A 115,084-nucleotide genomic window follows, 5' to 3' on the forward strand; every position below is an offset into this window, starting at 1 on the left:
ACGACGTTGATAGGTTGGGTGTGTAAGCGCTGTGAGGCGTTGAGCTAACCAATACTAATTGCCCGTGAGGCTTGACCATATAACACCCAAGCAATTTGACTACTCGAGAGAGCATCAGATTGCGGTGTGTGAAGACGCAATGAACCGAAAGTTCGCGATGCTCACAAGACACCTGTATCACATACCCGATTTGCTGAAGCGAGGCCAGCCGGTCACGAGTCAGTACCCGAATTTCTTGACGACCATAGAGCGTTGGAACCACCTGATCCCATCCCGAACTCAGAAGTGAAACGATGCATCGCCGATGGTAGTGTGGGGTTTCCCCATGTGAGAGTAGGTCATCGTCAAGATTAAATTCCGAAACCCCAATTGCGAAAGCAGTTGGGGTTTTGTTTTGCCCGCAGGAAAGTGCTTTTTGAGCAGAAAAACTCACGGCGTACAGCAGCGGCCCCGGCAGGGCCGCTTGAAAAGATAAGTCCCGCGGCTCACTCGAAGTCCGCCGACATCAGCTCGTTGACCCGTGATACCAAGGTTTCCACCGCAAATGGCTTGGTCAATACCTGCATGTCCGGGCCGAGCTGGCCTGCGCCAATCACCGCGTTTTCTGCGTAGCCGGTGATGAACAAGGTCTTCAGGTTCGGTCTGATTTCCCGGCCAGCTTCGGCCATTTGCCGTCCATTCATGCCGCCTGGCAAGCCGACATCCGTGACGAGCAAGTCGATAGGCGCAGGGGAGCGCAGCATTTTCAACCCGGCCATGCTGTCCGCCGCCTCCAGAACCGTGTAACCCTGTTCGCTGAGTACTTCGGTTAGCAGCATTCGCACCGTCGGTTCGTCGTCGACAATCAAAATCGTCTCGCCGGCCTTCGGACTGTGCGCGAGCGTCATGTCCCGATCATCAGGGTTCTGCACCGCTTTGATGTCATGGCGCGGTAGGTAAATGCACATGGTAGTGCCCAGGCCAACCTGCGAATGCACGCGCACCTGACCGCCAGATTGTTGGGCGAACCCATAGATCATCGAAAGCCCCAACCCCGTGCCCTGGCCCAATGGCTTGGTAGTGAAAAACGGATCGAACGCTTTGGCGATGATTTCTTCGGTCATTCCGGTGCCGGTATCAGTCACGCACAGGCACAGGTATTCGCCTTCGGGGATGTCCAATGCGCGTGCCGGGTCGCGGGCAATGGTGCGATTGGAGGTCTCGATGGAAATGCGGCCGCCATCAGGCATGGCGTCGCGCGAGTTGATGCACAGATTTAGCAACGCGTTTTCCAACTGGCTGGCATCCACCAGCGCCGGCCACAGATCGGGCGCGCCCATCGTTTCAACGCGGATGCTCGGGCCGACGGTGCGCTGAATCAGTTCGATCATGCCGATCATCAGGCTGTTGACGTCGGTCGGCCGGGGATCGAGGGTCTGGCGTCTGGAGAAGGCGAGCAGGCGGTGGGTCAGCGACGCCGCGCGCTTGGCTGCGCCTTGTGCGGTCTCACGATACTTGTCGACGTCATTCAAACGGCCTTGGGCGATGCGTTTACCCATCAGTTCCAGAGCGCCGGAGATGCCTGCCAGCAGATTGTTGAAGTCATGCGCCAGTCCCCCTGTCAGTTGTCCGACAGCTTCCATTTTCTGCGACTGCCGCAGTTTTTCTTCGGCTTGCATCAGCTCGGCGGTGCGCGCTGATACCCGTTGTTCGAGGGTGTCGTTCAGCGCACGTAGTGCGGCGATGGCACGGTCTCGCTCGGCTTCGACATTACGTCGCTCCTCAACGTCGATCAGCACGCCCGGAAAGCGCAGCGGGGTGCCATCGCCGGCACACTCGACCCGTCCGTTCGCCTCGATCCACTGATAAGTCCCGTCAGCACGGCGCACGCGATATTGGTGAGAGTAGGCGCCGCCGCGGGCGATGGCTTCGCTGATCGCAGTGGCCAGTCCCTGCGCATCGTCGGGATGCACGGTGCTCACTATCTGCTCCAGGCTCAACCCCTCACGACCCAGCGTCGGATCAAGATCAAACACCCGGGCAAAGGCCTCGTCCACGCTGAACCGGTTGGTTGCCAAGTCCCAATGCCAAGTCCCGATGATCGCGCCGGCGGCGAGGGCCAGTTGCACGCGCTCAACGTTTTCCCGGGCCAGTGCTTCGCTGATACGCAGGCGCTCCTGCGCAGCTCGCCGCTCCGTGACGTCGCTGAAGAAGATCGCGATCTGCCGGTCTGCGGGGGCTCCGACACGTACCGCGCGCACGTCGAACCAACGCTCGAAGGTATTGGCATAGCTCTCGAAATTCGCCGGTTCTCCGGTCTTGGCCACATGTCCGTAGGTCTCGAACCAGAAGCTTTCCAGGTTCGGCGCAAACTCGGTGACCCACTTGCCACGCAGATTGACGCCGCACTGGCGTTCGAACGCCGGGTTGGCCTCGACGAAGTAATAGTCGACCGGCCGGTCGGCGGCGTCGAATTTGACTTTGACGATGGCGAACGCTGCTTCAATGGTTTCCAGAATCGTGCTGAACCGCTCCTCGCTGCGGCGCAGGGCAGTCTCTGCGCTGCGCGAGCGGGTCAGGTCGAGCATGGCGCCGATCATGCGTTCGGCCCGGCCTTCGGCGTTGCGGATCAGGTGTCCGCGATCGAGCACTTCGGCGAAAGTGCCGTCCTCACAACGGAAGCGATATTCCGCACTCCAGGTTTCTCCCGGGCCGTCGATGGTCGTCTTGATTGAAACCCGAACCCGCTCACGATCCTGCGGGTGGATCTGGGCCAGGCGCCAGTCACCGCTGCTGCTCAGGCAGCTCGGCGGGAAACCGTAAGCCTGCTGCAACGCCTCGTTCCAGATGATCTGGTTGTTCTGCAAATCCCAATCCCAAACGGCATCGCGCGTCGCTTTGACGGCCAGGCGATAGCGTTCCTGCGTCTCGGCCATCGCCCGCCCGGCCAAGTGTTCCTGGGTACGGTCGCGCAGGATTTTCACAAAGCCCAGCGGGTGCTGATCGTCCGCGTACAGCGGCATCAGCTCGCCCGAAGCCCAGAATAACTGGCCGTCCTTGCGCACATGCCAGCGCTCGTCCGAGGCGCGTCCCTCGAGCAGGGCGCGTTGCATTTCCTGTTCGACGCGGCCGGCCGCGCGATCGGCCGGAGTGAAAAATACCGCCGCATTCTGTCCGCATATTTCGTCGGCGGTCCAGCCTATGACAGCGGTCGCTCCCGAGTTCCACTCGGTGATCGTGCCCTGCGGATCGGTGACGATCATCGCAAAGTCGATCGCGCATTCGAAAATAGCCCGTTGACGCGCCTCGCTGCTGGCGAGCGCCGCACGGCTGGCAGCCAGTTGCGCGGCGATGCCGGGTTCGGCGCCGGTGTCGGGCGAGCAGATCGCACCACCCTCGAGCGCCAGGCGCAGACGGTGAACCTCCGCTTCAAGCTGCTCGCGGGAAAGATGTTTGAGGATTTCCACCACTCATGCCTTATTGATTATTGTGGCTCGGGTTTTATTCAATATACGTGCAAGCGGCGCTCGTGATGTGTTCATCAACAGGTGCCATGGACGCTCCATTGACCGGGCGCGTGATGATTAAGTTGCATCCTCGGCGTGCGATGCCCGTGCACGCCTTTCAAGTCGCGGCGACAGGCGCACTGCGGCGCTCGGCCATGGTTTCCGGCACCGCCAGCAACAGCAACACAAATGCGCCGGCGGCAATCAGCGCCAGGGTCAGAAACGCCGCGTTGTAACCGGCCTCCTGCAGCACGATCCCCGCCACGCTGCTGCTCAATGCCGCGCCCAGGCCGAACACCGTCGAGAGGGCGCCGAGGCTGATGTTGAAGTGTCCGGTGCCCAGGGTCAGGTCTTTGACCACCACTGGGAACAGTGCGCCGAAGATCCCTGCACCGACGCCGTCGAGCATCTGCACCGCGACCAGCCAGTAAGGGTCGGCGGACAAGGTATAGAGCACGCCGCGCAATGGCAGGATCAGGAAGCCTGCGAGCAGCAATGGCTTGCGTCCCCACACATCGGCCTTGGCCCCGACCAGCAAGGCGACCGGCACCATCACCAGTTGCGCGGCGACGATACAGGCCGAGGTCAGTGGCGTGGCCATCTGCAGATTGACCTGCGCCAGTTTCTGGCTGACCAGCGGCAGCATCGCCGCGTTGGCCAAGTGGAAGAGGGCGCAACAGATGGCGAACATCAGCAGCGCTTTGTTGGTCAGCAGCACCGCCAATCCCGAAGGTGCCTTGGCGTGTGTGGTATCGCTCGGGTCCAGGCCCCGGGCCAGATCATGGTTGATCGCGTTGGCATCGACGAAGCTCACGGCGATCACACTGCACAGCGCCATGACCGCCATCAGGTAGAACACCGCCACCGGCCCGAAGAGGTAGGCGAACCCACCGGCCAGCAACGCCGCGCAGGCGTTGCCGGCATGGTTGAAGGTTTCGTTGCGCCCGGTACGCCGGGTGAAGGCTCGCGGGCCGGTGATGCCCAGGGTGATCGCCGAAATGGCCGGGGCGAACACCGATGCCGCGGCGGCGCTCAGGGCTTGGGTGATCGCCACCAGGCTGAAGGAGGTGACGAAGGGCAACACCACGCAACTGCCGGTCACCAACAACGCGGCAATTGCGATCACCGCCCGTTTGCTGCGGGTGTTATCGACGAGCGCGCCGGCGGGTGTCTGAGTGACGAGGGCGGCGATACCGGCGAGGGTCATCACCAGGCCGATGCTGGCCGGCTCCCAGTGGTGCACCGCCAACAGGTAAATCGCCAGATACGGGCCGAGCCCGTCGCGTACGTCGGCGAGGAAGAAATTGAGGCTGTCCAGCGACAGATTGTTACGACGATCGGAGTGAGTGATCACGCTGGCACCTGCAGTCATCGAGGTGGCGCGACATGCCTTAACCTCCGCTAAATCCAGTGACTGGTTGCCTGCTCTATAAGTTTCACGCGGGGCGCAGGCGGTCGCTCAATCCGTTTTGAGCGACCGCGCTGCCGACGATCAGTCGATACGCGGATGCTGTTGCGCCAGTTCTTTACGCTTGGCTTCGAGCTCGGCGATTTCGGCGTCGATGTCCTCGATTTTCTGCTCAATATGGTCGTGGTGTTCCTTGAGCAGTTCCTTGGCTTCTTCAAGGTCCGACGCTGCCGGTGCGGCGCCGCGCAGTGGCTTGTTGGCGGTTTCCTTCATGGTCACGCCAGTGATCAGGCCGACCACCGCAATCACCATCAAGTAGTAGGCCGGCATGTACAGATTGTTGGTGCTTTCCACCAGCCAGGCCACGGCGGTCGGCGTCAGGCCGGCGATCAGCACCGAGACGTTGAACGCGGCGGCCAGTGCGCTGTAGCGAATGTGCGTGGGGAACATCGCCGGCAGGGTCGACGCCATGACGCCGATGAAGAAGTTCAGCAATACCGCAAGGATCAGCAGGCCAGAGAAGATCAGGCCGATCTTGCCGCTGTTGATCAGCATGAACGCCGGAATCGCCAGCAGGAACAGGCCGATACTGCCGACCACAATGAACGGCTTGCGGCCGATTTTATCGCTGATAAAACCAATCGCCGGCTGCACGAACAGCATGCCGACCATGATCGCGATGATGATCAGCACGCCACGGTTTTCGCTGTAGTGCAGGTTGTGCGACAGGTAGCTCGGCATGTAGGTCAGCAGCATGTAGTAGGTGACGTTGGTCACCGCGACCACGCCGATGCAGGTCATCAGGCTGCGCCAGTGCTTGGTCGCGACTTCCTTGAACGAGACTTTCGGGCCACCGGCCAGACCTTCGCGATCACCTTCTTCAAGCTTCTCGACATGCTGCTGAAACGCCGGCGTCTCTTCCAGCGCATGCCGCAGATAGAGGCCGATCATGCCCAGCGGCAGCGCGAGGAAGAACGGCAGGCGCCAGCCCCATTCGAGGAATTTCTCCTCGCCGATGATCGTCGAAATCAGCACCACCACCCCGGCACCGAGGACGAAACCGGCAATCGAGCCGAAGTCCAGCCAACTGCCGAGGAAGCCGCGCTTGCGGTCGGGGGCGTATTCGGCGACGAAGATCGAGGCGCCGGTGTACTCACCGCCGACCGAGAAACCCTGAGCCATCTTCGCCAGCAACAACAGGATCGGCGCCCAGATGCCGATCGACTCATAGGACGGAATCAGGCCAATGGCGAAAGTGCTCAGCGACATGATCACGATGGTCGCGGCGAGGACTTTCTGCCGCCCGTACTTGTCGCCCAGCGCACCGAAGAACAGCCCGCCCAACGGACGAATCAGGAACGGCACCGAGAAGGTCGCCAGGGCGGCAATCATCTGCACGCCAGGATCGGCACCGGGAAAGAAGATCTTGCCCAGTGCATAGGCGACGAAGCCGTACACCCCGAAGTCGAACCATTCCATGGCGTTGCCCAGTGCGGCGGCGGTGATCGCCTTGCGCATCTTGGCGTCGTCGACAATCGTGATGTCTTTCAATCCGATGGGATTGACCTTGTTTTTCCTTGATTTCATGCGGGTCACTCATAGCTGAACGGATTCGATGCCATTGTTTTGCTGGCATGGCTTCTTTGCGTCAGATACAAGAAGACACGAAAAAATTCACTGCTCAGGGCATTTTTGTCGTCCGTACCCGCTAAGACGCAGCAGAGCCCACCCAGCGGCGATTACGCAAAAGCACAAGACGTCAGGCTGAAAACCCGGATAATAGCCGCCAATTCGTTTCTGCTCTCTGGTAAACCCGCATGGAAATCAAGGTCAACTTTCTCGACAACCTTCGACTTGAAGCCAAGTTCGACGACTTCACGGTGATCGCCGATCAGCCTATTCGCTACAAGGGCGATGGCTCGGCACCGGGGCCGTTCGACTACTTCCTGGCGTCGTCGGCCTTGTGCGCGGCTTACTTCGTCAAGCTGTACTGCGCAACCCGCAACATCCCGACCGACAATATTCGTCTGTCGCAGAACAACATCGTCGACCCGGAAAACCGCTACAACCAGATCTTCAAGATCCAGGTCGAATTGCCGGCAGACATTTCCGAGAAGGATCGTCTGGGCATCCTGCGTTCGATTGATCGCTGCACGGTGAAGAAGGTTGTTCAGACCGGCCCCGAGTTCGTGATCGAAGAAGTCGAAAACCTCGACGCCGATGCGCAAGCGCTGCTGATGCCACACTCGACCTCTGAAGCGGGCACGTACATTGCCGGTAAGGATCTGCCGCTGGAGCAGACCATCGCCAACATGTCGGGGATTCTTGCCGATCTGGGCATGAAGATCGAAATCGCCTCGTGGCGCAATATCGTGCCCAATGTCTGGTCGCTGCACATCCGCGACGCGCACTCGCCGATGTGTTTCACCAACGGCAAGGGCGCGACCAAAGAGGGTGCGCTGGCCTCGGCACTGGGCGAGTTCATCGAGCGCCTGAACTGCAACTTCTTCTATAACGACCAGTTCTGGGGCGAGGACATTGCCACCGCCGAGTTCGTGCATTACCCGAACGAGCGCTGGTTCAAACCGGGTCCGAAGGACGAGCTGCCGACAGAGATTCTCGACCAATACTGCCTCGACATTTACAACCGCGACGGCGAGCTCAAGGGCTCGCACCTGTACGACACCAACTCCGGCAACACCCAGCGCGGCATCTGCTCGCTGCCGTTCGTGCGCCAGTCGGATCGCAAGGTGGTCTACTTTCCGTCGAACCTGATCGAAAACCTGTTCCTGAGCAACGGCATGAGCGCCGGCAACACCCTGGCCGAAGCGCAGGTGCAGTGCCTGTCGGAAATCTTCGAGCGCGCGGTGAAACGCGAAATCCTCGAAGGCGAGATGGCCTTGCCCGACGTGCCGCAGGAAGTGCTGGAGAAGTACCCGAGCATTCTTGCCGGGATCAAAGGGCTGGAAGAGCAGGGCTTCCCGGTGCTGGTCAAGGACGCGTCGCTGGGCGGTGAATTCCCGGTGATGTGCGTGACCCTGATGAACCCGCGTACCGGTGGCGTGTTCGCCTCGTTCGGCGCGCACCCGAGTCTGGAAGTAGCGCTGGAGCGTAGCCTGACCGAACTGCTGCAAGGCCGCAGTTTCGAAGGCTTGAACGACTTGCCGCAACCGACGTTCTCCGGCCAGGCAGTGACCGAACCGAACAACTTCGTCGAACACTTCATCGACTCCAGCGGTGTGGTGTCGTGGCGCTTCTTCAGTGCCAAGTCTGACTTTGAGTTCGTCGAGTGGGACTTCTCGGGTCAGGGCGAAAACTCCAACGCCGAAGAAGCCGCGACCCTGTTCGGCATCCTCGAAGACATGGGCAAAGAAGCCTACATGGCGGTCTACGACGACCTCGGCGCGAATGCCTGCCGGATCCTGGTGCCGGACTACTCGGAAATCTACCCGGTGGACGACCTGATCTGGGACAACACCAACAAGGCCCTGCAATTCCGTGCCGACATCCTCAACCTGCACAGCTTGAGCAAAGTCGGTCTGCGCAACCTGGCCCAAGGTCTGGAAAGCAGCGAGCTGGATGATTACACCGACATCACCACGCTGATCGGCATTGAGTTCGACGACAACACGCCGTGGGGCAAGTTGACCATTCTGGAACTGCGCCTGCTGATCTACCTCGCCCTGCAGAAATTCGAGCAGGCCAAGGATCTGGTCGAAGCCTTCCTGCAGTACAACGACAACACCGTCGAGCGCGGCTTGTTCTATCAGGCGGTGAACGTGTGCCTGGAAATGGAGCTGGACGAAGACCTGGAACTGGCCGATTACGAAGCCAACTTCCGTCGCATGTTCGGCGACGAGCGCATGGACGCGGCGATTGGTTCGGTCAACGGTAGCGTGCGTTTCTACGGTCTGACACCGACCAGCATGAAACTCGAAGGGCTGGATCGTCATCTGCGTCTGATCGACAGCTACAAAAAGCTGCACGCGGCACGCGCCAATGCGGCGGGTTTGAATCGCTGATAACAGACGGTCACTTTTACTGAGTAAACCTGTAGTGAGGGGATTCATCCCCGATGGCGCGCGAAGCGAGCCCGGCCTCTTCAACCAATAAAGAGGCGGCCTGCTACGCAGCCCATCGGGGATAAATCCCCTCACCACGGGTGAGTGTTCTGGGGACATGGAGATACAAGGATGGAAGAGAAAGTCGTGAAGTCGAAGCTGGTCAACTTTCTGGTGGCTGACGTCGAGGTGGATTACGAAGGTGTCGGCGATTTTTACGATGTTGCCGGCAGCGGTAACGTCGGCGCATTGGCCGGCGTGCTTGAGGGGTTCAAAGAGGTTTACGGCGGACTCTGGGTCGGCGGCAAAATGACCCTGACCAATACCGCTGTGTACCTGAATGCCAACGCCATGAACCGCATGGTTCAGGACGGCGCACTGGACATCAGAGTGCCGCTGGGGATGATCCGCAAGGTCAGCCTCGAAGGCGGCTTCATCACCAAAATCGTCTGCCTGGACACCGATGCCGGGAGCATTTTGTTCCGCTGCTACGGTGCGAAGGACGTCGTCGCGCTGATCGAGAAAATGATCCAGCCGCGGGTTTCGACGGCAGTACTCAAGCGCGGTGCCTGATTCGATCGTCAGGCCGATCGCTAATCTCACCTGCAGCGAAAAACCTGTGCGAGCCCGCCGCTAATGCTGAGTCCACTGCACAACCCCATGTGGGAGCGAGCCTGCTCGCGAAGAGGGCGTGTCAGTCGCTATCGCCTTGGCTGACAGATCGCATTCGCGAGCAGGCTCGCTCCCACGTTGGATCTCTGGCAGCCGCCAATCCTGAATCTACCCAATAACCCTGTAGGAGCTGGCTTGCCAGCGATGGGGCCGTGTCAGCCAACATCATTATCGGCGCGCTCAGCGTTTGCACTGCGCCTGCACAACCTGGCAGGTGTTCGGCGTACCTCCGGAGCGGCTCGCATAACGCATGCAGTTATTCAGCGATTTCTTGCGCGCCATGCTCAAGGTATCGCCCCAGGCTAAACCGCCTTCGCCGGAAGTGGGCACGGCTTTGGCGTAGCAGTTCGAGCCGTTGGTGGCGTAGCGCTTGCTTGAACATCCCGCGGTCAGCGCCAGGGTGGTGGCGAGCAGGGTGAGCAGCAGCCATGAGGTGCATCGGCGTACGTTTGTTGCAGTCATCACGGTTCCCCGCTGGGTCAGGCGCATTGATTGCCTGTCTGTCAGGCGTTGGGCATTATCCAGCAATCGACATAAGGAAGCGTCCCCAATGCGTACACCCACACTACACCTGATGTGCGGCAAGATCGCCTCGGGCAAATCGACACTGGCCCAATCGCTGGCCGAGCAGCACGGCGCGCTTGTGCTCAGTGAAGATCAGTGGCTGTCGCGGCTGTATCCGGAGCAGATCAAATCCGTGGCGGATTACGTGCGATGTGCGCGGCAGATTCGCGGGGTGCTGGGGCCGTTGGTGATCGATCTGCTGGCGGCCGGGGTGAGTGTGGTGCTGGATTTTCCGGCCAATACCGTGGCGGATCGGCAGTGGCTGCGAGGGCTGGCGGATAGCGCGCGAGTGCGGCACTGCCTGCATTACCTGGAAGTGGATGACGCCACCTGCCGTGCTCGGCTGCATGCGCGCAATACCCTGGCGGAGCACGAGTTTGCCGCTTCGGATGCAGAGTTTGATTTGATCACGCGTTACTTTCAGGTGCCGGAGGTGAGCGAGGGGCTGGAGATCGTCATGCACCGCAATCGCCAGCAGGGCTAGCTGTGATCTCTCAGTAGGAGCTGCCGCAGGCTGCGATCTTTTGATCTGCAAAAGGCAAAAGATCGCAGCCTGCGGCAGCTCCTACAGGAGTTTTTGTTAACCCACAGACCAAAAACGCAGCCCACGGCCCAATCGCGCAGGCATTTACGAGCGCAGTCGTTCTGTCATATTCGCTATCAGTTGATTGCAGATAGTAGCCAGCCCAACGCTAATTCCAATGAGGCTGCACTGTGTTCCAACGTCTTGTGTGTTCGCTGTCCGTTCTGAGCCTGTCCATCGCCGCTGCCCACGCTGCCGAGTCCGTCGCGCTCGATACGCCGCGGCTGAAAAGCATCGACAATTTCCGTGATGTCGCCGGCCTCACCACTGCGTATTCCACGGCCCACGACGGCACCATGCGTGGCGGCGTGTTTTACCGCTCCAACGCGATCACACCGTCGGCAGCGGATCTGGCGACCCTCAACAGCCTGGGCATCAAAGCCGTCTACGACCTGCGCACGCCGAGCGAAATCGCTGGCACCCCGGACACAATGCTGACCGGCGTGACCTACCAGAACATCGACATCATCGGCAGCACCACCTCGGGCGCGAACATCACCACCGTGTCGTTCAAAAGCGCCGCCGACGCCATCGCCATGATGGAACAGACCAACCGCGCCTTCGTCAGCGACGCGGGGATGCGCGGTCAGTTCGGCAAACTGTTCAACGAACTGGCCAGCACCGATGGCGCGCAACTGTTCCACTGCACCGCCGGCAAGGACCGCACTGGCTGGACCGCCGCCGTGTTGCAGAGCATCGCCGGGGTCGATAACGCGACCATCATGGCCAACTACCTCGCGACCAACGACTACACCGCCGCCCGCGTCGCCGCGACCCTCAAAGCACTGCCACCGAGCATGGCTTCGGTCTACGCGCCGTTGCTCGGGGTGCAGGCCAGCTACCTGCAGGCCGGTCTCGATGAAGTCACCGCCGAGTACGGCAGCATGGACAACTACCTCAAACAAGGCCTCGGCCTGTCGCAGGAAACCATCTACGTCCTGCGCGGCAAACTGGTCGAGTACAACAGCCTGCCGGGTCAGGCCGGGCTGATCGGCAACGCCGCTGCCGGTGCCGAGTTGTTGCGGCAATTGCAGAACACCAACCTGTCCGGCACCTACAGCGCCTACAACTACTACCTGCAATCGGCGATCGACGCCGGCACCCTCGGCGGTGTTGAATCCCAAGTCGGCGGTCAGGTTCACGCTGACGCCGCCAGCTACCTGCTGCGGCAGAACGCGCTGATCGAACAAGCCGCCGCACCCTACGCCAGCGGCACCGACCTGAAAGTCGGCCAATACCGTTTGTGGATCACCGCGCTCGCCGGTTACCTCGGCACCGACGGCTCGTCCCACGCCGAGAGCAGCAACGAACACAGCCAGGGCCTGATGGTCGGCCTCACCCAGCGCTTCTCCGAACAACTCAGCGCACGCGGCGGTTTCGGCTACAGCAAAGGCACCGTCGGCGGCGCGGGCGGCGAGGCCGATACCGACTTCACCTTCTTCAACCTCGGTGCGCGCTACGGCCTCACCAGCCTGGAGCGCGGCCTGTTCGTCGACGCCAACGCCAGCGCCGGCTACGTTGATTACGACAGCAAACGCGAACTCGGCGGCGGCCTCGGCACGGCCAAGGGCGACACCCATGGCAACCTCACCGGCGCGACGCTGGCGCTGGGTTACCGTGCACCGGTCGGCGGCATGATCCTCGAACCCAGCCTCGGCTTCAGAGTCAGCCACCTCGACCTGAAGGGTTTTAAAGAGAAGGGCAGCGAACTGTCCCTCGACGTCGACGACAACACCGCCACCCGCCGCAGCGCCGTCGCCAACCTCAACGTCGCTTTCGCCCCGGTGGCGATGGGTGCGTGGCAGCTGGTGCCAGGTGTGCAAGTCGGCTACGAACGCACGCTGGGCAACAACGACGTCAACACCGAGAGCCACCTGCTGGGCCTCGACATCGAACAACGCGCCGCCTTCGACAACCGCGACCAGTTCAGCGGCGGCGTCAACCTGATGGCCAGCCTCGGCGCCGTCAGTGTCGGCGCAGAAGTCGGTGCCAGCGGCGGCGGTGACAGCCACGGTTTCAGCGGCAGCCTGAAGGCCAGTTACGCGTTCTAAAGAAGGGACAGCACTCAGGTCAAGGATGACCCCAAAACTGAAGGACGCTCCCAAACCTGTGGCGAGGGAGCTTGCTCCCGCTGGGCCGCGAAGCGGCCCCAAAAACTAGCCTGGTCAAACACACCCAACCAGCTCACCAACCTGACCATTCAGTTGCACAATCCCTCCACAACGCTCCCCAACAAACCGCAAAAACTCCTCGGCAGACATCGGCTTGGCAAACAACCAACCCTGCCCGAAATCCACCCCACGACTGCGCAAATAATCCAGCTGCGCTTCCGTCTCAATCCCTTCAGCCACCACCTTCAAACGCAAACTCTTGGCCATGTCGATGATATGCGCGGTCACCGAACTCGCCCCCGGATCGCGTCCGATAGTGTCGACAAACGACTTGTCGATCTTCAGCACATCCAGCGGCAGCTGCTGCAAATGCTGCAGGCTGGAAAACCCGGTGCCGAAATCATCGATGGCTGCCAGATGCCCCGACTCCCGCGCCTGATTCATCGTCTGCCGCGCTGATTCGATCTGCACAAAACCGCGCTCGGTGGCCTCCAGCCAGATCTGGCTCGGCCACACATCAGCCTTGTTCATGGCGGACTTCAGCCGTGGCAGAAAACGCCCGCTGCTGACATCCGCCGCCGCCAGATTGATCGCCACATGCAGGCTGCGTTCTTTCACCAGCAGCGGCCCGAGATCCTGCATGACGTGGTCGATCACCTGATCGGTGATCGGCAGAATCAGCCCACTCTGCTCAGCCAGCGGAATGAACAGATCGGGCCGCACCAGACTGCCATCCGGATGCCACCAGCGCACCAAGGCTTCAGCGCCCACACAGGCGCCATCGCTCAAATCAATGATCGGCTGATAGTGCACGATGAACTCACGATTACGCACCGCCAGTTCCAGCTCGGCCAGTGGCGACACACGCTTGCGTGTACGCCGCACAATCACCAGCGCAAGCATCCCGGCAATCAACCCGCCGATCGGCAGCAACAGCATCTCCCGGCGCACCAGACCCAGCAGCAACTCGTGGCGCGACACCGCCGCAATCGCCACCCAGTCACCGCTGTGCACCAGCGTATACAAATAACCGTCCTCCAGCGCCGAAGCGGGGCCCAGGTGCACGCGACTCATGAAACGCTCCGCCCCTGGCCGCGACACGCCCACCAGATGCCCGGCAGCGGTGCCGACCATCAAGTGCACATCGTCCTCAACCAGCACCTGCAAAAACTGCTCGGGGTCGACCAGCACATTGAACGCCGCATACTGCAGCGCCATCATCGGCTTGGCCGGCACAATCCGCGCCTGCACCCCGAGCGACACGCGCACCCCGTCAGCGGTGACAAAATCTTCCTTCCACGGCGTTACCCGATGGCCCACCGGCCCCCAAGAGCCACAGGCATAAACCTCTTCCTCGACGTAGCCGATCGACTTCACCGCAAACGTGTTGATCGTCAGCAGACGCATCTCGTCGATGCTCTCCGGCGTACACGGCGCAAGGCTCGACGCGGCGACGCTCTTCAGCACCCCGGCGGCTTCATGGAAGGTATTGTTGGCGCGGCTGGAGGCCACGGACGCCAGCGATTCGAGACGTTGCTGCGCCGCTGCCAGGTTCAACACCCAGGCGACGTAACCCATCAAAAGTACTGGAAGCAAGACACACGGAAGGCCCAGGAGAATGCTCCCCCAGACAATGCGTTTTTTGTTCATTTGACGCCACCTTGGCCCAAGGCCCGTGACGTGCGGCTGCACGGCTGTTTAATCAGCGACTACAGATTAGCGCTGACGCCATCGGCCGATCTTGCCGCAGATCAATACTCCTGCCGCCAACGCCTGTCAGCGTCGCGGGCGCGCGCCCGAGCGCAAATCCGCCGGACTGACCCCGTACGCCTGCTGAAAATACTGACAAAACCGCCCGACATTACTGAAGCCAAAGCGCAACGCCACCTCCGTCACCGACGCCGAATGCCCCTGACCCAGCGCCTCGAAAGCGCGCTCCAATCGCACCTGCCGCTGATACGCCACAATCGACATCCCGACAAACCGCCGAAACCCATCCTGCAATGCGCGCTGACTGACATTGCTCAACCGCGCCAACTCAACCCCACTCACCAGTTGCTCCGGATGCGCCCGAATAAACTCCACCGCCAACTTCACATGCCGCGGCGCCACCCTCGGCGCCGACTGGCGCAACGCCTCGGTAAAATTGTGCGGCCACGCCTCCAGCACCGCATCAATCAACATCTCGCGCAACCGCGACGGCATCAGCGTGCCGCTGTTGAGCAACAAATCAAACTCCGTCCCCGTCGCCAGATCAATCAACGCCTTGATCCCCTGAAACGCCGCCGAGTGCAGATCCACCACCGGCTCAAACACAATCTTCTGCACAATCGGCCGCCCCAACAACGCCGCCAACCGCTCAGTCAGCTGCCCACGACTCACCGAAATGCCGTGCTGCGCGTGATTGTCGAGAAACCGCATCGAGCGGATATCCGCCTTATCAATCGCCAACCCCACCTGCGCCACGCCGACGGACTCGGTGCGGTGGTTGAACACAATCTTGCCGGCCGTGGGAATCACGAACGTGATCTCATCCTGCGGGTCGGGGAAGGTGACAGTGAAATCGCCGTGGTAATGCATGCGCCGGAAACTGACGCCGTCGTGTCTGCCGTAGACGCCGCCGATGATGATGTTCGAAGGGAGCGGCGGGGTGTCGGCGTAGCGATTGCCGAAGAGCCGGGAGAAGAGGGCACCGAAGTCATCGGAGTGGAGGTTTTCGGAGCGGAGGATGATTTTTTGGTGGGGGTTTGGGGACACCTTGGGGGGCACCTTGGGTTGGGGGCTCTTGGATAAGGGAGGCGGAGGGATGTTAGCAGTTTGGGGGTGACAGATTTGTGACCGAAAATGAGTCACTGGAAATAGGTACGCTTTCGGCCAAAAACAGCCTTTCAGCCAAGTTTTGATCGGACTCAATTCCGCGGCTTTGAAAGTCATGCGTCGTAGCAGCAGTGGTTTCCCACCGAACGGGATACAGGGCTTGATCAGATTCTGTCAGCTATTGTTGCTCGCAAATCTGTCCGTTTGATCGACACTCTTGTCAATTGCCCACTCGAGAATCCCGTCTATAGTCAATGCTGCATTTCGCACAGGTAGAAAGGTCAAGTCGATGTCAGCAGTCTTCTACGCTCGTAATGTTCCTGCGCCACCCTACGCGTTTCATGTTATGGCCAAGCCCAGCGGGGCTGATTGCAATCTGGATTGCGATTATTGCTTCTATCTCGAAAAGGCCGCGCTGTATCGTGACGAGCGTCGTCACCGAATGAATCTGGATGTGCTGGAAAGTTACGTCGCAAACTACATCGCTTCGCACACCGACCAGACCGAAGTAGCGTTCACTTGGCAGGGCGGCGAGCCAACACTGATGGGGTTGGAGTTCTACCAGCATGCGATAAGAATGCAGGCGGTTCATGGCGCTGGCCGCAAGATCACCAACAGCTTCCAGACCAATGGGTTATTGATCGACGACAAGTGGAGTCAATTTTTAGCCGAGCATGATTTTTTGGTGGGCTTGTCACTAGATGGTCCGGCCGATATTCACGATGAGTACCGTGTCACCTCCAGCGGTCATGCAAGCCATGCCTTGGTCCTGCGTGCCCTTGAGTCGCTGAAAAAATACAAGGTTCGTTTCAACATCCTCGCATGCGTCAACCGACGCAGCTCCCAGGATCCCCTCAGGGTGTACGAGTTCTTCCGTCAGCTCGGCGTCGAGTACATCCAGTTCATCCCCATCGTCGAAAGGCTTCCCGACGTGGCGGATGCCGCCATGGGTTTCACCTTGCACGGTCCGGACAGTGATCTGGTTTTGAGTGCTTCTCACAAGGCCGAACCAAATCTGACCTCCTGGTCTGTTGGCTCGGAAGACTACGGCACGTTTCTCAACGCGATCTTCGATGTCTGGATCAAGCGTGATGTGGGCCGGATTTACGTCATGAATTTCGAGTGGGCGCTTGCGAACTACATGGGCGAGCCCGGTGCGGCCTGTCACCACCAGCCCACCTGTGGCCGGGCGGTGGTCGTCGAGCATAACGGCGACGTTTTTTCCTGTGATCACTACGTGTATCCGAAATTCCGCTTGGGCAATCTCACCCAGCAGTCCCTGTCCACTTTGCTGCAATCCCCGGAGCAACAGAAGTTCGGCCAGGACAAGCTGACCTCACTCCCCAAGCAGTGCCAGCAGTGCAACATGCTGAAAGGGTGTTGGGGCGGCTGCCCAAAACATCGTTTCATCGAAACAGATGAAGGCGAACCAGGGCTCAACTATTTGTGTAAAGGCTACTACCAATTCTTTGCCCATACAGCGCCTTATCTGCGAGCCATGTCCGGATTGATTGCTCAAGGCCGTTCACCCAGCGAGATCGTGGGTGCCACGTTGATGATTACCAGGCTTGGCTGAGTTTTATCAGCTGATTGCCTGAGACTTTTGAATGCAAAGGGAGTTGATGCATGTCCAAACCGAGTAAACCGTCATTCATGCTGGCCACCGCGTTACTTGGCAGTGTCGGCTCGCTGACCGCCCAAGCCGCCCCCGCAACAGCGGGCGCCAGCCTGCCGCTGCCGACAGCACCGTTCGGTGGTACCGTCGGTGAAACCTACAAAACGTCCAAGTCCGACTTTCCGCAACCTGTGACCCCGCCCAAGGATGCACCGAATGTTTTGGTCATCCTGATCGACGATCTCGGGTTCGCCGGTACTTCGGCTTACGGCGGCCTGACGCCAACGCCCAACTTTGATCGACTGGCCGAGCAAGGCGTGCGTTACAACGAGATGCACAACACCGCGTTGTGCTCACCGACTCGCGCCGCGTTATTGTCTGGGCGCAATCATCATCAGGTCGGGATGGGCGGCATCACTGAAGGCGCAACGGGGTTCCCGGGCTACAACAGCGTCTGGGAGGACAACAACGCCGCCATCGGTCAGGTGCTCAAAGATCACGGCTATACCACCGCTGCATTCGGCAAATGGCATGACACGCCGGACTGGGAGACCAGCTCGGCCGGGCCTTTCGATCGCTGGCCAACGGGCAAGGGCTTTGGCTATTTCTATGGTTTTCAGGGGGGTGAGACCAGTCAGTTCTACCCTCAGCTTTTTGAAAATACCGTGCCGGTAGAACCGTCAAAAACTCCGGAACAGGGCTACAGCTTTAACGAAGACCTGGCCGATCACGCGATCAACTGGCTGCGCGAGCAACAATCGGTAGCCCCCAAAAAACCTTGGTTCGTCTACTACGCTCCCGGTGCCATGCATGCGCCGCATCAAGTTCCTGCGTCCTACATAGAACCGTTCAAAGGCAAGTTCGACATGGGCTGGGACAGCTATCGCGAGATGGTGTTTGCCCAACAGAAAAAACTGGGGATTGTCCCTGCTTCAGCCAAGCTCACCCCGCGCCCCGCAGAACTGCCGGCCTGGGACACGCTATCCGACGATCAAAAGCGCTTGTACAGTCGGCAGATGGAAGTCTTCGCCGGTTTTCTGACTCAGACTGATGAGCAAGTAGGGCGAGTACTGGATGCCGTGGCTAAAAGCCCGAATGCCGATAACACTCTGGTCATGCTGGCACTGGGTGACAACGGTGCCTCTGCCGAAGGCGGATTGAATGGCACGGTCAACAACATGGCCACGCAAAACGGTATCCCGGACAACGTGCCGAACATGCTGAAAGTCATCGACGAAATCGGCAGCCCCAAACATGAGAATCACTTCTCAGTGGGCTGGGCATGGGCTGTTGATACGCCGTTTCAGTGGACAAAGCAGGTGGCGAGTCACTTCGGCGGCACGCGCAGCGGTTTCACCGTCAGTTGGCCTGCCCGTATCAAGGCGCACGGCGAGGTGCGTGACCAGTGGCATCACATGATTGATGTGGCGCCGACCATCTACGAGGCGGCCGGCATCAAAATGCCGGAGACCGTCAACGGGCAGAAACAGGTTCCGCTGGCGGGTGTCAGCATGCTCTACAGCTTCAACGATGCCAATGCGTCGACCCGGCACACCACCCAATATTTCGAAATCATGGGCAATCGCGCGATCTACCATGACGGCTGGGTAGCGGCCGCCCGCCACGGTTTGCCGTGGGAATTGCTGGGGCGCAAGGGTGACTTCGAGAACGACAAGTGGGAGCTTTACGATTTGAGCAAGGACTTCAGTCAGGCGGATGACCTGGCGGCGAAGAATCCGGCCAAACTCAAACAGCTTCAGGCGTTGTTCGAATCCGAGGCCAGGAAGTACAACGTACTGCCGCTGGACGACCGTTTTGTAGAGCGTGGGAACGTTCCCGACCGTCCAAGCCTTTCTCGCGGGCGTGATCAGTTCACGTTCTATCCTGGCACTGTGCGTGTGCCGGAAGGGACAGCGCCGAACGTCAAGGCTCGCTCTCACACGGTGACAGCTGTATTTGAAGTCGACGCGAAAACCGAGGGCGTCATCGTCGCCCAAGGGGGCAGCGCGGGATACACGCTGTTCGTCAAGGACGGTTACCTGGTGTACGAGAACAACTTCTTTGGCAAGGAACGCGATCAGATCAAATCCCCGGAAAAACTGCCTGCCGGTAAGGTGGTCGCCGAATTCCAGTACACGCATGAAGACAAGACCTTTGGCGGTGGCGGTACTGGTGTGCTGCTGATCAATGGCAAGGAGGTCGGACGGGCCCATTTTGCCCACGTGCCGCCGATCCGCTACAGCGCAACCGAGACCTTCGACATTGGTCGCGATACTGGCGAAGCAGTCTCCAACGATTACGAGGGGCCGTTCCCGTTTACCGGCACTCTCGAAAAAGTGGACATCAACATCCAGCCACAGCAGTTAAGTGCAGAGGCTCAAGAAAAAACTAAAAAGCTGGAACGTGACGCAGCCATCGCTACGCAATAAGGAGCAGCTATACCGGAGCCTGAGTCAGGCTTCGGTTTGTTCCGTTATTTCTAAATGCGGATGGCAGTTTCTGGCCGAAAGCAGTCGATTCTCGCGTTTCGGTTTCTGGCAGATCCCTCCTTGGGCGCTCACCATAGAGCGCCAAGGAGAGAGCGTTCGTTATGCCATCGGCACAACATTATCCAACGCCTGATTCACCGCCAATTCCCCCAGCATCACCACCTGCGCAATGCCCAGCAGCGTCTTGCGAATCGGCCCCTCAACCAGCGCCGCGACATCCCCCAACATCACCGTCGCCGAACCCAGTGATTCACTGGCGTTCGCCAATAATTCCTCGGTGGCAATTTTGGGGTTGGCGAGGAACATGGCGTTGGGTGTGTAGGGCGTGGCCATGATTTGGCTGGCGGGGTTCAGGTAGTGGTCGAGGGCGCGTTCGGCGGCTTCGCTGAGTTTTCGGGAATCGGGGGATTCGTAGGGGGAGACCGTTTCGGTTTCGGGTGGGTTTGGTGTGACCTTGAACATAGTGACGCTCCATATGTGGCTAAGGGAACCATCACATTCGCTACCAAACGAGGGTGGTGGCCATTACGAAGGTTGGTAGACCGGCACACATGGAAAAACCGGCGCGCTCGAAAGCGCCCTGCGCATGGCCACCATAAAACACAGGCGCCAGAAAGCATCTGCGTAAGGTGACGTTTTGCGCCATGTGTAAAACCGGGCTACCAAACCCGATCGCTGCTTTTCAGCGACCGACCCACGATAGAACCCGCACCCTGGGCGCACAAGCCGGCGGATTCTGGCGTAGTCGTAGGCAATGGCGCAAGGCGTTGTAGCCTTGGGGACGTAACACCGGGTGTCATATAAACAACTCTGTTTAAACGCGTCATCGCGCGCCATTGGTAGGGTCGCCCTCGGCCAGCATGTGTTTCATGTATTCGCGTTCTGGCGCGCCGGGCAGGACGCCGGTGGTGATAGCTTCGAGCACGGTGATGTGTTGTTCGTTGAAGACGCTGACTTCGGCTGTTGCGTGGCCTCGCTCGTCGATGCTGGTGATGAGCCAGTGGCAGGTGATGGTTTCGCCGGGATAGACGGGGCGCTTGAACTGGAGGTTCATGCCGGTGGCGAGCCAGCCGATCTGGCCGCCGATTTCGGTCATCAGGCTGGCCGTGAGCAGGCCGTGGGTGATCGGCGCTTTGAATGCTCGCAGTTGCGCATAGTGCGCGTCGCAGTGGACGGGGTTGTAGTCGCGGGACAGTTGCGCGAAGTGATGGACGTCGTCGGGTGTGAAACGGCGGACGACGTTGAAGCGGTCGCCCACCTTGAGGCCTTCGGCGGCGCGTTGTCTCGGGGTTTGCATGGGGGCCTCCTGCTGCTGGCGGTTGGTTAAAAGGTGTGTTCGGGGCCGGGGAAGGTGCCGGCCTGTACGTCGTCGGCGAAGTCTCTGGCCGCCGTTTGCAGGACGCTGCGCAGGTCGGCGTACTGTTTGACGAAGCGCGGCAGACGTCCCTGGCGCAGGCCGGCCATGTCTTGCCAGACCAGCACTTGCGCGTCGCACTGATTGCCGGCGCCGATGCCCACAGTGGGGATCGCCACCGCTTGAGTGATCGCTGCGCCAACGTCGCCGGGCACCATTTCGATCAGCAGGGCGAACGCGCCGGCGGCTTCCAGCGCTTTGGCGCTGTCGATCAGGCGCTGCCCGTCTTCGCCCCGACCTTGTACACGATAGCCGCCCAATTGATGTTCCATCTGCGGGGTGAAACCGATGTGGGCCATGACCGGGATGCCCGAGACGCTGAGCTTGGCGATGTGTGGCAGCAATTCGACACCGCCCTCGATCTTCACCGCATGGGCGCCAGCCTCCTTCATGAAACGCACGGCGGTTTGCAGGCATTGTTCGGGTGAAACCTGGTACGAGCCGAAGGGCAGGTCGGCGATGACCAAGGCCCGCCGGGTTGATCGGGTGACGGCGCGCACCAGCGGGAGCAGTTCGTCGACGGTCACGGCCAAGGTCGAGTCGTTGCCAAACACGTTGTTGGACGCTGAGTCGCCGACCAGCAGGACGGGAATGCCGGCGTCCTCGAAAATTACTGCGCTGTACATGTCGTACGCGGTCAGCATCGCCCATTTGCGCCCTTCGACTTTCATCTGTTTGAGCTGCGGGATGCGCAGGCGTGTTGCCGGCTTGGTTAGGGCAGTGGTGTCGTAGGGTGAGGTGTGTTCGGTCATTGGCAGATCTCGTCAGGAGGAAGAATCAGGCGTGCAGCTGTTCGATCAGCAGCCCCAGCGCAATCGCAATCATGATCAGCCCTGAAACTCGACTGACCCTGCGTGCCGCTGCAGGCCGGGCGCGCAGTACCACCTGTGAGCCAAACCCGACCAGCAGATAGATCACCGCGCAACTGGCGGTATGCACCAGGCCGAGCGCGACCATTTGCAGCGGCACGGGCCACGGCGCGCCGGCGTCGGTGAATTGCGGCAACAGGGCGAGAAACAGCAAGAACACTTTCGGGTTGAGCCCGCTCACGCAAAGACCCTTCAAGGCCCAGCGCGCCCATGAGTCGCTGGTCTGGCTCGCTGCGGCGTGCGGAGTGGAAGGGCGGGCGAACAGATTGGCGCCCAGCCACAGCAGGTAACCGGCGCCGGCTACGGTCAGTGCTGTCAGGGCCAGCGGATGTCCGGCGATCAGCGTGCCTACCCCGGCCGCCACAATCAGCGTCGCGAGTAAGTGCCCGGACAGCAGACCGCCCACGGCGGGGAGTACGACGCGGTGCTTCAAGCCTGCGGAAATCGCGTAGGCCCAGTCGGCGCCGGGGGTGATCACAAACAGAATCGATACCGCCCAGAAAGCGGCGAATACGCTGAAGGTCATGGCGTCACCCATGGCCGTTGACGTGGCGTTGCTTTGCTCATGTTGGTTTTCCATCAATCAAGTGCCGCGCCGGTTGCAGCGGTGCGGCAGTTTTTGGTTGAGGGAGAATAAGCAAACTCGGCTAGAATATTTTTCCAAAGATGGTCGTCATGGCGCATCAGATTAGAAGGTTTTATTGCGTGGACAGAACTGATCGGAAGATTCTTGCTGAGCTGCAAAAGGATGGTCGGCTGTCGGTCACCGAATTGGCCGATCGCGTGGGCCTGAGCCTTTCACCCTGCCACCGCCGCGTGCGGGCGCTGGAAGAGTCCGGGGTGCTGCTCGGCTACCGGGCAAAACTCGACCCCGCCGCGCTGGGCCTGAACTTTTCCGCGATGGTCTTCGCCACGTTGCGCGAAGGCGACCGGCAAGCGGTGGAGGCGTTCGAGGCGGCGCTGGTGGAGATTCCGCAGGTGGTGGATGCGCAACGGTTGTTCGGCGAACCGGATTATTTGCTGCACGTCATCGCTCAGGATTTGCCAGCGTTTCAGCGCCTGTATGACGAGTGCCTTTCGACTTTGCCGAATGTGCAGCGGCTGACCTCGACGCTGGTGATGAAGCGCGTGGTGCAGGATCGACCGTTGCCGTTGTAAACAGAGTGATACGATCGGGGCGTGCCTCCCACGCCACAGAGCAGAATCGTCCACCATGAAACCCAGTTTCGAAAAAATCCCCACCGAAGCCACTGCCTCCTGGACGCTGCTGAACCGGCGCCTGCCAGGGGCAATTCCGTTTGAGTGGCACCACCACCCCGAGTACGAACTGACGCTGACCTTGAACAGTCGTGGCCATCGCTATATCGGCAATGACGTCGCGGCTTACGATGACGGCGATCTGATTCTGGTTGGGCCGAATGTGCCGCATAGCTGGTCGTCGGCGGAGCGGGTCGACGCCGGGCAACCGCATGTGGCGTTGGTGATCTGGTTTTCGGCGGCGTGGGCGGAGTCGCTGGTGACGTTGTTTCCGGAGATGGGGTCGCTGCGGCAATTGCTTGTGGCGGCGCGGCAGGCATTGAGTTTCAGTGCGGCGGCGTCGCGGGAGATTCGGCCGCTGATTGAGGCGATGGTCGAGCAGGAGCTGCCCGAGCGTTTGATCGCGCTGCTGACCGTGTTGAGCAAACTGACACGGGACGTTGATGCCAGGCAAATCCTGTCGGCGCCGGACTCTCAGATTGGCAGTCAGATCGTTGAGGATCCCCGTATACATCGGGTTCTGGATTACGTGCATGGACACTACGCCGAAGCCATCAGCATTCCGGCGTTGGCTGAGATGGCGTGCGTCAGCGTGTCGGCGTTTCATCGAATGTTCCGTCGGCATACGCGCTGCACGGCGCTGGACTACATCGTACGGCTAAGAGTCGGACATGCCTGTGCGCTGTTGATGCAGGGACATTCGACGGTTTCGCTGATTGCCGAGGCAGTGGGATATTCGTCGCTGGCGCTGTTCAATCGGCAGTTCAAGGCGTTGAAGGGGCTGACGCCTTCGGAGTTTCGTCGTCAGCACGGTCATCACTTTCAGTAAGCAGCGCGCCGCTACAACGCCACAATCGTATTACTCGACGCGGCAATTCAGGCTGCCGCCGACACCATCGGAAGTGGTCCCATACCTGCACCAACAACAAGGTCTGCAGGTCCCCCGATGAGCAAATATCAAGCATTCGAGAGCGCAACGCTTCCGGAGAGTTACCGCGACAGTATCGTCAAAATGAAACGCACCTTGCGCGCGCAGATTGGCGATGTGCAGGGGCTGTTCGCCGAGGTCAGTGAGTTTATTGCCGGCGAGATTGCGTCAGTCAAAGCCCAGGAGGCGCAGACCGGGTCGGGCTGGCCGGTGCTGGAGTTCGCTGATATCGCCGCTGGCACAGTGACTGCCGAGCAGTTGGCTTTGATCAAGCGTCGCGGTAGCGTGGTGATCCGCAATCACTTCCCCCGCGAGCAGGTGCTGCAGTGGGACCAGGGCTTGCTGGATTACCTCGACAGGAACCGGTTCGATGCGGTTTACCGTGGGCCGGTCGACCAGTTTTTTGGCAACCTGGAGGCTTCGCGGCCGGAGATTTTTCCGATCTATTGGTCGGCGGCGCAAATGCAGTTGCGTCAGCATGAGCGGATGGGCACGGCGCAGGCGTTTCTCAATCGGTTGTGGAAGACTCATTCGCACGGTAAGGACTGGTTCAATCCGGACATCAACGCGCTGTATCCGGATCGGGTACGTCGGCGTCCGCCGGGCACTCACTCGAAAGGCCTTGGCCCGCACACCGATTCCGGGGCGCTGGAACGCTGGCTGCATCCCGCGTATCTGAAGGTCTTCGACAAAATCTACAGCAACGACTTCGCGGCCTACGACCCGTGGGATGCGGCGTTTCGTACCGAGGTGGATGAATACGCCTACAAGGACACGGTGAAGTGTTCGGCGTTTCGCACGTTTCAGGGCTGGACTGCGCTGTCGGACATGCAGGCCGATCAAGGCGTGCTGCACACCCTGCCGATCCCCAAGGCGATGGCGTACCTGCTGCTGCGGCCGCTGCTCGATGACGTGCCCGAAGACGAGTTGTGTGGGGTGGCGCCGGGCAAGGTGCTGCCGGTATCGCGGCAATGGCATCCGCTGCTGATCGAGGGGCTAAGTCCGATTCCGGATGTGCAGGCCGGCGATTCGGTGTGGTGGCATTGCGATGTGATCCATAGCGTCGCGCCGGTGCAGAACCAGCAGGGCTGGGGCAACGTGATGTACGTGCCGGCGGCGCCGATGTGTGCGAAGAATCTGCGCTATGCGCGGGATGTGTTCAGGGCGTTTGCGCAGGGTGCTTCGCCGGATGATTTTCCGCGGGAGGATTATGAGCGGGCGTGGGTGGAGCGTTTTGCTGTGGAGAGTCTGAACCCGTTGGGGCGTGCGGGGCTTGGGCTGGAGTAGGTATTTGTAAATTGCGGCCGATTCGCGGCCCCTCCGGACGGTGCGATGTTTCGTTAAAACTTTCGCCATGGGTGTTGTGTTGTCTGATCGCTGGCGGTGGTCTCGGGTAGTTTGTTGGCTGAGCTGGCGCCTTCGCGAGCAAGCCCGCTCCCACAATGGTCTTGCGGTGTTCGCGAATGTGGTGGCGGGCACAAAACCTGTGGGAGCGAGCCTGCTCGCGAATCGGATATCCACGGTACTCAAGTCTATTCATTACCCTTTTGGACACAGTGTTTGTCCAGCCGACCGATTTTTGCCGTGCGCTTGAACCCCTAACATCGTCTCCACTCCGTGAACAAACACGGTTCCCCACGAGACGGTGAACATCATGAAACTTGCAAAAATCGCTCTTCTTCTGGTCCTTGGCGGTATTGGCGCGCAAGCCTTTGCGGCGGATGAAACCGCACAAGTCGAGGCGTACAACTCCGCCAGCCAACTCGACATCGCACACGTGGTGTCGATCTCCGACGCGGCTAATCAGTGCGGCGCGGTGCCGGTGCAGATGACTTATGACGACTCAACCGGCGCGCAACACGTCGTGCAATACCAAGTGATGGGCAGCGGTTGCTCTAACGGTTAATGGTCGATGCCGGCGCTGGAGGGTCGACACTCCAGGTCTGCGGCACTAAGCATCAGCGAGTTGCTTGGCCCCAGCCATGTCTTCATCGGATGCCAGCAGTTGCGGGATGGCATTTTTCAGGAACTCCACCCAGGTCTTGATTTTGGCGTCGACGAATTTGCGCGAAGGGTAGATCGCGAACAGGTTGTATTCCTCCAAGCGGTACTGCGGCAGTACCCGCACCAGTGTGCCTCCGACCAATCCTTCGACGGCTGATGCCAGCGGCTGAATGCCGATGCCCATGCCATTTCTGATCGCCGTGGCCATGCCGTCGGCGGTGTTGATGTGGAACGGCGAGTCGGGGATATTCTGGGTTTCCATGCCTTGTGGCCCTTCGAACACCCAGTTTTCTGCGGGCATCACCGTGTTGACGATGCGCAGGCAGTCGTGCGCGGCGAGGTCGGCGGGTGTGGCGGGGTGGCCGCGTTTGGCCAGGTACGACGGCGAGGCGCAAAGGATGCTGTAAGTGGTGCCCAGGCGTTGCGCGACGAAGCCGGAATCGGGCAGGTCGCGGGCTAGCACGATGGACATGTCGTAGCTTTCTTCCAGCAGGTCGGGCAGGCGATTGCTCAGGGTCAGGTCGAACATCACCGTGGGGTGAATCTCGCGGTAGCGGGCGATCGCATTGATCACGTAGTGGTTGCCGATGGCGGCCATGGCGTGGATCTTCAGGCGCCCGACCGGCAAGGTCTGGGCGGTGCCGGCTTCTTCGTCGGCCTCGCGCAGGTCATCGAGAATTTTCTCGGCGCGCTGCAAATAACGTACACCGGCCTCGGTCAGGGCGAGGCGGCGGGTGGTGCGGTTGATCAAGCGTGTGTGCAGCCGGGTTTCGAGGCTGGAGACGGCTTTGGAGACGTTGGTCGTGGTGGTGTCGAGCACGTCGGCCGCAGCGGTGAAGCTGCCGCTCTGGGCCACGGCGACGAAGCAGCGCAGGGTCTGAATGACGTCCATCGTTGTGGTTGGCTCTGTGGCTGGGATGGCCATTCTAGGGTTTGCCGTGGGGGGTGTTGCAAATGTTTGCGAATGAGGGGCGGGTGCATGGTGGGTGAAGGGCTTGGAGACATTCTGGCGCCGGGGCTTTCGGTGGTGTTTTGCGGGATCAATCCGGGGCTGCTCGCGGCGGCGCAGGGGCATCATTTTGCCGGGCGCGGTAATCGTTTCTGGCGCACCTTGCATCAGGCCGGTTTCATCCCGCATGAAGTGCGAGCGGAGGACGATCGAAGCCTCCTGCAATTTGGCTGTGGCTTGACGGCGGTGGTCGAGCGGCCGACGGCGCGGGCGGATCAGTTGGCTGCGCAGGAGTTTGCCGCAGCGGCCTTGGGCTTTGAACAGAAGATCAGCCGCCATGCGCCGCGCTTTGTGGCGTTTCTTGGCAAGGCTGCGTATGCCGCGTTGTCGGGGCAGCAAGTCGTGGCGTGGGGGCGGCAGGCGAAGATCTTTGGTGGCGCGCACGTGTGGGTGTTGCCCAATCCCAGTGGACGCAATCGGGCGTTCTCCCTTGAGCAACTGGTCGCGGCATATCAGGAATTGCATGAGGCATTGATCGCGAGCGGGTAAATCATGCGTCCAGCGTTTTTCGGTTGGCCAGCTACGATTGATGCAGTCAAATCGCCGAGGAGGACGCCCGCCATGAAGCCCGAAAACCCAAGCACCGACACCTCGGCGCTGATCGACGCAAAAATCGCTGAGTTGGCCGATTGGCGCGGCGTCATCCTCGGCGAGATTCGCAAGGTCATGCACCAGGCCGATCCCGAGGTGGTGGAGGAGTGGAAGTGGCGCGGTGTTCCGGTGTGGTCCCGCGGCGGCATCATTTGCACTGGGGTGACCTACAAGACTGCGGTGAAGATGACCTTCGCCAAAGGCGCGGCGCTGGCCGATCCGGCGCGGTTGTTCAATGCCAGCCTGGAGGGCAACACCCGGCGTGCGATTGATTTTCACGAGGGTGACAAGGTCGATGAGCAGGCCTTGAAAGCGCTGATTCGCGCGGCGATCAAGCTGAATTTGTCCAAGTGAATCGTGCCTTTTGCCCCGGCTCAGAAATAACTGGCTGTTTTAAAACAAATTTTTTTGCACTCGGGGCTTCCCAGATCAAAAAAAGGTTGGTAAATTGCGGCCCATTCTCGCAGAGCTTGTTACAGAGCTTGAGATACAGGGGCGTCGCCAAGCGGTAAGGCAGCAGGTTTTGATCCTGCCATGCGTTGGTTCGAATCCAGCCGCCCCTGCCATATTCAGAAAAAACGCCAGTCCGAAAGGGCTGGCGTTTTTTTATGCGCGCGTTTTGTGGTTGGGGCTGACAGTTGCCTGAGCCGCAGCGGGGGACTGATGTAAACTGCCCGTGCAAAAGTCCCGGCGAGTTGCTGGCCGGCGACCCTCAATCTCTCCAGACAAGAGACTTTCATGGCTAATCAAGACCTCAGCTTCACCCCTGATCCGGATGCGGATTCGATTTCCTCCGACGTAGTCGGTTTCAACGGCATTCTGGTTTCGACCCAGATCCCGACCCGCGCCGACGGCAGCCTGGAGCTGGGCGACATCACCCTGCAAAGCGAATGCACCCTGCAGGCGCTGAGAGTGGCGCTGGAGCGGGCGGGCAGTTCGATGGATCGGGTCATGCACCTGACCATCTACCTCACCGACATGGCTGACCGTGCGGCATTCAACGAAGTCTACAAGCGCTTCTTCGCCAAGCCATGGCCGGTGCGCGCGGCGGTGGGCGTGGCGTCGCTGGCGGTGGAAGGCATGCGCGTGGAAGTCACCGCAATGGCCGCCAAGGCCTGACCGCCCCCTGTAGGAGTGAGCCTGCTCGCGATAGCGGTAAATCAGCCACCATCAAACTTGACTGTGCCACCATCATCGCGAGCAGGCTCACTCCTACAGGAGACTCTCGTGTCGGATTGGAGCGAGGTCATCTGCCACTTGGCAGCACAGGCGTGCCGCCCGGGCGTTTCGCGGCTACAATGCGCGCCTTAACCGTGACAGCCTGACTAAAAAAACTATGTCCTTGCCCAAGCATCATCTGGAACTGCTCAGCCCCGCCCGTGACGTGGCGATTGCCCGCGAGGCGATTCTGCACGGCGCCGACGCCGTGTACATCGGTGGCCCGAGCTTCGGCGCGCGCCATAACGCCTGCAACGAGGTGAGCGAAATCGCCGAACTGGTGGAATTTGCCCGCCGTTATCACGCGCGCATTTTCACCACCATCAACACCATCCTGCACGATAACGAGCTGGAGCCGGCGCGCAAGCTGATCCACCAGTTGTACGACGCCGGTGTCGACGCGCTGATCGTCCAGGACCTGGGCGTGATGGAACTGGACATCCCGCCGATCGAGCTGCATGCCAGTACCCAGACCGACATCCGCACGCTGGAGCGGGCGAAGTTCCTCGATCAGGCCGGTTTCTCGCAGCTGGTGCTGGCACGCGAGCTGAACCTGAAAGAAATCCGCGCCATCGCCGATGAAACCGATGCCGCCATCGAATTCTTCATCCACGGCGCGCTGTGCGTGGCGTTCTCCGGGCAGTGCAACATTTCCCACGCGCAGACCGGGCGCAGCGCCAACCGTGGCGACTGCTCCCAGGCCTGCCGTTTGCCGTACACCCTGAAAGACGAAAAGGGTGGGGTGATCGCCTACGAAAAACACCTGCTGTCGATGAAGGACAACAACCAGAGCGCCAACATCCGCGCGCTGGTCGAAGCCGGTGTGCGTTCGTTCAAGATCGAAGGTCGCTACAAGGACATGGGCTATGTGAAGAACATCACCGCCTATTACCGCCAGCGCCTCGACGACGTGCTCGAAGACCGTCCGGATCTGGCCCGTGCTTCCAGCGGCCGCACCGCGCACTTCTTCCTGCCGGACCCGGAAAAGACCTTCCACCGTGGCAGCACCGACTACTTCGTCACCGATCGCAAGATCGACATCGGCGCGTTCGACTCGCCGACCTTCACCGGTCTGCCAGTGGGCACCGTCGAGAAAGTCGGCAAGCGTGACATGCAGGTGGTGACTCAGGAGCCGCTGTCCAACGGCGATGGCCTCAACGTGCTGGTCAAGCGTGAAGTCGTGGGTTTCCGCGCCAACATCGCCGAGCCGAAAGGCGAGTTCGAAGAAGACGGCGAGAAGCGCTATCGCTATCGCGTCGAGCCCAACGAAATGCCCGAAGGCCTGTACAAGCTGCGGCCGAACCATCCGCTGAACCGCAACCTCGACCACAACTGGCAACAGGCGCTGCAAAAGACCTCTGCAGAGCGTCGTATCGCATTGAGCTGGGTTGCTCGCCTGCGCGAAGAACAGCTGGAAGTGACTGCGACCAGTGAAGAGGGGATCAGCGCCAGTGTGACCCTGAACGGTCCGTTCGGTGTCGCCAACAAGCCGGAACAGGCAATGGAGCAATTGCAGGATTTGCTCGGCCAGCTCGGTACCACCCAGTACCACGCCACCGACATCAAGCTCGATGCGCCGCAGGCGTTCTTCATTCCGAACTCGCAGCTCAAGGCCCTGCGCCGCGAAGTGATCGAAGTGCTGACCGACGCCCGTGTCGCGGCGCATCCGCGTGGCAGCCGCAAGGCCGAAACCACGCCGCCGCCGGTGTACCCGGAATCGCACCTGTCGTTCCTGGCCAACGTCTACAACCAGAAGGCCCGCGACTTCTATCACCGCCACGGCGTGAAGCTGATCGATGCGGCCTACGAGGCGCACGAAGAGGCCGGTGAAGTGCCGGTGATGATCACCAAGCACTGCCTGCGTTTCTCGTTCAACCTGTGCCCGAAACAGGCCAAAGGCGTGACCGGCGTGCGCACCAAGGTCGCGCCGATGCAGCTGATTCACGGCGACGAAGTGCTGACCCTGAAGTTCGACTGCAAGCCGTGCGAGATGCACATCATCGGCAAGATGAAAGGCCACATCCTCAACATGCCGCAACCGGGCAGCGTGGTCGGCCATATCAGCCCGGAAGACCTGCTGAAAACCATCCCGCGCGCGCCACACTGAGTGACGGGCGGGCGTGGCGCTACGGTGTCACGCCTGCTCGGGCTCTCGCTCCGCCAGCTCCTCAAGCAAGTCGGCTGACGGCACAAAGAACAGACCCCCGGTGACTGCGGTGCTGAAGTCGAGCAAACGGTCGTAGTTGCCGACGGGGTTGCCGACAAACATGTTCTCCAGCATCTGCTCGATCGGTTCCGGCGAACGCGCGTAACCGATGAAATAGGTGCCGAACTCGCCAGCCCCCGGGCGGCCGAACGGCATGTTGTCGCGCAGGATCTTCTGCTCCTGGCCGTCCTTGGTGATGGTGGTCAGGGCGCTGTGGGAATTGCTTGGCTTCACCTCTTCACCGAGTTCGATGTCGGCCAGCTTAGTGCGGCCGATCACCTTCTCCTGAGCCTCGACGCTCAACGCATTCCACGCGTCCATCTTGTGCAGGTACTTCTGCACCAGCACATAACTGCCGGATTCGAACGCCGGGTCTTCGTTGCCGATCAGGGTGAAGTGGTCTGCCTTGCGGCCCACCGGGTTCTCGGTGCCATCGACGAAACCGATGATGCTGCGCATGTCGAAGTAGCGGAAACCCTGGACCTCATCCACCACGGTGATCGCGCCATTGAGAGCGCTGCATAGCTGGGTCGCCAGTTCGAAACACAGGTCCATCTGATCGGCGCGGATGTGCAGCAGGATGTCGCCCGGGGTCGCCACCGCACGGCGGCCCTCGACGCCGAATTCGCGGAACGGATGCAGCGAGGCCGGGCGCGGGCTGCCGAACAGCGCGTCCCAGGCGTTGGCGCTGAAACCGCAGACACACGACAGATTGCCGTCGGGCACCCGTTTGCCGACTGAGCGGGTGAGGGCGGCGATGTCGCCGCACCAGCCGCGCACCTGGCTGGCGGCGTCACTCCCGGGCAGCAGCGTGGCGACGATGAAAATCGCGCTGCGGGTGATCGGGTTGCAGATCGCTTGCGGCTCGGGAGTATCCATTGATGAAGTCATAGTCGGTTCCATATGCGCGGGGCCAAGGTCGGCGCTCAGTATGAAACCAAAAACATTTCATCGGTATCTCAGAAGCGACCCAGTCGATAGGCATCCAGCGCCGGCAAGCCGGAGTTCGCTGAGGGTGATACCAGATGCGCGACCATCTCCGCCGTCACCGCCGCTTGAGTCAGCCCCAGATGCTGATGACCGAACGCCAGTAGCACCTTGCCGTCGCCGACCTTGTCGATGATCGGCAGCGAGTCCGGCAGCGACGGGCGAAAGCCCATCCACGGCGTCGCGTCTTCAGCGTTCAAATCATGGCGGAACAAACCCTTGCTCAAACGGTGTAACTGCCAGGCGCGTTCCATAAACGGCGGGCGCTCCAGACCGGCGAACTCTACGGTGCCGGCCAGGCGCAGGCCGCCGGTCATCGGCGTCATGATGAACTTGCGCTCCAGCGAGGTGACCGCGAACGGCAGGCGCTCGTGTTCGTGGGGCAGCATCAGGTGATAGCCGCGCTCGGTGTCCAGCGGCACGCGTTTACCGGTCAGTGCGGCGGTGAGTTTCGCTGAGTGCGCGCCGCAGGCAATCAGCACCTGTCGCGTGGTAAAACGGCCCTGATCGGTGCGCAGCGACACGCCATGCTCCTGCAATTGCCCGCCCTGAACCTCCTGCTGGAGGAACTGCACGCCGGCTGTTTTCGCCGCGCTCACCAGTTCGCACACCACCTGATACGGGTCGAGAAAGTGCCCGGTGCGCGGGTAGAACAATCCGCCTTGAATCTGTTCGCTGAGCTGCGGCGCGGTGTCCCGCACTGCACTGGCTGACCAGAAATCCACCGGCACCTGTTGCTGACGCATGCGCGCCTGCAAGGCATTGATGACTGGCCGCGACTCGGCGCGCTCGAACACCAGCAGCGAGCCGTCCTCCTTGAGCAGGTCGGGGCGGGCGATGCTGCGCAGCAGGCGTTTCCAGGCATCGAGGCTGCTTTCATTGAGCGCGCGCAGGCCGGCCACGGTGCGCTGAAACGGCGCCGGGCGCAGGTTCAACAGCAATCGGCTGAACCACGGCACGGCGCGCGGCATGTATTTCCAGTCCAGGCGCAGCGGCCCCATCGGGTCCATCAGCATCGCTGGCAGACGCTTGAGGATCGACGCGTCGGCAATCGGAAACACCTGCTCGGTGGCCAGATGCCCGGCGTTGCCGAACGAGGCGCCATGACCGGGCGGTTGCTTGTCGATGACCACCACCCGTTGACCCTGACGCGCCAGTTGCAGGGCACAGGCGACACCGATGATGCCGGCGCCGATTACCGCGATATCGGCGTTGTCCGCTGTGAGGTTGTTGGGCATGTTCAGGCTTCCCTCTGGCCGTCGAGCAAGCGCCGCAAGTGCAGTGGATTCGCCTGTTGCAGCGGCTGCGGCAACAGGCTGTCGGGGAAGTCCTGATAACACACCGGACGCAGGAAGCGCAGGATCGCCGCCGTGCCGACCGAGGTGCTGCGCGAGTCCGACGTGGCCGGGAACGGCCCGCCATGCACCATCGCATCACACACCTCGACCCCGGTCGGCCAGCCGTTGACCAGCAGGCGTCCGGCCTTGCGTTCCAGTGTCGGTAACAAGGCTCGGGCGCGATCCAGATCGGCGTCATCCAGGTGCAGGGTGGCGGTCAGTTGACCTTCGAGGTGTTCGCAGACCAGACGGATTTCATCATCGTTGGTGCACTGTACGATCAGTGATGCGGCACCAAAGATTTCACCTTGCAGGCATGCGTCGGCGAGGAAGTACTGCGCCTGGGTCACGAACAATTGCGCCTGACACTGGTTCGGGCCTTCAGCCGCTAAACCGATGGCCACGCGTTGCGCTTGCGGATGTTCGGCCAGCGCGCCGACGCCAGTTTCATAGGCGCAGAAGATTCCCGGCGTGAGCATGGTCTGCGCCGGGGTGCGCTGGATCCCTTCGGCGGCAGTGGCAATGAAACCGTCCAGCGTCGGCCCTTGGCGGGCGATGACCAGCCCGGGGTTGGTGCAGAACTGCCCGGCGCCCTGAGTCAGCGAGGCGACAAAACCCTGCGCCAACGCCTCACCGCGTGCGGCAAGCGCTGCCGGAAACAACAACACCGGATTGATAGAACTCATTTCCGCATACACCGGAATCGGCTCGGGCCGCGCTTGCGCCGCTCGGCTCAGGGCGAGGCCGCCACTGCGCGATCCGGTGAAGCCCACCGCCTTGATGCGCGGATCGCTGACCAGGGTGATGCCCACCTCATTGCCCGAACCGAACAGCAGCGAGAACACACCCTCGGGCAATCCACACGTTTTTACTGCGCGAGTCAGCGCCTGGCCCACCAGTTCGCTAGTGCCGGGATGCGCGCTGTGCGCCTTGACGATCACCGGGCAACCGGCGGCCAGCGCCGAAGCGGTGTCACCACCGGCCACTGAGAACGCCAGTGGAAAGTTGCTGGCGCCAAACACGGCCACCGGTCCCAGCGCAATCTGCCGCTGGCGCAGGTCCGCACGCGCAGCGGGTTGGCGCTCGGGCTGAGCGTGGTCGACGCGCACATCCAGCCATTCGCCGGCCCGCACGTTGCGGGCAAAGGTGCGCAATTGCCCGCAGGTGCGTCCGCGTTCGCCTTGAATGCGGGTGCGTGGCAAACCGGTTTCGGCCACGGCACGGTCAAGCAATACATCGCCAAGGGCTTCGATCTCATTGGCGATGGTTTCGAGAAATTCGGCGCGAGCGCTCAGGGACGTCTCGCGATAACGATCAAACGCTTGCCACGCCAGTGTGCAGGCCTGTTCGACATGCTCGCTGCTGCCCCCGGCATAGGCCGGTTGCAGTACCGCGTCAGTGGCGGGATTGATCGCATGGATCGCTCCACGGCTGCCGGCAATGGCTTGGCCGCCGATCAACATGTGGCCTGTCAGAGTCATGGCGCTTCCTTGATAAAAGAGGTGAAGCCCCGGCATCACACCGGGGCAGGGACGGTGGTCAGGCGAGGTTCTGTTCGGCGGACCAGTTTTTGTACCACTGGCGGAACAGCGCGTACTGGGTCTCGGCGTAACGCCGCTGGGCATCGCTCAAGGCATCGGTTTCGTTGAAGTGCAGGGCGTATTCGCGGTCGCCGTTGAGCACCATCAGGTGCTTGTAATACAGCACCAGATCGCAGCCTTCGTCGAACGACGACAGCACCGCCAACGCCGCTTCCAGTTCGCGCGCCAGACGTCGGGCCTTGGCATCGCCCTTGGCCGCTTGCTTGCTCAGCGCCACCAGTTGCAGCACTTCGCGCGGCAGGGCGTTGCCGATGCCGGTGATCGCGCCGGTGGCGTTGCAGTTGACGAAACCGTGCACCACTTGCGTATCGACGCCGACCATCAGGGTCACTGCATCGTCCTGCGAGGTGATGTTCTCGGCGGCGTAGCGCAAGTCGGCGCCACCGCCGAACTCCTTGAAGCCGATCAGGTTCGGGTGTTCGCGGCGCAGTTCGAAGAACAGCTCGGCACGGGTGGCGAAGCCGTAGTAAGGGCTGTTGTAGATCACCGCCGGCAGGTTCGGCGCGGCGTTGAGGATCGCGGCGAAGTGGGCTTTTTGTGCGGTGGCCGAGGCGCCACGGGACAGCACGCGGGGAATCACCATCAGGCCATGGGCGCCGACTTTCGCCGCGTGTGCAGCGTGGGAAACTGCTTCACGGCTGTTGACCGCGCCAGTGCCGACGATGGTCGGTACCCCGGCGGCGACCAGCCGCGCCACGCCTTCCTGACGCTCGGCCTCGGTCAGCAGCGGCCAGTCGCCCATCGAGCCGCAGTAGACGACGGCGCTCATGCCGATATCGATCAGCTCGCGACCCTTGGCCACCAGTGCGTCGAAGTCAGGTTTGCGCGCGGCGGTGCACGGGGTCATCAGCGCGGGAATGCAGCCAGTGAAGATGTTATCGCTCATTGTTGTAGCTCCTCGGGAGATTCATTCGGATCGGTAGAAAAGCGGGGCACTCAGATGCCCCACGCGAAAGGGTCCTGCTCGTCGATCAGCAGAGTGGCATCGGCGGTCATGTAGGCGCGCCCGGTAATGAACGGGCGCACGCGCTCGCCATGCCATTCGAAGCGGCCTTCGAACTGGCTGCCGGTGATGCTGGCCTGGGTCCAGACCTGGCCTTCAGCGAGTTTGCCGTCAGCGGCCAGACAGGCGAGTTTGGCGCTGGTGCCGGTGCCGCAGGGCGAGCGGTCGTAGGCCTTGCCCGGGCACATGACGAAGTTGCGGCTGTCAGCCTTGTCGTCGTCGGCAAACAGCTCGACGTGGTCGATCAGCGCGCCGCCCTCGCCGTGGATGCCTTGGGCTTCCAGGGCCTTGAGCATCGCCCAGGTGTACTCGGTGAGGGCTTCGACGTTGCTCATCTGCAAGTCCTGACCGTGTTCGGAGACGAGGAAAAACCAGTTGCCGCCCCAGGCAATATCGCCGACCACGCGACCGTAACCGGGCACTTCCACCGGCACCTGTTTGCGGTAGCGCCAGGCCGGGACGTTGCCCAGGGTCACCGCGCCGTCCTCGTGCAGGATGGCGCTGACCGTGCCGACCGGGGTGTCGATCTGGTGCACGCCCGTTTCGATTAGCCCCAGGTAATGCAGCGAGTTGATCAGGCCGATGGTGCCGTGGCCGCACATGCCGAGGTAGCCGGCGTTGTTGAAGAAAATCACCCCGCAGGTGGCATCCGGCGACACCGGCGCGCAGTACAGCGCGCCGACCAGCACGTCGTTGCCGCGCGGTTCCAGCAGGCAGGCGCGGCGCCATTGATCGTGGCCTTCGCGCAAGGCATCGCGCTGCTCGGCGACGCTGTTGCCGGGCAACTCGGGGAAGCCTGTCATCACCAGGCGCGTGGGTTCGCCGCCGGTATGAGAGTCGATAATGTGCAGTCGTTTCATGAACGCGTCCCTTCAGTGAATGTCAGGCGTGAGCCGGGCGTTGGCCGGTTGCCGAATGGGTGGAGGATTCAGCGGCTTCACTTTCGTCATCTTCGGTTTCCAGACGAATCAGGCGTGCCGGCACGCCAGTGGCGGCGCCCCAGTAGTAGATGCCCAGCGCGCAGACCGCGACGATCACCGTGTCGAATGGATGACTGAGTACGCCGATACCGCCGAAGCTGCCGAGTTTGGAGAGGACGATGGTCAGCGCGTAGAAGCCGATCAGCCACGCCGACGAGCGCACTTGCTGGCCGAGGTTGAGGTGCGCGGTCGGCACCATGCGCCCGCACAACAGGTAGATCACAAACATCAGGATTTGCAGGCCGAGCAACCACGACACGGTGCCCCAGCCCGACCAGTAGACGATCAGCGCGGCGATGATGAACGACAGTGGCCCAAGCACATTCATGCCCTTGACCCGGAACGGACGCGGCATGTCCGGCGCGTTGCGGCGCAGTGCGGCCACCGTTACCGGGGCCACGGCGTAGCTCAAGACCAGCGCAGCGGAGACCACGTTGATCAGCGCTTCCCACGACGGGAACGGCAGGGTCCAGAACACCGACAGGCCAAAGGTCAGCCACAGCGCCGGACGCGGAATGCCGGATTTTTCGTCGATGCGGGTGAAGATCTTGAAGAAGGTCCCGGTCTGCGCCCAGCCGTAGATCACTCGCGGCGTGGCGTTCATGTAGATGTTGCCGCAGCCGCTGGGCGAGATCACCGCATCGGCCACCACCAGATACGCCAGCCAGCCGACGCCCAGTGCCAGAGCGATGTCGCGATACGGCAGGGCCAGTTCCTTGGCGACGCCGGCCCAGCCATTGGCGAGCATTTCGGTGGGGATGCCGCCGAGGAAAGCGGTTTGCAGCAACACGTAAATCGCAGTGGACAGCAGCACCGACAGGATCAGCGCAATCGGAATCGTGCGTTGCGGGTTCTTCACTTCACTGGCCACGGAAATGATCGGCGTCAGGCCCAGATAAGCGAAGATCACCCCGCCGGCCGAGACCGCCATTTCGATCCCCGACAAACCGAACGGCGCAAAGCCGTGCACTTCGAAATTCGCCGGTTTGAAGAAGCTGAACAACACGCCGATCACCAGCAGCGGCACGATGAACTTGAACACGCTGACCAGATTGTTGGCCATGGCGAAGGTCTTCACGCTGCGGTAATTGAGCAGGAAAAACAGGCACAACAGTCCGAACTGCACGAACCAGCCGAGCACGGTCGGGTCGCTGGAACCGACCTTGGTCAACTCGGGAAACCACGCCGCCGCATATTGCCGGGAGGCAACCACTTCGATCGCCACCAGACTGGAAAACGCGATCAGCGTGATGAAGCCCATCAGGTAGCCGAGCAGCGGGCCGTGGGAGTAAACCGGGTAGCGCACCACGCCGCCGGCACGGGGCAGTGCGGCGCCCAGTTCGCAGTAGACGATGCCCAGCAGCAACACGGCGAAACCACCGAGCAGCCAGGAAAAGATCCCCGCCGGGCCGGCGATGGCCGACACGTGACTGGCCGCGAACAACCAGCCCGAACCGAAGATCGCCCCCAGCCCGATGAACGTGAGGTCTATCAGTGAAAGTTGTTTCTTGAACTTGCCTTGGCCTGTCATAGCGTCGCCTTCTTGTTGGTTGTTGGAGGGGCGTGCAGTGGCGCTACAGTGAACTCATCAGGCGATGCGCGATTGATGTTTTTTGCCGGTGACGATGACGAAATCAGCACAATGGCCAACGGCAAAGGCCCGGCTCGACAGGCTGTCGGCCATCGGGCAATCTGCGCGCAAGCCAAAGCGCACCGTGGGGAGTGACAGTCATGACGCAGAATGCGTTTGCGATCCTGAGCCAGCAGAACGAAGCGAGCCGACCGCAAAGCCTCGACGATCTGCTCGCCAGCATGGCGCTGCTGTTGCCCATGCTCGACGTGATTCCCAACGCGGCGATCTTCATCAAGGATCTGCAGGCGCGCTACGTCATGGCCAACCAGACTTTGGTGCAGCGCTGCGGTTTGAAAGACCTGCGACCGCTGCTGGGCAAGACCAGCGCCGAGGTGTTTCCGGCGCAATTGGGCCCGGGCTACACCGAGCAGGATCGACGGGTACTGGAGGAGGGGTTTGTGCTGGAGGATCAGCTGGAGCTGCATCTGTACGGCAGCCGCGAACCGGGCTGGTGCCTGACGCACAAGCGTCCGCTGTACAACCGGGATAATCGGATCATTGGCCTGGCGGGAATTTCCGTCGACCTGCAAACCGCCAGCGAAACCCATCCGGCGTATCAGCGACTGGCGGCGGTGGATGAATACATTCGGGCGAATTTCAATCGCCGGGTCAGCCTCGGCGAACTGACGCGCATCGCCGGGATTTCAGTGGCGCAACTGGAGCGCTACTGCAAGCGCGTGTTCCACCTGACGCCGCGGCAGATGATCCAGAAAGTGCGTCTTGAGCATGCACATCGGCTGTTGCACGGCGAGTTGCCGATCACCGAAGTGGCGCTGCAATGCGGTTATACCGACCACAGCGCGTTCACCCGGCAGTTCAAGGCGTCGACCGGATTTACCCCGCGCCAGTATCGGTTGGCGACGGCGCAGTGAGGTTTGCCCGTCAGGCCTTGACCCAGCGCTGTCGGCTCCAGGCACTCAGCGAATCCACGCCCAGCACCAGAATCAGCATCGCCAGAATCACCGTACTCGCCTGCGCTTCCTGAAACAGGCTGAGGCTGACATACAGCATCTGCCCCAATCCGCCAGCACCGACGAAGCCCAGCACGCTGGCCATGCGAATGTTGTTTTCCCAGCGATACAGGCAATACGCGAGCAATTGCGGAGCGAGGTTGGGCAGGGTGCCGTAGCAGAAGGCGAGCACCGGGTTGCCGCCCTGCAAACGGATCGCTTCGGCAGGTTCCGGCGGTGTATTTTCCAGTGCTTCGGCGAACAACCGACCGAGCACCCCAGTGGTGTGCAGGGCCAGCGCGAGGGTGCCGGCGTTCGGGCCGAGGCCGGCGGCGAGCACCATCAGCGCCGCCCACACCAGTTCCGGAATCGCCCGCAGGCCGTTGAGCAAGAGCCGCGAAGCGCTTTGCAACGGCCAGCCGAAACGCCCGGCCGCAGGCAATGCCAGCAGGATGCCGAACACCGCCGCGAGCAGGGTGCCGAGGGCCGACATGGCGAGGGTTTCCAGCGAACCCTTGAGGATTGCCTGCAAGTGCGTGGCGCTCAGGTCCGGGCTGAGAAAACGCTGCGCATAGGCGCCCATCTGCTTAAGGCTGGTGGCGCTGCCCAGTTCACCGAGGTCGAGTTCGAGGTAACCGAATGAGGCGATGACCGCGACGCCAATCGCGACCATCAGCAACAGATTGATCAGGCGATTCATGTCAGCCTCCAGCGCAGCAGGCGGCTGAGTTGATCGGCACCGAGCACCAGAATCAGGAAGGTCAGCAACATGCTCGCCACTTCACCGCTGGCGAACATGCGCAACGACAGGTCGATCTGCTGGCCGAGGCCACCGGCGCCGACAAACCCCATCACCACCGAGGCACGAATCGCGCACTCCCAGCGATACACCGTGTACGACAGCAATTCCGCCGCGACATTCGGCAGAATCCCGTAGGCAAATGCCGCGAGCCGTCCGCTGCCGGCCTGCATCAAGGCGTGAGCCGGGCGCTGGTCGGTGGATTCGAAAATTTCCGCGTAAACCTTGCCGAGCATGCCGCTGTAGGTGATCGCGATCGCCAACACACCGGCCGCCGGGCCGAGGCCCACGGCACGCACAAACAGTAGCGCCCAGACGATCTCCGGCACGCTGCGCAAGAAGATCAGCAGCCCGCGCACCGGCCAGCGCAACAAGCGCCCGACCCGACTGGGAATGCCGCTCCGGGACGCCGCAGACAATGACAGCGCGCGGCTGGCAATCAGGCTGGCCGGCACCGCCAGCAGCAGCGCCAGAGCCATGCCGGCGGTGGCGATGGCCAGGGTTTGCAGGGTGGCTTTGAGCAGCAACTGGAGAAAATCGTGGTCATGTGCCGGTGGCCAGAATCCGGAGATGAAACGGCCCATTTCGGTCTGGCTGTCACTGTGCAGCAACACCCCAAGATCCAGTTCACTGAGCTGGATCCCCGGCCACAGCAAGGCCAGCGCCAGCAGCGTCAGCAACAATCGCGGCGCGGCGGCCGGGTCGCGTGAATCGGCCCTCAGCATCGCGGGATCTGCACAATCAGCGGCGCACTGGGCGTCGTCGGGCTTTGCAATTGCTCGTTGGCGTACAGCGTGTCGAGCATTTCGCGGCTGACCTGTTCGGCTGGGCTGTCAAACAGGATCTGGCCGTCGCGCAGGCCGATGACCCGCGGGAAATGCGCCAGCGCCAGTTCCACCGCGTGCAGGCTCGCCACCAGTGTGACGTTGTGCGCCCGCGCGTGCTGCGCGAGGATCGACAGGGTGTGCCCGGCGAGCACCGGGTCCATCGCCGACACCGGTTCGTCCGCCAGCAGAACCTCCGGCGCCTGATACAGCACCCGGGCAATGCCCACGCGCTGCAATTGGCCGCCGGACAATTGCTGGCAGTAAGCGAAGAGTTTGTCGCCCAGATCCAACCGGGCGAGGGCCGCACGGGCGCCGGGAATGTCCGTGGGATGCAGCAGATTCAGCAGGCTTTTGCCCAGACTCCACTGCCCGAGTTTGCCGGCCAGCACCGCCGTCACCACCCGTTGGCGCGGCGGCAGCGGCGGCGCTTGGTGAACCAGACCGATGCGCGCACGCAGGCGTTGCCGTTGATGGGCGGATAGGTGCCAGGGACGCTCGCCCAGCACCTCGATTTCACCGCTGCTGGGGCGCAACGCGGTGGCCAGCAGATTCAACAGACTCGACTTGCCAGCCCCGGAAGGGCCGATGATCGCTACCTGTTCACCCACGCCAATCTGCAGGTCAACGCCGCGTAACGCGTCGACCCCGTTGGCGTGGTGCAGGCTGGCGTGTTTGAGGCTCAGGGTCATTTCAGCAGGTCGGCAGCGCGAGCGGCTTCCTCGATGCCCTTGTAGTTCTCGGGTTTGGTGTCGATGAACCGGCTGGCCGCCTGCAGATCAAGAATCTTCTTCTGCTCGGGGTTGGCCGGGTCGAGGTCGAGGAAGGCTTTTTTGATCTTCGCCGCCAGCGCCGGGTCGAGGGTGCCGCGCACGGTCCAGTTGTAATCGAAGTAGGCCGGGGTGGTGGCGAACACGTGGACCTTGCTGGTATCGACCTTGCCGCTGTCCACCAGTTTCTGCCAGACGCTGGCGTTGAGCACACCGGCATCGACCTTGCCCGCCTGGACCCAGGCCACGGTGGCGTCATGCGCACCGGAGTAGGCGACGCGGCTGAAATAGTCTTCAGGTTTGATGTTGTCGTTCTTCAGCATGAAATAACGCGGCATCAGGCTGCCGGATGTCGACGACACCGAGCCGAAGGCAAAGGTCTTGTCCTTGAGGTCGGCCAGGCTCTTGACGTTCGGGTCGGCGCTGATGAATTTGCTGGTGAACTGCGCATCCTGCTCGCGCTGCACCAGCGGGATAACCGGGGTTTTGCCTTCGCCCTCAGTCTTCAGGCGCGCCTGAACAAAGGTGAAGCCGCCCAGCCAGGCCATGTCGAGGCGATCGGTCGCCAGCGCTTCGACCACCGCCGGATAGTCGGCCACGGGAACGAACTGCACTTTCATGCCCAACTGCTGCTCCAGATACGCGCCCAGCGGCTCGAACTTGCGCAGCAATTCGGTCGGTGCTTCATCGGGAATCGCGCTGACCCGCAACACATCGGCGGCATGCGCCACCAGAGCAGAAAAAGACAGGGCCAGACCAGCAGTCAGTGCCAGGGTTCGTTTGAGCATGGAAATCTCCGTTTCATGAGCGTCGCATTCTAAGTGCCAAGGCGCGAGGTGTCGCGCTCGGGCGCTCAATCAGGTTAGACGAAACGGCGAGGTTGTACGCGGGCTGGCGGTTAAAGACCAGCCGCGAAGTCTGGCGGTGTGTTACGCCACGTTTCATGCCAGTGGCTCGCTCGAATCAGTAGTTCTCCAACTCTCTGATCACTAAAAAACCTGTAGGAGCTGTCGAGTGAAACGAGCCTGCGATCTTTGCGTCTCGATTGAGGATCAAAAGATCGCAGCGTGCCGCAGCTCCTACAGACTGGTGATTCAGGATCGTTCACTGCCGCGGTGATCACGAAAACCCCTGTAGGAGCTGTCGAGTGAAACGAGGCTGCGATCTTTGCGTCTCGATTGAGGATCAAAAGATCGCAGCGTGCCGCAGCGCCTACACGGGAATTTTGGCGATCACTTTGATTTCGAACTGAAACCCGGCCAGCCAAGTCACGCCGACCGCAGTAATCGTCGGATACGGCGCGCTGCCCCAGAACTCCGGTACCACTTCCCAAATGGTTTCGAAGGTCGATTGCGGATCGACCATGAACACCGTGACGTCGACCGCATCAGCGAAGCTGCCACCGGCGGCATCGAGGATCGCATTGAGGTTGTTGAAGGCCAGGCGCACCTGATCCTGCAGATCCGGCTCGGGCGAACCATCTTCACGGCTGCCGACCTGTCCCGAGACAAACAGAAAACCATTGGAGCGAATTGCCGGTGAATAGCGATGGCGCTCGTAAAGCGCATGGCGGGCTGGCGGGAAAACTACGTCGCGCTGGGTCATGGGTGTCTCCATCATTGTCTGGTCGTTGACGATGGAGTGACTGTAGGGACTTGCGCGGCCGCGATAAACGCGCAACCTTGGCGTTCACTGTTTGCAAATTCCAAACAATCAGGAAGCTGAAAAGTGGATCGTTTCGATGCAATGCAGGCCTTCGCCCGGGTGGTCGAGGCGGGGAGTTTCACCAAGGCTGCCGAGACCCTGCACATGAGCAAGACCACCGTGACCCAACTGGTGCAGCAGCTGGAAGCACGGCTGCGGGTCAAGTTGCTCAACCGCACCACACGCAAGGTCAACGTCACTGCCGATGGCGCGATTTATTACGAGCGAGTGATCAAGCTGCTGGCGGACATGGACGACGCGGAGGCTAGCCTGGCCGGCGCGTCGGCGCTGCCCAGGGGGCGCTTGCGCGTCGATGTGCCAAGTCCGCTGGCGAGGCTGATTCTGATGCCGGCATTGCCTGAGTTTCACGCGCGTTACCCGGATATTCAGATCGACATGGGCGTCAGCGATCGCATCGTCGACATCATTGATGAGAACGTCGATTGCGTGGTGCGCGGCGGCGAATTGCTCGATCAGTCACTGATGGCGCGGCGGGTCGCCGATCTTCAGCTCGGGGTATTTGCCGCGCCGAGTTATCTGGCCCGCGCCGGCACGCCGCGGCATCCACGCGAGCTGGAAGACTCGCATCATCGGGTGGTCGGCTTTCTCTGGGCGCGCACCGGCAAACCGGTGCCCTACGCCTTGCACAATGGCAGCGAGCACCTGCAGATCAAGGGCCGCCACGTGCTCGCCGTCGATGACGGCAACGCCTATCTAGCTGCAGGCCTGGCCGGTATGGGCGTGCTCTGGTTACCCACGTACATGTCCGACGCGCATCAAGCCCGAGGCGAGTTGGTGCCGCTGTTCGAGGACTGGCAGCTCGAACCGATGCCGCTTTATGTGGCGTACCCGCCGAACCGGCATCTCAGCTTGAAACTGCGGGTGTTCATCGACTGGATCAGCGAGCTGATGGCGCAGCACGCACCGGTCATTGAGCGTCGAGATTATTGATCAGCCACTCGCTGAAGCTGCGCGCCATCGGATCATTCTCACTGTCGCGATGGCTCAGCAGCGCCCAGTTCGGGCCACGAATGGTTTGCGCCACCAACGGCTGCAGCAACCCCGTGTCCCGCGCCTGGCGGCTGAGCAACTGGCTGACCAACGCAATCCCCAGGCCTGAGCACGCCGCGTCCAGCAGCAAGCCCGGATCGGAAAAATTCAGCCCCTGATCCTGTTGCCCGACGTCGACCCCGGCCTCCACCGCCCAATGGCTCCAGTCCATTTCCCGTTCGCCATGCAGGGTGGTGCGTTGCGCGGCAGGTTGCGCCAAAACGCTGGGATGACACGCCGGAAACAGGCGGTCGGCATGCAGCACCTTGAAGCTGCACTCCGCCTGGGAGCTGATGTCATCGCGCACCGCCAAGTCGATGGTCTGAGTGGTCATGTCCGGCACTTCATCGGTGCTGAAAATCCACAGATCGACCTGCGGATGCTGGCGGCGAAAATCCGCCAGACGCGGTAGCAACCAATGCCGGGCGAACGCTGGCGTGGTGTTGAGCACCAGTTGATTGGGTTTCTGATATTGGCCCAGACGGCGGATGCCGACCGCCAGTTGCTGGAGCATCGCCTGGGTGGTGCTGAGCAGATCGTGGCCGGCATCGGTCAGCGACACGCTGCGACCGTTGCGAAAGAACAGCGGCTGTTCGAGGTACGCCTCGAGGCTGCGGATCTGCTGGCTGATCGCCGACTGAGTGAGGCTCAACTCATCGGCAGCCTTGTGAAAACTGCCAAGGCGTGCTGCCGCTTCGAAGCCGCGCAGGGAGCTGAGCGGCGGCCAGTGTTTGAGCATAACGATAAGTTCCTCTAATCAGTTCTACGCAAAATCCATCGTTTGTTTGCGCGGTTTCAGCTCCGTAGCATTCACCTCACGCCAAATCACGGCAATTTCCATTGAACACAATGGCTTAATCGAGAGGTGCCTGTCATGCCGCGCAACGAGAATAACAACAACGCTTGGATGATGCCTGCCGAATGGGTGACGCATGCCGCGACGTGGATGGTCTGGCCGCATAACCAGGCGCTGTGGGAATCGGGATGGCGGGTGACCTTGCCGCTGGTGCAAGAGGATTTCGCCCGGGTCGCCAACGCCATCGCCCGCTTCGAACCGGTGAAAATGGTCGTTGATCCGTCGGCGCTGGCGAGCGCCAAAGCCCTGTGCGGGCCGAACATCGAGCTGATCCCGCTGGCGGTCAACGACAGTTGGTGCCGCGACTCTGGCCCGAGCTTCGTCTGCCACCCACAGCAGGGGCTGGCCGGTGTCAGCTGGCGCTTCAATGCCTGGGGCGGCAAGTCGGCGCATGAGCTGGATGAGAGCCTGGCGCGGCGCGCACTCAATCATCTCGGGCTGGAATGCTTCGGCACGCCGCTGAGCAACGAGGGCGGGGCGATTCATGTCGATGGCGAGGGCACGCTGATCACCACCGAATCGGTGCTGCTCAACCCCAATCGCAACCCGGGCATCGGCAAGGCCGAGATGGAAGAAATCTTCAGCCGCTTGCTCGGTGTGAAGAAAACCATCTGGTTGCCGGGCGATCCGGATTACGTCACCGGCGACATGACCGACGGCCACGTCGATGGCGTCTGCGCCTTCGCCCGTCCCGGTGTGTTGCTGGTGGATGCGACGCATGACCAGAGTTCGGTGTACGCCGAAGTGGTGCGGGAAAACCGCCGCGCATTGGAGTTGGCGACCGACGCCCAAGGGCGCAAGTTCGAGCTGATCGAACTGTTCGAAGCCAGCGAAGCGGTGGACAGCGACGCCGAAGTGTTCTGCGCCTCGTACACCAACTTCTACATCGCCAACGGCGCGATCATCATGCCGGCCTACGGCATCGAGGCCGACGAGGCGGCGGCCAAAGTGCTGGCGCAGGCGTTCCCCGGACGCGAAGTGGTGCCGGTGCGCATCAATCATCTGGCCCATGGCGGCGGCGGGGTGCATTGCATCACCCAGCAGCAACCCGCCTGGCCGCTGGAGGGTTGAGCGATGCGCCATCTGACCATCGCCACCACCCAGATGCCGTGCACCTGGGACCTGCCGCGCAACCTCGATCAGGCCGAGCAACTGGTGCGTGAGGCCGCCGCGCAGGGCGCGCAGGTGATCCTGTTGCAGGAGCTGTTCGCCACGCCGTATTTCTGCATCGAACAGAGTCACAAACATCTGGCGCTGGCCGAGGAATATCGCGACAGCCGTGTGCTGCAGCGCTTCGCCGCGCTGGCCAAAGAGCTGGGCGTGGTGTTGCCACTGAGCTGGTTCGAAAAGGCCGGCAACGCCTGTTTCAATTCGTTGAGCGTGGCCGATGCCGACGGGCGTCTGTCGGGGGTGTATCGCAAGACCCACATCCCCAACGCCATCGGCTATCAGGAGAAGGAATATTTCAGCCCCGGCGACAGCGGTTTCCGCGTCTGGGAAACCGCGTTCGGTCGCCTCGGGGTGGGTATCTGCTGGGATCAGTGGTTTCCCGAAACCGCGCGTTGCCTGGCGTTGATGGGCGCTGAAGTGTTGCTGTTCCCCACGGCCATTGGCTCTGAGCCGGGTTGCGCGGCGCTGGATTCCCGCGATCACTGGCAGATGACCATGCGCGGTCATGCTGCCGCCAATCTGCTGCCAGTGGTGGCGGCGAACCGGGTCGGGCGTGAGGTAGCGACCACCGATCCGTCGCTGCAAATGCGCTTCTACGGCTCGTCGTTCATCAGCGATCACAAAGGCCAGTTGCTCGCCGAAGCCGACCGCGACAGCAGCGGCGTATGGGTGCACAGCCTCGATCTCGACACGATGCGCGAAGAGCGCCTGAGTTGGGGCATCTACCGTGACCGGCGGCCGGACATGTATGGCGCGCTGCTCAGTCAGGACGGTCGCCACCTGCATGCACGCTGGAACACTCAAGGGGTTTGAACATGGCTACGCACCACAAAAGACTGCTGAGCGCGCTGGGTCTGGCGCTGACTTGTGTGATCCCGTCACTGCATGCCGAGGACAAAACCCTGCGGCTGTACAACTGGGCCGATTATTTTGCCGAAGACACGCTAAGCCGCTTCACCGCGGAAACCGGGATCAAGGTGATTTACGACGTCATGGACGGCAGCGAAACCCTTGAAGCGAAGATGCTCTCTGGCGGCAGCGGTTATGACCTGATCTTCCCCGGCGACACCGTCGCCGAGCGCCTGATGCGCGCCGGCAGCCTGATGCCGCTGGATCAATCGAAGCTGACGGCGCTGGCCGACATCGAACCCGGTTTGCAGAAACTGCGCAGCCATTACGAACACTCCAGCCAAGCCACCGTGCCCTACACCTGGGGCACCATCGGCCTGACCTATAACGCGGCGCAGATCCAGCAGCGCATGGCCGACGCACCGGTCAGCAGCCTCGACATGCTGTTCAAACCGGAGCTGGCGGCAAAGTTTGCCGACTGCGGAATTTCGCTGATCGACTCGCCGGACGAAGTGCTGGCGGTGGTGCTCAATTACCTGGGGCGTGATCCGCGCAGCGCGAAACCGGCGGATCTGGCAGCGGCCAGTGAGTTGTTGATGAAGCTGCGGCCGTACGTGCGCAAGTTCCAGTCGCAACCGGTGACCGATCTGGTCAACGGAAACCTGTGCCTGTCGCTGGGTTACAGCGGCGACATGACCCAGGCCCAGCGCACCTCGGACAGTGCCGGCAAGGGCACTCGATTCGAGTACCGCATCCCTCGCGAGGGCACCACGGTGTGGATGGACACCATGGCGATTCCGGTCGATGCCCGGTATCCGGAATACGCCTACGCGTTCATCAACTTCGTGATGCGTCCGCAGAACATGGCGGCGATCAGTAACTTCACCGGTTACCCGACTTCCAATGCCAAGGCACGGGCCAGCGTTGATGCGGCGATGCGCAACAACCCGGACATCTACCTCGACGAGGCGACCTATGCTCGTTTGATTCCGGGCAAGGACATCCCTCAGGCCGACATGCGGGCACGGATGCGCACCTGGACCAAATTCAAAACCGCTACTCAGCCATGATTCAACCGCCGGCGCCCGGTCGCCGGCCCTTTCAGGAAATCCAGATATGTCGACGCGTCGTGAGTTCATAAAACAGGTATCGGTCGCTGCAGGTGTCAGCGCCGCGGTCATGGGCCTTGGCCTGACGCCGGGCAAATTGCTGGCGGCCAGCGCGGGGGATTGGTTTATGCCCGACGAGGGCGACAAGCACGAGCGCGCCTTCATCGCTTTCGGCGCACAGGATGCGATCTGGGAAGATTTCACCGCGGATGTGCAGGCTGCGCTGGGCCGCATCGCCCGCACCATTGCCCGTTATCAACCGCTCACGGTGTTTTGTCGCAGCGGCGAACGCAGCCTCGCCGAAGAGTACTGCGGCACCCGCAACGTCACCTACATTACCGCCGCGCTCGACGACATCTGGATGCGCGACATCGGCGCCAATTTTGTCATCGACGACAAGGGCGGACTCGGCGCCGTGGACTTCAATTTCAACGGTTGGGGCGACAAACAGCGGCACAGCAAGGATGCAAAAATCGCCGCGCGAGTGGCGGCCGACGCACAGGCGACTTACCTGCGCAGTGAGCTGGTGGGCGAGGGCGGCGGCATTGAAGTCGACGGTCACGGCACCGGGATCATGACCGAGAGCAGCTGGATCAACAGCAACCGCAATCCGGGCTGGAGCAAGGCCGAGGTCGAGGCGGAATTGAAGGAGCGTCTGGGCCTGCGCAAAATCATCTGGCTGCCGGGGATCAAGGGCAAGGACATCACCGACGCTCACGTCGATTTCTATGCGCGGTTCATCAAGCCCGGTGTGGTGATTGCCAACCTCGACAGCGACCCTGAATCCTACGATCACCAAGTCACGCTGGCGCACCTGGAGATTCTGCAAAACGCCACCGATGCTGACGGTCGCAAACTGCAGATTCACACCATTTCGCCGCCGCTCAAGCCGCGCAAGAGCAAGTTCAACCAGAACAATCCGGATTTCGCCGCCGGTTACATCAACTACTTCGTGATCAACGGCGCGATCATCGCCCCGGAATTCGGCGACAAGGCGGCCGACCAGAAGGCTTACGACCTGCTGTCGAAGCTGTATCCGGAGCGCAAAGTCGAGTTGCTGAACATCGACGCAATTGCGGCCGGTGGCGGCGGGATTCACTGCGTGACCAGTCATCAGCCGCAAGCGTGATTGACTCTTTGGCCCATCGAGCCAACTATCGGCGCATAACAACATGACCGATGGGCCAGACCTTGATCGAACGACGTCAATTCAGCGGAGGCATGAAGGGCAAAAACCTCCGCTATCTGAATGAGCAATCTGCCGCGACCCGCATCACCCGCACCGGTTTTCTGTTGCTGGAACACTTTTCGCTGCCGGCCTTCACCCAGGCGCTGGACACCATCATCACCGCCAACCTGTTGCGCGCCGGGTTGTTCGGCTCGCGCACGTTCGGGCTGGGCGAAGGTGAGGTGATCAGCGATCTGGGGCTGGTGATTCGTCCAGATGCGCTAATTGACGTGGGCAGTCTTGCGCAGCTGGACCTGCTGGTGGTGTGCGGCGGCTACCGCACCGAGCTGAAGGCCAGCGAGGAGTTGATCAGCCTGCTGCGCGCGGCTGCGGAACGCGGCGTCAGTCTGGCCGGATTGTGGAATGGTGCGTGGTTTCTCGGCCGCGCCGGATTGCTCGATGGCTATCGTTGCGCGATCCACCCGGAACATCGTCCCGCGCTGACGGAAATTGCCAAAGCCACCCAGGTCAGCAGTGAACCGTATGTGATTGATCGCGACCGGCTCACGGCGTCGAGTCCGTCGGGGGCTTTTCATATGGCGCTGGACTGGATCAAGAGCCTGCACGGCAAGGCGCTGGTCGAAGGCATCGAGGACATTCTGGCGTTCGAGGAGTCGCGGTACCGACGGATCAAACCGGACGAAAACCTCTGCGTCAGTGCACCGCTGCGCGAGGTGGTCAAACTGATGGATGCCAACCTCGAAGAACCGCTGGAACTTGAGCAACTGGCGGTGTACGCCGGCCGATCGCGGCGGCAGCTGGAGCGCTTGTTCAAGGAGCAACTGGGCACCACGCCGCAGCGCTATTACCTGGAATTGCGCATCACCGAAGCCCGGCGCCTGCTGCAACACACCGAGCTGTCACAGATGGAAGTGCTGGTGGCCTGCGGCTTCGTTTCGCCGAGCCATTTCAGCAAATGCTACAGCGCGTTCTTCGGTTACCGACCGTCCAGGGAAAAACGCCTGGTCAAATAGCCCGCGCTGTTTCTACTGCCAGCCATAGGCCCAGCCCCTGTGGTTGGTGTCAGAACCACTGGCCCGGCGCCGACCAATGTGGGAGCGGGCTTGCTCGCGAAAGCGGTGTGTCATTCAGCATATGAAGTGCCTGGCATGGCCTCTTCGCGAGCAAGCCCGCTCCCACGGTTTTAATTGGGTGATGTCAGAACCACTGACTCAGCGCCGGCCAATGTGGGAGCGGGCTTGCTCGCGAAAGCGGTGTGTCTGTGAATACTTGAAGTGCCTGACATGGCCTCTTCGCGAGCAAGCCCGCTCCCACAGGTTTAATTGGGTGGTGTCAGAATTACTGATTCAGCGCAGAACAATCATGCTATAGGCCAGTCGTGGATTATCGGTCCCGCAGCAACTTGCGGTAATCCACCGGTGAGATCCCGCGTGCCTGGCGGAAGGAATGGCTGAAAGAGCTGGCCTGCGAGTAGCCCAGCATCAGGGCGATGTTCATGATGCTGGTCTCGGTGCGGCGCAGGTAATGGTCGGCCAGTTCCATGCGCATGGTTTCCAGTACCTGATTGAAGTTTTCGCCTTCGGCCGCCAGTTTGCGCTGCAAGGTGCGCGGCGAAATCGCCAACTGCCGGGCCAGGCTTTTCAAGCTGAAATCGCCGGTCGGCAATTGTTCGGTGAGCAGCGCGCGCAAGCGATCGGTCACGGAAAATGCCGGGTAGGTCAGACACAACTGCCAGTCCGCTTCCAGTAGCATGCTGCGATGCATGCGCGGGTCGGCGCCCTGGATTCGTGTCGAGAGTGTCGACTCGGCAAACACCAGCGCGTTGCTCCCGGCCTCGAACTGCACCGGACAGCCAAAAAAGTGTTCATACAACGCCGGCTCGCCGAGTGCCGAATGCATCATCCGGACTTCGAGCATCGGCTGATTACTGGCGATCAACCAGCGGCCGAACGCTGCCCAGCCGACCATCAAGGCTTCCTGATGCAGGGCGCAGTAAGGCTCCAGTTCACTGATGCGTTGATCTTCGAGGGTGACGCGGCCATCGCCGATGACGATCCGGGTCTGACTGGAAGGGCTGTCGTAAACGATCTTGCCGAAACGCAGAATCATGTTCAGCGACTCGCCCAGCGTCGCGCTGGTCATCAGCACATAACCCAGCACACCGTAGGTGCCGGGGCGCACGGCAGCGCCGACCAACAGACCGAAATGCGGCAGGTTGCTGCTCAGTGCCGCCAGTTCCAGCAAGGCCCGCAACTGGCGCATGGGGATGCGCACAATCGAGTCGGACAACTGCTCGCGTGAGAGCCCGGTCTGGTGCAACAGCCAGTCGCCATCGCAGCCGTATTGTTCGGCGACATCAAGGACGTGGTTAACGAAAGCAGCGCTGGAAGTGGCGGGTCGCATGGGGGGAGGGGAAGTCCGGTAATCCGGTGATCTTGCTTTTCCGAAAGGTGAAGAAAGCGACGTCGCCAAGGCGCGCGGCGTCAATAGACCCTACATGCGTCCGATCACCGGAATGCCGGTGCCGGTGACGGCCGAAGCCTGTTCCGAAATCAGAAACAGAATGACCGCCGCCAGTTGCGCCGGTGTCACCCAGCGCTGGTGCTCGGCGTCGGGCATGGCTTCGCGGTTTTGTGGGGTATCGAGAATGCTCGGCAGCACGGCATTGACCGTGATGCTCATGTCCTTGAGCTCTTCGGCGAGGCTTTCGGTCAGGCGCAGTACGCTGGATTTCGACGCAGCGTAAGCGCCCATGCCCAGTCCGGCCTTGGCCGCCATGCTCGCGCCGATATTGACGATGCGACCCGCCGGGGATTGCAGCAGCAAGGGCAGCAGCGCCTTGCTGGCGTTCAATGCGGTGCGGAGGTTCAGCGAATAGAGCCGATCCCAGGCCTCTAGCGCACCGCCCAATAACGGTTCCCAGGCATAGCCGCCGGCGCCATTGACCAATGCATCGAGGCGCCCGAAATAGCGGTTGATCTGGCTGGCGACTTTCTGGCAATCGGCAAAGGAAGTCAGATCAATGCCGGACAGCACCAGTCGATTGTGCGAGGAGGGCATTGCCATCGTTGCCTGATCGATCAGCACCAGATCCGCGCCCTGGGCTGCGGCCATGTCCGCCAGGGTCTCGCCGAGATTCCCCAGGGCGCCGGTAATCGCCACAACGCGCCGTGAGAGTGACTGAGTCATCAAGAGTCCTTTCCTTTTTAAGGGCGCATACTCTAATGATATCGGTGACCCATGGCATGCTTTTGGATGTCAACTTGTTGTGCAAAAGTGCCAAAATTTTATGCCTGGCGAAATGGCCACAAAGGGTCGTGAAACAGGCGTCAGAAAGTTGGCTTGATGATGTTCCAAAGCAAGCAGATCTTGAAAGCCTGGCGAGGGTTTGGACTCGCAGATCAGGCGTTGTACAACGCCAAAGCGCTGGGGCGTGACCGGTTTGTGCAGGGAATCTGGTGATCTGCGTCATTGCCAACTATTCGAACTCGTCATGGTGCGTGAATAAAACCGTTGGTCAGCTCTCAATGCAGCCCGACAGCCAAGCGACTACTTTTGTGGCTTGGTCGATGAAGTGACAGGAGCTACCAGGAACTATTGAAGTGTTGATTTCAGGAAGGATCTTGAATAAGGCGCGGTGTATCGCTCTGGCGAATGTGTATCCAGACTCCCGGTCTGTAACGCAGTGCCCGCCACCTTTTGCTTGTTAAGGAGAACACAGATGGCAATCAGCCGAGTACCCGAAACATCCGATAAAAGCGCGCTCGTCGAAGCAGAGGTATACCGTTGGTACAACCTCTTTTTTCCGTGGTCACGCGGTGTGGCTTCGCAATCCGAGGGTGCCATCAAACCCTTGTACGATGCGCTGGCGAGCGACTTCCGAGTAGTGCTCACGGACGGTCAGATCATGGATCGGGCGGACTACTGGGAGCGACTTTGGGGGCTGTACGGGAAGCGTGTTGGCAGCCCCGAATCGCACATCATCAATCTTTCGATCACGCCTCTGCCGGGCGACCTCTTCCTTACGGTTTTCGATCTCGTCAAAGACGGAATCACCAAGAAGAAAGTCGATTCGGCGCTTATGCGTCTGGACCCCACATCGCCTTCGGGAATCTCGTGGGTTTATGTTCATGAAAGCGAGCATGAGCGTGCGGCTGCGTAGTGGCTGATCACGCACAAGCCATTCTGATTTGCCGCCATGAGATGCGTCTGGCAGAAACCACAAAGCCCTGATTATTCAGGGCTTTGTCGTATATGGATGATGTTTGCGCTGGAGTTTTATGTTAAGTATTTCTAATCATCGATGAAATCTACTTCGTTTTACTTCTTTTAAGTATGGATCCGCCCAATCATGTCCCATGCCGCCTCGATAAGGCAATACGGCCCCTCTCTTCGCCTGGAGTCATAGGTTTTCGGGTTCTCAAGAGTTTCATGATTGTTCAAGGTTTGCGTAGTCGAGTTCTTCTGTTAATTCGAGGGCTGTTACCTGTGTGGGTTTCGAGTATGGAAATATATTATGGACGTTTGTCTCCAAAGGATTTTAGAGATTGAAGTTGTAAAGGTATCGCAAAATGAACACCGAAAAAGTGCTGGTCCTGAGAACATGCGCCAATAACATGGCCGACCACTGTGGTCTGATATGGCCCGTTTCAGGACCGGTGGAATGCAGGTTTTGGGAGCCGACGAGAAAACTTGAAAATGGGCTGGCTGGGTTGCTTTGGGGCGAAGGCACAAACGCCCATTTGAGCATGCAGGCGGATGCGCGATGGGTTGTGTGCGAAGTGGCGGTATGCGACTTGATATTTCTCGAGGACGACGAAGGCGTCAAGTTTTCCCGTGCAGAAGTCGTTCACGTGGGAACGCGAAGTAGCGCATTGAATTACATCGCCGATAATGCGGCTGATTATGAAGCGTCGACGAAGAACTTGATTGAGACTTTTGAGTTTCCTGAAGTGCAATCCGAGACAATCGAGACACTTCCCGGGCTCCCGGTTATTGCTGGCAGTGTTCCCGATATCATCAGTCACCGGACAACTGTAAGGGCCACGCAAAAGCTCGAAACAGCGGTTTATGGCAGTACGCTCACTGGCGCCAGTCAGAGCCAGCTCATAGCTGGCTACGGCAGCACTGAAACCGCCGGAGACAGCAGCACGCTTATTGCGGGATACGGCAGCACCGGAACTTCGGGGTCCGACAGTTCGATCATTGCAGGGTATGGCAGTACACAAACTGCCGGAGATGAAAGCTCGCTGATGGCGGGTTATGGCAGCACCCAGACAGCCAAGACCGGTAGCGACCTCACCGCCGGCTACGGCAGCACCGGCACCGCCGGCTCCGACAGTTCACTGATTGCCGGGTATGGCAGCACGCAAACGGCTGGCGAAGAAAGCTCTTTGACCGCCGGTTACGGCAGTACGCAAACCGCCCAGGAGGGCAGTGATCTCACCGCCGGTTATGGCAGCACCGGCACCGCTGGCTCCGACAGTTCACTGATCGCCGGATATGGCAGCACGCAAACGGCTGGCGGAGAAAGCTCGCTGACTGCCGGTTATGGCAGTACGCAAACCGCCCAGGAGGGCAGTGATCTCACCGCCGGATATGGCAGCACAAGTACCGCAGGTTCGGACAGTTCGCTTATAGCCGGCTATGGCAGTACGCAGACCGCCGGTGGCGAAAGCTCTCTGACCGCTGGTTACGGCAGTACGCAAACGGCTCAGGTGGGTAGCGATCTCACCGCCGGTTATGGCAGCACCGGCACCGCTGGCTCCGACAGTTCCCTGATCGCCGGCTACGGCAGCACACAGACTGCTGGCGGAGAAAGCTCGCTGACCGCCGGTTATGGCAGCACCCAGACGGCCCAAGAGGGCAGCGATCTCACCGCCGGTTACGGCAGCACAAGCACTGCCGGCTCCGACAGTTCACTGATCGCCGGCTACGGCAGCACACAGACTGCCGGCGGAGAAAGCTCGCTGACCGCCGGTTATGGCAGTACGCAAACCGCGCAGATCGGCAGTGATCTCACCGCAGGTTACGGCAGCACGGGCACCGCCGGCTCGGACAGTTCGCTGATCGCCGGCTACGGCAGCACACAGACTGCGGGGCAGGAGAGCTCCCTGACCGCCGGTTACGGCAGTACGCAAACAGCCCAAGAGGGCAGTGATCTCACCGCCGGTTACGGCAGCACGGCCACCACTGGCCCCGGCAGTATGGTGACTGCCGGTTACGGCAGCTCGCAAACCGCCGGTCACGGAAGTGCGCTGATTGCCGGCTATGGCAGCACCCAGACTGCCGGTTACAAAAGCATTCTGACCTCGGGTTATGGCAGCACTCAGACCGCCCAGGAAAGCAGTGACCTCATTGCAGGCTACGGCAGTACCGAAACCGCGGGTTACGACAGCTCGTTGATCGCCGGTTATGGCAGTACGCAAACTGCCGGACACGGCAGCATCCTGACTGCCGGTTACGGCAGTACCCAGACCGCACAGGAAGGCAGTTCGCTCACCGCCGGTTATGGCAGTACGAGCACCGCCGGCCCTGATAGTTCACTGATCGCGGGTTATGGAAGCACGCAGACCGCAGGACACGAAAGCAGCCTGACCGCGGGCTACGGCAGTACCCAGACTGCTCAGGAAGACAGTTCCCTCACTGCCGGATATGGCAGTACCTCGACCGCTGGATTCAACAGTTCGTTGATCGCGGGTTATGGCAGCACTCAAACAACGGGTTATGAGAGCAGCCTGACCGCCGGATACGGCAGCACGCAAACCGCTCAGGACAACAGCTCGCTGACCACGGGCTACGGCAGCACTTCGACCGCTGGCTACGAAAGCACACTGATTGCCGGTTATGGCAGTACGCAAACCGCCGGCTATGGCAGCACCCTTACCGCCGGCTACGGCAGTACGCAGACCGCCCAGGAACAAAGTTCGCTGACCACCGGTTATGGCAGCACTTCAACGGCAGGCTACAGCAGCACGCTGGTTGCCGGTTATGGAAGCACGCAAACCGCCGGCTTCAACAGCAGTCTGACGGCGGGTTATGGCAGCACTTCGACCGCAGGGTACGAGAGCACCCTGATCGCCGGATACGGCAGCACCCAGACCGCGGGTTACGACAGTATCCTGACCGCGGGTTATGGCAGCACGCTCACCGCACTCGACAGTAGCACCCTGACCGCAGGCTACGGCAGTACGGAAATCGCAGGATTTGGCAGTTCGCTGATGGCCGGCTACGGCAGTTCGCAGACCGCCGGTTACGAGAGCACGCTGACCGCGGGTTATGGCAGTACCCAGATGGCGGCGCGCGACAGCACACTCACCGCAGGTTACGGCAGCACCGGGGTTGCCGGACAAGACAGCTCGCTGATCGCCGGTTACGGCAGCAGCTTGACCAGTGGCGTTCGCAGCTATTTGACCGCAGGTTACGGCAGCACACTGATCAGTGGACTGCACAGCGTTCTGACTGCCGGGTATGGCAGCAGTCTGACTTCCGGGATGCGCAGCAGCTTGACGGCCGGATATGGCAGCAACCAGATCGCCAGTCATAAGAGCTCGCTGATTGCGGGGCATGAAAGTACGCAGATTGCCGGGCATAAAAGTATGTTGATCGCCGGCAAGGGCAGCTCGCAAACAGCGGGTTCTCGCAGCACGTTGATCGCCGGCGCCAACAGCATCCAGATGGCGGGTGATCGCAGCAAGCTGACTGCCGGTGCCGACAGCACCCAGACCGCCGGCGATCGCAGCAAACTCCTGGCCGGTAGCAGCAGTTACCTGACGGCAGGCGATCGCAGCAAACTCACCGCCGGCGACGACTGTGTGCTGATGGCAGGGGATCGCAGCAAGCTGACCGCCGGCAAAAACTGCGTGTTGACCGCCGGTGCCGACAGCCGACTCATCGGCAGCCTCGGCTCGACGCTTTCTGGCGGGGAGAATTCGACGCTGGTTTTTCGCTGCTGGGATGGCAAGCGCTACACCAATGTGGTGGTCAAGACCGGTAGCGACGGGGTAGAGGCTGACGTGCCGTATCAGATTGACGAGGACAGCAATGTGTTGGTCAGGGCTGAGGACACTGACAAGATGACTCCAGCGATCCATGTCACGCCTGAACAGGACGTGGAGTGATAAGGCCTGATGCGCTGCGGTTTTTCGTCAGATCTTTTGAACCTGAGCAGAAACCGGTTACTCAACCGGGAAATGTTCGGGGATGACTGTAATGAACGCTTTCAAGAATCAGCTGACACTTGAGCAGGAATCAAGACTACATGCCCTGGATGCCTGGTATCGGGCGTTGGAAAATCGAGAGCTGCGCATGGAATCGCCCGATGCCTATCACGAGGAACTGTTGCGCAAGTCTGATGAGATGGATCGATTGGGGATGTTGACTCTGACCGAACTGCGCGAACTGCGCAGGGACGCGGACGCGGCCTATCTGCTTGCGGTCGCCGGCAAGGATTATCACTGAAGGTGTGCCATCGTCGCCCGAACACAGCCCCGGGGAGGCGAAGGCAGCCTTGACGCATAAATCCGCACGCCATTTGACGCGCGGATTTACTCGTTTGGTCCACCTATCGCCGGCTTCAGGTCGTCAACAGTGTTGCGCTGCTATCGGTCTGTGGCACAGCGATGTGGTTGTCACCGGGAGTCAGAATGACTTTCCGGCAGTCCTCTTGTTTTTTATCAAAGATCTTATATCCCTCGGCGGCCTGTTCCAGTGACAGGCGATGGCTGATGATGACTTCCGGTGCAAGACGACCCGTTTCGATATGATCCAGGAGCTCAGGCAGGAAACGGTGCACATGGGTCTGCCCCATCTTGAAGGTCAAACCCTTGTCGAATGCATCGCCGAACAGGAAGCCATGAATGAACCCGGAATAAACGCCCGGGACGCTGACAACACCTCCACGTCTGACCGCAGCGATACACTGACGCAGCGCTTTGCCGCTACTGCCCTCAAGCTTGAGAGTCGCAAGGACCGTTTCCGTCGTGCTTCCCTTGGCTTCGAACCCGACCGCATCCACGACGCCGTCGACGCCTCGCATCCCTTTGGTTTGCCGGATGATCGTATCGGCAGGGTCGTCGTCTTCGTCGAAGTTGATCGGGATTACGCCATAGGTTTTCTGCGCGTAAGCCAGGCGATAAGGATGGTGATCAACCATGAAAATCTGCTCGGCCCCGAGCATCCTCGCACAGGCCGCGCTCAACAAACCGACGGGGCCCGCGCCATAGATGGCGATGCTCGAGCCATGACCAATGCCGGCGTTGGTCACGGCCTGATAGGCAGTGGGGAGAATGTCGGAAAGGAACAGGACTTTCTCATCCGACAGCGTCCCCGGCACTTTGAACGGCCCGGTGTTGGCCTTCGGTACGCGCACGTATTCAGCCTGACCGCCAGGCACTCCGCCGTACATATGGCTGAAGCCGAAGAGAGCAGCGCCTGGTGGTATTACCTTTTTATTGATGATCGCCCCACGCCCCGTATTGGTTGTCTCGCAGGCCGCGAACAGATCCATCGCGCAAAAGAAGCAGCTGCCGCAGGCGATGACAAAAGGAATGACCACGCGGTCGCCGGGTTGCACAGCGGTCACTGCCGAGCCCGCCTCCTCGACGATTCCCATGAACTCATGACCGAAGATATCGCCGTGCTCCACGGTTGGAATTTTTCCTCGGTAGAGATGAAGGTCGGAGCCGCAGATCGCCGTTGCTGTGACTCGCAGGATGATGTCGTCATTGTCCTCGATAACCGGATCCGGAACGGTGTCGACCTTGACGCTGTGCGCGCCGTGATACGTGAGTGCTCTCATGACCTCTTGCCCCTTGCTTCATCTGAATGTAAGTGGGAGAGGACTGCCGGCCAACGTAAGTTCACAGTGATAGCGCCACAAGTGACTAGCGGTCGACAGGTGAGTACCTGGCGCAATTTTTTCAAACCTTAGGGAGCAGGGAGGGGTCGACTGCAGATTCCTGCCTTCCTTGGAGTGAGTGCTGCTGCCGTGATTCGGTGTCCCTGCACGGTACCGGCACCTTGTCAGTTTACCCACGCGACAAATGAAACAGCCCTGAATATTCAGGGCTGTTTTTTAGTTATTCGCTCACGCCTTAGCCGTTCTTGCTGTAGCCGCTGCCGGCCTCGGTCAGATTCGAATAAAAGATGCAGCCGATCAGTCTTGCGAACAGGCCTAACGTGTCCGCCAGATCCGGGTCGTCGAAAATGACCGCCCTGGAGTCCAATGCACACAGCGCGCCCCAAAGTTGCCCGTCGGGTAGAAAAATAGGCGCCCCTGCGTAGCTTTCAATCAAATATTGCTTCACCACGGGACGTGTCGAAAACCTGCCGTCGCAACTTATCTGTGGCACGAAAAGCACCTGCGGGTCTCTGCGAAACTCACTGCAAAGTGTGGTCTCGAGTTCCAGGGTGTCGCCGGTGTTGATCCCAAGCTCGATCGGATCGTAGGCGGAACAGACGATCCATTCCGTGTCGGTGAATTTTGCGATTGCCGCGAAGCGCGTCCCGGTCATGCGTGTGACGAGCTGCAGAATATTGGTTGTAGCTTCAATTTCAGCGATAGAGGAGCGTTCCTCTGCGCTTAGCAACGCTCTGTGAATGGTCTCACTGAGAGGCATGCATTGTTCTCCGGTAATGAATGATCGAGCTGGCGACTGCTGAACGCGATTGAACTGCCCGTTTTGAGTCTAAACAAAACGGAGTCGTTCACTTCAAAGGTTCCTGATAGCTGCCATAGCAAAGGATCATTGGCGTCCGGCTTGAGGCGCCGTTATCGGCGGCGTAGGCTTGATCACATCATTTGTTGGATGTCGCATTGAATGCAGGGTGAGGAAGTGGAAGGCGTAGTGTTGAACGAAAAGATGCAGCGTGAAGCTGATCGGCTTCTGGCGCAGATCGTCCGGGCAGACTCGATGATCATCGCAGTAAAGGCGGGGGCTCGCGCGGATGGCTTCGTGCTGGGGTTGGAAACCGGTGGGGTTTTGCGTGCCGGTGATGCTGAAAGGCTGTACGTCATTTTTGAAGCGGCGTTGGTTGAGCGTCTGAAAACGCTTTCACGGCCTTGAGAGGCCCGTTATCTGTAGCTTGAAGTGAAGGAAGCAGCGCCTGGATCGACGCAATTGACGAACGCATTTAGAACGCCAGAAACCACAAAGCCCTGAATAGTCAGGACTTTGTCGTACATAAGAAGGGAGGGAGTAGAGGTTTTTGAAGCTGCGGCTACTATCGATATGAGTCAGGTATTGTGGTGGCCAAGATGCGGCTGTTTTCGGCCAGAAGCAGCCGCTCATTGATAACCGTTTCCAACATGGTGGTTGTCTACATGCGTGCGGACTGACATTAACCAAGCGCCATGAAATGACTAGAGCTTCGATGCCTGAATGGCTGCTTCAAGCAATGGTCCTGTGATTTTTCTTTCGTTGTAATCACCGACGAAGTAATTGATTCGATTAGCCAGGCACTGAATGGATAACCAGCCCAGGCCGTGGTAGTCACGCAACTCCTCGGCGTTCAGCTTGATCAGACATTCGTAACTTACGAAAGACGCTTCACATTCGACGAGAATATAAACAGCGCCGTCCTCCGCTTTGAGAAGATGCCAGTAGTCGTCCGTTATGTGGTATGCCGCAGGTGCGATCTGAACCAAATCCATGTTTTTTTCCGCAGGTTATTTTCGATTTCTGACCATGACATGGCTGCGAATGAACGATTCTACATGGTTGTTTCTTGCCGGAAACGGCCGCTCACGGCCGGCCGCTTCCGGCCAGAAGCTGCCGCTTGCGCGCGACCGCAGTTATTCCAAGTAAGATAGTCACGAAAGATATAAATACGCGAAAACAGAAGTACAATGCGCCGCATGACGAATGTGATAACAGATACCTAGTTTACGCGGGGTAGGCCGGAGGCCTTGAAAACAGTGGAGCGGGTGTAGGGAGTCGTACCCTCGTTATCAGCTTGGGAAGCTGCTAACAAGGGCAGGTTTTTTGAGCTTTTTTATAGATTGGCTGAAGTGCACAGCAACAAGTTAATCACAACCTTGTATGAACTCACGTGGGGACAACGTCTTGGCTTTAAAACCATCCGTAAACTGATCAACGACAGCGGTACCAAAAAAATACTCTGGATTGTACCAGCGACGATGTTTTGCGACTGCATCAAGCGCAAAACGATATGCTAGCTGACGTTCAATTTCCTTTGTGGCTTTAGAAAACATATCCACAGTAGGCATCCAATCGTATAGATATCGGCATTCATCCAGCACCAGCATGTCCATAAACATAGGGGTGTCTTTTGATTTGTATGACCATCTAAGCGTCTTCTCGATATTTACATGATAGGGTGTTGCAACCTGCCTAAAAAGAGCCTCTATTGATTGATGAAAAAGTACAAGATCGCAAAATTGATGATAGTCGAAAATCTTGTGTGAGTCGTACATACTTTTGAACTGTTCGGATAAATATTTACTTTGCTCTTGACCTTCGGACAACAAGTATGAAAGGAGCTTAATGCTATCAACCAGCTCTTTTTTGCTTCCTTTAATATCGAGCTGGGCGAGAAACTGATCAGAATAGTTTGAGAACTCTTCATCTTGGAAGATAAACTGCGGATAATTTAAATCCTTGTTATTCAAGTTTTTATCAAGGGCAGCGAGCGTCCAAAGAAGTGGATACATGTCAGGATCGATGATTACATCACCACCGCCATCGTCCTTGTCGAAATGGAAAAGACTTTCGAGGGATTTTTTGAGAGGAGCTATATCTCGGACATCAAAAAATTTACTAAACAAAGAGTTGTGCTGAGGAAACCTATTATAAGGCGAGATTAAGCTAGCGTGATCTATTAGCAGGCGCGTAACAAACTGCCCATAGTAATAATCAAGGTTTTCCGATACAACTTGATGCCATTCATTAGGATCGAGGCTCTGAGCGATAGGGCCTTCAGTGAAATCATTTTCGCTGTCTTCGCTTTCTATAAAGCTTTTTGGATACAAGTAGCATGCAACTAACTTGGCGAGCAAGGCTCTACCAACTGGGTCCTGAGCCTCAGTTGGCAACGAAAAATTCGTAATCAAAACACCGGGCGAATTTAGTGAGTGCTTTGCGAGTACTCTTGTTAAGGCTGTCAGTGTTTTTTGTTTTTTCCCCCTACTTGGTAAAGGGCCACAGAAATCCAAGTATATTATGTCAAAGCGCTGGGGTGAGGCTTCGACAAAAGCGTCAAGCCCTCCATTAATTATTTTAATAAATGGGAATTCTGAGTTCAGTGCAGAAATAACAGCTTCGCTGTACGTGGAACTTTCGGACTCAAATGCCCAGATATTTTCTGGAAGAAGTCCGAGACTACAAAATACCCGCAAATCGTTCTCTGGGTTAGGTCCTGATAAATATGCAACCTTGAGATTTTCAGGCTTTCTAGATTGTGTTATTGAATCATAAAATGACTCCCATCTTTCAATCGTCGATGTCGATAACTTCGTGGCCACAATGGAGTCAAAAGAATTATCCTTATTAAGGATATGCTGCTTTACGTCTCGAACGTATGAGCGTCGCGCCAATGTTGAGTTTGTTCGGTTTTTTGTCAATGCTTCAACTGCGCTGCTGATAACCGAGTGCCTTGCTACATTCTTTACAGTTTCCGTGTAATTTGCCATTTTGTGCTCTCTCCGGACTTGGTTGGCGATTCCATAGCTGGTAGTTTTATGGTGCTGACGTTGAATAATGTTTAGATTGATACTAGTTATAATTTTTGAGCTGGCAAGTTTTTTAAGCTTGTCCAAGTTGACTGGTGTTTTATTTGCTAAAGATTTGTAGATTTTCAGGTGCACATGTTTGTTAAAAATCTTGAAAACCACCATAGCCTACCGCCATCATATCGTCCACTAGGCTGGTGAAATTTGTGTGGGACATACAAGAGGGTATGCGGAGTCGATTGAATTTTAATTAACTATTTTTATAGCAACCCAAGTTAGCCTCGTCACATAGCGATATAGGGCTGCTGCAGCGGCTCAATGTCACCCTAAAATCAATGCGGTTAACTCAGCCCCCCGGGTGCACCCACAATCGGCGAATTTTTCCGAATCAGCGAAGTAGATCGCTGTTGGCATGTGGTCTGATCGTGCTATTGTCAGCCGTGGCAAGCTGCAAAATTCGAGCTGCAAGACCTGATCCAGGATGCTGGATGGATGACTTTAATATTTAAGGATGACGTAAAAAATGCATTATAAAAGCTTCTTTGTCGAATGCGCTGAAAAAGTAAGGGACGAGCTAAGAGATTCAAAGTCTGAGATCAATCAAGAAACTGCGAGCCCTTTGATAAAAAGTCTTTTTGATCAGTTTAGCGATGATGAACATGAAGCAATTATGTTGCTGCTTTTAAATGGTCCAGATACGGAATATTATATACAGCGTTCTACAGTAGCTGCTTTTCGTGCGTTAAAGGCCTCAAGAACAAAAATCTCTATAGATGAGTTCCACCTTCATATGAACGATTACCTCCAAGACCTTTTCAAAAGGATGGGAGGGTCAGGAACTGTAAATGAAGAGGGGCACAATGATTACAGCATTCTGTTTGCGGATGGTACAGAGATTGAGTTTGAGCCCTATATCAATGAAAGTGGCAAGCCAAAACTCCGCATCACTACTACGCAAGGGCACATGCCTCTCTAGTAGCTCGGAAGGCTAAGGTACTTTCGAAAATTTCAAGGGGCAAGAATGTGGCTAAATGTGGCTAATCGTACGCCAACAACGCCCCTTAGTGCTAAATTAGCTATAATCTCGATATGTAAAAAAGTCCTAAAGCCTGACATTTGTGGGGGCTGTAGGGCTTTTTTTGGCTAGTGCTCCAACGTAAGCTCAGCTATGTACTAAGTAATGACTGATGATCGGAATGTTGTCACGATATCTACTTGATGTGCCTCAATATACTCTAACAGTTTTCTGTAATTTTTCAGAAGTACTGCTCTGTTCGACCAGTTGTTCTCCTCATCAGCAACCTTTGGCTCCACAAAGGTTCCATTTCGGCTGAAAAATAACTTGCTTTCTTGAATGCACATCATAGTATGGTCCCAGTCGGCATTAAATACGGCATCAAAGCTCAGTAAGAAGTTGGAAATTAGTGTATTGAGTTCATTGTGAGTTTTGAAGCCTCCCGTCTTCTGGATTGCTAGTGACCTCGTTAGGTCTAGAATCTCATTGAGAACTTCTCGGTCGTCCCGTTTGGCTTGCTCGTCACTGTCGGGGTTCGTCGAGCGGATTATTTCGGAAACGTGCTCTTCTAGATCGGGCCAGTTTTTCTCAAAAGCCTGGTTCAAAATTGACTCGTTAAGAACATTGTCAGGGTTGGCTTTGTTGAGGGCTTGAATTAATTTTTTGATCTCGGCCTTCTGAAATGGAGTGACCTGGAACTGCGTGAGGGGTCCGTTTAGATCACTGGTGCCTAAATCGATCAATACAGGGCAGACCAAAGAATCATCAACCTGCTTTGATATGGCTCCTGCCTCGAACGCTAACCAAGGGCTTTTTAAGTTTTCGCGTGTAACGAAAAAAATTCCGGCAGACGATGATTCAAGCTCGGCGGCAATGTCGTGTGACCAGCGAGTGCCTTTTTCGATGTCGGTGGGGGTGTAATACGGTTCAACGGTTTGGAGGACGTGGGGTATCCAATTTTTGAAGGCCTCACCCACGCGTTTGCTCATTTCGCCAGACCAGCTAATAAAAACCTTCATCTTCGTCCCGTGAGGCTGTGTAGAGTTGTTCGTACATTACCCACGTAAATCTGGCTTGTCACGAAGGAGATGTGGGCAAGCTGGGGTGGATAGTACAAAAAAGGTACATGGCTAGACGTTAAAGCTAGCAGCGTTACTAGGTGTGGCCTAAGGAAACTATGACTAATCCATTCTGCTTCTGACCGTTTGCTGCCTGTCGCGAAGGGCTGCAAACCGCCAAAATCAGCCATTTTGCGTCTAAAAACTAACGGGCGATTCAAGGTCGCGTCTGAACTACTGTCTTCATAAAGAACAACCTGGCCGGTAACGCTGAGAAGCTAAACCAAAGCTGTCATGGAGCACCTTGTACAATGAAGGGGCATAGGCCGTACTGCCGGAGTAGTTCAGAGACTATGAGTCCAGAATGTTATTTAAATATCCGAGGTACATTGGCTGTTCAAAACCACCAAACTTTGGAAGCCATTCTTCATCCGTTGCCGGATCGATCTCGAAGCGATAGCTGGTTGTCGAAAAGATAACTTGAGCGTTATTTTTTAGAGACACTACTTTGAGCTCTTTGATGTACGCATCCAGATCCTCTGAGTGAATCTCCTGCTGCCGAGGGGTATCGAATATCAATGTTCGGAAGGGCGAGGTTGGATTGCCGGTGCAAATTTCAAATAGCGCAGCGTGGAATGCGAGCACCGTACGAGCCTTAGAACTACCTTTGATGATCCCAAGTTTCTCAGACCCAAGAATTGGCTTTAGATCACTGTCGATCTGGATCTCTCTGGAGATGTTCTTGGAGTTTAAGATGTCTAGCCAACGGGCCATTTTCTCGGCTAAAGCGAGCTTGAATCGCATTACGTCCGGCGATTGCTCTCTGGTTTTTCCGAGAGACTCTAGTTCGTTTTGAACCGCCTCTCGCCGATTCAGCAGTTCGAGGTGCTTACTTTGTTGGCTCTTGTATTTCTGTTGTTGACCTTTTTCGAGCTCTAACTCGAAAAGTTCGGAGGCAATTCTACTGATCGCCTCAATGAACATCTCAATCCCTGCTTCGCGTTCTGCAATCCCTCTCTTTGTGGAAAGATCAGCGATTTGTCCTTCTAGCCAAGTCATCTTGGTCTGCAGAGCTTCAGCCTGCTGTATATTCGCGACGGTCACGGCTTCCAGGTCTTTCAGCTGATCTTTGAGATAAAGCAGGCTTTTGCCATATGAGTCAGAGCTGACGAGAAACATCCCGCACGAGGGGGTTGTGCATATTTCGCTAAACGAAATAAATGCACGGCGAGCTTCTTCATTCAAATCCAGGGTCTCGATTTCGCTGTCGATCTCATCTCGTATTTGAGACGAACTGCGAATCCTCGACTCTAGGGTTATATGCTGTGAGGCTATCTCTCGGTGCTGGCGACGGAGATCGGTAATCAAGAAGTCGAAGCTGTTTAAAGTCTCGCTTTTAATGTCCTTGGTCGTCTTCAATTCATCAAGACGAGCTTTGAGTGAGGTAATATCACGCTCAATATCTGCTTCAAGTCGTGGAGCGGCTGGGAGGTCTTGGCGTAGCCTCTCCATAAGCTTACGGCTATCTGTGATAGTCTTATCCAGGTAGTCGAGCTCTTTTTTGAGATTGATCGTCTTTTTGGCTGCGTCGAATGAGCTTCTGGCAGGGAGGTCCACGGCTAGGCGAATCATTTCGGAATACTGAGCTTTGATAAAGCTATGTCGCGGCGGAACGTAATAGTCCGAATAACCGATGTCCTGATCTAGATAAAATAGTGGCAGTATCGCCGAGAAAAACGGAATTGTAGCAGTGTCACTATTAGTAGTCAGACGCTCAGATCTTAGATTCAAGATGCCCAACATGAACCTGGAAAAGTCTTCATCGTTATAGAAGCGATTGATAGTTCTGCCGTCGCTGCTAACGGTGATGTCGTATTTCTCTCCTACCTTCCGCTCAAATGAAAGTAAGTTGGAGTTTATATTTACTCGCAGGACGACCTTTCCAGTATTCCGAATGATGTCTTCACGAAACTGAACGTCTAATCCGAGACAAAACATGATGGATTGGATTAGCGGCGTTTTCCCACTTCCATTAAGGGCAAATAGCTGAGTAACAGATCTACCAAACCTCAGCTCTTGAGAAACCCACCCACCACCATGACTTGCAAAGAACTGCAGGGATTCAAATTTCATCTAGTTTGGCCTCAATGTCTCGTTCTTTGCAAATATTTCTATATGATCTTTTGATGGTTAAGAGCGCCACGCAAAGATGGCTTTCTTCGCTCATAACTTTGTCGATGAATTTCTTGCCAGGCTCTGCGGCATCGATCCGAGAGTTGTGTTTGTTAACGACGACCATCCCAGTGTCTTCCAAGAATGTCAGCGCCTTAATTGTTCTTACTCTTAAGTTCGCAGACCAACCTAGCTCTTGTGTTGAACCTTTGAAACTGGCAATGCTCTGTTCAAAACACTGCCCAACCAGCATACCAATGTCGTTACGTTTAGGCTTTGCTTGGCTGCGAGCGAGTAAAATTATGGTCAGTGCAATTAACGGGATATGAAATAAAGTCTCATTACCCAAAACGTCAGACCTGTTTCTTGGCGAGTACGAGAAATTAAGACTTTGGGACTCAGTGTTTGCTGCAGCCACAGCATCACGGAAATTCATGAGGACTCTCCTTTCACGATTTCAGACAGTACGGCTCCAAAAACTAATTCTTCAGTTAGGTCATTGCGACCCAATAGTGCGCGAAGATTAATTGTTAGCTTGACGACCGCGCCTGTAATTGTCTTCATGTCTATTTTTCCAACAGCCAAGTTATCTGTCAGACTTGTTATTTCATCCATAAGCTCAAGCAGTTTTAGCTCTTGGATTGTATGCCTATTAACGCGATACCAGGTTTCCCACTGCGACTTAAAATTTGCAAATGAGTTAAGCGTTTCTTCTTTATAGTTGTTTCGCTTTAATACGCGTTGAAGAATCGAAACGCTTTTAATAGCGTTTGGGTCGCCGCCGTTCCTGAGGAGATAATAGGCAGGTCGAGAAATGGCAAGGATGTCGAGCATGTCATCGAGGGTCACACTCGCTTTATCATTAAGCATATCCTCGGTCATGCTGCCCTTTATTTCTTCTGATGATTTGCCTTCTATTAATGATAGAAGCTGTATGATCAAAAGCCGAATCTCCTTCGGAGTCAAATTGATTTCACTGTATTTGTAGATTTGACTATGTGCGCTTGAAACGAAGTTATCGTCGTCGTCGTTCAAGATTTGCTGGCGAGGCATTAGCTTTAGGCGTGACAGGAAGTCGAGAACTTCCTGGTCGGCCTTTGTTGATAGGCCTGGTACAAGTTTTTTAGTTTCAGCTATTAGCGTTGTCGTGTGTTTGCATACAATATTTCCGGATTGTGCATCGTTGACCAAACCTTCAACATCATCGTCGAAGTTGATGTTCGTTAAGATGACGAGAGAGTGGCAAGTGTCACCGAAGTTAACTACGTGTAACAACATCTTGCCGGCAAAGCTGTTGGGTAAGTCGTGGCCATTTTTTTTGGTTTTCTTGATGCCAAATATTTCTAGGATATTGTAAAGATGGTTCTGTTTTGTCTTTGTTTTGACCTGTACGAAGCGGTAGTAAATCTCTCCGTCATCCACAAACTTGACCACGTAATCTTCGTGGTAATCGCAAAAGACTCGTTCAATGGCGCAGTCTTCGAGGAGTGCTAAGCACTCTAGGCTTGCGGCTTTGAATTGGGCCTTAAATCTGTGAATGGTATCTCTACCGTTCAACTCGCGAGCCTTAACTTCATGAAGTTTCATATATAGCGCTCAGCGTTTTTTTGTCGGATTGGAGCCGGCTATTCTGAACGGATGAGAAGCGCTGCAGTGACGTGCCCCCCAAACGGTTCGGCGGCACACATGGTATTTAGCGATGTGAGGTGCGTGTTCTGATGTGATCGCGGTAGCAATAAGCTGGGTTTGAGTAGTGCGATGTCGTGAGCGCTGATATTTACGATTAGCTTCCATTGCTAAGGCCCTTGGGGCTGATGGTCTTTTAGTGACTGCATCATATGCGGCTGATTGCCATCAGTAAACGATGCTGGATGATCTAGGTTGCCGCACACAATCTCCTCAGTCTGTGTGATAGATGATTATGTTGGCACCGTCCGATGCCTTGTAACAGGCAAGACACCCCAGCCCCCTGATCGTATCGGTGTGCTGTTCGCCATTTAGGATTGTATTTAAGACGAATAGGTGTTTTGTCAGACGTCCGTTTCTGCCCCGCCCTGAGAGGCTGCTTCTGGCCGAAAGCTGCCTTTTGAAGATAGCCTCATCCACCTGAGCGCCAAGGTCGGATGAGAGGCCGAAAAGGTTGAGTTGCGGAAATGACCGAACAAGATGCGGAAACAATCTAGGCAGGGTGGAGCAAAAAGCTCGATCCCCAGAAACGACAAAGCCCTGAATAATCAGGGCTTTGTCGTACATAAGATGGCGGAGGCGATGGGATTCGAACTCATGGACCTGTTACAGTCGACGGTTTTCAAGACCGTTGCCTTAAACCACTCGGCCACACCTCCGTTTGCGTTGCGGGCGCCATAATACCTGAATGAAACACACTGTCAAACTCTGTGCATGGCTTGTTACAGAGCGTCTGTTATGATCTTTGCCACTGAACGTTTCAAACCAACAGGAGTGTCGCCATGCGCGAACAGGATTACGCAGTTCACAACAGCGTGCAGGCTGAGCAGCTAGAGGTTAGCCGCGTCCTGCGCAACACATACGGCTTACTGGCGCTCACCCTCGCATTCAGCGGTGTGATGGCTTTCGTGGCTCAGCAGATGCGCGTCGGCTACCCGAACATTTTCGTGGTGCTGATCGGTTTCTACGGGCTGTTCTTCCTCACCAACAAACTCCGTGATTCCGCGTGGGGCTTGGTGTCCGCCTTTGCGCTGACCGGTTTCATGGGTTTCCTGCTTGGCCCGATCCTCAACCGTTACCTGGGCATGCAGGGCGGCGCTGAAGTGGTCAGCTCGGCATTCGCGATGACGGCGCTCGTGTTCGGTGGTCTGTCGGCCTACGTGCTGATTACCCGCAAGGACATGAGCTTCCTCGGTGGTTTCATCACCGCCGGTTTCTTCGTGTTGCTGGGTGCAACGCTGGCGGGCATGTTCTTCCAGATCAGCGGTCTGCAACTGGCGATCAGCGCCGGTTTCGTGCTGTTCTCGTCGGTGTGCATTCTGTTCCAGACCAGCGCGATCATCCATGGTGGCGAGCGCAACTACATCATGGCGACCATCAGCCTGTATGTATCGATCTACAACCTGTTCATCAGCTTGTTGCAGATCTTCGGCATCATGAGCCGCGATGACTGATCGCTGTTTGTGAAGCAACAAAAAACCCGCTCCGGCGGGTTTTTTGTTGTCTGCAAAAAGCAGGTCAATTGATCACGATGCTGCCATCAGCCTGTTGCTTGTAAATGGTGTAGGGCAGCAGAAACGTATCCAGCACGCCCGACACCGCTGCGTCGACCACTAGGCCAATCGAGGCGTTGTTGTAGTTGAACGCGTCGACGTCATCCGGTTTTTCGGCGTGCAGCATGCAGAAGTCGTAAGTTGCACCGCTGTAAATGCGCGGAACGGCGCCGCAGTAGCTCTTCTGGGTTTTCAGCTGTTTCACGGAGAAATTATCGCTGAGCGCAACGGTCTGCACCGTCCCGCATCCGCTGAGCATCAACGCCGCGAGCATCACTGCCTGAATTCTCATTACCGCCAATCCTTCGCCGGAAAAACCTCAATCTACGCCGAACAGGCGCAAAAAGCACTCACGCCATCGGTGGCAAGCGGCGTTTGACCGGGGTTTTCTTGACGATCGCGGTGTTGGTTTCGGCCAGTGTATTGAGGCGGTCGAGCAGGGTGTCCAGCTGTTCCATCGAGCGTACGTGCAGACGGGCGATGAAGCAGTCCTCGCCAGTGACTTTGTCGCACTCGGTGAATTCCGGGATCGACAGGATCTGCCGCTCGACTTCCTGCAGTTGCCCCGGCAGCGGCCGTACCCGGACGATCGCCTGCAACTGATAGCCGAAGCATTTGGGGTCGATCTCGACGGTGTAGCCCTTGAGCACGCCGCGCTCTTCCAGGCGGCGTAACCGCTCGGCCACGCTGGGTGACGACAGGCCGCTGATCTGCGCCAATGCCTTGAGCGAGCGGCGCGAATCTTCCATCAAGGCGCTGATGAGGATCTGGTCGATATCGTCGGTCATGGCGCAACTCCGGGATTAGGCATTTGAGGGAAAAGACCCGCGATAAAAAAGGCAGAAACCGAGTTTAGCCTGCTTTTAGCGCTGGAGGTGCGCGGTGGTGGCTTGGCATACTTTTGCCACGCTTTCGTCAAACGCTTAGGGAGATAGAACATGGACAAAGACATCCGCCGTGGCTCGTTGGAGATGACCGCCGCCATGTTGATTTCCGGGACCATCGGCTGGTTTGTACTGGTGTCCGGGCAGCCGGTGCTGGACGTGGTGTTCTGGCGCTGTGTGTTTGGCGCGGGCACCTTGCTGCTGATTTGCGCCGTATTTGGCTTCCTGCGCCCGGGTATTCTGACCCGCACCACGTTCCTGCTCGCGGTACTCAGCGGTGTGGCGATTGTCGGCAATTGGGTGTTGTTGTTTGGCTCGTACTCCCGGGCCTCGATTGCCATCGGTACGGCGGTCTACAACGTGCAGCCGTTCATGCTGGTGGGGTTGGCGGCGCTGTTTCTTGGCGAGAAAATCACCTTGCAGAAGCTGTTCTGGCTGGCGATTTCCTTTCTCGGCATGCTGGCGATTGTCAGCGCCCACGGTACGCAAGGCGAAAGCGGCGGCGAATATCTGCTGGGGATTGCACTGGCGTTGGGCGCAGCGCTGCTCTACGCGATCGCGGCGCTGATCATCAAGCGTCTGACCGGCACGCCGCCGCACCTGATCGCCCTGATCCAGGTCTGCACCGGGGTGCTGTTGCTCGCGCCGTTCGCACATTTCAGCGGCCTGCCACAAACCAACGGCGCGTGGGCCAGCCTGGTGACGCTGGGCATCGTCCACACCGGCCTGATGTATGTGTTGCTGTACGGCGCGATTCAGAAACTGCCGACGGCCCTGACCGGTGCGCTGTCCTTCATCTACCCGATTGCGGCGATCTTCGTCGACTGGTTCGCCTTCGGCCATCGCCTGGAAACCCTGCAATGGCTCGGCGTGGCGGCGATTCTGCTGGCCGCCGCCGGGATGCAACAGGGCTGGGGCCTGAAAATCGGCCGTCAGCTCAAATCGGTTTGATCAGATCCTTGAACAAGCCTTTGAGCTGCTGATTGCCGGCATCCACCAGATGATTGTCGTCAAAGTACAGCGGCACGCCGTCCATGGAACCCATGCAGTTGCCGTTGGGGCACAGGTACGGCGTCGGGTCGATCACCGTCGCGTTGCAGCGGCTGGCAGCGGCTTCGATGGTTGCGATGGCGACGCGGTTGCGTTTCTCGTAGGCCTGCAACGGCAGGGAAATGTCCGTGGTTTGCCCGAACAATCGCTGATTCAGATTCAAGCCCTTGTAGACGCTGAAGGGCATTTCCGGGATCGGTTTGACGATGTACACCGGGTGGTTCTCGGCAATCGAACAGACTGTGCTGACGTACTCTTCGGTATAGGCCTCGGCAAACCCGGCCTGACGCTCGGGAAAGGAGATCCGGTAGCTGTTTTCCCGACCCGAATCCGCGTACAGCGCCGCGCGACTGAATAGCACTACCGGGACACCGGCGTAAGCGGATTTCAGTTGTTGCAGCTTTTCCTGATTGAATCCCCGGCACTGGCTTTCAACAGTTTTGTCGTGCATGGCGAAGTGCGCCAGGGTCGGACACCCGCCCCGTGACCAGGACAGCGCCGCCTGCGGGTTTTCCATTTGCACTGCCGCTGCGGTCGATTGCGCATGGCTGTCGCCATACAGAATCACCGACACTTCTCCCGTACCCAGTTTGCAATCCGCCGCCGCATAGGCGTTGGGGTAGCACTCCTGCGGGTAGAGCTTGCTGGTGTATTCCGGTTGGCCGAGATCGACCAGCGCCGGGCGCCAATCGGGGTGCTGCTTGACCAGCGAAGACGTCACCGCCGACACGGCTACCACAGCCACCGTCAGCGCTGCGAACTTGATCACCGTGCGCGTCGCGGTCGTACCTTTCTGCACCTTCGATTCAACCAGGTAGAAGGACAGGGCGCCGAGGGCGAACGAGGCACTGATCGCGCCGATCACATGCGGCCAACTGTTCAACAGTCCGCACAGGTACAGCAGCACCACCAGTGGCCAGTGCCACAGGTACACCGAGTAGGAAATGCTGCCGACAAACTGCAGCGCAGGATGGCTGCTGAACACCGACCGGGTGTTGCCGTGAATCACCAGCATCGTCCCCAGTACCGGCACCAGCGCAAGGTAGCCCGGCCACAGATCCGCTTCAGAAAAGCCCAGCACGCTGCCGGCAATCGCCAGCAGGCCCAGCCCTTCACAAATCGCGCCGCCGCGCTGGCTGAGCCGAAGCGGAAACACAAAGACCAGCCCGCCAGCGATCATTTCCCAGGCGCGGGTGGGCAGCATGTAGAACGCAAACGTCGGGTTGAGTCGGGTCACGACGATGGATGCCGCGAGCGAAATCAACGCAAGGGCAACCAGCGCATAGCGGGTTTTGTCGGCACCGAGCAGCCTGTGCAAACCCATGATCAGCACCGGATAAAGCAGGTAGAACTGCCACTCGACCGACAGCGACCAGGTGTGCAGCAACCAGTTTTCATGCAGCGGCGCGGCGAAGTAATTGCCGCTTTCGGCGAAACTGAAGTTCGAACTGAACAGCAGGCTGCTCTTGATCGTGCGGATGGTTTCGCGCAAGTCGTCCAGCGGCAGGTACAGGTAGCCGAAGATCAGCAGCGCGACACACAGGACCAGCAGGGCGGGAATGATGCGGCGGGCGCGGGAGGCGTAGAAGCCGAGGAGGGAAAAGTTCTGCTGTTGCACGCCGTTGACGATGATCCCGGTCATCAGGAACCCGGAGATGACGAAGAACACGTCGACCCCGGCGAACCCGCCCTCGAACCCCGGCACCTTGAAATGAAACAGCACGACCGCGAGCACGGCCAGTGCCCGCAGGGCGTTGATACTCTTCCTGAATTGCATTTATGCGTCCATGTCACATCCGTTGTGGGCGCATTGTAGTGAGGGTGTCAGCTTTGTTACATGGATTTTTCCACTGTTTCAGATGTTCCAGCGTGGCGCGGTGATTGCCAGGCGCTGGCGCAGTTCGCCGATGTTCGCCGCCAGTTGCCGGGTCAGCAAACGGTAACCGTCCAGCGTGCTGTAGACCGGCGTGTCGAGACTGGCGTCCGGCAACTCCAATGGGCGCTCCAGACGTTGCGTCGCACCGGATTTCAAGGCCCGGGCCATGCCGATCAGTTGCACGCGGATCACCCGGTGTTCGGCCCGCAGCGCCGATTGCAGGTGCGCCATGGCTTCGGGATCGTTGGCGTCGGGGCGGGTGTTGCCGAGGATTTCCAGGGTACTGACGCACATTCGCAGGTTGCGCTGAATCGCGTCCAGTTCGGTCATGGAGATTTTTACTTCCTTGGACACCGAAGGCATCAACGAACGCAGTTGCACCATCACCGTGGTCACCCGGCCCATCAGCTTCAGATGCTCATCGGCGCTGACCGGTTGGCCGCTGATGATCCGCCCGTACAACGTGGCGCAGTCGCGCAAGGCATCGGCGAGGTTGTAGCGCCACGAATACACCGCGTACAGCGGCAGGGCGAAGGAAAACGCCAGGGCCAGGGCGATGCCGATCAGGATGTCGACCCCGCGCCACAAGCCGTCGGTGATCGGGTTGTCGCCATGTCCGGCGACGATGAACACGGTGATTGCCGAGAGCAGGGCGGTGTACCCACCCTTGCCAATCGCGTGATAGGAGAAAAATCCGCAGACCACCGCCATCGCAAAGTAGGTCAGCCACGGCATGCCCAGCCACGCCTGTTGCGCCACCAGCAGCAGACCGACACCGGCACCGATCAGGGTGCCGGTGGCGCGTTCGGCGGCTTTCTTGCCGATGTTGCCGTGGTGCTGCAGGCCGCCGATCACCACCAGCATGGTCACCGACGCCCACTCGCCGTGGGGCAGGTTGATGCCGGTGGTCAGCAGGATGGTTGCCAGCAGCCCCAGCGCCACCCGCACCGCGTGAATCAGTCGGGCGTGCTGGTAGCGGCGGTACGGGTCCAGCAACGGACGCAGGATTCGCCGCAGCAGCGGTGGCAGTCGTTGGGTGCTGAAGGTGCTCAGTGCAAAGTCCTCGTCAGAAGATGTAGTCGGTGGTCAGGAAACTCGAATCGCGGCCGCGAATGATCTCGCTGATCAGATCCTTGTTGCTGTCCTGGAACTTGGTCGCCACCAGTGTGCGGATCGAAAACACCCGCAGGGCATCGTGTACCGACAGCGTGCCCTCGGCCGAGTTCTTGCGCCCGTTGAACGGGTAGGTGTCCGGGCCGCGCTGGCACTGCGCGTTGAGGTTGATCCGCCCGACCTGGTTGGCGAAGGTATCGACCAGTCGACCGATCGCCACCGGGTTGGTACCGAACAGGCTCAGCTGCTGGCCGAAGTCCGATTCCAGCACGTAGTCGATCACGGTATCGAGGTGGCGATACGGCACGATTGGCACCACCGGGCCGAATTGCTCCTCGTTGTACACGCGCATTTGCGGCGTCACCGGGTACAGCACGGCGGGGTAGAAGAACGACTCGCGACTCTCGCCGCCATTCGGGTTGACCACTTGTGCGCCCTTGCTCTGCGCGTCGGCCACCAGACCGTGCAGGTAATTGACCTTGCCCGATTCCGGCAACGGCGTCAGTGCCACGCCGCTGTCCCACGGCATGCCCGGCTTGAGGGAGGCCAGTTTGGCGTTGAATTTTTCGATAAAGGCGTCGACCACGTCTTCGTGCACAAACAGGATTTTCAACGCGGTGCAGCGCTGGCCGTTGAACGACAGCGAACCGGTGACCGCTTCGCTGACCGCGTTGTCCAGATCGACCTCCGGCAGGACGATGCCGGGGTTCTTCGCATCCAGGCCCAGCGCGGCGCGCAGACGGTGTGGTTTGGGGTGCAGTTTTTTCAGGTCGCTGGCGGCCTTGTTGGTGCCGATGAAGGCGAAGATGTCGATCTTGCCGCTGGCCATCAGCGCACTGACGGTTTCGCGGCCGCTGCCGTAGATCACGTTGATCACGCCGGTCGGGAAGCTGTCGCGGAACGCTTCGAGCAGCGGGCGGATCAGCAGCACGCCGAGCTTGGCCGGTTTGAACACCACGGTGTTGCCCATGATCAGCGCCGGTATCAGCGTGGTGAAGGTTTCGTTCAGCGGATAGTTGTAGGGCCCCATGCACAGTGCAACGCCGAGCGGCACGCGACGGATCTGGCCGAGGGTGTCCTGTTCCAGCTCGAAGCGGCTGGAACGGCGGTCGAGTTCTTTCAGCGCGTTGATGGTGTCAACGATGTAGTCACAGGTGCGGTCGAACTCTTTTTCCGAGTCCTTGAGGTTTTTGCCGATCTCCCACATCAGCAGCTTGACCACGGCTTCGCGCTGCTGGCGCATGCGGCCGAGGAACGCTTCGACGTGCTGGATGCGTTCGGCCACGCGCATGGTCGGCCACAGTCCCTGACCGCGATCGTAGGCACGCACGGCGGCGTCGAGGGCGGTGAGCGCGGTGTCGGCGTCGAGCAGCGGGGTGCTGCCGAGAATCACTTGTTCATCGCCGCTTTCGCCGTGCAGGTACACCGGGCTGCGCACGGTGGCGAGCGGGCCATCCCAGCGCCGCAGTTCGCCGTCGACGAGGTATTCGCGTTGCTCGACCTGACCGTCGAGGCGGTATTTTTCCGGGATGTCGCTGACAGAAGGGAACAGGTTGCCAAGGATGTTTGCTGTGGTCATGTCGCTACCCCGTGAAGATGTCTGCGTGCAGATTGGAAAAGTCTCTACAGGTTATACGCCTGAATGCGCCGAAATTTAAACCCGCCAATGTCACACGAATGTCACGCCAAGACCCGGAACAGAGCCGCGATGCCCCCCTGTAGGAGCTGCCGCAGGCTGCGATCTTTTGATCTTGGTCTTTAAAAGCACAGTCAAAAGATCGCAGCCTGCGGCAGCTCCTACAGGGATGTGTGTGGCCCCGTTTGGCCCCATCGTTGTCCCGCAATGCCCTCAACCCGCTGACGTTGCTGTCTTAAGGTGGGCTCACAACAATAAGCGGCATCTACGCGAGGATTGTTATGCGGGCCATCCCATTCACTTTACTGCTGGCGCTGTTGATGTTGCTGTTCGGTTGCGGTGAACAAGCCGAACCACCGGCAACTACCCGCAACGCCACCCCCGCCGACCCGGCACTGGCGCAGATCTACGCCAACAGTTGCCAGCTCTGTCACGCCAATCCCGCCGCCAACGCACCATTGACCGGTGACCGTAAAGCCTGGGAACCGCGCATCCGCCAGGGCGCCGACACGCTGCTCGACCACGCCATCAACGGCTACAACGGCATGCCGCCGATGGGCCAGTGCGTCGAGTGTTCGGAAGAACAATTCCTGCAACTGATCGGCTTCATGGCCGACCAGCCCCTCCCACAATAAGGGCGCGCGCATGAGCATGGATCTGACACGCCGGCAGTTGTTGCAACGGGCAAGCATCGTCGGCGCGTTCGCTGCGCTGGCGGCCAATCCCGCGCTGGGGCAATTGATGCGTGCCCCGCGGCTGATTCCCTGGCGCAACTGGTCGGGCGGGCAGAGTTGCCTGCCGGCGGCGCGGCTGGCGCCGAAGAATCTGGATGAACTGAGCGCTGCGATTCGCCAGGCCCAGGGCAAAATTCGCCCGGTCGGTTCGGCACACTCGTTCAGTGCGCTGGTGCCCACCGACGGCACGCTGCTGTCGCTGAGCTATTTCAACGGTCTGCTTGATCACGACCCGAAGACCCTGCAAGCCGAATTCGCCGCCGGCACGCCGATGTCGCGCATGGGCGTGCCACTGAGGGACATCGGTCAGGCGCTGCAGAACATGGCCGATATCGATTACCAGACCCTCGCCGGAGCGATTTCCACCTCGACCCACGGCACCGGCAAAACCTTTCAGTCGTACTCGGCGCACGTCTGCGGCATGCAATTGGTGACGGCCAATGGCGAGGTGCTGGACTGCGACAGCCAGCGTCATCCCGAGGTGTTCAACGCCGCGCGGGTGTCCCTCGGCGCACTGGGCGTGGCGACCAGAATCCGTCTGCAAAACCGCCCGGCCTATCGCCTGCGCGAGCGTCAATGGATCGCCAAGACCGAAGAGCTGCTGGAAGACCTCGACAAGAACACCCGCGAAAACCAGCACTGGGAAATGCTCGTGGTCACCCATTCCGATTACGCCTTGTCCATTGCCCTCAACGAAACCAGCGACCCGGCCACGCCGCCGATTCCGCCCGAAGAGGAGGGCGGCAACGAGTTCGTGACCCTGATCGAGAAGATCGACAAGTACGGCAGCGACTTCCCCGAGCTGCGCCGCAGCATGCTCAACAGTCTGCGGCATCTGGCGAGTTTCGATGATCGGGTCGGCGACTCGTTCGACATCTACGCCAACGTACGCACCGTGCGCTTCAACGAGATGGAATACTCGGTGCCGGCCGAATACGGCCCGGCCTGCCTGCGGGAAATCCTCAAACTGATTCAGGACAAGGACCTGCGCACCTGGTTTCCCATCGAGTACCGCTACGTCAAGGCCGATGACATTCCGCTGAGCATGTTCGAGGGCCGCGACAGCTGTTCGATTTCGGTGCACCAGCACTATCAGATGGATCACCACAACTTTTTCGCGGCGGTCGAGCCGATTTTCTGGAAGTACAACGGCCGCCCGCACTGGGGCAAGTTGCATACGCTCAACGCCCGCACGTTGCAGCCGCTGTATCCGCGCTGGCGCGAGTTTGTCGAGGTGCGTCAGGCGCTGGATCCGAGCGGACGCTTTCTCAATGCGCATCTGTCGTCGATTCTGGGGGTGAGCTGATGGCGGTCAATCGACGCAATTTCATGCTGGGCACATTGGGTGTCGGCGCTTTAGTGCTGGGCGTGGGCGCCTGGCTGCGACCGGGTGATCGTGGTGCGCCGTACAACGAGTATTTCCGCGCGCTGAATAACGAGTTGAAGGACAAAGGCCCGATGCGACCGGTGCTGTTGATCGATCTGGATCGCCTCGATCACAACATCGACGTGGTGATGCAGTCGGTCAAGCGCGGCGGCAAGCAATTGCGTCTGGTGGAAAAATCCCTGCCGTCGCCGGGGCTGTTGAGCTACATCGCGCAACGTGCCGGGACGCAAAAACTCATGTCGTTTCACCAGCCGTTTCTCAATCACGATGCGGTCACGTTTCCGCAGGCCGACATCCTGCTCGGCAAGCCGCTGCCGGTGCGTTCAGCCGAGCTGTTTTATCAAAACCACAAAGGCCCGTTCGACCCGTCCAGGCAACTGCAATGGCTGCTCGACGGGCCCGAGCGCCTGCAACAATACCTGGCGTTGGCGCAGGGCCTGGGCACGCGGATGCGCATCAACATCGAGCTGGATGTCGGCCTGCATCGTGGCGGAGTCAGTGAGGTAAATGTGCTGGGGCAGATGCTCGCGCTGATCAGCGCCAATCCGCAGCATCTGCAGTTCGCCGGGTTCATGGGCTACGACCCGTTCGTGGGCATGGGCGTACCGGGGATTCTCGGTTCACCTGAAGAGCTGTTCGCCAAGGTCATGGTGATTTATCAGCGCTGCGTCGATTTCACCCGCCAGCAGTATCCGGCGTTGTGGAATGACAACCTGTGCCTGAACACCGCCGGCAGCCCGAGTTACCGCATCCACGAGAACGAAAAGCTGAGCACCGAGGTGTCGGTGGGCACGGCGATGCTCAAACCGACGCACTACGACCTGCCGTCGCTGGTCGATCATCTGCCCGCCACTTATATCGCCACGCCAGTGCTCAAGAGTACCGGCGCAGTGAACATTCCGGCGCTGGATGACAAGTCGAAACTGTTCTCCTGGTGGGACACCAACCAGCGCCAGACCTTTTTCATTTACGGCGGCAACTGGATGGCCGAGTTCGAATCCCCGGCCGGGCTGCAAAGCAACGGCGTGTATGGCCGCAGCTCGAATCAGGAGATGGTCAATGGCTCGAATGCCGTGGGCCTGACCGTCGAGGATCAAGTGTTCCTGCGCCCGACCCAGACCGAAGCGGTGCTCCTGCAATTCGGTGATCTGCTGGCGGTGCGTGGCGGCAAGATCGTCGATACCTGGCCGGTCTACACCTGACCAAAAAACACCTCAAATCCCCCTGTGGGAGCGGGCTTGCTCGCGAATGCGGTGTATCAGCCATGAGGGTGTCAGCTGACAGGACGCCTTCGCGAGCAAGCCCGCTCCCACAGTTTGATTTATGTGCCGCTCACAATTTCTGTAATGAAGCTTTTATGACAAAAGTTCGGTAGCACATAGCCAGTCCGGTCATGCCTATGTAACGCGCTTGAGGGGCCCAACGGGGCGCTTTTCACAAGCCGAGGCGGGACGCCGGGAGTGAGGCAATGGGGACTATGGAACGCTACTCGAAAGTGGGCATGCAGGAACTCGATCAGCGCCTGTCGAAGATCGTCGAAGCCGCGCGCAAGAAGCCGGTTTCGGTGTATCGCTACGGCGCGCCGTGGGTCTGGATCGTGTCGCAGGATGACTGGCAAGGCGCCTTGAAAGAGGTCTCCAGCTACATTCCGCCAGGCCATTCGCTGGTGTTGCTGCGCCCGCAGATCGACGACTTGCTCGACGCCCATCAAGGCCTGTTGCATGAACTGAATGCCGAGCCCGGCATGCTCATCCCCGCGCAAACCGTCATGCACATCCTGCTCCTGCAATTGCTGTATTCGGTGCCCAGCGAGCAGCAACTGTATGAACAGCTCAATTACAACCTGCTGTTCCGCTGGTTCGTCGGTCTTGGCCTGAACCAGAAAGTCTGGAGCTTCAACGTCCTCAGTCGCGACATTGCCACGTTGCTCAACAACCCGCGTGCGGTGCAGCTCATTCAAAAAATCATCGGTGAAGTGTTCTGCGGTGCCTTGCTGCAAATGCCCGAGTTCTCCTTGAACTTCGCGCTCCTGCACACCTGGCTCGGCAAGCACAGCGTTGCTGCGCACGTCAGCAATTAGCTGCGCCAGCCATCGACGCAACACACAAGGCGCGCAACAGCGCCAACAGGTCATCGCGAATTCAGGGGGTAGTGTGGATCAGATTTTCACGTCACGGCTGGCGCTGTGGGGCTGGCTGCTGGTGACGGCCGGCGCGCAACCGGCATTCGCCGAAGAGGCTGCCGAGGCTGCTGCGCCGCAGCGTCTGGTGGACGTCAACGAATACTTCGTGCGCGGCAACACCGTGCTCGACGCCCGCGCCATCGAAGAAGCGGTGTACCCGTTTCTCGGCCCGCAAAAAGCCATGAGTGATATCGAAGGCGCCCGCGATGCCTTGCAGAAGGTCTACCAGCAACGCGGCTACCAATCGGTGTTCGTCGAGTTGCCGGAGCAAGCGGTGGCGGACGGCATCGTCTACCTGCAAGTCAGCGAAACCAAGGTCGGCCGGGTGCGTGTGGTCGGCGCCAAACACTATTCGCCGCTGGACATCCGCGACAACGTCCCGGCCCTGAAAGAAGGCGAGGTGCCGGACTTCGCCAAGGTTCAGGGCGAGCTGGCGCAGCTCAATAAAACCCCGGGCCGCCAGGTCATGCCGCTGGTCCACGAAGGTCAACGCCCCGGCACCATGGACGTCGATTTGCAGGTCGAAGACCAGAACCCGTGGAGCGCCAGCGTCGGCCTCAACAACGATTACAGCGCCGACACTGAAAAACTGCGCGCCGTGACCAGCCTCGGCTACAACAACCTCTGGCAACTCGGTCACAGCATCAACCTGACGTACTTCACCGCACCGCAGGACACCGACAACGCCAAGGTCTGGTCGGCTTCCTACACCGCGCCGCTGAGCGAGCGCTGGAGCGTGCAATTCTCCGGCTACCAGTCCGACAGCAACGTCGCCACCATCGGCGGCAGCAACGTGCTGGGCAAGGGCCATTCCTACGGGGTGTCGGCGATCTACACGCTGCCGTCCAGTGGCAACTGGTCGAACTCGCTGTCGGCCGGTATCGACTTCAAGGACTTCGACGAGCGCCTGACCCTGTCCGGCGAGAGCGACAAGGTGCCGCTGAAATACGCGCCGTTCACCTTCGCCTACAACGGCTTCCGTTACTCCGAAAAGAGCCAGCTCGGCCTCGGCCTGAGTCTGGTCGCGGCCACCCGCAGCATTTTCGGTTACGGCAGCTCCGACGAAGACTTCGACTACAAACGCTACCGCGCCAACCCGAGTTTCGCCGTGGTCAAGGGCGACAGCAATTTCACCTGGACCTTCGACAACGACTGGCAGAGCGCGAGCAAAGGCGCGTTCCAGCTGGCGTCGGGGCCACTGGTTTCCAACGAACAGTTTTCCGCCGGCGGCGCGACCTCGGTGCGCGGCTATCTGGCGGCGGAGCGCACCGGCGATGACGGCGTGCTGCTCAGTCAGGAACTGCGCACCCCGTCGCTGGCGAAATTCGCCGGCAGCTGGATGCAGGAATGGCGCTTCTACGCCTTTGCCGAAGGCGCGCAACTGTACCTGCGCGATGAGTTGCCGGACCAGGACGCCAGTTACGCGCTGGCCAGCGTCGGCCTCGGCACCCGCGCCAGCCTCAGCAAATGGCTGTCCGGCAGCCTCGACTGGGGCTACCCGCTACTCGAAGGGCCGAACACCTCGAAGCAGGAATCGCGCCTGCACTTCAACCTTCAAGCCACTTTCTAAAGGAGCACGTTCATGCAGCGCCTCATTCTTTCGTTGTTGATCTGCCTGGGCTTCGTGCTCCCGGCCACGGCGCAGGCCTGGTGGCAGGACGACTGGCATTACCGCAAGCAGATTGCCGTCGACACCACGCCGCAGGGCGCCGGAATCAATCAGGCGCTGGGCCGCACCGCGTTACTGGTGCGCCTGCACACCGGCAACTTCACCTTCGACGGGGTCAAGGAAGACGGCGCGGACCTGCGCTTCGTCGCCGCCGATGACAAGACCGTGCTCAACCACCAGATCGAAAGCTTCGATGCGCTGATGGGCATGGCGCTGATCTGGGTCGATGTGCCAAATGTCGAGGGCGGCCAGCGTCAGGACATCTGGATGTACTACGGCAATCAGAAGGCCCCGGCCACCGGCAACGGTCAGCTGACCTTCGATCCGAATTACACCGCGCTGTACCACTTCGACAGCGCCACTGGCACCCCGGCCAAGGACACCACTGCTTACGGCAACACCGCACAAAGCGCCACTGGCGCGGCGATTGACGGGGTGGTCGGGCGCGCCTTGCAGTTCAGCGGTCAGCCGTTGCTGCTGCCGGCCAGTCCATCGTTGCAGCACAGCGCCGGCAGCGCGTTCACCTTCAGCGCCTGGCTGCGTCTGGATCAGGCCAATGGCGAGCAACTGATCCTGGCCCGCCGTGAAGGCGCCAACAGTCTGCTGGTCGGGGTCAATCAGGGTGTGCCGTTTGTGGAGATCGACGGCCAGCGCGCCGTTGCCACTCAGCCGCTGAATCCCGGCCAATGGCAGCACGTCGCGCTGACCGCCGAAGGTTCGAAAGTCAGCCTGTACATCAATGGTCGTGAGAGTGCGACCCTCGCTCAAGCGATGCCGGCGTTCAATTCGGTGATGGCGATTGGCGGCGATCTGGTCGCAGGCCCGTACCAGCCATTCGTGGGCGCCATCGACGAATTGCGCCTGTCGAAAGTCGCGCGTCCGGCGCCGTTGCTGCTGGCCGACGCCACCGCACAGGGCGCCGAGTCGAAACTGGTGGCCTACGGCGTCGACGAAGAGCAGTCCGGCTTCGGTTTCGGCAGTCTCGGTTTCCTGCTCAACGCGGTACCGGTGGACGCCTGGGTGATCATCGCCGTGCTGGTGCTGATGATGTTCCAGTCGTGGATCATCATGCTGCGCAAAAACCACACCCTCAGCCGCGTAAGCAAGGCCAACGAAGACTTCCGCGAGCAATTCGCCAAGGTCGGCACCCGTCTGGAGATGTTCGCCGACGACGCGCAACTCGCTCAGCGTCTGCAGCATTCGCCGCTGTGGCGCCTGTACTCGGTGGCGGTCAAGGAAATCCGCACCCGCCGCGAACAGGGCGCCGATACCTCTTCGGTGTCTGCCGCGACCATTGAAGCGATCCGCTGCTCGATGGACGGCGTGCGTACCCGCGAGAACCAGGCGCTCAGCTCGAAACTCTCGACCCTGTCCAACGCCATCGCCGGCGGCCCGTACATCGGTCTGCTCGGCACCGTGCTGGGGATCATGGTGGTGTTCCTCGGCACCGCCATGGCCGGCGACGTCAACATCAACGCCATCGCTCCGGGCATGGCCGCCGCATTGCTCGCCACCGCCATGGGCCTGTTCGTCGCGATCCCCGCGCTGTTTGGCTACAACCGCCTGATCACCCGCAACAAGGAAGTCAGCGCCGACATGCGCGTGTTCGTAGACGAGTTCATCACGCGTCTGGCGGAGCTGCATGGCGAGAGCCAGCTCAGTGAGGCGTCGCACCCGCGCGGCCATCACGCCAATCACTCCGTACCGGCCTGAGGAGCACTGCCATGGCGTCCGTAAATGCCTCCCACGACGATGACGAAGATGCAGCGGTGGACAGCATCAACATCACCCCGCTGGTCGACGTGCTGATGGTGGTGCTGGTGATGTTCATCCTCACCGCCACCGCGCAGGTCTCGGGGATTCAGATCAACCTGCCCAAGGCCAGTGCCTCGGTGTCGCTGTCGGAGGCCAAGACCAAGGCGATTTCGGTCAACGATGGCGGCCAGGTATTTCTCGACGCCTACCCGGTGACCCTGGCCGAGCTGGAGGAACGCCTGCGCATCGAGAAGGCGCAGAGCCCGGACTTCCCGGTGATCGTGCGCGGCGACGCCACGGTGCAGTACCAGAAGGTTATCGAAGTGCTGGATCTGTTGCGCCGGCTCGAACTGTCTCAGGTCGGTCTGGTGACCGGCAAACCGACGCAGGGCTGAGTGATGACCGCACAACTCCCGATCGAGCCGCTGCCGGTGAAGCGTTCGCCATTGCGTTACCTGAAGTGGGGCGCCGGGCTGCTGCTCGGCGCGCTCGCCGCGTGGTTCCTGTGGCAGTGGGCCAATGACATGAGCGGCGTGCGCCGTGAAGCGCCGAAGGTGCCGACGATCATCCCGTTGCCGCCACCGCCGCCGCCACCTCCGGAAAAACCGCCGGAACCGGAAACCCCGGTGGAAGAAAAAGTCGTCGAGCCTGAGCCAACGCCCGAGCCACAGGAGGTCAAGCCCGAGGAAGAGGCGCCGCCATCACCGGCGGACGATCTGGCCAACCCGATGCAAATGGACGGCGATGCGCAGAGTGGCAATGACGCTTTCAACATCGGCGCCGGCAAGGGTGGCGGCATGGCCGGCGCGGGTGGCGGACGCTTGGGCACCGGCACTTACAGCCAGTTCCTCGCCTTCACCTTTCAGAAGCTGCTGCGCGAGAACCCCGACCTGCGCAACCTCGCATTTTCGCTGCAGGCCGATGTGTGGCTGAGCAGCGTCGGCGAAATCACCCGGGTCGAGCTGGTCAAGTCCAGCGGCAATCCCGAGATCGACACCCAAGTGCTGGCGGCGCTGCGTAACGCGCCGCACCTGAGCGAACGGCCACCGGCCTCCATGACTTTGCCTGTGCGCCTGTCCCTGCAAGGGCGGCGTCCGGGTTAACCCACTTATTCATTGCCAAGCATTCAAGCTTTGCCAAAAGGAGTTGTGTGCAGATGATTTCCAACGTGAATCGATTGTCCCTGGCGGTCGGCATGGTCATCGCGACCCTGGTCGGTCATGCCGTGGCAGCGCCTGCGCCCTCGGAGAACGCCACGATCAATCTGATCCGCTTGCTGGTCGAGCAGGGCATTCTGAAACAGGACAAGGCCGACGCGCTGATCGCCCAGGCGCAGAACGAAGCCGCCCAGGCCAGGCAGGCAGCGGCTTCGACTGCGGTGGCAGCAGGTCCGGTCGCCGCACCGGGCGATGTGCGCGTGCAGTACGTACCGGCCGCGGTGCGCGACCAGATCCGCGATCAGGTCAAGGCCGAGGTCATGGCCACCGCCAAACAGGAAAACTGGGCAGCGCCCAACACCTTCCCGGACTGGGCTTCGCGCATCAGCTTCGACGGCGACATCCGCCTGCGTGACGAGTCGCGCTACTACTCGGACAGCAACAGCAACGAAATCGTCGACTTCGCCAAGCTCAACAATAACGGCCCGTACGACGTCAACCCCAACAGCAGCACCAATCTGCCGCCGCTGCTCAACACTCGCGAAGACCGCACCAACCTGTTCCGCCTGCGCGCACGGCTGGGCATGAAAGCGGTGATCTCGCCGGAATGGACCGCCGGCATCCGCATCGGCACCGGTTCGGACAACAACCCGGTGTCGACCACGCAGAACCTCGGCGGCGGGTTTGCCAAGAAAGACATCTGGCTCGATCAGGGCTACCTGAATTGGAAACCCACCGAGGAGTTGACCCTGACCGGCGGGCGTTTCGCCAACCCGTTCATGTCCACCGACATGCTGTATTCCAACGACCTGAACTTCGACGGCGTAGCGGCGATTTTCGACCACAAGCTCAATCGCGACTGGGGCGTGTTCGGCACCGTCGGCGCGTTCCCGGTGGATTACACCAACGACACCACCACCAGCAATGGTTTCGACAAGGAAGAAAGCGACAACAAGTGGCTGTACGGCGCGCAGATCGGCGCCAAGTGGGCGATCAACAGCAACAATCGCCTCAAAGGTGCGCTGGCCTACTACCGCTTCGACGACATTCAAGGCCAGCGCTCCAGCCCTTGCGAACCGTGGGCCGGCGCCCCGGGCTGCGACACCGATGGCACTCGAGCGGCGTTCATGCAGAAGGGCAACAGCGTGTTCCTGCTGCGCGACATCACGCCGAACCCGGCCAACCCGACCACCACGCCACAGCCGCAATTCGTCGGCCTCGCGTCGGAATTCAACCTGCTCGACCTCAACCTGGTGTGGGACGCCGACCTGCCGCAAGACTTCAAATTGCGCAGCCAGGGCAACTACATCCACAACCTCGGTTACGACGAAGGCGACATGCGCAAACGCTCCGAGGGGCAGATCGTCAACAACCTCAACAGCAACGGCGAGATCGAAAGCGGCGCCAATGCGTGGATGGTGCAGTTCACCCTCGGCAACGCGCTGGACCTGAAGAAGCAGGGCGACTGGAACCTGTTCGCCGGCTACAAGTACATCCAGCCGGATGCCTTGCCTGACGGCTTTAACGACTCGTCGTTCCACCTCGGCGGGACCAACGCCAAGGGCTACTTCCTCGGCGGCAATTACGGCTTGGCGAAGAACGTCTACGCCACTGGCCGCTGGCTGAGCACCGAGGCGGTGTACGGCGCGCCGTTCAACATCGACGTCTTGCAGCTTGAGATCAACACGCGCTTCTAAGGCGCCGGGAGTACGGTCATGCACGCACGAGTTTTTCTGTTGGGGCTGAGTTTTTTCATTGCACAAGGTGCGCACGCCGAAGGCATGGAAGAGCGTCTGCGCACCCAGTTGCGCAGCACCACCCAGCAGTTGCAGGCCCTGCAGAGTCAGCAGGCCCAGGCCAGCGCCGCACAACTGGCGTCGCAGAACGAGGCCAAGGCCGCGCAGGCGCAGATCAAGCAATTGACCGCCGAACTGGCCAAGGCCAAAGGCCTGGCCGAGCAGTTGGCCGGCCAGCAGCAGAACCTGCACAGCCAGGCGCAGGCGCAAGTCGCCGCCAGCAGCGAGCAGGTCGGCAAGTTCAAGAAAGCCTACGACGAGTTGTTGGTCATGGCCCGTGCCAAAGAAGCAGAACGGTCTAAGCTTCAGGCGCAATTGGCTGAACGTGACACACAAGTGCAGCAATGTTCAGTCAAGAATCAGCAGATGTACGGCGTCGCCAAGCAGATCCTCACCGCCTACGAAAACATTGATGTGGCCGAGGTGATGAAGATCCGCCAGCCCTTCGCGGGCAGCGCCCGGGTCAAGTTCGATGAACTGGCCCAGGGGTTCGGTGACGAGCTTTACAAGACTCAATTCGACGCGCCGCAAGCCGCGCTCGCACACTGATTTACCAACAAGGAAGAAGTAATGACTCAATTGATCAGCCATGTATCCCCACAATCGTTGACCGAAGTCCTGCAAGCGGCCGGTTATCGCGTCAACCAGACCGAACAGAACGGCATCGTGCAGTTGCTCAGCGCCAGTCAGGGCATCGGTTATGCCGTGCGTTTCGGCAACCCGGCGGTGGAGCAGGGCAGCTACGTCGATTTCACGTTCAGCTGCGCGCTGCGGGTGCAAGGTGAGTTGCCACAGGGCGTGGCCGAGCAGTGGAACGCCACCCGGCGTTTTGCGCGTCTGTCGTTGCAGGGCGAGTTTCTGGTGATGGAAATGGACGTGGTGCTGGCGGCTGGTGTGAGCAGCGATCACCTGCGCGGCAACCTGGAGTTGTGGGATCGCCTGTTGCAGGAGTTCATCGTCTACCTGCGTGATTTCAGCCAGGCCGCGCAAGCCTCGACAGCCAAAGTCGCCGTCGCTGAGCAAGAGGAAGTCGCGCTGTGAAAAAACCGGCCATGGTGATCGGCGCCGGGGCAGTGGCGCTGTTGGTGGTAGCCGTGGCGCTGGTGCTGCGACCGGGTGCTGACCCGGTTGCCGCCCAGCAATCGTCGCCCATGGCGGCGGTTGCTGCGGGGCCTGCGGTCGCGCGGTTGGGCAATCAGCAGGTCACGCCGCAGGAGTTGCAGGCGCTGCTGGAAACCGTCCCGCCGGCGACTCGCGAGCAATTGCGCGGCAACCGTGAAGCGCTGGAGCGTTGGATTCGCACGCGTCTGGCAGAGAAAGCCGTGCTGGAACAGGCCGACGCACAGGGCTGGGCGCAGCGTCCGGACGTGCTGCGGCAAACCCGCGCGGCCAGCGAGCAGATCGTCTTTCGCGATTATCTGCGTTCGGTCAGCCAGGTGCCGGCGGACTACCCGAGTGCGGCTGAATTGCAGCAGGCGTATGACGCCGGCAAGGCCAGTTGGATGTCGCCGCCGTTGTATCGGGTCAGCCAGATTTTCCTCGCGGTGCCGGATGCCCAGAGCCTGGAAAGCGTGCGCAAACAGGCGGCCGAGCTGAGCAAGAAGGCCCAGAGCACACCGGCGGATTTTGCCGCGCTGGCGACTCAGTATTCGCAGGATCGCCTGACCGCCGAACGCGGTGGCGATAGCGGGCTGCAACCGTTACAACAACTGGTGCCGGAGGTGCGTGGCGCGGTGGCGAAGTTGAAGGTGGGCGCGGTGTCCGATCCGGTGCAGAGTGCGGCTGGCTTCCATGTGCTCAAACTCACCGAACAGCAGCCGGCACGTACCGCGACTCTGGACGAGCTGCGCGATCAACTGACCCAGGCCTTGCGTGCGCAACGTCAGGAGCAGATTGCCCAGGCGTACCTGGACGGGATGCTCAACACCGCGACCTTGAGTATTGATGGGGCTGAGCTGAACAAGGTCCTCGAAGAGAAACGCTGATGGTGATTCACCGCAGATCCCGGGTGGGAGCGGGCTTGCTCGCGAAAGCGGTGGGTCATTCAACAAACAAGTTGGCTGGCATGGCCCCTTCGCGAGCAAGCCCGCTCCCACATTAGAACCGTGGCGTTTTCCAAAATACAAAGATCGACAGGGAGTCATCGATGTCATTCACCGAACCCGCAGGACGACAGGGTAGCCCCGACTATCGCTGGGCACAGGGCGAGCGCGAGCCATGGCTGGCGCAAGCCGCGAGCATCGATGCCGACGTCGCGCAGTACTTTCTGGTCAGCGCCCGCTGTGGCTGTTTCATGCAGGCCGCGCGCAGTCTCAACGTGCGCTCGACCTTGCTGCGCAAACAACTGGCGCAGCTCGAGCAGGCGTTGCAGCACTCGCTGTTCAGTTTTCAGGGCAGCGCCCTCAGCCTGACCCGTGAAGGGCAGCAGTTGCAGGCGCAGCTGGTGGCACTGGCTCACGAACGCAAATTGCCGGTGGTCGAGCAGCCGCTGATCCGCCTGGCCGTTGCCGAGTCGATCCTGCATGACATCCTCGGTCGCGACCTGATCGCGCTGCTGCGGCGCAATGCCAGCGTGCGCCTTGAGATCATCGCGCTGGACAGTGAACTGTCGCTGCGCGCGGTCAGTGCCGACGTGGTGCTGTGGCTGGCCCACGGCGAAACCCCCAACCCCGGCCCGACCTTCGCCACCAGTCAGCCGCAGGCATTGGCGCGTCTGGATTACCTGCCGCACATCGCCAAACGCTATTCCCGCGTCACCGCGCGCCCGGCGAGTGCCGACGATCTCAGCGATTTCATGCTGGTGCAATGGCAGCACGACCGGCAGATCGACAGCTTCCGACCGTGGAATCACTTGGTCGAACAGCGCCTGGCCGGCGTGGTGCAGATGCAGTCTTACGAGCTGATGCTGGAGATGATCCGCTGCAGTGCCTGCATCGGTTTGTTGCCGGCGTACATGAGTCGTTTCGACCGCGGGCTGGTGGCGTTGCCGGGGCTGTTCGATGAGCCGATGCAGCTACAGGCGTGGCTGGCGGTGAACGCTGAGTCTTTGGGCGTCGCCGAAGTGCAGACCCTGGTCGAGTTGATCCGGCACACCTTCAATGAGCGCCAGGAGTGGTTCCAGACCTGAGCCAACCCCCTTTGCCCACAACCCCTGTAGGAGCTGCCGCAGGCTGCGATCTTTTGATTTTAAGAAGCAAGATCAAAAGATCGCAGCCTTCGGCAGCTCCTACAGCTTGTATGCGTCGGTGTTTGCGGTTTAGAGTCATTGGCCACACACCGATCCAGGAAGGATCCACCATGCCCGACCACAACCCCGCCATCACCCTCGAACGCTTCAACGAATCCCACGTCGAGGCCGTTACCGCGCTGTACAACGATCCGGCCGTGACCCGCCAGGTATTGCAGATGCCGTTTCAGTCCGCCGACATTTGGCGGCAGCGGCTGCTGGCGGAGAACGAGCGGATGGTCAAGCTGGTGGCGCTGCATCAGGGCGCGGTGGTCGGTCATCTCGGGCTGGAAAACTATTCACGGATTCGCCGCGCCCACGCTGGCAGCGTCGGCATGGCCGTCGCTGTGGCATGGCAGGGCAAGGGTGTCGGGTCGAAACTGCTGGCGGCGGCGCTGGACATCGCCGACAACTGGATGAACCTGCACCGGATCGAACTCTCGGTGTACGCCGACAACGAGCCGGCCATCAGCCTGTATCGCAAGTTCGGCTTCGAGACCGAAGGCCTGTTCCGTGACTACGCCGTGCGCGACGGGCAATGGGTCGACACCCTGAGCATGGCCCGTCTGCGTCGTCGATAAGCTCAAAAAATCCTGTGTGAGCGTGGAGTCAGTCGGCCAAGGCGAACGCCACCGCCGACTGCGCATGCAGCTCGGTGGTGTCGAGCAGGGGCAGGGCGCTGTGTTCGGGTTTGACCAGCAGACCGATTTCCGTGCAGCCGAGGATGATCGCCTGGGCGCCGCGCGCGGTCAGCGTTTCGATCACCCGTTGATAGATCTGGCGCGACTCATCGCTGATCACCCCGACGCACAGTTCGTCGTAGATGATCCGGTGCACCTCCTTGCGCTCGGCGTCGTCCGGCACCAGTACCGTCAAACCCTGGGCAATCAGACGCTGCTTGAGAAAATCCTGCTCCATGGTAAAAGCCGTGCCGAGCAGGCCCACCGTGTGCGCCTCAATATCCAACGCCGCCTGCGCTGCCGGTTCGGCAATGTGCAGGAACGGAATGCTGATCGCCGCCTGAATCTGCGCCGCGACCTTGTGCATGGTGTTGGTACACAGCACCACGCATTCGGCGCCGCCGGCTTCGAGCCTGCGCGCGGCGTCCACCAGAATCGCCGCCGCATCGTCCCAGCGCCCGGCGTGCTGGGCCTGTTCGACCGGGCCGAAGTCGACGCTGCACATCAGGATTTGCGCCGAGCGCAGCGGGCCGAGGCGGTCGCGGACCTGTTGATTGATGAGACGATAGTATTCAGCGCTGGACTCCCAGCTCATGCCGCCGATCAGGCCGATAGTGCGCATTGAAATTCCTCGAACGATGGCCCGTTGCGAAAAGTCGGGCCCGGGCCGAGTGTCCATCGGTTCGCGGGCGTATGCCAGTACAAAGCAACTGTACCGTTGATCCTTTTGCCAAGTGTCTCGGTGCCGGCTTTCGAGGTTTAACGTACGCCGGCGCGTCGATCTGTCACTATCGACTATCGCAGGCTCTCCCCGAGGAACGTACCGATGAACGACGTACAACAACTGGGCGAAATGCTTCGTCACTATGCCGAGAGTGAAGCACACAAGAAGCAACTGTTCGAAACCCAGTCACAGGCGTGGGCCAGCCGCATCACCGAGCTGTTCGGCCAGATCCAGCAATGGCTGGAACCGGTGCAGGCACCGAATCTGCTGGAGGTCAGTCGCGAGGCATACGTCGCGTTCGGCCCGAGCACACCGGTGGAAACCTCGACCTTCAAGACCGAGAAACTGAGCATCGTGATTGCCGGCAAACCGGTGGAATTCGTGCCGGACGTGATGGGCAGCGCCGGGCAGATTTCCCTGGCGGTGATGGGCCTGACGGCGGCGCGCTACGGGAGCATTTCGCTGGTGGGGCTGCCGAGCGGCGAGTGGCAGTGGCGCAAGACCAATGGCCTGAAGGATCCGGACACCTTTGTGTTCGATGCGGACTTTCTGGCGCAGCAGTTGCAGAGCCTGATCCCCCGCGACCGCAGCTGACCCGCCAAGCCCCCTGTAGGAGCTGCCGAAGGCTGCGATCTTTTGACTTTGATTTTCTAAAAACAAGATCAAAAGATCGCAGCCTGCGGCAGCTCCTACAGGGGAACGGGGGATTACATATCGAGGTTGATCCAGCCCGGTTTCGCCTCTTCCGGCGCCACTGCTTTCACGGGTTTCCCGGTGGCCAACTCGACCCGCCGTGCCACCTCCGGGTCATCGGCAAACGGCACCATGCTCGCGTCGTCGAGGCTTTCCGCCGTCTGGTGGCGCAGGCAGTATTCCACCGCCAGCCACAGAAACACCACGCCCAGCACATTCAAGAAAATATCCATCCTCTTCGGCTCCCTGCCTCAGGCGATCTGTGCCTGGCTGCGCGCCAGCGACACGTCGGCAACGCGCACCGTGCGCCAGACGTTGTAGGCCATCAGCAGCATGCCGCTGAGGAAGAACACCCCGCCGGCAAAGCGCACGATGAAGCCCGGATGACTGGCCTGCAACGCCTCGACGAAGGAATAGGTCAGCGTGCCGTCCTCGTTGATCGCCCGCCACATCAGGCCCTGAGTGATGCCGTTGACCCACATCGAGGCGATGTACAGCACCGTGCCGATGGTCGCCAGCCAGAAGTGCAGGTTGATCAGCGGCGTGCTGTACATCTGCTCGCGGCCAAAGACTTTCGGCACCATGTGATAAGTCGCGCCAAAGGTGATCATTGCCACCCAGCCCAGTGCCCCGGCGTGAACGTGGCCGATGGTCCAGTCGGTGTAGTGGGACAGGGCGTTGACGGTCTTGATCGCCATCATCGGGCCTTCGAAGGTCGACATGCCGTAGAAGGCCAGCGACAGCACCAGAAAGCGCAGGATCGGGTCGGTGCGCAACTTATGCCAGGCACCGGACAAGGTCATCATGCCGTTGATCATCCCGCCCCAACTCGGTGCCAGCAGGATCAGCGACATCGCCATGCCCAGCGACTGCGCCCAGTCCGGCAGCGCGGTGTAGTGCAAGTGGTGCGGACCGGCCCAGATGTACAGGGTGATCAATGCCCAGAAATGCACGATCGACAACCGGTACGAATACACCGGGCGATTAACCTGTTTCGGCACGAAGTAATACATCATCCCGAGGAACCCGGTGGTCAGGAAGAAACCCACCGCGTTGTGCCCGTACCACCACTGCACCATGGCGTCGGTGGCCCCGGAATACACCGGATAGGATTTGAACCAGTCCACCGGGATCGACAGGTGATTGACCACGTGCAGCATGGCGATCACCAGAATGAACGCGCCGAAGAACCAGTTGCCGACGTAGATGTGTTTGGTCTTGCGCTGCACCACCGTGGTGAAAAACACGATGGCGTACGCGACCCAGACCACCGCCATCCACACTGCGCCGGAGAATTCGATCTCGGCGTATTCCTTGGTGGTGGTGTAGCCCAGCGGCAGGGTGATCAGCATGATCACGATCACCGATTGCCAGCCCCAGAAAGTGAAGGCCGCAAGCTTGTCCGAATACAGCCGCACCTGACAGGTGCGCTGCACCGCGTAGTAACTGGCGGCGAATTGCGCGCTGCCGGCGAAACCGAAAATCACCAGGCTGGTGTGCAGTGGCCGCAAGCGGCCGAAGGTGGTCCAGGGCAGGTCGAGGTTCATGTCCGGCCACACCAGTTGCGAGGCGATCCATACCCCCATCGCCATGCCGACGACACCCCAGAAAACCGTCGCGATAACGAATTGGCGGACGACCTTGTAGTTATAAGCCTGTCCGATTGTTGCTGTGCTCATGGTCAGTTCTTCCACGGTTGCAAAGTCTTGCCAGGCCACCCGGTCTGGCACGAGCTGCACTGTAGGAACAGCACCGGAAACAAAACAGGCTCAGGAATCTTTCATTTGTACGGATCAGATTCAGGTGCTGCCTGCGGCGTTCTGCCGCGCCCTGATACGGTTTTTATCGTTTCAGGTGAATCTGTTGCGTGCTGCGCTGCTCGTCCATAGTGCTGGCAAAATCTGTAGGAGTGAGCCTGCTCGCGATTGCGGTGTGTCAGTCAACAAATCAGTTGCCTGACACACCGCAATCGCGAGCAGGCTCACTCCTACAGGAATTGCGCACAATTCTGATGGGGTGGCCGCTGCATGTATCAATACGACGATTACGACCGCGCACTGGTGTTCGAGCGCGTTGCGCAGTTTCGCGATCAGGTCGAGCGCTTCATGGCCGGAGAGTTGAGCGAGGAAGAGTTCCTGCCGTTGCGCCTGCAAAACGGCCTGTACATGCAGAAACACGCCTACATGCTGCGGGTGGCGATTCCCTACGGGACACTGAGTGCCGAACAAATGCGCACGCTGGCGAGCATCGCCGCTGATTATGATCGCGGCTACGGCCACTTCACCACGCGGCAGAACCTGCAATTCAACTGGATCGAGCTGGCGCAGGTACCGGACATCCTCGAGCGCCTGGCGCAGGTCAACATGCATGCGATCCAGACCTCCGGCAACTGCGTGCGCAACATCACCACCGAAGCCTTCGCCGGGGTCGCGGCGGATGAAATGATCGACCCGCGCCCACTGGCAGAAATCCTTCGGCAATGGTCGACGATCAACCCGGAATTCCTCTTCCTGCCACGCAAGTTCAAGATCGCCATCTGCTCGGCGAAGCAGGATCGTGCGGCGATCATGATGCATGACATCGGCCTGTATCTTTACCCGGGGCGCGACGGGCAAATGCTCCTGCGGGTGATCGTCGGTGGCGGGTTGGGGCGCACGCCGATCCTCGGTCTGCAGATCCGCGAAGGTTTGCCGTGGCAGCATCTGCTGTCCTACGTCGAGGCGGTACTGCGGGTCTACAACCGGCATGGCCGGCGCGACAACAAGTACAAGGCGCGGATCAAGATTCTGGTCAAGGCGCTGGGCATCGAGGCGTTCGCCAAGGAAGTCGAAGAGGAGTGGCAGCACCTCAAGGACGGCCCTGCGCAGTTGACCGAGGCCGAGTATGAGCGGGTCGCCCGGGCATTCGTGCCGCCGATCTATCACACCCTGGCCGACACCGATTTGGACTTCGGCACGCGTCTGGCCGAAAGCCCGGCGTTCGCCCGCTGGGTTGCGCGTAACGTGCAGCCGCACAAGAAACCCGGTTACACCAGCGTGGTGCTGTCGACCAAACCGGGTCTGAGCGCACCGCCGGGTGATGTCACCGGGTTGCAAATGCTGGCGGTGGCCGATTGGTCGGAGCGTTTCGGTTTCGGCGAGATTCGCATTGCTCATGAGCAGAACATTGTCCTGCCCGATGTTCGAAAGTCTGACCTGTATCAACTCTGGCAACTGGCCTGCGAGCGCAATCTGGGCAGCGCCAACGTCGGCCTGCTGACCGACATCATCGCCTGCCCGGGTGGCGACTTCTGCGCGCTGGCCAACGCCAAGTCGATCCCGATCGCCCAGGCGATTCAGGCGCGTTTCGACAACCTCGATTACCTGCACGATCTGGGCGACATCAGCCTGAACATCTCCGGCTGCATGAACGCCTGCGGCCATCACCACATCGGCAATATCGGCATTCTCGGCGTCGATAAAAACGGCAGCGAGTGGTACCAGATCACCCTCGGCGGCGCGCAGGGCAAAAACAGCGCCCTGGGCAAGGTCATTGGCCCGTCGTTCAGCGCCACCGAAGTGCCGCAGGTGATCGAACGGATCATCGGCACTTTTGTGCGTTACCGCGAAAGCGAGGAGTTGTTTGTCGACACTGTGGCGCGCATTGGCCTGGAGCCGTTCAAGGAACGGGTCTACCCGAAAGTGCTGGAGGTGTCGGCATGAACAATCTGCTGCGGCTGGAGCAGGGTGTGGCACGGATGATCGAGGATGATCCGTGGACGCTGATTCGCGAGCCGGAGCAGGGCAGGCCTGCGGGGCTGCTGATCCTGCCGCTGGCGCACTGGCTGCAATCGCCCTCGACCCACGCGGTGTGGCTGGGACCGGACGACGAAGTCGAAAGTGTGGTGCCGTGGCTGGCTTCGCTGCCGCTGATTGCCCTGGACTTCCCGAGCTTTCGCGACGGTCGCGCCTACAGTCAGGCGTATCTGCTGCGCAGCCGGTTCGGCTGGACCGGCGAGTTGCGGGCGATTGGCGATGTGTTGCGCGATCAACTCAGCCATATGCGTCAGTGCGGGTTCGACAGTTTTGCGGTGCGCGAGGACAAGTCGGCCGAGGATGCCCTGAAGGGCTTGGCCGGCATGAGCGTGCTGTACGGCCGCTCGGTCATCGAGCCGCGGCCCTTGTTCCGTCGACGCTGAATCCTGAATCTGAATCGGATGACCCTGTGGCGAGGGGATTTATCCCCGATCGGTTGCGTAGCAGCCGCAAGAGGATGCGATCCTGTCAGATTTTGGGGCCGCTTCGCAGCCCATCGGGGATGAATCCCCTCGCCACAATCGGGTGTGGCGGCCATGACAGGTGTTTTGCAGTGACATGCAAGGGAAACCCTTACATCCCGCACCATTCCCGGATTTTTCCTTGGGTCGATGCTGGCCTTTTGGTAGAGTCCCCGTCGCCAGCGGGTTTTCGGCTGGACGACGGAACGAAGAAGGGAGTCTGTTTTGTGACTGCGGGTAAAAAAATCCTCGGTCTCACCGCGTTGCTTTTGATGCTGACGCTGTGGGCCAGTTACTTTTATGTGTTCAAGGAAAACCGCGACGGCCAGTTGGGCGGCGCTGGTGAAAGCACCGCGTGGTGCGGCGCGCCGCCGTCCACCGAAGCGGCGCTGTTGGGCAAGGATCAACTGACCTTGCGCGTCACCAACAACCTGCGCGGCGAGTTCATGCTCAGTGGCTCGCTGGTGGTTTCCGAACGCACCTTCAATCGCTACGATCTGGGCCGCAACGAACTGCGTCTGCGCCTGGAACCGTTGCAGTGGTCGTACGGCGTCACGCCGATCTTCCTCGAACAGGTCAAGGTCCAGCCGCTGAGCCGCAACCTCGCGTCGCCGACCAAAAGTGCCTACGCCGAGCTTGAGCCACGGCCGATCGGCGTCCAGGGCAAGGTCACCGACTTTCCGTTCGACACCTATCGCTACGGCTACAAACCGGTGCTGTATTACCTCAAGGGCAGCGAGCGCATCGACCTGCGCTTCAAGAACATCACCACCCTGATGGACCTGTCGAACACCTTCACGCCGATCCAGAAGTACAACCGCGTCGAGTACATCAACGAGAAAAACTCGATGATCCGCGACGAGGACTACAAAGCCTACGGCCCGCATGAATGCGCGTTCAGCGTCGAGCGCAAAGGCTCGTTCAAGGTTGTGGTGCTGTTGTTCCTGCTGGTGCTGTGCCTGCCGTTGCTGCACGTGTTCTATCGCGACGAGCCGGGGATCGACTTCCTTGCCACGCTGGTGGCGATTGCCGTGGTGCGGGTGCTGCTGGTGGGGCCGGTGCAGGACTTTCAGCTGTACAACATCGACTTCCTGTTCGGTGCAGCGATTCTGCTGGTGGGCTCGGTGTCGCTGATCAAGGCGATGCGCGCCAATAGCCGCCGCGAGATGGCGTTGAAGAGTGGGGCTACGTCGTCCTGGTAAGCGCAGATTTTGTGGCGAGGGAGCTTGCTCCCGCTGGAGTGCGCAGCACTCCCCAGCAGACATGATGAGTCAGCCAGATAAATCGCAATGTCTGTTTTTGGGGTGGCTGCGCCACCCAGCGGGAGCAAGCTCCCTCGCCACAGGTATTCAGGGTCACTTCAGCGCCGGATCACCCATGTTCATCTTCTTCCAGCCCTGCAACAGCACCTGCGCCTTCGGCTCCTGGCCGTTCTCCAGGTAGTACTGGATCAGCGACAGTCGCGCATTGCGGTTCGCCGGTTGCACCTTGAGCAAGCGCTCCAGCTCATCACACGCCTCGGTCACCTTGCCACTGTCGTGCAACGCCACCGCCAGCACGTAACCGTACTGCGCGTTCTGTGGTTCCAGTCGCGCGGCTTGGTGCAGGGCGCTCATCGCTGCTGCAGTCTTGCCGGCGCGGATCAATGACAGGCCACGGGTGTGCTGCAACAACGCAGCCTCCGGGTGCGCCTTGAGGCTGTCGTCCAGCAGGCTCTGCGCTTCCTGACCTCGGCCATTGGCCTCCAGCCATTGCACCAGTGTCACCAGCGCCGGGTAGAAATCCGGATCGCGTTTGAGTGCGGTGCGCAGCAACCCTTCGACCTCGGCAGCGCGGCCGCTGGCCTGATACAGCATCGCCAGATTCAGGTTGGCCTCGGCCCGTTCGGCGAGGCTTTTCTGCACCGCCTCATACTCGGCAATCGCTGCGTCCCAATTGGCCTGAGCCGCGCCGAGGCCGTTATTGCGCGCGACGCTGAGCAGGTCCCGCGCCGTGACGATGCGCACGGCTTTCACCGGATCGCCAAGCAGTGGCGTCAGCAACGACGCGCGCTCGGCGGGCGGCAGGAAAGCGCTGATTGCCCGGACTGCACTTTCACGAACCTGCGGCGCCGGATTCTGCAGATCCCGGGTCGCCAGTTTCAGCGATTGATCGCTCGGGTACAGCGGTAGTTCGGCGAGCAGCGTCGCCCGCTGAATCGCCGGCAGATCGCTGCGCTGCAACTGCTCATGCAAGGCGTCCGCCGCGCCCGGCTGGCCGTTGCGGACCAGCCACAGGCTCTCGTCATAGCGCGGTGCCTGCGGTGTCGAGGCGGAGGCATTCCACAACTTGAACTGCGCGCTGACCTTGTCGCCGGCCTTGCCCTGGTGGCAGTTCAGGCACGCGTCGGGCGTACCGAGTTTCTGCGCGCGTTCCGGATTGGGGATGCTGAAGCTGTGGTCATGGCGGAAGTCGTTGCCCATGTAGAACTTGCCGGGCATGTGGCAATCCACGCACTGCGAGCCCGGCTGGCCCATGGTATGGCGGGTGTGTTCGCTGGAGTCGTAGTTCTTCGCTTGCAGGCCCTTGCCGTCGACGCCGGTGACCGACGTCTTGCCCGCCGTGTTGTGGCATTGCAGGCACACGGCGTTGCCCGGCGCCTTCAGTTCGGTGCTGTGTGGATTGTGGCAATTGCTGCAACGCACACCCTTGTCGAACATCTTGCTTTGCAGGAACGAGCCGTGCTCGAACACTTCATCCTTGATCTTGCCGTCCAGTGCATACAGTTCGCGGGTCAGGGTGCTCGGCAGATAATCGTCCATCAGCCGTTTGCCGACGGTGTAGCCATCGCCCAGCGGCGCCCGGCGTGCATGGCAACGGGCACAGGTTTCGATTTCAACGGTGGCGTTCTTGTCCTTGAGGTCGACAGCGAAACCCTTGTGGATCAGGTCGTCTTTTTTCTGCGCCCATTCCAGGTGATTCGACGCCGGACCGTGGCAGGCCTGACAGCCGATGCCGAGGCTGTTCCATTGGCTGTTGAACGTGTTGCTGGCTGCATCGAAGTTGCGCTTGAAACCGGTGGTGTGGCACTCGACGCACATGAAGTTGGCGTTCTGGCTGGGCTTGCTCCAGTGCAGCGGATTCTTGAAGTTCACGCCCTGGCCGGGGTAGAGGTGAAACCAGCGATGTTTCTCGGTATCCCAGGCCACGCCGAGCGCCTGCAAACGACCTTCACCGACCTCGATCAGGTATTGCTGCAACGGTGCGATGCCGAAGGTGTAGGCGACTTTGAAGTCGGCGTTCTTGCCGTCGATACCCGGGGTATTGACCCAGAATTCGTCGCCCTTGCGCGAGAAACGGGTGGTCTCGTTCTCGGCCTTGAAGGTGATGTTGTTGAAGTCGCCGAGCAGGGTTTCGCCATTGGCTGCCTGCATCGCCAATTGGTGATGCGAGCCTTGCCAGTCCTTGACCTGCTCAGTGTGGCAGCCCTGGCATTGTTGCTCATCGACCATGGTTGCGGGCTTCTGCGCCACCGGTTGTGGCTTGGCGATCACGGGTGTCGCCGCACTGATCGGCGGAGCCTTGGACGGTGCGGGCGCGGGGCTGAACAGAAACCAGCCGATGCCCGCCACAGCGGCCAGCAGCACGCCGATAGTGACGGGAAACAAGTAACGTGAAAGGGTCGGTCGGGACGAATCAGGATCAGGCTGTACGGCTTTATTTTTATGCTTGGGCATTACGACTTCCATGGTCCAGGTGCATTTGCCTGCTGGCGTGCGTTCAAGCTCGATGCAGCTTTGCCGGATGCCCGGCATCTGTCAATTGACGGTTGTGAAGCAGTGCCCGGTGCTGTGTGAATTTTGTGATTTTTCAATCGCAATCGCCGGGGTTTTAGCTATACCTGTAACTCCTCCCTACGCAATAGATTCAGGCCTTCTGACAGGAGTTACAGCATGAAGCTAGCAGTAATGATGGGCACCCTCTGTATCGCCACCCTTGGCGTGGTGGGTTGCTCCAGCAAAACCGTCGCTCCCGATGAGTATTCCGGCTTTCTCAAGGACTACAGCCAACTCAGGGAGGCCAAATCGCCTTCCGGTGCAGAAGTGATGCGCTGGATTGATCCGAAGGTCGATATCAGCAAGTTCACCAGCGTGTACGTCGAACCGACCCAGCTCTATCCAAAGCCACAACCGACCGCGAAGATTTCCCAACAGACCCTCAACGGCATCACCGCTTACTACGATCAGGCGCTCAAGCGTGAAATCAGCAAGGATCTGCCGTTGGCCAACGGCCCCGGCCCGGGAGTGATTGTGGTGCGGGCGGCGATCACCGCCGTGAGCAGCAAGACCGAAGGCCTGCACGCGTATGAAGTGATCCCGGTGGCGCTGGTGGCGGCAGCGGTCAGCACCGCCAGCGGTATCCGCGATCAGGAAACCACCCTGGCCACCGAAGCCGTGTTCCTCGACGGCGGCAGCAACAAGGTCGTGGCGCAAGTGGTGCGCAAAGGCACCGGCAAACCATTGGAAAATGACACGCAGGCGATGAAGGCCACCGACGTCAAACCGGTGATTGATGGCTGGGCGAATGACATGCATCAGATGTATCTGAAGCTCAAGTCCAGCAAATAACCCCGGGTCCCTGTAGGAGCTGCCGAAGGCTGCGATCTTTTGATTTTGTTTTAAACATCAAGATCAAGAGATCGCAGCCTGCGGCAGCTCCTACAAAGGGCAGCATTACTGCCCGGTAAACCAACGGAAGTACGGGTTGCCGCCATCCCAACGCATCACTTCACGCATATCCCGCCCCCAAGCATCCCGATCGCCGTCATAGGCATGCAGGCTGGCGCGATAGAACTGCATCAGGCGCTGGCGGTGCGCTTCCATTCGTTCATTGAACCCGGCATCGGCATTGACCAGTGGCGGCGGCACATACAGGTCCAATAGCGCCGGCAGCACTTTGGTTATCTCCTTGCTGCGCACCCACGGCGCGTATTCAATCCGGGGCTGATCGTCAGTTACTGCCGACGCGTCTGCGGCGAAGCGCTCAAGGCCTGCGCGGTCGGTGACCCAGGTTGCGAGCAACGCGGGCGCCGAGCCAATCCCGACATCCTGCAAGGTGCTGCGAACGCTGGCCTGCTGGAAGCGCTCGGTGATTTTCGCCGCGTCCAGTTCCATCGGTTGTAGCGAACCGACCAGCAGCATCTCGTGGAACTCGCTGGTCCACAGCGAAGCGTACGGAAACACGTCAAGGAAGCTGCGCACCAGTGAGCGCGAATCGTCGATGTTCTGGGTCGGCAGCGGCAGCCATTGCGCGACGATACCTTGTTGCTCAAGGCGACTGGCGGCCAACTGATAGAAGTCTCGCGAGTACAGATTGACCACGCCGGCCGCCGACGGCGGTGGCGGTTCGAGGGTGATCAGGTCGTAGCTCTGCGGGCTGCGCAACAGTTCCTGACGGCCATCGCGCAGACGCACATCGACGCCGGGATCGCTCGCGGCATTGAAGTTGCCCTTGAACAGGGGCGCAGCCTTGACCACTGACGGCAGCAACTCGGCGACCACTCGATGTTCCAGCCCCGGATAGCGCAGCAGGGCGCCGGCAGTAATCCCGGTGCCGAAGCCGATGACCAGCGTCGAACGTGGTTCGCCGTTGTGGATCAGCAGCGGCAGCAGCGCCTGGATGCGCATGTAGCGCAGCGATGGCATGGCATCTCCGGTGTTGGAAACGCCTTGAATGTACAAGCGGTGGAAGGTGTTTTCCCCGCGACCCTGAGCGACCACCGCCACGGTACCGCCACGGCCTTCTTCGTAGAACGTCAACGTACCGTTGCGCGCACCGGGCAGCAGGCTGGCGAGTTTGTCCATCGGAGTCAGCACGGCGAGCGCGATCGACACCAGCCCCAGCGCGACCACGGCCTGACGCCGACCTTTTTTGACGTGATGACCCTTGCGCACGGCCACGTAGCCGATGCCGGCAGCGATGATCGCCAGCAAGCCCAGCGTGCGCACCAGTCCCAGCAGCGGGATCAGCAGAAAGCCGCAGAGCATCACCCCGACGATCCCGCCCAACGTGTTGAACGCGACCACCGCACCGACGTCGCGACCGACCCGCTCATGACCCACGCTCAAGCGCAGCGCCAGCGGAAACGCCGCGCCGAGCAGCAGCGTCGGCACGAACACGATGCTCAACGCCGCCACCGCAAACCGTGCGCTCATGCCCGCCAGCTCACTCGCGCCCAGGGCCAGCAGCCAGCTCTCGGCCTGACTTTGGGCCAACACCAGCCAGCGCCCGAGCAGGGCGATTTCCAGCAGCGCGATCAGCCCGGCACCGGCAATCAACAGACCGAACACGCCCCACGGATCACGAATGCGCTCGACGCGACGGGCGAGCACGGCGCTGCCGACGAACAGCCCGGTCAGGTACGTCGCGAGCACCACGGCAAACGCGTAGGTGCGGGTGCTCATGAATTGCACGATCGACTGCGACCAGACCACTTCATACCCCAGCGCCACACCCCCAGCGATGGAGTACAGCCACAACGCGGTGCGGTCCGCGGCCTTCTCGGTGTGATGTTTGACTGGCGCCACAACCGGCGCTGGATGCTGACGCTGCAACCACAGCGCACCGGCCGCGGCCAGCAGATTGAGCATCGCGGCAAACAATGCACTGCCGCGCACGCCAAGGGTGGCGATCAGCACGAACGCGGCGAGCAGGGTGCCGACAATCGCGCCCAGAGTATTGGCCGCATACAGCTGACCGCCGGCCTTGCCCGGATCGGCCGCCAGCGAGCGCACCAATACCGGCAGCGTGCCGCCCATCAACACCGCCGGAATCCCCACCAGCGCGAACGGCAACCACCAGGCGAGCATGCCGACCTGACCTTGCAGCCAGGCAAACGGGCTGGCCGCCAGGCTCATGCCAACCGTGGCGCCAACCCCAAGAATCGCCACCAGCACTTCCAGCCCGGCGTAGAGCAACACTGGCTGCTGCACGCGATCGGCCCAACGTCCGAACAGCCAGCCACCGATGGCCAGCCCGGCGAAAAATGCGCTGATGCCGGTGGTGATGGCATAGACCTCGACGCCGACCACCAGCGACAACTGCTTGATCCACAGCACCTGATACACCAACGCGGCGGCGCCGGAGATGCACAGCAGCAGGGCGGGGATCAGCAGCGCCGGGGTGGCGGCTTGCGCGGTGGGTATGGCCGACGGCTTGCTGGCGATACGTGAGGACATGCGGGGGACCTTGTTCAAATCACACAATATCTTTGACGGTGCGGGCCTCATCGCTGGCAAGCCAGCTCCCACAGGGATTTTCAGTGAACACTCATGTTGTGGTCGACAGAAATACCTGTGGGAGCTGGCTTGCCAGCGATTGGGGCCGACGCGGTCTCAGGTGAAAAACAGCGCCGCCCGCCGCTGAGGGCGGGCGGCAGTTCAACGGTCTTACTGTGCAGCCGGAGCCGCTTTGATTTTTTCAGCGATTTTCGCGTCCACCGCAGCACGGATCTGGTCGATGCTGAAGCTGGCCGGTTTCTGGCTTGGCGGGTACTCGATGAAGGTCTGCAGGAACTGCGCCGACTTGGTCACCGCGACACCTGCCAGATAGACGTTCTTGGTGTTCCAGTCATAGAACTGGTCTGACACCACGTCCGCCCGCTCATACGGGTCCATCCGCAGGTTGAGGATCTTCGGCACGCGCAGGCACACGAACGGTTCGCTCCAGACCCGGAAACCACCCGGCTGGCGCTGTTCGCAGAACACCACTTTCCAATTGTCGAAGCGCATCGAGACCAGCATGCCGTCGTCGTTGAAGTAGTAGAACTCTTTGCGCTCGCCTTTGGGCTGCTGGCCGGTCAGGTACGGCAGTTGGTTGTAGCCGTCCAGGTGCACCTTGAAACTGGTACCGCCGGAAGTCGGCGCCCAGCCCTTGAGCAGTTTGTCTTTGACGTCGGCGTCACCGGCGGCGGCAAGCAGGGTCGGGAACCAGTCCATGCCCGAGAACATCTCGTTGGAGACTTCGCCGGCCTTGATCTTGCCCGGCCAGCGGACAATCGCCGGCACCCGGTACGCACCTTCCCAGTTGGAGTTCTTCTCGTTGCGGAACGGTGTGGTCGCCGCGTCCGGCCAGGAGAACTGGTTCGGCCCGTTGTCGGTGGTGTAGACGACGATGGTGTTGTCGGCGATTTTCAGGTCGTCGATGGTCTTCAGCAGTTTGCCGACGTCGGCGTCGTGCTCGAGCATACCGTCCGCATACTCGTTGCCGGGCATGCCGCTCTGGCCCTTCATCGAATCACGCACATGGGTGAACACGTGCATGCGGGTGGTGTTCATCCAGACGAAGAACGGCTTGTCGGCCTTGGCCTGTTTCTCGATGAACGCTTGTGCGGCGGCGGTGGTTTCGTCGTCGATGGTTTCCATGCGCTTGGTGGTCAAGGCACCGGTGTCTTCGATCTTGCCGTCGGCGAAGCTGTGGATCACCCCGCGCGGGGTGTTGGCCTTGACGAATTCGGCATCGTCTTTCGGCCAGTACGGACGCTCCGGCTCTTCTTCGGCGTTGAGGTGATACAGGTTGCCGAAGAACTCGTCGAAACCATGGTTGGTCGGCAGGTATTCATCGCGGTCACCGAGGTGGTTCTTGCCGAATTGCCCGGTGGCATAGCCCAGGCCCTTGAGCGCCTGGGCGATGGTGATGTCGCGTTTTTGCAGGCCGACCGGTGCCCCTGGAATGCCGACTTTCGACAGCCCCGTACGCAGAGGCGTCTGCCCGGTGATGAATGAGGATCGCCCGGCGGTGCAGCTGTTCTCCGCGTAATAGTCGGTGAACATCATGCCTTCTTTGGCAATCCGGTCGATGTTCGGGGTCTTGTAGCCCACCACGCCCATGGAATAGGCGCTGATGTTGGTCTGGCCGATATCGTCTCCGAAGATCACCAGAATGTTGGGTTTCTCAGCCGCTGTGGCAGTTGCCGACAGCGCCATCACCGAGGTTGCCACCAGGGCGAGTTTCGGTAGCCACTTGCGTATGCGAGTCATCTGACTTGCTCCTTTTGCGCGGGGGTGTCGCTTGCTGCGACTTACGTTTACTGCGGTCCTGCGTCACGCTTTTTCTTATTGCACCTGCTCGGTTGCCGGTGGATCGAACGGGTAGATCCGGCGCCATTCGGTCGCCATGTCCACCACGGTCCAGCCACGGGAATTCGCTTCGTCGAGAGCTTTGTCGAGCCGCCCGATATCGGATTTGCGGTCATAGGCCCACTCGCGCCTGGCGTCGGTGTGATGCACCAGCCCCATGAAGCGCTTGCCGGTGCCTGCGGCGGTCCACTGCAGCATTTGCAGGTCGCCGTCGGAGTTGCCGAACGCGAGGATCGGTCGTTTGCCGATCACCGCATCAATGCTCTCCGGTTTGCCTGGGCCATCATCGTTGTGCGCCAGTTTCGCCGTGCGCAGGATCGAGGCCTGGCCGTCCTTGAACTGGAACGCGGTGACGAATGTGGTGCCGATCACCTGTTCCGGCGGAATACCGTAGACCTTCTCGGCGAAGGCGCGCATGAACGCGGTGTCGCCGCCGGAAACGATGTAGGTCTTGAAGTCCTGACTGCGCAGGTAGTCGAGCATTTCCAGCATCGGCTGGAAGATCATTTCGGTGTAGGGTTTGCCGGTTTTCGGATGCCGCGCCTGACTCAGCCAGGTTTTGGCGTAGTCGTCGAAAGCCTCGGTGGTCATGCCGGTGTGGGTGGCACCGAAGATCTTGATGATGCCGTCCATGCCGGCAGCGGCCAGTGCCTTGTGGTCGTTTTCCAGCACCGCTTTGAAGGGCTGGGTGGTTTTCCATTCCGGGTGCTGCGGCGCATTGCGCTTGACCTCGTCGAGGGCGAACAGCAGCTCGAAATACATCGGCTGCTCGCTCCACAGGGTGCCGTCGTTATCGAATACGGCGATGCGCTCGGCGGGTTTGACGAAGTCCTTGCTGTTCTGGTCAGTGACCGCCTGCACGAACGCGATGATGTTGTGTTTCGCCGGGCCGTCATTCCATGACGGCAGGGGTTCGCTGGCCTGGGCTAGCAGTGGCATTGCCAGCGCGAACAGCAGCGCAAGGCTGAGACGTTGGCGCCGCGGCGGCAGGTGGGTCATGGGCATTCCTTTTCATCAACGGGGTTGAGCGGGCGCAGGGCCGCAGGCGGTTTCGCCTGCTGTTGTTCGGCCTGACGGTGAAGCGTAGTCAACGATTGGCGCAGTTGAACGAGGGTTTCTTGGGCCGCGGGCTGACGACCATAAAGACCGCGCAACAGTCCTTGCAGGCGTGGACCGGCATTCACCAGTCGCAGCCCCCGCCGACTGCGGCGCAGCCACAGATACAGCGCGCTCAATTGTGCCGGTCGAGCCTGCAATTGCGGGTTGATCTGCTGCCAGGCGAAGTCGGCCGATTGCTCCCAGGCCAACTGCCGCGCGTGCTTGCGCGCCTGCCATTGGCGCCGGGTGCGCAACAGGGCCGGCCGCAGCCAATAACCGACGCCAATGCACACGGCGAGCAACGCCAGCCACAGCAGCCAGCGCGTGGAAATGTGCTGGTTGTTACGGCCGAGCTGCTGGAGATCTTCGCTGATCGAAAACACCGGTTTGTAGGCGCTGTTGGCCACGGCCTCGAAGGTCACGGCCGGCACCTGCGCGGTGCGGGTCTGGCGGGTGGTGACATCCCACCATTTCACCGCGATGGCAGGCAGGGTATAGGTGCCAGCCGTGTCGATGCGGTAGCTGACGGTGTCGATCCGCTGCCCCCCGAGAACATTGCCGCGACCGTCATCGAGGCGGGTGACTTGCGGCGTCTTCACATACTGGCTCAGGCCGGTTACAGCAGCGAATGGCGGAACCGGCAGGGCCATGGCCAATGCGCCATCGGCCTGCAGAGTCAGTTGGCGGGTGATGCTGTCGCCGGTTTTCAACGGGGTTGCCGAGTTGATCAGGCGTTGGCTGAAGCGCAGACCGCTGGCCACCAGCGGCGTTTCCCCGGGGTTGAACCCCGGAGGCTGGGTGGCGCTGAACTGCAGGGGCTGGCTCTGTGCGCTGAGTGCTGTGGTGGCCTGACCCGGTGTCGCACTGACCGTCAACGGCGGAATGTTGAAGCTGCGCGCGACATTCGGGGTGATGAGGTAGCTGTAGCGCAGGCCGCTGAAGGACTGCCCGTCGATGGTCTGATTCAGGTGTTGGGCCTGGCCGTCGGGCGGCGTTACCAGCGCGCCGTCGAGTTTCAGCTCGGGCAGGGTGGCGGCGCTGGTGAACCAGGTGTCGGTGAGCACGTCGACTTGCAGTTCGAGCAGGCCGCCGACCATCGCGCCTTCGGCGGGTTGCAGGTGGGCCTGGATCTTGAGTTGGGGTTCGGCGGCAGAGGCGTGGATTGTGAACAGGCAACTGGTAAGCAGGGTCAGCAGGGTTGCGGTGATCAGGCGGGCGCCATCGCGAGCAGGCTCACTCCTACAGAAGATTTTCGGCGCACACAAATCCCCTGTAGGAGTGAGCCTGCTCGCGATGGCCGCAACCCGGTTCATGGTCTGGCCCCCGATTGATCCTGCAAACTGAACTTCTGCTTGAGAAACTTCGCCGGCGAGGTGGTCAGGTTTTGTAACCACAACGCATCGGACGCTGCCTGTTCGCTCTCGACCTTTTTGCTCTGGCCCTTGCCCGGTGCCTTGTCGAATTTCACTTCGTCCGGTTTGATTTCGGGGGCGTTCTTTTCGGCGCTGTCGGTGTCCTTGAGCAAGGCTTGCGCCAGCGCCAGATTGGCCGTGGCTTCAGGAAACTGCGGTTGCCGCTGCAAAGCCTGGTTATAAGCGGCAATCGCCTGATCGAACTTGAAGCGCCGCACGTAAATATTGCCCAGGTAGAACCACGCTTGCGCCGTGTCCAATCGGGCAAAGGTCGCCAGTGCGAGGTCGTAGTCCGCTGCGTGATAGGCCGCCACGCCTTTCCAGTACGGATCGACAAACAGCGCCGCCGCTTGCGGCCAATGCTCATGTTCGACAGCCCAGCGTCCTTGCTGATCGCGGGTGAAAAACGCGTCGGTCAGTGCACCGGCCTGTGCCGGTGCGGCCGGCCAGCCAAGGCCTGCCGCCAACAGCAGCGCCGGCAGCCAGTTGACGCTGCAGCCCTTGCGTACACCGAACAGCGCCAACAATAGAAGAGGCCAGCACAGCCAGTAACCGGCATCTTTCCAGTGCAATTGCTGCTGTTCGGCGCTGGCAGTCTGGAAGTGTTGCTGGGCGTGCAATTCGATCCAGGCCAGATCATCGTCGTCGAGGGTGAGACTGCCCAGCGGCGCGTCGACAGCGGCGGCCAATTGCTTGAGTGCCGCCGGATCGAAACGGCCGAGCAGCGGGCGCCCGTTGCTGTCGACTGCCGGCTGGCCGTTGGCGCCCTGAATCACCCCGCCATCCTCGTTGCCGACCGCCAGTACCAGCACCTGCAATTGGCTGCCTTTCAGGCGCTGGTCGAGGCCATCGAGTTGCGCAGTGTCAGCGCCGTCGGTGATCAGCAGCAGGCTGCCCGGCGTTTGCTCGGCACTGAGCAGGCGTCTGGCCTGTTCGATCACTGCGCCAACGTCCTTGCCCGGTTTGTCGATCAGTCCGCTGCCCAGCGCCTGAATGAAGGTGTCGAGCAACGCCGGATCGTCGGTCGGCGGCAACACCAGGTGCGCGCTGCCGGCATAGGCGATCAGCGCGGTGCGCGCGCCGGCGCGACGCTGGATCAGCTCGTGCAGTTTGTATTTGACCGCTTCCAGGCGCGTCGGTGCTACGTCGCTGGCGTCCATCGACGGCGACAGGTCCACGGCGACGATCAGCGGCGCGCGGTTCTGCAGAAAGTCCGGGCGATCCTGCTCCCAGGTCGGCCCGGCGGCGGCGATGGCGCCGAGTACCAACACCGCGCACAGCCAATGCACCGGACGCAGACGCTGGTGATCCTGCGGGGTGACCAGCAGGTGCGGCAGCAAGTGTTCGGCGATGTTGCTGCGCAGCCGGCGCTGCAGGTCGCGGCTGCGCCGCCAGAGCAGCGGCAGCAGCGCGGCGAACAGCGCGAGCAGCAGCCACAGCGGGCGCAGAAAATGCAGGTCACTGAAATTGATCTGCATCTCAGGCCTCCTGCCGCTGGCGCGCAAGCGTCAGGCGCGGGCGCAGCAGGGCACCGAGGTGATACAACGCCAACAGCGCCAGTGCGGTGCCCAGCGGCCAGTAGAACAGCTCGCGCTGCGGCTGATGGCTGAAAGTCTGCACTTGATGCGGGGTGAGGCGGTCGAGGGTGCTGTAGACCTGATCCAGCGCCGTGCGGTCTTCGGCGCGAAAGAACTGCCCGCCGGTGGTCTGGGCGATTTGTTGCAGCCCGTGCAGATTGACCTGAGCTTCGCCTGAGGCGGTCGGGTCGCCAATGCCGATGGTGTGAATCACCACGCCCTTGTTGGCGGCCATTTCAGCGGCGTGATCGGGAGTGATCGCGCTGCTGGTGTCGTTGCCGTCGGTGAGCAGGATCAGCACCTTTTGTTGTTCGTGGGCCTGGTCGAGCAACTTCAGGCTCAAACCGATGGCATCGCCGATGGCGGTGTTCGGCCCGGCCATGCCGATGCCGGTGTCGGCCAGCAACAGCGCAAGGCTGGCGTGATCGAGGGTCAGCGGCGCCTGCGGATAGGCACCGCTGCCGAATACGATCAGACCGATGCGGTCGTCCTTGCGCTTGTCGATGAAGCCTTGCACCACTTGTTTGACGGCGGCCAGACGATTGATTTTCTGGCCGCTGGCGTTGGTGAAGTCTTCGGTTTCCATCGACTGCGAGATGTCGATGGCGAGCATCAGGTCGCGCACAGGCTGTTGGCGTTCGATGGGTTTTTCGACGAACACCGGGCGCGCGGCGGCGAGCAGAATAAGCGCCCAGACCAGCAGGTTCAGCAGCAGTTGCCAGTGGTTCTGACGATTGCCGACCCGGCTCGGTGCCTCACCGACCGCGCGGCTCATGGCGCCGAAAAACGGCACGCGCACGGCGCTGCGCGCTTCCTGATACGCCGGCAGGTAACGGTAGGCCAGCCACGGCAGCGGCAGCAGGAGCAACAGCCACGGGTAATCAAGCTGCCACATGATGACGCTCCACCCAGTATTGGCAGGTGTCGAACAGCGCCTGGCGCTGATCGGCGGGGAGGGCGCGCAGGGTGGCATCGGGGGCGTAGGCGAGTTGCGCGAGTTGTGCGCTGAAGTCATAGGGCAGACTGGTTTTGCAGTGCTGCTGCAGAAAGGCTTGCCACTCATCTCTCCCCAGCGCCGCCGGCCCCTGTGGGAGCGGGCTTGCTCGCGAAAGCGCTGTGTCAGGCGCCATCAATGTTGGATGTGCCGACGCCTTCGCGAGCAAGCCCGCTCCCACAGGGGTTGTGTTCCAATTCCGGGCTTGGGTCGGCATCGAAAGGGCCACGCGTTTGAGCAGTTCGGGCAGCTCGCGCAGGGCATTGAGGTCATCACTGCGCCCACGCAACTGCGCCAATCGCACCAGCGCTTCACGCCGATACTGATCTCTACGCCATTGCCGAAAACGGCGCACGCCAACAATCAACGCCAACACAACCAATAGCACGAGCAACAGCCACCAACCCCAGGTCTGTGGCGCATAACTGACCGGCGCCGGCAGGCTCAGCTCCTTGAGCTGGCTGATATCGGGGATATTCGGCTTCATCGCTGTGGGCCGGCAGATTTGCCAAGTTCGGCACGCAATTGCGCGTGGGCCTCTTCGGCGGTGCTGAACATCATCAACGGCACCTGACTGCGGCGCAGCAGGGTGGCGACGTCCTTGAGCCGGCCACCGAGATAGTCGCCCAATGGCTGGTGCACGCTGCGTTTCTCGACAGCCAGTTCCACCTGCAGTTGGCCTTGGGTGATCAGCAGTCGGCCATCGCTCGGCAGTTTCAGGGCCAGTGGATCGTAGACTTGCAGGGCGATCACGTCGTTGTGCGCGCGCAGTTGCCGCATCAACTGCAACGTACGTTCACCGGCGCCAGCGAAGTCGCTGACGATGCAGATCAAATGGTCATGCCCGGCCAGTGCGAGGCAGCGCTGCAACGCCTTGTCCAGTTGATCCTCGTCCTCGGCGTCGGGGTTGGCTGCGTTCAGCGCCTGATTCTGTTGCGCCACGCGGCTGAGCAGAGCCTCGACCCGCTTGCGGCTGCGCAACGGTGCGATGCAGTCGATGCGCTGATCGTTGAATACCAGTCCACCGACCCGGTCACCGGCGTTGAACACCATCCACGCGGCCAGCGCCGCAAGCTCGGCGGCGAGGGCGGATTTGAAACTGCGTTGCGAGCCGAAGAACATCGACATGCGCTGATCGACCACGATCAGCGCCGGGCGGTCGCGTTCTTCGGTGAAGGTGCGCACCACCGGTTTGCCGGTGCGCAACGAGGCGCGCCAGTCGAGTTGGCGCAAATCATCACCCGGCTGGTAGCGGCGCAACTCATCGAAGTTCAAGCCACGGCCACGCAGGCGCGAGGCATGGTTGCCGGCGAGGATGCTGCCGTGGGGCTGGCGCGCCAGAAAACTCAGGTCACGGGCCTTGAACTCCAGCGCCATCAATTGCGCCAGAGACACGTAGACCAGACCCTCCGTGTTCATGCCGGAATCGCCACTTTATCCAGCAAACGGTCGAGCACCTGATCGGCAGTCACGCCATCCGCCACCGCGTCGTAGCTCAATTGCAGACGATGACGCAGCACCGGATGGACCACGGCGCGCACGTTGTCCGGCGAGACGAAATCCTGGCCCTGCAACCACGCATCGGCACGGGCGCAACGGTCCAGACCGATGCCGCCACGGGGGCTGGCGCCGTTGCTGATCCAGCGTCCGAGGTCTGCGTCGTAATCGGCCGGGTGGCGAGTGGCGTTGATCAGGTCGATCAGGTAGCGGTCGATGGCCGGCGACACATGCACCGCGCTGACCTCCTTGCGCGCGGCGAAGATCACTGCCTGTGACAGGCTGAAGCCCTTGCTCGGCGCGGTGTTCGCACCCTGGGCAAACTCTTCGGCGCGCAACAGGCGCAGCACCTGGCTTTCGTTGTCGGCACTGGGGTAATCCAGCAATACCTTCATCAGGAACCGGTCCATCTGCGCTTCCGGCAGCGGATAGGTGCCTTCCTGTTCGATCGGGTTCTGTGTGGCGACCACAATGAACAGCTCCGGCAGCACGTGACGGGTGCCGGCCACGGTAATCTGCCGTTCTTCCATGGCTTCCAGCAGCGCCGCCTGGACCTTGGCCGGGGCGCGGTTGATCTCGTCGGCGAGGATCAGATTGCCGAACAGCGGGCCTTGCTGGAAGCGGATCTCGTTTTGCCCGGCGACCTGATGCAGCACTTCGGCACCGGTGATGTCCGAGGGCAGCAGGTCGGGGGTGAACTGGATGCGGCTCATCTTCGCGTCCAGGTGTGTGGCCAGCGCCTTGACCGTGCGCGTCTTGGCCAGCCCCGGCAGACTTTCCAGCAGCAAATGCCCGTTGGCCAGCAGACCGAGGAGGATCTGCCGAATGACCTGATCCTGACCGAGCACGGCTTCAGCGATGCTGGCTTGCAGGGCATTGAGGTCGGTGAGTGCTGTCATGGCTTGTGCTTCCTTCTCAAAACATGAACGTCGGAATGACCGGGATGAACGACAGCCGGAAATTCCAGCGGCTACTGATCAGGTCGTCAGGGTGAATCGCCGAGTACTGGATTTCCCCGGAAATGCGCACCGGCAATTTGCCGAAGTTGAAGATCCGCCCGGCGCCGAGGCCGATGGGGAAGGTGACTTTGTTGCCGCCTTCGGCCTTCCAGTTCACCGTGATGTTGGGGGTCATGCCGATCCGCCATTGCTCTGGCCCCGGAAGCGCCCGCTGGATGAAGTACTGCACGTTGGTCAGGCTGACGTCCTTGCGCTTGCTGTCACCGGCCACCGACCACCAGTGCTGCGGGAACACCCCGAGGGTCCAGTCGGGGCCCAGATACGCCGC

99 protein-coding genes, 2 tRNA genes and 2 rRNA genes (1 of these 103 cut by a window edge) are annotated in these 115,084 nt (G+C 60.1%); 50 read left to right on the forward strand and 53 right to left on the reverse strand.

Annotation, left to right across the window (positions count from 1 at the left end):
• Positions 1 to 79, forward strand: a 23S ribosomal RNA gene (locus ACIOUG_RS03125); the annotation flags it as partial.
• Between the two features lie 155 nt (positions 80 to 234).
• Positions 235 to 350: ribosomal RNA gene (gene rrf, locus ACIOUG_RS03130) — 5S ribosomal RNA — on the forward strand.
• 135 nt (positions 351 to 485) lie between these two features.
• On the opposite strand, the gene ACIOUG_RS03135 is transcribed toward rrf, so the two are convergent.
• The 3 genes from ACIOUG_RS03135 to proP all read right to left on the reverse strand — a co-directional run bounded on the left by ACIOUG_RS03135 (position 486) and on the right by proP (position 6,480).
• Positions 486 to 3,446: a PAS domain S-box protein gene (locus tag ACIOUG_RS03135; RefSeq protein ID WP_401062446.1), complete on the reverse strand. Its 2,961-nt coding sequence runs from the start codon at positions 3,444 to 3,446 to the stop codon at positions 486 to 488.
• 157 nt (positions 3,447 to 3,603) lie between these two features.
• Complete coding sequence (locus ACIOUG_RS03140) at positions 3,604 to 4,839, reverse strand: MFS transporter (protein WP_401062448.1); 1,236 nt, start codon at positions 4,837 to 4,839, stop codon at positions 3,604 to 3,606.
• A 138-nt stretch (positions 4,840 to 4,977) separates the two neighbouring features.
• Positions 4,978 to 6,480, reverse strand: a complete 1,503-nt coding sequence (proP, locus tag ACIOUG_RS03145; protein ID WP_401062450.1) for a glycine betaine/L-proline transporter ProP — start codon at positions 6,478 to 6,480, stop codon at positions 4,978 to 4,980.
• A gap of 230 nt (positions 6,481 to 6,710) precedes the next feature.
• Here proP and ACIOUG_RS03150 point away from each other — a divergent pair, with 230 nt between their 5' ends.
• The gene (locus tag ACIOUG_RS03150) at positions 6,711 to 8,915 is read left to right on the forward strand and encodes an OsmC domain/YcaO domain-containing protein (protein WP_401062451.1); all 2,205 of its coding nucleotides are present in this window, start codon (positions 6,711 to 6,713) and stop codon (positions 8,913 to 8,915) included.
• Positions 8,916 to 9,086: 171 nt separating this feature from the next.
• Positions 9,087 to 9,527: a hypothetical protein gene (locus ACIOUG_RS03155; RefSeq protein ID WP_401062453.1), complete on the forward strand. Its 441-nt coding sequence runs from the start codon at positions 9,087 to 9,089 to the stop codon at positions 9,525 to 9,527.
• A gap of 279 nt (positions 9,528 to 9,806) precedes the next feature.
• On the opposite strand, the gene ACIOUG_RS03160 is transcribed toward ACIOUG_RS03155, so the two are convergent.
• A complete protein-coding gene (locus ACIOUG_RS03160) occupies positions 9,807 to 10,088 on the reverse strand; it encodes a hypothetical protein (RefSeq protein ID WP_045122746.1) in 282 nt (93 codons plus the stop codon).
• 88 nt (positions 10,089 to 10,176) lie between these two features.
• On the opposite strand from ACIOUG_RS03160, the gene ACIOUG_RS03165 reads away from it, so the two are divergent.
• Together ACIOUG_RS03165 and ACIOUG_RS03170 are read left to right on the forward strand one after the other, a co-directional pair.
• Positions 10,177 to 10,674 carry an AAA family ATPase gene (locus ACIOUG_RS03165; RefSeq protein ID WP_401062455.1) on the forward strand — a complete coding sequence of 166 codons (498 nt, stop codon included), beginning with the start codon at positions 10,177 to 10,179 and terminating at the stop codon, positions 10,672 to 10,674.
• Between the two features lie 230 nt (positions 10,675 to 10,904).
• The gene (locus tag ACIOUG_RS03170) at positions 10,905 to 12,824 is read left to right on the forward strand and encodes a tyrosine-protein phosphatase (RefSeq protein ID WP_401062457.1); all 1,920 of its coding nucleotides are present in this window, start codon (positions 10,905 to 10,907) and stop codon (positions 12,822 to 12,824) included.
• A gap of 114 nt (positions 12,825 to 12,938) precedes the next feature.
• Here ACIOUG_RS03170 and ACIOUG_RS03175 read toward each other — a convergent pair whose 3' ends face one another.
• A complete protein-coding gene (locus ACIOUG_RS03175; RefSeq protein ID WP_401062459.1) occupies positions 12,939 to 14,462 on the reverse strand; it encodes an EAL domain-containing protein in 1,524 nt (507 codons plus the stop codon).
• 198 nt (positions 14,463 to 14,660) lie between these two features.
• Complete coding sequence (locus ACIOUG_RS03180) at positions 14,661 to 15,653, reverse strand: AraC family transcriptional regulator (RefSeq protein WP_401062460.1); 993 nt, start codon at positions 15,651 to 15,653, stop codon at positions 14,661 to 14,663.
• 337 nt (positions 15,654 to 15,990) lie between these two features.
• Here ACIOUG_RS03180 and ACIOUG_RS03185 point away from each other — a divergent pair, with 337 nt between their 5' ends.
• Both ACIOUG_RS03185 and ACIOUG_RS03190 read left to right on the forward strand, forming a co-directional pair.
• Positions 15,991 to 17,277: an anaerobic sulfatase maturase gene (locus ACIOUG_RS03185; protein WP_338801651.1), complete on the forward strand. Its 1,287-nt coding sequence runs from the start codon at positions 15,991 to 15,993 to the stop codon at positions 17,275 to 17,277.
• 50 nt (positions 17,278 to 17,327) lie between these two features.
• Positions 17,328 to 19,745, forward strand: coding sequence for an arylsulfatase (locus ACIOUG_RS03190; RefSeq protein WP_401062461.1), 2,418 nt, complete (start codon positions 17,328 to 17,330; stop codon positions 19,743 to 19,745).
• A 159-nt stretch (positions 19,746 to 19,904) separates the two neighbouring features.
• Here ACIOUG_RS03190 and ACIOUG_RS03195 read toward each other — a convergent pair whose 3' ends face one another.
• From ACIOUG_RS03195 to ACIOUG_RS03210, 4 genes are all read right to left on the reverse strand, one after another.
• Positions 19,905 to 20,267 (reverse strand): DUF6124 family protein, encoded by a 363-nt coding sequence (locus ACIOUG_RS03195; RefSeq protein WP_123588099.1) that lies wholly within the window; start codon positions 20,265 to 20,267, stop codon positions 19,905 to 19,907.
• A gap of 361 nt (positions 20,268 to 20,628) precedes the next feature.
• A complete protein-coding gene (locus tag ACIOUG_RS03200) occupies positions 20,629 to 21,102 on the reverse strand; it encodes a MaoC family dehydratase (protein ID WP_098968367.1) in 474 nt (157 codons plus the stop codon).
• A gap of 26 nt (positions 21,103 to 21,128) precedes the next feature.
• Positions 21,129 to 21,971 (reverse strand): 3-methyl-2-oxobutanoate hydroxymethyltransferase, encoded by an 843-nt coding sequence (gene panB / locus ACIOUG_RS03205; protein ID WP_003224363.1) that lies wholly within the window; start codon positions 21,969 to 21,971, stop codon positions 21,129 to 21,131.
• A 25-nt stretch (positions 21,972 to 21,996) separates the two neighbouring features.
• Positions 21,997 to 22,614 carry a LysE family translocator gene (locus ACIOUG_RS03210; RefSeq protein WP_098968506.1) on the reverse strand — a complete coding sequence of 206 codons (618 nt, stop codon included), beginning with the start codon at positions 22,612 to 22,614 and terminating at the stop codon, positions 21,997 to 21,999.
• Between the two features lie 179 nt (positions 22,615 to 22,793).
• Between ACIOUG_RS03210 and ACIOUG_RS03215 the strand changes: the two genes are divergently transcribed.
• The 4 genes from ACIOUG_RS03215 (at position 22,794) to ACIOUG_RS03230 (ending at position 26,179) form a co-directional block, all read left to right on the forward strand.
• Complete coding sequence (locus tag ACIOUG_RS03215) at positions 22,794 to 23,246, forward strand: Lrp/AsnC family transcriptional regulator (protein ID WP_045122414.1); 453 nt, start codon at positions 22,794 to 22,796, stop codon at positions 23,244 to 23,246.
• A gap of 55 nt (positions 23,247 to 23,301) precedes the next feature.
• Positions 23,302 to 24,174, forward strand: a complete 873-nt coding sequence (locus ACIOUG_RS03220) for an AraC family transcriptional regulator (RefSeq protein ID WP_103485916.1) — start codon at positions 23,302 to 23,304, stop codon at positions 24,172 to 24,174.
• Positions 24,175 to 24,291: 117 nt separating this feature from the next.
• The gene (locus ACIOUG_RS03225; protein WP_401062464.1) at positions 24,292 to 25,560 is read left to right on the forward strand and encodes a DUF1479 domain-containing protein; all 1,269 of its coding nucleotides are present in this window, start codon (positions 24,292 to 24,294) and stop codon (positions 25,558 to 25,560) included.
• 367 nt (positions 25,561 to 25,927) lie between these two features.
• On the forward strand, positions 25,928 to 26,179 hold the full coding sequence (locus tag ACIOUG_RS03230) for a DUF2790 domain-containing protein (RefSeq protein WP_401062466.1): 252 nt from the start codon (positions 25,928 to 25,930) through the stop codon (positions 26,177 to 26,179).
• A gap of 45 nt (positions 26,180 to 26,224) precedes the next feature.
• Here ACIOUG_RS03230 and ACIOUG_RS03235 read toward each other — a convergent pair whose 3' ends face one another.
• Positions 26,225 to 27,169 carry a LysR substrate-binding domain-containing protein gene (locus ACIOUG_RS03235; RefSeq protein WP_401062468.1) on the reverse strand — a complete coding sequence of 315 codons (945 nt, stop codon included), beginning with the start codon at positions 27,167 to 27,169 and terminating at the stop codon, positions 26,225 to 26,227.
• Between the two features lie 87 nt (positions 27,170 to 27,256).
• Between ACIOUG_RS03235 and mug the strand changes: the two genes are divergently transcribed.
• The 5 genes from mug to ACIOUG_RS03260 all read left to right on the forward strand — a co-directional run bounded on the left by mug (position 27,257) and on the right by ACIOUG_RS03260 (position 31,202).
• On the forward strand, positions 27,257 to 27,775 hold the full coding sequence (mug, locus tag ACIOUG_RS03240; RefSeq protein ID WP_401062470.1) for a G/U mismatch-specific DNA glycosylase: 519 nt from the start codon (positions 27,257 to 27,259) through the stop codon (positions 27,773 to 27,775).
• Between the two features lie 72 nt (positions 27,776 to 27,847).
• Positions 27,848 to 28,231: a DUF1801 domain-containing protein gene (locus ACIOUG_RS03245; RefSeq protein ID WP_401062472.1), complete on the forward strand. Its 384-nt coding sequence runs from the start codon at positions 27,848 to 27,850 to the stop codon at positions 28,229 to 28,231.
• Positions 28,232 to 28,368: 137 nt separating this feature from the next.
• A tRNA-Gln gene (locus ACIOUG_RS03250) sits at positions 28,369 to 28,443 on the forward strand.
• 172 nt (positions 28,444 to 28,615) lie between these two features.
• On the forward strand, positions 28,616 to 28,996 hold the full coding sequence (locus ACIOUG_RS03255) for a RidA family protein (protein ID WP_401062473.1): 381 nt from the start codon (positions 28,616 to 28,618) through the stop codon (positions 28,994 to 28,996).
• Positions 28,997 to 29,213: 217 nt separating this feature from the next.
• Positions 29,214 to 31,202 (forward strand): U32 family peptidase, encoded by a 1,989-nt coding sequence (locus ACIOUG_RS03260; RefSeq protein ID WP_401062475.1) that lies wholly within the window; start codon positions 29,214 to 29,216, stop codon positions 31,200 to 31,202.
• A gap of 27 nt (positions 31,203 to 31,229) precedes the next feature.
• Here ACIOUG_RS03260 and ACIOUG_RS03265 read toward each other — a convergent pair whose 3' ends face one another.
• From ACIOUG_RS03265 to ACIOUG_RS03290, 6 genes are all read right to left on the reverse strand, one after another.
• Entirely contained in the window at positions 31,230 to 32,192 is a 963-nt protein-coding gene (locus ACIOUG_RS03265; RefSeq protein ID WP_401062477.1) for a Dyp-type peroxidase, read from the reverse strand.
• A gap of 68 nt (positions 32,193 to 32,260) precedes the next feature.
• Positions 32,261 to 33,526: an NAD(P)/FAD-dependent oxidoreductase gene (locus ACIOUG_RS03270; RefSeq protein WP_401062479.1), complete on the reverse strand. Its 1,266-nt coding sequence runs from the start codon at positions 33,524 to 33,526 to the stop codon at positions 32,261 to 32,263.
• A gap of 2 nt (positions 33,527 to 33,528) precedes the next feature.
• Complete coding sequence (locus ACIOUG_RS03275; RefSeq protein ID WP_401062480.1) at positions 33,529 to 35,106, reverse strand: aldehyde dehydrogenase (NADP(+)); 1,578 nt, start codon at positions 35,104 to 35,106, stop codon at positions 33,529 to 33,531.
• A gap of 58 nt (positions 35,107 to 35,164) precedes the next feature.
• Positions 35,165 to 36,112 carry a dihydrodipicolinate synthase family protein gene (locus tag ACIOUG_RS03280; protein WP_041072540.1) on the reverse strand — a complete coding sequence of 316 codons (948 nt, stop codon included), beginning with the start codon at positions 36,110 to 36,112 and terminating at the stop codon, positions 35,165 to 35,167.
• 50 nt (positions 36,113 to 36,162) lie between these two features.
• Positions 36,163 to 37,089: a 4-hydroxyproline epimerase gene (locus ACIOUG_RS03285; RefSeq protein ID WP_401062482.1), complete on the reverse strand. Its 927-nt coding sequence runs from the start codon at positions 37,087 to 37,089 to the stop codon at positions 36,163 to 36,165.
• 22 nt (positions 37,090 to 37,111) lie between these two features.
• Positions 37,112 to 38,740, reverse strand: a complete 1,629-nt coding sequence (locus ACIOUG_RS03290) for an APC family permease (protein ID WP_401062484.1) — start codon at positions 38,738 to 38,740, stop codon at positions 37,112 to 37,114.
• Between the two features lie 200 nt (positions 38,741 to 38,940).
• Between ACIOUG_RS03290 and ACIOUG_RS03295 the strand changes: the two genes are divergently transcribed.
• The gene (locus tag ACIOUG_RS03295) at positions 38,941 to 39,714 is read left to right on the forward strand and encodes an AraC family transcriptional regulator (RefSeq protein WP_103485020.1); all 774 of its coding nucleotides are present in this window, start codon (positions 38,941 to 38,943) and stop codon (positions 39,712 to 39,714) included.
• A gap of 10 nt (positions 39,715 to 39,724) precedes the next feature.
• Here ACIOUG_RS03295 and phnE read toward each other — a convergent pair whose 3' ends face one another.
• The 5 genes from phnE to ACIOUG_RS03320 all read right to left on the reverse strand — a co-directional run bounded on the left by phnE (position 39,725) and on the right by ACIOUG_RS03320 (position 43,790).
• Positions 39,725 to 40,492: a phosphonate ABC transporter, permease protein PhnE gene (gene phnE, locus ACIOUG_RS03300; protein ID WP_401062486.1), complete on the reverse strand. Its 768-nt coding sequence runs from the start codon at positions 40,490 to 40,492 to the stop codon at positions 39,725 to 39,727.
• Entirely contained in the window at positions 40,489 to 41,316 is an 828-nt protein-coding gene (locus tag ACIOUG_RS03305) for an ABC transporter permease subunit (RefSeq protein WP_115989996.1), read from the reverse strand. Before ACIOUG_RS03305 ends, phnE begins: the two co-directional genes overlap by 4 nt.
• The gene (locus tag ACIOUG_RS03310) at positions 41,310 to 42,107 is read right to left on the reverse strand and encodes a phosphonate ABC transporter ATP-binding protein (protein ID WP_003224395.1); all 798 of its coding nucleotides are present in this window, start codon (positions 42,105 to 42,107) and stop codon (positions 41,310 to 41,312) included. Before ACIOUG_RS03310 ends, ACIOUG_RS03305 begins: the two co-directional genes overlap by 7 nt.
• Positions 42,104 to 42,973 carry a putative selenate ABC transporter substrate-binding protein gene (locus ACIOUG_RS03315; protein WP_401062488.1) on the reverse strand — a complete coding sequence of 290 codons (870 nt, stop codon included), beginning with the start codon at positions 42,971 to 42,973 and terminating at the stop codon, positions 42,104 to 42,106. Before ACIOUG_RS03315 ends, ACIOUG_RS03310 begins: the two co-directional genes overlap by 4 nt.
• 424 nt (positions 42,974 to 43,397) lie before the next feature.
• Positions 43,398 to 43,790, reverse strand: a complete 393-nt coding sequence (locus ACIOUG_RS03320; RefSeq protein ID WP_401062490.1) for a RidA family protein — start codon at positions 43,788 to 43,790, stop codon at positions 43,398 to 43,400.
• Positions 43,791 to 43,913: 123 nt separating this feature from the next.
• Here ACIOUG_RS03320 and ACIOUG_RS03325 point away from each other — a divergent pair, with 123 nt between their 5' ends.
• Positions 43,914 to 44,840 (forward strand): LysR substrate-binding domain-containing protein, encoded by a 927-nt coding sequence (locus ACIOUG_RS03325; RefSeq protein WP_401062491.1) that lies wholly within the window; start codon positions 43,914 to 43,916, stop codon positions 44,838 to 44,840.
• On the opposite strand, the gene ACIOUG_RS03330 is transcribed toward ACIOUG_RS03325, so the two are convergent.
• Entirely contained in the window at positions 44,818 to 45,678 is an 861-nt protein-coding gene (locus tag ACIOUG_RS03330) for a LysR substrate-binding domain-containing protein (protein ID WP_401062493.1), read from the reverse strand. The genes ACIOUG_RS03325 and ACIOUG_RS03330 overlap by 23 nt on opposite strands.
• A 135-nt stretch (positions 45,679 to 45,813) precedes the next feature.
• Between ACIOUG_RS03330 and ACIOUG_RS03335 the strand changes: the two genes are divergently transcribed.
• The 5 genes from ACIOUG_RS03335 to ACIOUG_RS03355 are packed head-to-tail and all read left to right on the forward strand — an operon-like array spanning position 45,814 to position 51,125.
• Positions 45,814 to 46,866 carry an agmatine/peptidylarginine deiminase gene (locus ACIOUG_RS03335; protein ID WP_401062495.1) on the forward strand — a complete coding sequence of 351 codons (1,053 nt, stop codon included), beginning with the start codon at positions 45,814 to 45,816 and terminating at the stop codon, positions 46,864 to 46,866.
• A 3-nt stretch (positions 46,867 to 46,869) separates the two neighbouring features.
• Complete coding sequence (gene aguB / locus ACIOUG_RS03340; RefSeq protein WP_401062497.1) at positions 46,870 to 47,778, forward strand: N-carbamoylputrescine amidase; 909 nt, start codon at positions 46,870 to 46,872, stop codon at positions 47,776 to 47,778.
• Between the two features lie 2 nt (positions 47,779 to 47,780).
• Positions 47,781 to 48,884 (forward strand): extracellular solute-binding protein, encoded by a 1,104-nt coding sequence (locus ACIOUG_RS03345; RefSeq protein ID WP_401062498.1) that lies wholly within the window; start codon positions 47,781 to 47,783, stop codon positions 48,882 to 48,884.
• Between the two features lie 46 nt (positions 48,885 to 48,930).
• Positions 48,931 to 50,052, forward strand: a complete 1,122-nt coding sequence (locus ACIOUG_RS03350) for an agmatine/peptidylarginine deiminase (RefSeq protein WP_401062500.1) — start codon at positions 48,931 to 48,933, stop codon at positions 50,050 to 50,052.
• Positions 50,053 to 50,102: 50 nt separating this feature from the next.
• Positions 50,103 to 51,125, forward strand: a complete 1,023-nt coding sequence (locus ACIOUG_RS03355; protein ID WP_401062501.1) for a GlxA family transcriptional regulator — start codon at positions 50,103 to 50,105, stop codon at positions 51,123 to 51,125.
• Positions 51,126 to 51,495: 370 nt separating this feature from the next.
• Here the strand turns inward: ACIOUG_RS03355 and ACIOUG_RS03360 are convergent, their stop codons facing one another.
• Both ACIOUG_RS03360 and ACIOUG_RS03365 read right to left on the reverse strand, forming a co-directional pair.
• Entirely contained in the window at positions 51,496 to 52,515 is a 1,020-nt protein-coding gene (locus ACIOUG_RS03360) for an AraC family transcriptional regulator (RefSeq protein ID WP_401062502.1), read from the reverse strand.
• A 90-nt stretch (positions 52,516 to 52,605) separates the two neighbouring features.
• Entirely contained in the window at positions 52,606 to 53,301 is a 696-nt protein-coding gene (locus ACIOUG_RS03365; RefSeq protein ID WP_401062504.1) for an SDR family NAD(P)-dependent oxidoreductase, read from the reverse strand.
• A gap of 532 nt (positions 53,302 to 53,833) precedes the next feature.
• On the opposite strand from ACIOUG_RS03365, the gene ACIOUG_RS03370 reads away from it, so the two are divergent.
• The 3 genes from ACIOUG_RS03370 (at position 53,834) to ACIOUG_RS03380 (ending at position 58,572) form a co-directional block, all read left to right on the forward strand.
• Entirely contained in the window at positions 53,834 to 54,274 is a 441-nt protein-coding gene (locus tag ACIOUG_RS03370) for a hypothetical protein (protein WP_401062505.1), read from the forward strand.
• A 409-nt stretch (positions 54,275 to 54,683) separates the two neighbouring features.
• A complete protein-coding gene (locus ACIOUG_RS03375; RefSeq protein ID WP_401062507.1) occupies positions 54,684 to 58,232 on the forward strand; it encodes an Ice nucleation protein in 3,549 nt (1,182 codons plus the stop codon).
• 91 nt (positions 58,233 to 58,323) lie between these two features.
• On the forward strand, positions 58,324 to 58,572 hold the full coding sequence (locus tag ACIOUG_RS03380) for a hypothetical protein (RefSeq protein ID WP_401062508.1): 249 nt from the start codon (positions 58,324 to 58,326) through the stop codon (positions 58,570 to 58,572).
• Positions 58,573 to 58,687: 115 nt separating this feature from the next.
• Here the strand turns inward: ACIOUG_RS03380 and ACIOUG_RS03385 are convergent, their stop codons facing one another.
• Positions 58,688 to 59,911, reverse strand: a complete 1,224-nt coding sequence (locus ACIOUG_RS03385) for a zinc-dependent alcohol dehydrogenase (protein WP_401062510.1) — start codon at positions 59,909 to 59,911, stop codon at positions 58,688 to 58,690.
• A gap of 295 nt (positions 59,912 to 60,206) precedes the next feature.
• Positions 60,207 to 60,731: a GAF domain-containing protein gene (locus ACIOUG_RS03390; RefSeq protein ID WP_401062512.1), complete on the reverse strand. Its 525-nt coding sequence runs from the start codon at positions 60,729 to 60,731 to the stop codon at positions 60,207 to 60,209.
• Positions 60,732 to 60,947: 216 nt separating this feature from the next.
• On the opposite strand from ACIOUG_RS03390, the gene ACIOUG_RS03395 reads away from it, so the two are divergent.
• A complete protein-coding gene (locus ACIOUG_RS03395; RefSeq protein ID WP_401062818.1) occupies positions 60,948 to 61,178 on the forward strand; it encodes a hypothetical protein in 231 nt (76 codons plus the stop codon).
• 296 nt (positions 61,179 to 61,474) lie between these two features.
• Here the strand turns inward: ACIOUG_RS03395 and ACIOUG_RS03400 are convergent, their stop codons facing one another.
• Together ACIOUG_RS03400 and ACIOUG_RS03405 are read right to left on the reverse strand one after the other, a co-directional pair.
• Positions 61,475 to 61,765, reverse strand: coding sequence for a hypothetical protein (locus ACIOUG_RS03400; RefSeq protein WP_247842706.1), 291 nt, complete (start codon positions 61,763 to 61,765; stop codon positions 61,475 to 61,477).
• 372 nt (positions 61,766 to 62,137) lie between these two features.
• Complete coding sequence (locus ACIOUG_RS03405) at positions 62,138 to 63,967, reverse strand: hypothetical protein (RefSeq protein ID WP_401062514.1); 1,830 nt, start codon at positions 63,965 to 63,967, stop codon at positions 62,138 to 62,140.
• A gap of 358 nt (positions 63,968 to 64,325) precedes the next feature.
• Here ACIOUG_RS03405 and ACIOUG_RS03410 point away from each other — a divergent pair, with 358 nt between their 5' ends.
• Complete coding sequence (locus tag ACIOUG_RS03410; RefSeq protein ID WP_401062516.1) at positions 64,326 to 64,778, forward strand: hypothetical protein; 453 nt, start codon at positions 64,326 to 64,328, stop codon at positions 64,776 to 64,778.
• Between the two features lie 197 nt (positions 64,779 to 64,975).
• Here ACIOUG_RS03410 and ACIOUG_RS03415 read toward each other — a convergent pair whose 3' ends face one another.
• From ACIOUG_RS03415 to ACIOUG_RS03435, 5 genes are all read right to left on the reverse strand, one after another.
• A complete protein-coding gene (locus ACIOUG_RS03415) occupies positions 64,976 to 65,836 on the reverse strand; it encodes a TIR domain-containing protein (protein WP_401062518.1) in 861 nt (286 codons plus the stop codon).
• Positions 65,837 to 66,226: 390 nt separating this feature from the next.
• The gene (locus tag ACIOUG_RS03420; RefSeq protein WP_401062519.1) at positions 66,227 to 68,008 is read right to left on the reverse strand and encodes a hypothetical protein; all 1,782 of its coding nucleotides are present in this window, start codon (positions 68,006 to 68,008) and stop codon (positions 66,227 to 66,229) included.
• Positions 67,998 to 68,483, reverse strand: a complete 486-nt coding sequence (locus ACIOUG_RS03425; RefSeq protein WP_401062521.1) for a hypothetical protein — start codon at positions 68,481 to 68,483, stop codon at positions 67,998 to 68,000. The genes ACIOUG_RS03420 and ACIOUG_RS03425 overlap by 11 nt, the downstream gene beginning before the upstream one ends.
• The gene (locus ACIOUG_RS03430) at positions 68,480 to 69,634 is read right to left on the reverse strand and encodes a dsDNA nuclease domain-containing protein (protein WP_401062523.1); all 1,155 of its coding nucleotides are present in this window, start codon (positions 69,632 to 69,634) and stop codon (positions 68,480 to 68,482) included. The genes ACIOUG_RS03425 and ACIOUG_RS03430 overlap by 4 nt, the downstream gene beginning before the upstream one ends.
• Positions 69,635 to 70,304: 670 nt before the next feature.
• Positions 70,305 to 70,392, reverse strand: a tRNA-Ser gene (locus ACIOUG_RS03435).
• A gap of 123 nt (positions 70,393 to 70,515) precedes the next feature.
• Between ACIOUG_RS03435 and ACIOUG_RS03440 the strand changes: the two genes are divergently transcribed.
• Entirely contained in the window at positions 70,516 to 71,187 is a 672-nt protein-coding gene (locus ACIOUG_RS03440; protein ID WP_003224442.1) for a Bax inhibitor-1/YccA family protein, read from the forward strand.
• 64 nt (positions 71,188 to 71,251) lie between these two features.
• Here the strand turns inward: ACIOUG_RS03440 and ACIOUG_RS03445 are convergent, their stop codons facing one another.
• Positions 71,252 to 71,578 carry a YceK/YidQ family lipoprotein gene (locus tag ACIOUG_RS03445; protein ID WP_401062525.1) on the reverse strand — a complete coding sequence of 109 codons (327 nt, stop codon included), beginning with the start codon at positions 71,576 to 71,578 and terminating at the stop codon, positions 71,252 to 71,254.
• Between the two features lie 58 nt (positions 71,579 to 71,636).
• On the reverse strand, positions 71,637 to 72,074 hold the full coding sequence (locus ACIOUG_RS03450) for an Lrp/AsnC family transcriptional regulator (RefSeq protein WP_007915449.1): 438 nt from the start codon (positions 72,072 to 72,074) through the stop codon (positions 71,637 to 71,639).
• 150 nt (positions 72,075 to 72,224) lie between these two features.
• Between ACIOUG_RS03450 and ACIOUG_RS03455 the strand changes: the two genes are divergently transcribed.
• Positions 72,225 to 73,121, forward strand: a complete 897-nt coding sequence (locus ACIOUG_RS03455) for a DMT family transporter (protein WP_401062527.1) — start codon at positions 72,225 to 72,227, stop codon at positions 73,119 to 73,121.
• Here ACIOUG_RS03455 and ACIOUG_RS03460 read toward each other — a convergent pair.
• The 3 genes from ACIOUG_RS03460 to ACIOUG_RS03470 all read right to left on the reverse strand — a co-directional run bounded on the left by ACIOUG_RS03460 (position 73,108) and on the right by ACIOUG_RS03470 (position 77,788).
• On the reverse strand, positions 73,108 to 74,997 hold the full coding sequence (locus ACIOUG_RS03460) for an acyltransferase family protein (RefSeq protein ID WP_401062529.1): 1,890 nt from the start codon (positions 74,995 to 74,997) through the stop codon (positions 73,108 to 73,110). The two genes, ACIOUG_RS03455 and ACIOUG_RS03460, sit on opposite strands and share 14 nt — an antisense overlap.
• Before the next feature lie 78 nt (positions 74,998 to 75,075).
• On the reverse strand, positions 75,076 to 76,116 hold the full coding sequence (locus ACIOUG_RS03465) for an FUSC family protein (protein ID WP_401062820.1): 1,041 nt from the start codon (positions 76,114 to 76,116) through the stop codon (positions 75,076 to 75,078).
• Between the two features lie 46 nt (positions 76,117 to 76,162).
• The gene (locus tag ACIOUG_RS03470; RefSeq protein WP_401062531.1) at positions 76,163 to 77,788 is read right to left on the reverse strand and encodes an NADP-dependent glyceraldehyde-3-phosphate dehydrogenase; all 1,626 of its coding nucleotides are present in this window, start codon (positions 77,786 to 77,788) and stop codon (positions 76,163 to 76,165) included.
• A 338-nt stretch (positions 77,789 to 78,126) separates the two neighbouring features.
• Between ACIOUG_RS03470 and ACIOUG_RS03475 the strand changes: the two genes are divergently transcribed.
• The 14 genes from ACIOUG_RS03475 (at position 78,127) to ACIOUG_RS03540 (ending at position 92,332) form a co-directional block, all read left to right on the forward strand.
• On the forward strand, positions 78,127 to 78,480 hold the full coding sequence (locus ACIOUG_RS03475; RefSeq protein ID WP_401062533.1) for a c-type cytochrome: 354 nt from the start codon (positions 78,127 to 78,129) through the stop codon (positions 78,478 to 78,480).
• A 76-nt stretch (positions 78,481 to 78,556) separates the two neighbouring features.
• Positions 78,557 to 79,885 carry a D-arabinono-1,4-lactone oxidase gene (locus tag ACIOUG_RS03480; RefSeq protein WP_401062821.1) on the forward strand — a complete coding sequence of 443 codons (1,329 nt, stop codon included), beginning with the start codon at positions 78,557 to 78,559 and terminating at the stop codon, positions 79,883 to 79,885.
• A gap of 74 nt (positions 79,886 to 79,959) precedes the next feature.
• Positions 79,960 to 81,168, forward strand: coding sequence for a DSD1 family PLP-dependent enzyme (locus ACIOUG_RS03485; protein ID WP_401062823.1), 1,209 nt, complete (start codon positions 79,960 to 79,962; stop codon positions 81,166 to 81,168).
• 266 nt (positions 81,169 to 81,434) lie between these two features.
• Entirely contained in the window at positions 81,435 to 82,046 is a 612-nt protein-coding gene (locus tag ACIOUG_RS03490) for a transposase (protein WP_401062535.1), read from the forward strand.
• A 73-nt stretch (positions 82,047 to 82,119) separates the two neighbouring features.
• The gene (locus ACIOUG_RS03495; protein WP_401062537.1) at positions 82,120 to 83,718 is read left to right on the forward strand and encodes a ShlB/FhaC/HecB family hemolysin secretion/activation protein; all 1,599 of its coding nucleotides are present in this window, start codon (positions 82,120 to 82,122) and stop codon (positions 83,716 to 83,718) included.
• Positions 83,719 to 83,730: 12 nt separating this feature from the next.
• A complete protein-coding gene (locus tag ACIOUG_RS03500; protein ID WP_401062539.1) occupies positions 83,731 to 85,530 on the forward strand; it encodes a DUF2341 domain-containing protein in 1,800 nt (599 codons plus the stop codon).
• Between the two features lie 11 nt (positions 85,531 to 85,541).
• Entirely contained in the window at positions 85,542 to 85,967 is a 426-nt protein-coding gene (locus ACIOUG_RS03505; protein WP_003224462.1) for a biopolymer transporter ExbD, read from the forward strand.
• A 3-nt stretch (positions 85,968 to 85,970) separates the two neighbouring features.
• A complete protein-coding gene (locus ACIOUG_RS03510; protein ID WP_401062540.1) occupies positions 85,971 to 86,675 on the forward strand; it encodes an energy transducer TonB in 705 nt (234 codons plus the stop codon).
• 53 nt (positions 86,676 to 86,728) lie between these two features.
• Positions 86,729 to 88,426: a putative porin gene (locus ACIOUG_RS03515; RefSeq protein ID WP_401062542.1), complete on the forward strand. Its 1,698-nt coding sequence runs from the start codon at positions 86,729 to 86,731 to the stop codon at positions 88,424 to 88,426.
• Positions 88,427 to 88,444: 18 nt separating this feature from the next.
• On the forward strand, positions 88,445 to 89,074 hold the full coding sequence (locus ACIOUG_RS03520) for a DNA repair protein (protein ID WP_401062544.1): 630 nt from the start codon (positions 88,445 to 88,447) through the stop codon (positions 89,072 to 89,074).
• 21 nt (positions 89,075 to 89,095) lie between these two features.
• Positions 89,096 to 89,566 carry a YbjN domain-containing protein gene (locus ACIOUG_RS03525; RefSeq protein WP_401062546.1) on the forward strand — a complete coding sequence of 157 codons (471 nt, stop codon included), beginning with the start codon at positions 89,096 to 89,098 and terminating at the stop codon, positions 89,564 to 89,566.
• Positions 89,563 to 90,510 carry a peptidylprolyl isomerase gene (locus ACIOUG_RS03530; RefSeq protein WP_401062548.1) on the forward strand — a complete coding sequence of 316 codons (948 nt, stop codon included), beginning with the start codon at positions 89,563 to 89,565 and terminating at the stop codon, positions 90,508 to 90,510. Before ACIOUG_RS03525 ends, ACIOUG_RS03530 begins: the two co-directional genes overlap by 4 nt.
• Before the next feature lie 161 nt (positions 90,511 to 90,671).
• Positions 90,672 to 91,652, forward strand: a complete 981-nt coding sequence (locus tag ACIOUG_RS03535; protein WP_401062550.1) for a LysR family transcriptional regulator — start codon at positions 90,672 to 90,674, stop codon at positions 91,650 to 91,652.
• 170 nt (positions 91,653 to 91,822) lie between these two features.
• A complete protein-coding gene (locus ACIOUG_RS03540; RefSeq protein ID WP_401062552.1) occupies positions 91,823 to 92,332 on the forward strand; it encodes a GNAT family N-acetyltransferase in 510 nt (169 codons plus the stop codon).
• Positions 92,333 to 92,360: 28 nt separating this feature from the next.
• Here ACIOUG_RS03540 and ACIOUG_RS03545 read toward each other — a convergent pair whose 3' ends face one another.
• The gene (locus ACIOUG_RS03545; protein ID WP_401062553.1) at positions 92,361 to 93,053 is read right to left on the reverse strand and encodes an aspartate/glutamate racemase family protein; all 693 of its coding nucleotides are present in this window, start codon (positions 93,051 to 93,053) and stop codon (positions 92,361 to 92,363) included.
• 204 nt (positions 93,054 to 93,257) lie between these two features.
• Here ACIOUG_RS03545 and ACIOUG_RS03550 point away from each other — a divergent pair, with 204 nt between their 5' ends.
• Positions 93,258 to 93,749, forward strand: a complete 492-nt coding sequence (locus ACIOUG_RS03550) for a hypothetical protein (RefSeq protein WP_166497014.1) — start codon at positions 93,258 to 93,260, stop codon at positions 93,747 to 93,749.
• Positions 93,750 to 93,862: 113 nt separating this feature from the next.
• Here the strand turns inward: ACIOUG_RS03550 and ACIOUG_RS03555 are convergent, their stop codons facing one another.
• Together ACIOUG_RS03555 and ccoN are read right to left on the reverse strand one after the other, a co-directional pair.
• A complete protein-coding gene (locus ACIOUG_RS03555) occupies positions 93,863 to 94,081 on the reverse strand; it encodes a hypothetical protein (RefSeq protein ID WP_047294138.1) in 219 nt (72 codons plus the stop codon).
• 18 nt (positions 94,082 to 94,099) lie between these two features.
• Positions 94,100 to 95,527 (reverse strand): cbb3-type cytochrome c oxidase subunit I, encoded by a 1,428-nt coding sequence (ccoN, locus tag ACIOUG_RS03560; RefSeq protein ID WP_401062556.1) that lies wholly within the window; start codon positions 95,525 to 95,527, stop codon positions 94,100 to 94,102.
• 348 nt (positions 95,528 to 95,875) lie between these two features.
• Between ccoN and ACIOUG_RS03565 the strand changes: the two genes are divergently transcribed.
• The 3 genes from ACIOUG_RS03565 to ACIOUG_RS03575 all read left to right on the forward strand — a co-directional run bounded on the left by ACIOUG_RS03565 (position 95,876) and on the right by ACIOUG_RS03575 (position 99,305).
• The gene (locus tag ACIOUG_RS03565) at positions 95,876 to 97,549 is read left to right on the forward strand and encodes a nitrite/sulfite reductase (RefSeq protein WP_401062558.1); all 1,674 of its coding nucleotides are present in this window, start codon (positions 95,876 to 95,878) and stop codon (positions 97,547 to 97,549) included.
• A complete protein-coding gene (locus tag ACIOUG_RS03570) occupies positions 97,546 to 98,025 on the forward strand; it encodes a DUF934 domain-containing protein (protein ID WP_401062559.1) in 480 nt (159 codons plus the stop codon). Before ACIOUG_RS03565 ends, ACIOUG_RS03570 begins: the two co-directional genes overlap by 4 nt.
• A 305-nt stretch (positions 98,026 to 98,330) precedes the next feature.
• Positions 98,331 to 99,305, forward strand: coding sequence for a hypothetical protein (locus ACIOUG_RS03575; RefSeq protein ID WP_401062561.1), 975 nt, complete (start codon positions 98,331 to 98,333; stop codon positions 99,303 to 99,305).
• Positions 99,306 to 99,458: 153 nt separating this feature from the next.
• On the opposite strand, the gene ACIOUG_RS03580 is transcribed toward ACIOUG_RS03575, so the two are convergent.
• Positions 99,459 to 101,819 carry a tetratricopeptide repeat protein gene (locus ACIOUG_RS03580; RefSeq protein ID WP_401062563.1) on the reverse strand — a complete coding sequence of 787 codons (2,361 nt, stop codon included), beginning with the start codon at positions 101,817 to 101,819 and terminating at the stop codon, positions 99,459 to 99,461.
• Between the two features lie 216 nt (positions 101,820 to 102,035).
• Here ACIOUG_RS03580 and ACIOUG_RS03585 point away from each other — a divergent pair, with 216 nt between their 5' ends.
• Positions 102,036 to 102,710, forward strand: a complete 675-nt coding sequence (locus ACIOUG_RS03585; RefSeq protein ID WP_401062565.1) for a DUF3313 domain-containing protein — start codon at positions 102,036 to 102,038, stop codon at positions 102,708 to 102,710.
• 105 nt (positions 102,711 to 102,815) lie between these two features.
• Here the strand turns inward: ACIOUG_RS03585 and ACIOUG_RS03590 are convergent, their stop codons facing one another.
• The 10 genes from ACIOUG_RS03590 to ACIOUG_RS03635 form a co-directional block, all read right to left on the reverse strand.
• Positions 102,816 to 105,320, reverse strand: coding sequence for a fused MFS/spermidine synthase (locus ACIOUG_RS03590; protein ID WP_401062567.1), 2,505 nt, complete (start codon positions 105,318 to 105,320; stop codon positions 102,816 to 102,818).
• A 210-nt stretch (positions 105,321 to 105,530) separates the two neighbouring features.
• Positions 105,531 to 107,120 (reverse strand): arylsulfatase, encoded by a 1,590-nt coding sequence (locus ACIOUG_RS03595; protein ID WP_401062569.1) that lies wholly within the window; start codon positions 107,118 to 107,120, stop codon positions 105,531 to 105,533.
• A 75-nt stretch (positions 107,121 to 107,195) separates the two neighbouring features.
• Positions 107,196 to 108,218, reverse strand: a complete 1,023-nt coding sequence (locus tag ACIOUG_RS03600) for an HAD family hydrolase (protein WP_401062571.1) — start codon at positions 108,216 to 108,218, stop codon at positions 107,196 to 107,198.
• Positions 108,215 to 109,630: a hypothetical protein gene (locus tag ACIOUG_RS03605; protein ID WP_401062573.1), complete on the reverse strand. Its 1,416-nt coding sequence runs from the start codon at positions 109,628 to 109,630 to the stop codon at positions 108,215 to 108,217. Before ACIOUG_RS03605 ends, ACIOUG_RS03600 begins: the two co-directional genes overlap by 4 nt.
• Positions 109,627 to 111,207: a VWA domain-containing protein gene (locus ACIOUG_RS03610; protein WP_401062575.1), complete on the reverse strand. Its 1,581-nt coding sequence runs from the start codon at positions 111,205 to 111,207 to the stop codon at positions 109,627 to 109,629. Before ACIOUG_RS03610 ends, ACIOUG_RS03605 begins: the two co-directional genes overlap by 4 nt.
• Position 111,208: 1 nt before the next feature.
• Complete coding sequence (locus ACIOUG_RS03615; protein WP_401062577.1) at positions 111,209 to 112,201, reverse strand: vWA domain-containing protein; 993 nt, start codon at positions 112,199 to 112,201, stop codon at positions 111,209 to 111,211.
• Positions 112,188 to 112,787 (reverse strand): DUF4381 domain-containing protein, encoded by a 600-nt coding sequence (locus tag ACIOUG_RS03620; RefSeq protein ID WP_401062579.1) that lies wholly within the window; start codon positions 112,785 to 112,787, stop codon positions 112,188 to 112,190. Before ACIOUG_RS03620 ends, ACIOUG_RS03615 begins: the two co-directional genes overlap by 14 nt.
• The gene (locus tag ACIOUG_RS03625) at positions 112,784 to 113,719 is read right to left on the reverse strand and encodes a DUF58 domain-containing protein (protein WP_401062581.1); all 936 of its coding nucleotides are present in this window, start codon (positions 113,717 to 113,719) and stop codon (positions 112,784 to 112,786) included. Before ACIOUG_RS03625 ends, ACIOUG_RS03620 begins: the two co-directional genes overlap by 4 nt.
• Entirely contained in the window at positions 113,716 to 114,696 is a 981-nt protein-coding gene (locus ACIOUG_RS03630) for an AAA family ATPase (RefSeq protein WP_401062583.1), read from the reverse strand. Before ACIOUG_RS03630 ends, ACIOUG_RS03625 begins: the two co-directional genes overlap by 4 nt.
• A gap of 16 nt (positions 114,697 to 114,712) precedes the next feature.
• A protein-coding gene (locus ACIOUG_RS03635) for a hypothetical protein (RefSeq protein WP_401062584.1) crosses the window boundary here: on the reverse strand, positions 114,713 to 115,084 show its final stretch. It continues 603 nt past the right edge of the window; only the last 372 of its 975 coding nucleotides appear in the window; its start codon lies off the right edge, out of view; its stop codon occupies positions 114,713 to 114,715.

It is taken from the genome of Pseudomonas sp. NPDC087803, assembly GCF_044742995.1.
In the GTDB taxonomy this organism is placed as follows: domain Bacteria; phylum Pseudomonadota; class Gammaproteobacteria; order Pseudomonadales; family Pseudomonadaceae; genus Aquipseudomonas.

Coding starts and splice junctions, on each gene's coding strand:
- proP (WP_401062450.1), bottom strand. CDS start 6,480: ATGAAATCAAGGAAAAACAAGGTCAATCCCATCGGATTGAAAGACATC.
- ACIOUG_RS03150 (WP_401062451.1), top strand. CDS start 6,711: ATGGAAATCAAGGTCAACTTTCTCGACAACCTTCGACTTGAAGCCAAG.
- ACIOUG_RS03155 (WP_401062453.1), top strand. CDS start 9,087: ATGGAAGAGAAAGTCGTGAAGTCGAAGCTGGTCAACTTTCTGGTGGCT.
- ACIOUG_RS03160 (WP_045122746.1), bottom strand. CDS start 10,088: ATGACTGCAACAAACGTACGCCGATGCACCTCATGGCTGCTGCTCACC.
- ACIOUG_RS03165 (WP_401062455.1), top strand. CDS start 10,177: ATGCGTACACCCACACTACACCTGATGTGCGGCAAGATCGCCTCGGGC.
- ACIOUG_RS03175 (WP_401062459.1), bottom strand. CDS start 14,462: ATGGGTTACGTCGCCTGGGTGTTGAACCTGGCAGCGGCGCAGCAACGT.
- ACIOUG_RS03185 (WP_338801651.1), top strand. CDS start 15,991: ATGTCAGCAGTCTTCTACGCTCGTAATGTTCCTGCGCCACCCTACGCG.
- ACIOUG_RS03190 (WP_401062461.1), top strand. CDS start 17,328: ATGTCCAAACCGAGTAAACCGTCATTCATGCTGGCCACCGCGTTACTT.
- ACIOUG_RS03195 (WP_123588099.1), bottom strand. CDS start 20,267: ATGTTCAAGGTCACACCAAACCCACCCGAAACCGAAACGGTCTCCCCC.
- ACIOUG_RS03200 (WP_098968367.1), bottom strand. CDS start 21,102: ATGCAAACCCCGAGACAACGCGCCGCCGAAGGCCTCAAGGTGGGCGAC.
- panB (WP_003224363.1), bottom strand. CDS start 21,971: ATGACCGAACACACCTCACCCTACGACACCACTGCCCTAACCAAGCCG.
- ACIOUG_RS03210 (WP_098968506.1), bottom strand. CDS start 22,614: ATGACCTTCAGCGTATTCGCCGCTTTCTGGGCGGTATCGATTCTGTTT.
- ACIOUG_RS03220 (WP_103485916.1), top strand. CDS start 23,302: ATGAAACCCAGTTTCGAAAAAATCCCCACCGAAGCCACTGCCTCCTGG.
- ACIOUG_RS03225 (WP_401062464.1), top strand. CDS start 24,292: ATGAGCAAATATCAAGCATTCGAGAGCGCAACGCTTCCGGAGAGTTAC.
- ACIOUG_RS03230 (WP_401062466.1), top strand. CDS start 25,928: ATGAAACTTGCAAAAATCGCTCTTCTTCTGGTCCTTGGCGGTATTGGC.
- ACIOUG_RS03235 (WP_401062468.1), bottom strand. CDS start 27,169: ATGGACGTCATTCAGACCCTGCGCTGCTTCGTCGCCGTGGCCCAGAGC.
- mug (WP_401062470.1), top strand. CDS start 27,257: ATGGTGGGTGAAGGGCTTGGAGACATTCTGGCGCCGGGGCTTTCGGTG.
- ACIOUG_RS03245 (WP_401062472.1), top strand. CDS start 27,848: ATGAAGCCCGAAAACCCAAGCACCGACACCTCGGCGCTGATCGACGCA.
- ACIOUG_RS03255 (WP_401062473.1), top strand. CDS start 28,616: ATGGCTAATCAAGACCTCAGCTTCACCCCTGATCCGGATGCGGATTCG.
- ACIOUG_RS03260 (WP_401062475.1), top strand. CDS start 29,214: ATGTCCTTGCCCAAGCATCATCTGGAACTGCTCAGCCCCGCCCGTGAC.
- ACIOUG_RS03265 (WP_401062477.1), bottom strand. CDS start 32,192: ATGACTTCATCAATGGATACTCCCGAGCCGCAAGCGATCTGCAACCCG.
- ACIOUG_RS03270 (WP_401062479.1), bottom strand. CDS start 33,526: ATGCCCAACAACCTCACAGCGGACAACGCCGATATCGCGGTAATCGGC.
- ACIOUG_RS03275 (WP_401062480.1), bottom strand. CDS start 35,106: ATGACTCTGACAGGCCACATGTTGATCGGCGGCCAAGCCATTGCCGGC.
- ACIOUG_RS03280 (WP_041072540.1), bottom strand. CDS start 36,112: ATGAGCGATAACATCTTCACTGGCTGCATTCCCGCGCTGATGACCCCG.
- ACIOUG_RS03285 (WP_401062482.1), bottom strand. CDS start 37,089: ATGAAACGACTGCACATTATCGACTCTCATACCGGCGGCGAACCCACG.
- ACIOUG_RS03290 (WP_401062484.1), bottom strand. CDS start 38,740: ATGACAGGCCAAGGCAAGTTCAAGAAACAACTTTCACTGATAGACCTC.
- ACIOUG_RS03295 (WP_103485020.1), top strand. CDS start 38,941: ATGACGCAGAATGCGTTTGCGATCCTGAGCCAGCAGAACGAAGCGAGC.
- phnE (WP_401062486.1), bottom strand. CDS start 40,492: ATGAATCGCCTGATCAATCTGTTGCTGATGGTCGCGATTGGCGTCGCG.
- ACIOUG_RS03305 (WP_115989996.1), bottom strand. CDS start 41,316: ATGCTGAGGGCCGATTCACGCGACCCGGCCGCCGCGCCGCGATTGTTG.
- ACIOUG_RS03310 (WP_003224395.1), bottom strand. CDS start 42,107: ATGACCCTGAGCCTCAAACACGCCAGCCTGCACCACGCCAACGGGGTC.
- ACIOUG_RS03315 (WP_401062488.1), bottom strand. CDS start 42,973: ATGCTCAAACGAACCCTGGCACTGACTGCTGGTCTGGCCCTGTCTTTT.
- ACIOUG_RS03320 (WP_401062490.1), bottom strand. CDS start 43,790: ATGACCCAGCGCGACGTAGTTTTCCCGCCAGCCCGCCATGCGCTTTAC.
- ACIOUG_RS03330 (WP_401062493.1), bottom strand. CDS start 45,678: ATGCTCAAACACTGGCCGCCGCTCAGCTCCCTGCGCGGCTTCGAAGCG.
- ACIOUG_RS03335 (WP_401062495.1), top strand. CDS start 45,814: ATGCCGCGCAACGAGAATAACAACAACGCTTGGATGATGCCTGCCGAA.
- aguB (WP_401062497.1), top strand. CDS start 46,870: ATGCGCCATCTGACCATCGCCACCACCCAGATGCCGTGCACCTGGGAC.
- ACIOUG_RS03345 (WP_401062498.1), top strand. CDS start 47,781: ATGGCTACGCACCACAAAAGACTGCTGAGCGCGCTGGGTCTGGCGCTG.
- ACIOUG_RS03350 (WP_401062500.1), top strand. CDS start 48,931: ATGTCGACGCGTCGTGAGTTCATAAAACAGGTATCGGTCGCTGCAGGT.
- ACIOUG_RS03355 (WP_401062501.1), top strand. CDS start 50,103: ATGGGCCAGACCTTGATCGAACGACGTCAATTCAGCGGAGGCATGAAG.
- ACIOUG_RS03360 (WP_401062502.1), bottom strand. CDS start 52,515: ATGCGACCCGCCACTTCCAGCGCTGCTTTCGTTAACCACGTCCTTGAT.
- ACIOUG_RS03365 (WP_401062504.1), bottom strand. CDS start 53,301: ATGACTCAGTCACTCTCACGGCGCGTTGTGGCGATTACCGGCGCCCTG.
- ACIOUG_RS03370 (WP_401062505.1), top strand. CDS start 53,834: ATGGCAATCAGCCGAGTACCCGAAACATCCGATAAAAGCGCGCTCGTC.
- ACIOUG_RS03375 (WP_401062507.1), top strand. CDS start 54,684: ATGAACACCGAAAAAGTGCTGGTCCTGAGAACATGCGCCAATAACATG.
- ACIOUG_RS03380 (WP_401062508.1), top strand. CDS start 58,324: ATGAACGCTTTCAAGAATCAGCTGACACTTGAGCAGGAATCAAGACTA.
- ACIOUG_RS03385 (WP_401062510.1), bottom strand. CDS start 59,911: ATGAGAGCACTCACGTATCACGGCGCGCACAGCGTCAAGGTCGACACC.
- ACIOUG_RS03390 (WP_401062512.1), bottom strand. CDS start 60,731: ATGCCTCTCAGTGAGACCATTCACAGAGCGTTGCTAAGCGCAGAGGAA.
- ACIOUG_RS03400 (WP_247842706.1), bottom strand. CDS start 61,765: ATGGATTTGGTTCAGATCGCACCTGCGGCATACCACATAACGGACGAC.
- ACIOUG_RS03405 (WP_401062514.1), bottom strand. CDS start 63,967: ATGGTGGTTTTCAAGATTTTTAACAAACATGTGCACCTGAAAATCTAC.
- ACIOUG_RS03410 (WP_401062516.1), top strand. CDS start 64,326: ATGCATTATAAAAGCTTCTTTGTCGAATGCGCTGAAAAAGTAAGGGAC.
- ACIOUG_RS03415 (WP_401062518.1), bottom strand. CDS start 65,836: ATGAAGGTTTTTATTAGCTGGTCTGGCGAAATGAGCAAACGCGTGGGT.
- ACIOUG_RS03420 (WP_401062519.1), bottom strand. CDS start 68,008: ATGAAATTTGAATCCCTGCAGTTCTTTGCAAGTCATGGTGGTGGGTGG.
- ACIOUG_RS03425 (WP_401062521.1), bottom strand. CDS start 68,483: ATGAATTTCCGTGATGCTGTGGCTGCAGCAAACACTGAGTCCCAAAGT.
- ACIOUG_RS03430 (WP_401062523.1), bottom strand. CDS start 69,634: ATGAAACTTCATGAAGTTAAGGCTCGCGAGTTGAACGGTAGAGATACC.
- ACIOUG_RS03440 (WP_003224442.1), top strand. CDS start 70,516: ATGCGCGAACAGGATTACGCAGTTCACAACAGCGTGCAGGCTGAGCAG.
- ACIOUG_RS03445 (WP_401062525.1), bottom strand. CDS start 71,578: ATGAGAATTCAGGCAGTGATGCTCGCGGCGTTGATGCTCAGCGGATGC.
- ACIOUG_RS03450 (WP_007915449.1), bottom strand. CDS start 72,074: ATGACCGACGATATCGACCAGATCCTCATCAGCGCCTTGATGGAAGAT.
- ACIOUG_RS03455 (WP_401062527.1), top strand. CDS start 72,225: ATGGACAAAGACATCCGCCGTGGCTCGTTGGAGATGACCGCCGCCATG.
- ACIOUG_RS03460 (WP_401062529.1), bottom strand. CDS start 74,997: ATGCAATTCAGGAAGAGTATCAACGCCCTGCGGGCACTGGCCGTGCTC.
- ACIOUG_RS03470 (WP_401062531.1), bottom strand. CDS start 77,788: ATGACCACAGCAAACATCCTTGGCAACCTGTTCCCTTCTGTCAGCGAC.
- ACIOUG_RS03475 (WP_401062533.1), top strand. CDS start 78,127: ATGCGGGCCATCCCATTCACTTTACTGCTGGCGCTGTTGATGTTGCTG.
- ACIOUG_RS03490 (WP_401062535.1), top strand. CDS start 81,435: ATGGGGACTATGGAACGCTACTCGAAAGTGGGCATGCAGGAACTCGAT.
- ACIOUG_RS03500 (WP_401062539.1), top strand. CDS start 83,731: ATGCAGCGCCTCATTCTTTCGTTGTTGATCTGCCTGGGCTTCGTGCTC.
- ACIOUG_RS03505 (WP_003224462.1), top strand. CDS start 85,542: ATGGCGTCCGTAAATGCCTCCCACGACGATGACGAAGATGCAGCGGTG.
- ACIOUG_RS03510 (WP_401062540.1), top strand. CDS start 85,971: ATGACCGCACAACTCCCGATCGAGCCGCTGCCGGTGAAGCGTTCGCCA.
- ACIOUG_RS03515 (WP_401062542.1), top strand. CDS start 86,729: ATGATTTCCAACGTGAATCGATTGTCCCTGGCGGTCGGCATGGTCATC.
- ACIOUG_RS03520 (WP_401062544.1), top strand. CDS start 88,445: ATGCACGCACGAGTTTTTCTGTTGGGGCTGAGTTTTTTCATTGCACAA.
- ACIOUG_RS03525 (WP_401062546.1), top strand. CDS start 89,096: ATGACTCAATTGATCAGCCATGTATCCCCACAATCGTTGACCGAAGTC.
- ACIOUG_RS03535 (WP_401062550.1), top strand. CDS start 90,672: ATGTCATTCACCGAACCCGCAGGACGACAGGGTAGCCCCGACTATCGC.
- ACIOUG_RS03540 (WP_401062552.1), top strand. CDS start 91,823: ATGCCCGACCACAACCCCGCCATCACCCTCGAACGCTTCAACGAATCC.
- ACIOUG_RS03545 (WP_401062553.1), bottom strand. CDS start 93,053: ATGCGCACTATCGGCCTGATCGGCGGCATGAGCTGGGAGTCCAGCGCT.
- ACIOUG_RS03550 (WP_166497014.1), top strand. CDS start 93,258: ATGAACGACGTACAACAACTGGGCGAAATGCTTCGTCACTATGCCGAG.
- ACIOUG_RS03555 (WP_047294138.1), bottom strand. CDS start 94,081: ATGGATATTTTCTTGAATGTGCTGGGCGTGGTGTTTCTGTGGCTGGCG.
- ccoN (WP_401062556.1), bottom strand. CDS start 95,527: ATGAGCACAGCAACAATCGGACAGGCTTATAACTACAAGGTCGTCCGC.
- ACIOUG_RS03565 (WP_401062558.1), top strand. CDS start 95,876: ATGTATCAATACGACGATTACGACCGCGCACTGGTGTTCGAGCGCGTT.
- ACIOUG_RS03570 (WP_401062559.1), top strand. CDS start 97,546: ATGAACAATCTGCTGCGGCTGGAGCAGGGTGTGGCACGGATGATCGAG.
- ACIOUG_RS03580 (WP_401062563.1), bottom strand. CDS start 101,819: ATGCCCAAGCATAAAAATAAAGCCGTACAGCCTGATCCTGATTCGTCC.
- ACIOUG_RS03585 (WP_401062565.1), top strand. CDS start 102,036: ATGAAGCTAGCAGTAATGATGGGCACCCTCTGTATCGCCACCCTTGGC.
- ACIOUG_RS03590 (WP_401062567.1), bottom strand. CDS start 105,320: ATGTCCTCACGTATCGCCAGCAAGCCGTCGGCCATACCCACCGCGCAA.
- ACIOUG_RS03595 (WP_401062569.1), bottom strand. CDS start 107,120: ATGACTCGCATACGCAAGTGGCTACCGAAACTCGCCCTGGTGGCAACC.
- ACIOUG_RS03600 (WP_401062571.1), bottom strand. CDS start 108,218: ATGACCCACCTGCCGCCGCGGCGCCAACGTCTCAGCCTTGCGCTGCTG.
- ACIOUG_RS03605 (WP_401062573.1), bottom strand. CDS start 109,630: ATGAACCGGGTTGCGGCCATCGCGAGCAGGCTCACTCCTACAGGGGAT.
- ACIOUG_RS03610 (WP_401062575.1), bottom strand. CDS start 111,207: ATGCAGATCAATTTCAGTGACCTGCATTTTCTGCGCCCGCTGTGGCTG.
- ACIOUG_RS03615 (WP_401062577.1), bottom strand. CDS start 112,201: ATGTGGCAGCTTGATTACCCGTGGCTGTTGCTCCTGCTGCCGCTGCCG.
- ACIOUG_RS03620 (WP_401062579.1), bottom strand. CDS start 112,787: ATGAAGCCGAATATCCCCGATATCAGCCAGCTCAAGGAGCTGAGCCTG.
- ACIOUG_RS03625 (WP_401062581.1), bottom strand. CDS start 113,719: ATGAACACGGAGGGTCTGGTCTACGTGTCTCTGGCGCAATTGATGGCG.
- ACIOUG_RS03630 (WP_401062583.1), bottom strand. CDS start 114,696: ATGACAGCACTCACCGACCTCAATGCCCTGCAAGCCAGCATCGCTGAA.